Raw genomic sequence first — 107850 nt, 5'->3', positions numbered from 1 at the left:
GGTCCCGGGACGGCGGATGGTACGAGAACAGCCCGCTCGCCCGTGCCGTCGCCCTCCGCATCGGCGAGCCGCCCGAGCCCGTCGGCCACGCCGTCCCCGTCGCCGTCCCCGTCCGCCCCCGCCCAGACGTCCCGCCCGGCCGCGCCCGCCGCACCCACGACGGTCCCCGCCGCCCCGCGGACCACGCCTGCCGTCGCCCCGGTCCTGCAACGCGGCGACAGCGGCCCGCAGGTGACGGAACTCCAGCTTCGGCTAAGGCAGTTGAACCTCTACGACGACCGGATCAGCGGGGTCTTCGGCGCCCCGGTCCAGGACGCCGTGCGCACCTACCAACTGGCCCGCGGCATCCAGGGCGACACCCCCGGCGTGTACGGGCCGGCGACCCGGAAGAGCCTGGAGGCGGAGACCACCCGGCCGTAGCGGGGCCCGCCCGGGCCGCCCGCCCCGTCAAGTGATGTGCAGCCGGACCGACCCGTCCGCGACGGCCTCGACCCGTACCCGCGTGAGGTCGGGCACGGCCACGTCGGGAGCATGCAGGCCGGCCCGGGGACCGACGCCCACCACCGTCATCCCCGCGCGGCGCCCCGCCTCGATACCCGCCCCCGAGTCCTCGAAGACCACACAGTCGGCCGGGTCCACGCCCAGCTCGGCGGCGCCCTTCAGAAAGCCCTCCGGGTCGGGCTTGCTCGCGCCGACCGACTCGGCGGTGATGCGGACCTTCGGCAGCGGCAGCCCGGCGGCGTGCATGCGGGCGGTGGACAGCGGGACGTCCGCGGAGGTCACCAGGGCGTGCGGAAGCCCCCGCAGGGAGGCGAGGAAGGCGCCGGCGCCGGGGATCTGGACCACACCGTCGGTGTCGGCGGTCTCCTCGGCGAGCATGCGGGCGTTGTCCGCGTGGTTCTGCTCCATGGGCCGGCCGGGCAGCAGGAGGGCCATCGAGGCGTGCCCCTGCCGGCCGTGGACGACCTCCATCACCTCGTCGCCGTCCAGCCCGTGCCGCCCGGCCCAGCGCCGCCAGACGCGCTCGACGACGGCGTCCGAGTTGACGAGGGTGCCGTCCATGTCCAGCAGGAAGGCGCGGACGGTGAGGACGGTGGGCGTGGCGGTGGCCGTCATCGGCAGCTCCAGGAACGGACGAGACCCCAGGCGGGAGAGGGCATGGGGGGACAAGGCGGCCCCGCCCGCCGGTCAGGGTGAACGGGCGGGAGCCACTTTGTTTCTCCACGGTACAAAATCGCGCGGGAACCCGCCACCACCCCCGCGAGGGTTCACCGGTCCGGCGCGATGGTTCACCGGCCGTTCAGCCCGCCGGCCGGCCTCAGCCGGCCACCGCCTCGTACAGGCTCCACACCCCGAGCGCGAGCATCAGCAGCGCGGCGATCCGCGTGATCAGCCGCAGCGGCACCCTCTTCATCAGCGCCTTTCCACCGACGATGCCGAGCCCGGCGACGGCCCACAGGCCGAGCACCGCACCGAGACCGACGGAGAGGGGGTCGTCGTAGCGGGCGGCGAGGTTGGCGGTCATGATCTGGGTGAGGTCACCGAACTCGGCGACCAGGATGAGCGTGAAACCCGTGCCCGCGACCTTCCAGAAGGACTGGTCGGCGGGCTTCTTGATCTCCTCCTCACCCTCGCCCTTCTGGAGCAGCAGCATCGCGGCACCGCCGAGGAAGAGGACACCGGTGAGGGCGTGCACGATCCGCTGGGGCAGCAGGGTCAGCACGCTGCCGGCCGCCACGGCCAGCACGACATGGAGCAGGAAGGCGGCGGCGACACCCGCGAAGACATGGCTCGCGCGGTAGCGGGTGCCGAGGACGAGGCCGGCGAGCGCGGTCTTGTCCGGCAGTTCGGCGAGGAAGATGACGCCGAAGACGAGCGCCGTCACGGTGATGCTGATCAAGGTTCCTCAATCGGTCGGGCTGCCCCACCGAGAGTGCGGTACGTCACGCGATGACACCTCGGCACGGCAGCGCACTCGGCGTCCGCGTCGGGGGACACGGACGTGCACTGCTTGCCGAAGGTCTCGCTGGCGGCCTGGTCGAGGTCCGCCTCCGGGCGCCGGCTCAGGCTGGCTGAGCAGTGTGTCGACGGTCCGGCGAAGAGCTACTCCCCTTCTGCGCCCCCCATGGTACGGGATGTGAAGGTTCGGCCGGGAAGCGCCGCAAGCCTTGTCGTGTCATGGACATGTCATTAGCTTCTTACCGAGCGCTCACCTCACGGCAACACGGTCTCGCGAGCATTCCCTCGCTCGCGCCCGACATCCCCACCCCACAACGGAGTTCACGCATGCCCAGGTTCTACGCGCGTCGACGGCTGAGCATACTCGCCACCCTCACCGGGCTCATAGCCTCCGCCGCCCTGTTCAACTCGCCGAGCGCCTCCGCCGCCCTGCCCACGCCGGTCAGCGGCGCCACCGCCCGCGGCTACCTCTCCCAGCTGACGGTCGCCACCGAGAACCGCACCGGCTACAGCCGCGACAAGTTCCCGACCTGGATCACCATCTCCGGCACCTGCAACACCCGCGAGTGGATCCTCAAGCGGGACGGCTCCAACGTCGTCACCAACTCCGCCTGCACCGCGACCAGCGGCAGCTGGTACTCCCCGTACGACGGCGCCACCTGGACCTCGCCCTCCGACGTCGACATCGACCACCTCGTCCCGCTCGCCGAGGCCTGGGACTCCGGCGCGAGCAAGTGGACCACCGCCCAGCGGCAGGCCTTCGCCAACGACGTCACCCGCCCGCAGCTCCTCGCCGTCACGGACAACGTGAACCAGGCCAAGGGCGACCAGGACCCGTCGACCTGGGTCCCGTCCCGGTCCGCCTACCTCTGCACCTACGTGCGCGCCTGGGTCCAGGTGAAGTACTACTACGACCTCTCCGTCGACTCCGCCGAGAAGAGCGCGCTGCAGAACGACCTGGCGAACTGCTGAGCCGGCTGCCCGGCCGCTGGACCACGCGGCCCGGCAGCCGGCGTTCCGGGCCGCGACGCGCGGGGCCGGCCAGGCGGCCGGGCGGCGCCGCCCTCGGGAAGCCGGGCGGCACCCCGCTTCTCCGGCGGGCCGCGTCGCGCGGCGGGCCGGGACCCGCGCGCGGCCGGCGCTGCGGGGCCGGGGTTCAGGAGGCCGGGCTGCGGCGCATCCAGTAGCCGGCCGCCGCGCCCGCCGCGAAGAGCGCGGTCACGGAGACGCCCGTGGCGAGCCATGTCGTGCCGAGCCACTGGGCGCCGTAGTAACCGAGGGCGGCGCTGTAGGCGGCCCAGGAGAGGCCGGCCAGGGCGGACCAGGGGACGAAGTCGCGGGCGCGGCGGTGTGCGGCGCCGGCGCAGAAGGAGACGACCGAGCGGCCGGCGGGGGCGAAACGGGCCAGCACGACCAGCGCGCCACCACCCCGGGCCAGGGCGTCGCCGAGACGTTCCTGCGCGGTGGTCAGCCGCCGGGAGCGGGCGATCGCCCGGTCCAGCCGCTCGCCGCCCCGCCAGGCCAGGCGGTAGGCCACCAGATCGCCGATCACCGAGGCGGTCGCCGCCGAGAGGATCAGGGCCAGCAGGTCCGGCACGTCGTGCGGGACGACCCGGCCGGCCGCCGCACCCGTGCCCGCCGCCGCGGCCGTACCGGCCGTGATGACGAGCACGCCGCTCGGCAGCACCGGCACGAACACGTCGAGCAGAACGGAGACGGCCACCGCGGCATAGATCCATGGTCCGGCGGCCAGTGACCCCACACTCTCGAACACGACGACTCCCATTGCTCCCCCGTTGACAGCCATACAGCGTACGCCGGGGGTGTGACAGGAGGGTTTCGGGGGTCGACCGGGGCTCATGGGGCCTTCGGCGGCTTTCCCGGGGCTTTCCAGCGCCACGCGAAGCGGCGCCCTTCCCCTCGTGGCGGGGAAGGGCGCCGGCGCGCGTGCCTCGTGGCGGCGAGGGCGCCCGCGCGGGTCAGGCCGCTATCGGGGCCTGCTCGGCGGCGGCCCGGCCGCCCTCGGCCGTGCGGCGGACGACGATCTGGTCCAGGCCGAAGGCGCCGGAGCCGGTGAAGACCAGCATCAGGAACGCCCAGCAGAACAGGACCGACAGCTCGCCGCCGTTCTGGATGGGCCACAGCGCGACCTGCTGGTGGACGTTGAAGTAGGCGTACGCCATCGAGCCCGAGGCGATCAGCGCGGCCCCGCGGGTGCCGAGGCCGAGGAGCACCAGGGCGCCGGCGACCAGCTGGATGACGGCCGCGTACCAGCCGGGCCAGGTGCCGGACGGGATCGTGCCGCCCTGGGTGCCCATCGCGCCGCCGAGGACGCCGAAGAGCGAGGCGGCGCCGTGCGCCGCGAAGAGCAGGCCTATGACGATGCGGAAGAGCCCGAGGACGTAGGGCTGAGCGGAGTTGAGTCGTGCGGTCATGAGGGGGATCTCCTCTTCGGTGTCGGTCGGGCCGGCCGGGGACGTGTGGATGGCCGGTCATGGGGGCGGCGGTACCGAATGGAGCCCCAGGTTAGGGCTACCTAATCAGTGCTTGCAAGTTCAACATTTGGCCATGGGTTCGGCCGCACCGACGGCCCTCCCCCGGGAAAGGCCGCATTCAGGCAGCCCGCGCCACCACGCCGGCGTCCTCGTACGTGACCGAATCCACACCCAGCCGCGCCTGCCAGGTCACCCGTCGCACCCCCTGCGTGGGCAACGCGAAGAGTGACGCACTTGAGTGGAAAACTACTTGACAGCCAGTCAGGCCACCGGCTCAGCTCACGCCGGCCCCGTGGGCCCCGCCGGCCTTGCGGACCGCCCCCGCACCTCCAGCTCCCCGAGCAGCTCGGCCGTGGCCTCGGCCACCGCGGCCACCGCGCGGTCGAAGACCTCGCGGTTGTGCGCGGCGGGAGCCCGGAAGCCCGAGACCTTCCGCACGTACTGCAGCGCGGCGGCGTGGATGTCGTCGTCCGTGGCCTCGTCGGGCAGGACGGGCGGACGCAGCGTCTTGATACTCCGGCACATGTCCCCAGTCTCCCGCCGCCCGCGCCCCGGTGCGATGATCACGGCGAGGCGGCCACCGACCCCGGGGCCGACCGACGAGAGGAACCTCCTCATGACCATCAAGAGCACCGTGGCCGTCCTCGGCCCCGGCGGCACCGGCGGCCTGCTCGCCGCCTTGCTCTCCCGCTCCGGCCACCGCGTCGTCTGCCTGGCCCAGGAGCGCACGGCCGGCGCCCTGCGCGCCACCGGAATCACGGTCCGCAGCCCGCAGTTCGGCGAGTTCACCGCCGCCGTCGAGGCGGACACCGCGCTGCGCGAACCGGTGGACGCCTGCCTGGTCGCCGTCAAGCACACCGCGCTCGACGCCGCCCTCACCCGGGTGCCGCCCGCCGCCCTGGGCGACGCCCTCGTGGTACCGCTGCTGAACGGCGTCGAGCACCCCGCCCGGCTGCGCGCCCGCTACCGCCCCGACCGGGTCGCCCCGGCGGTGATCCGGGTGGAGTCCACCCGACTCGCCCCGGGCGTGATCGAACACGGCAGCCCGTTCACGGAGATCGACCTCGCCGGGGACGGCGTGCCCCGCGCCCGCCTGGACGCCCTCGCCGCCGATCTCACCGCCGCCGGGACGACCGCGCGCGTGGCCGAGGACGAGACGGCGGCCCTGTGGGCCAAGATGGCCTTCCTCGCCCCCTTCGCGCTGCTCACCACCCGGTACGGCCTCCCGCTCGGCGAGGCCCGCACCCGGCACCGCGAGGAGCTGGAGTCCCTGGTCGCGGAGACCACCGCGGTCAGCCGGGCCTGCGGCGCCCCCGCCGAGGCGGCCCAGGCCCTGGCCCGCTACGACGCCTTCCCGCCCGGCGCCAGGTCGTCCATGCAGCGCGACGCCGAGGCCGGCCGGCCGCTCGAACTCGACGCGATCGGCGGGGCGCTGCTGCGTGCGGCCGGCCGGCACGGGGTGCCGGTGCCGGTGACGGCCCGGCTCCTGGACGAGCTGCGGGCGGCCGGTCACCCGTTCGGCTGATCCTCCCCTGAATCCCAGGAACGAACTCGCCACCCAAAATCGAACAGGCGTAGCATTGCCGTGTGGCTGCGACCTATGAATTCCCCAGTGACCTCCTCGCCGGTCAGGAGGAGCTGCATCAGGTCCGGGCCGAGCTGTCTGCCCTGCTCAAGCGCCTGCCGTGGTCGGTCGAGCCGATGGACGGCTTCAGCGACGACAACGGCTGGCGCAAGGTGGAGCGGCCCGCCTCCCCGGGCTGGACGGCGGACGACCAGGCCGAGGTGGAGAAGCTGCGCCGCCGCGAGCACGAACTCGCGGTGTTCGTCAGCACGCACCGTTTCTGGGCCGAGGTCGCGGCGGCGGACCGGGTGGACGCCCGCACCCAGCTGAAGCACGCCCTGGAACAACCGGGCGGAGAGGAATGACAAAGCCCCCGGCCATACGGCCGGGGGCTTTCCCGCTGGTGGGCGCGGACGGTTTCGAACCGCCGACATCCTGCTTGTAAGGCAGGCGCTCTACCCCTGAGCTACGCACCCGGTGTCCGGGCTGTGCGCCAGGACGAGTCGACAGCCTACCTTGCCCGGACCGGTGCACGGCAAACCCGTAACGCCGGGCCAGGCGGGGGTCGTACGGGGGTTAACCCCACCCCGGCTCCGGGAGGCTGCCGGATCGGGGCGCCGATGATGATCATCTAGTGTCGGCGGAGACCGAGTCGTTCCGGCCGTCGCGCTCCGACGGCCGGTGCAGGGGGAGATGTCGTATGGCCCGTTCCGTTCCTTTCCGCGCCGCCGCCATGGCGGTGGTCACCGGCGTGCTCGTCGCGGGGATCAGCGCCTGCGGCGCCTCCGCCGCCGACGACGAGCATCCCGAGCACCGGTCCTTCGCCCTGCACGGCCGCACCCTCACCATCGACTCCGACAACTCCGCGCTGGAGGTCGTCGCCACGGACTCCGCCAAGGCCGGCACCGTCGACGTGACCCGGTGGTTCCAGGGGTCCGTCGTCGTCGGCCACGATCCGACGGTGCGCTGGTCCTTCCGCGACGACCGGCTGGTGCTGCGCGTGCACTGCTCGGGGTTCATCGCCGACTGCTCGGCCCGGCACCGCATCGAGGTGCCGCGCGGGATCAGCGTGAAGGTCGACAACGGCGACGGCAGCGTGCGCGCGCACGGGTTCAGGGATCCGCTCAGCGTCGACACCGCCGACGGCGCCGTCCGGGTCACCGACTCCAGCGGGCCGCTCGACCTGACGTCGGACGACGGCTCGGTGCACGCCGACGTCTCCTCGCGCCGGGTGAAGGCGGACTCCAGCGACGGCTCCGTGGACGTGCGGCTGTCCGGCGTGCCCGACCGGGTGGACGCCTCCAGCAGCGACGGCGCCGTCACGGTCGGCCTCCCCCAGGGCGCCTACCGTGTGTCGGCCGGTTCCGACGACGGCGCGGTGTCGGTGTCCGTGCCCCGCGACGACCGCAGCCCGCACCGGGTGTCGGCCCACTCGTCGGACGGAAAGGTCACGGTACGCACCGAGAAATGACGGTGCGCAGCGCGAACTGACCGGCCCGTGTCTTCGTCTCCTACGGGTGGGAGAATGACACCACCCACGGCGGACCAGGGCACGGGAGAGGGATGTGACGGCGACACCGGGCACGCCAGCGACGCGGTCGTACCCGCCGTCGGCCCTTCGGATCCGGTCCGGGTCCACGGCTCTGCGCGACACCCTCACTCTGCTGAGCCTGCCGGTGCTGGCCGCGCTCGCCCTGCCCGCCGCGTTCGCCGGCGGCGGCACCCGGCGCTGGTTCGGCGGCCGGGCGGAGAGCCAGCGGGCCGAGGCACAGGCCGCGAAGGACGCCGCGGCGGCCGCGTTCTACGAACTGGACACCGCCCAGCGGGACCTGAGGATCTCCATAGAGACGATCACGGCCGTGGACGACTCCCCCGCCGCCCAGCGTGCCGTCACCGACTTCGGGGCGCTCGGGCAGCGGATCGACGACGTCAGCCAGCGGTACATCCAGGCCGTCGACGCCCACGATCTCGACCGGGACGACCTGGAGGCCTCGGCCGCGTCCCGGGCCCGCTCGGAGCTGGCCTCCGCCAAGGACGAGCTGGTCCGGGTCAAGCAGGAGCTGGACCGGTTCGGCGCATCGCTCGGACCGCTCCTCGGCAAGGCCGAGACCCAGCTGGCCCGGCTGGCGCCCGCCGTGGAGCGGGCCCGGCAGGCGCTGCTGGGCGCGAGCAACGCCCTGGACGCCGTACGGGAGCAGGGGCTGCGGGCCGATGACCTCGCCGCGCGGCTGGCCGCCCTCTCCCCCGAGCTGACCAGGCTGAACCAGGGCGCCGGGCAGCACGGCGTGGAGCAGACGCTGGAGCGGGCCGAGCGGGTGCAGCGGGAGGCCGGGGCGATCCGGGCCGAGGCCGAGCGGCTGCCGGAGAAGGCCGCCGAGATCGATCACCGGCTGGTCAGCCTGCGCACCCGGGCCCAGGCGCTGACCACCCGGGCCGGGCAGGTGGACCCGGTGCTGAGCGAGCTGCGGCGCCGGTTCTCGGCCGCCTGCTGGCAGGACCTGCAGCAGGTGCCCGAGCAGGCCGCGGAGAACGTACGGCGGGCCGAGCTGAGGCTCGGCGAGGCGCAGGCGGCGCGGGACGCCCAGCACTGGCCGGACGCCACCTCGCTGCTGTCGACGGTACGGGCCCTGCTGAACGCCACCGACGAGGCCGTGTCGGCCGCAGGGGACCGGCTTGCGCGGCTGAACGCGGTGCAGAAGGATCCGCAGGCCGAGATCGAGCGCACACGGTTCGCGATCCGGGACGCACAGCGGCTGGCGATGACCGGCCGTACGACCCCGGATCCGCGGCATGCGGCGCCGCTGGACGAGGCGGTGGGGCGGCTGGAGCGGGCGATCGGCACGCTGCAGGGACGACACCCCGACTACTGGCACTTCCTGACCGAGACGGACGCCGTCCGGCAGGCGGCGGCCCGGGTGGTGGCCCGGATCCGCGATGAACGCGGGGGGCACTGAGCCGGCCGTAGAGGTGCGGGGCGGGATCGCCGCGGCCTGTCGCGCGGTCCCCCGCGCCCCTTTCGGAGCACGCCGCCCTCCCGTCGGTTGCAGGGCGCCGCGGGCCGGGCGGATATTGGATGGACGGATGGCCTCCGCTAGCGCCCGAGGGAGGCGGACATGGCCACACACGCTGTGCACACGAAGCCGCGGCGGCGGACGGAGTTCGACAAGCACCTGCCCGTCGATCACCGGTTGAACACCGTCTACCGGATCGGCGCGGGGGTGATCGGCGCGTTCCTCGTCGCCTTCGGCATCCTGGGTCTGATCAACCACATCGGCTTCTTCGACACCGGCGGCAACTCGGTCGCCGGGCTGAACACCAACGGGACGCTGAGTGTCCTGTCCGTCGTCGTCGGGGCGATCCTGCTCGCCGGCATGGTGATCGGCGGGAACGTGGCGTCCACGCTGAACATGGTGTTCGGGGTGCTGTTCCTGCTGGCCGGGTTCCTGACGCTCGGCCTGCTGGACAGCAACTACAACTTCCTGGCGTTCAAGATCCAGAACGTGTTCTTCAGCTTCATCGTGGGCCTGCTGCTGATGACCTTCGGCATGTACGGCAGAGTCGGCTCGACCCTGCCGCACGACAACCCGTACTGGCGGGCCCGGCATCCCGAGCCGGCCGCCGAGCCGCCGGGGACCATGCTGCCCGGGGCGAAGGACGAGCGCGGGACGGACTGAGCCGTCCCGCGCCGGCACCACCGGACCGGATCAGGTGCGGTAGGCGTAGTAGTACGCGTTCGGGTACGACGCGACCAGGCTGGCCACCGACCTGTTGTAGGTGTTGGTGGAGTGGTACGTCACATACGGCACGCCATAGCGGTCGCGGTAGGTGACGATCATCGAGTGGTCCTTGGACCCGTCCCGGTTGAAGTCCATCTGGATCACGTCACCGAGGTCCGCCTGGTAGACGTTGGCCAGCGGGGTGACGCGCTTGGAGGACAGGGCGAACCAGGAGAACTCGTTGACGCCGATGAACGAGTCCGACTGGATGTCGGCCGTGCCGAACCACTTGTGGAAGTCGTTCGTGTAGCCGGGAACGTGCTTCCAGCCGCCCGCCTTCAGGGACTGGCTGACGAAGTTGGTGCAGTCACCGCCGTCGGCCTCGCCGTTGAAGTCCGGGTAGGCCGGGTTGTAGTGGGACCAGTACTTCGCCGCGTACGCCACCATGGCCTTGTAGTCGTACGTGCCGGTGGTGAGGTTCTTCCGGTTGGCCGGGGCGGGCCAGCTGGTGGCCGCGCGGGGCGCGTCCGGCGGGCCGTCGTCGGCGGTCGTGCTCACCTTGGCGACGGACGGCGTGGCGACCTGGTTCACGGCGAGGTAGCCGTCGTCCGTGTCGCGGATGCCGGTCAGCTGCCAGTCCCCGTTGCGGTCGGCCCTGAAGGTCAGCTCGTGGTGGGCCTGGAATCCCGTGGTCTTCGGGCTGCCCGCCGCGGGCTTCTTGTAGCTCAGCGTGGTGGTCTCGGTGACGGCGACCTTGGCGCGCCGGCCGTTGACCTGGGTGGCGTCGAGCGTGACCTTCGTGCTGCCCGCGCTGTACTTCTCGCCCAGCTTGGCGAGGCGGGTCCTGCGGGCGCGCAGCTCGCCCAGGGCGGAACTCTGCTCGCGGTTCTGCCCGCCGGACAGGCGGACGGACCCGGAGAAGCCGGACGCGTGCCGCGTCCGGGCGCTGCCGGCCCCGTCCACCAGGGCCTCGGTGCGGTCGGTGAAGACCGCGTCGGCCAGCCGCTGGAAGGTCGCCTTGGTCGCGGCGTCCACCGTCGGGTCGTTGGTGACAGCCGCCCCCGCGCTCCAGTTGGGCACCAGGGCCACGCCGGCGACCACCGAGGCGGCCGCAGCCGTGACTATGGTGGCGCGGCGCCGCTTACGGCTCAGTCTTCTTGATTTCAATGATGTTCCCCTTTTACGCCGGTAGACCTACCGGGATGGAGCATCTTTGCATGCATCATGTGGTGGATGTGAAGGGAGTAACACAAGTGGAACCGGCGCTGACCGCGCGTCACTTGACGACCCGGGACCAGTCCGGCGTCTGGGCGGGATCCAGGCCGCGCAACGCGGCGAGGGTCTGCGGCTTTTGTACGTCGAGCCAGTCGGACAGCTCCTTGAAGGAAACGCACTTGACGCCTGTTTTGGTGCAGATCTTCGGGATGACCTGGTCGATGGCCTTCATGTAGGTGCCACCGTTCCAGTCCTCGAAGTGGTTGCCGATGAACAGCGGGGCCCGGCTGCCGTAGTAGACGCGGTTGAAACCGGCCATGTAGGAGTCGACGGTCATCTGCTGCCACTGGGGGTACTTGGACGGATCGCCGTTCGTCTCGCCGCCGGACTGGTTGTAGAGGAAGTTGAAGTCCATCGACAGGCCCTGGAACTTGCCGTTCTCGTACGGGAGCATCTCCAGCGGGAAGTCCCAGATGCCGTTCTTCTTCCTGGGCCATATCTGGAAGTCGCCCGGGGAGCTGGCGTCGTAGCGCCAGCCGTAGCCCTTGATGGCCTTCAGCAGGTTGGGCTGGCCCTCCAGGCAGGGCGCGCGGCCGCCGGTGACCTCCTTCCTGAAGTCGAACGGCAGCGCGGGAACGTCCTTGTAGCCGGTGTTGGTCTTCCAGTTCTCCACGAACCGGAAGAACTGGTCGATCTCGCTCTTCCACTGGCTGACGGACCAGTCGCCGCCGCCCTTCTTGCCGCAGAAGTGGCCGTTGAAGTGGGTGCCGATCTCGTCGCCCTGCTGGTAGGCCAGGCGGAGCTGCTCCAGGGTGGTGCGGATGTGCGCGTCGGTGGCGTAGTCGATGGCGGCGTCGCCGGGCGCGTGCATCGGGCCGTGGTAGAGGGACTTCTTGCTCTTGGGCAGCAGGTAGATGCCGGTGAGGAAGAAGGTCATGTGGGCGTCGTACTGCTTGGCCATCTCCCGGTAGTGGGAGAAGAGGTGGTCGTCGCCCTCCAGGGCGCCGTCCCAGGAGAAGACGACGAACTGGGGCGGTTTCTCACCTGGCTTGAGCGGCACCGGCTTCAACTGTCCCTGCTGCGGTCCGGTGTAGGAGGTCGAGCCGTCACCGAGGATGTGGGTCTTGCCGTCCCATGTGGGCGTCGGGCTGGGCTTCGGTGTGGCCACCTTGGCCTTCTTGCCCTCCGAGGCGGTCGGCTCGGTGTGGTCCGGCCGGGTCAGCGCCAGAAAGCCGGCCACCAGGGAGGCCACGACGAGGAGGGCGGCGAGCGTCAGGACCTGCGGGCGGGTGGCGGCGGGGGCCAGGCGACGGCCGGGGGCTCGACGCCGGCCTGTCGGCGACTTCTTGCGAGACATGCGCGGCTCAATCTCCGAAAGGGACGGGTAGGGGTCTGCGGGTCCGGAGTCAGCCGAGACCCATGGCGGCCGACCAGAGGGCGTACGGGACGTCGTCCGCCGGCGTGCCCGCCAGGCCCTTCAGGGGCAGCGGCTGCAAGGACTTCGCCAGGTCCATGCGGTAGACGACGACCGCCGTCGACACGGAGCCGGCCGTGCCGGCGTACCAGGCGGCGGTGTCCTTGTCGGCGGTACCGGCTTTCCCGGCCGTCCCCGGCCCGCCTGCGGCCGTGGCCGGGTGGGCGGCCCGGAAGGAGTCGGCGAGCGCCTCGTCGACATCCCGGGCCACCTCGGCGCCGACCGCACGCCGGGGGCGCGGGGTGTTGAGGGCGACCGGCGCGCCGTTGCGGGTGATCCGGCGCACCGAGTACGGCTCGGTGTGCGTGCCGTCGGCGGCGAACGTGGCGTAGCCGCTCGCCATGCGGATGGCGCTGGGCGTGGAGTTGCCGAGCGACAGGGCGGGCACCTGGGGCCGATGCTGTCGGACAGCAGTCCGGACGCCTCGGCGGTCTGGCGCACGTTCTCCAGGCCGGTGTCCATGCCGAGCTGCATGAAGGGCGTGTTGACCGACTGGGCGAGCGCCTGGCGCAGGGTGATCTGCCCGTAGGACTTCCCGCCGTCGTTGCGGGAGGTGACCTTCTTGCCGCTGCGGTCCCAGTACGGGCCCTCGGGAGTCGTGACGGGGATGTCGTCGTCGCCGTTGTAGACGGTGTCCGGGGTGACGGGGGTGGCCGCCCCCCCGCGTGTCCTGTGGGCGCCGTGTTCGAGCCCGGCGGCGTAGACGAACGGCAGGAACGCGGTGCCCGCCTGGACGGTGGCCGCGTTGGACTCGTTGTAACCCTGCGTACGGTGGTCGGGGCCGCCGTAGACCGCGAGGATCCGGCCGTCGGTGGCCACCGACGCGGCGCCGTAGTGTCCGTCCTTCGCCGCGTCCGGGTTGGTCCGCTTCGCCTGCTTGCGGGCCTTGGTGACGGCGTCGGTCAGGGCCTGCTCCCGCTTGCGGTCGAAGGTCGTGTAGATCTGGTAGCCGCCGAGGTCGAACTGCTTGTCGGTCAGATGCCCGGCCTTCTTCGCGTACTGCGACGCCAGCTCCACCAGGTAGTCGCTCTGCGCACCGGTGTTGTACAGCGGGTTGCTCTTCAGCGGTTCGGGGAAGGCCCGGTACCGGGCGCGCTCCTGCGGTGACAGGCGGTGGATCTTGACCATCCGGTCCAGGATCCACTTCCAGCGTTCCACGGCCCGCTTGTGGTTGGCCTTGCCGAGCGTCGGGTCGTACAGGCCGGCGCCCTTGAGGAGTCCGGCGAGCATGGCCGCCTCGGAGGCGTTGAGCTTGCTGACGTCCTTGCCGTAGTAGGCCTGGGCGGCGCGCTGGATGCCGTAGCTGCCGCGGCCGAACCAGCTGGTGTTGAGGTAGCCCTCCAGGATCTGGTCCTTGCTCATCTTGTTGTCGAGCTTGAGGGCGATCATCGCCTCGGTGAACTTGCGGCTGACCGTCTGGTTCTGGTTGAGATAGACGTTTTTGACGTACTGCTGGGTGATGGTGGAGCCACCCTCGGTGTCCCCCTTGCCCACGGTGCGGTACAGCGCCCGCGAGAGGCCTTTGACGGATATGCCCGGGTCCGAGTAGAAGCTCTCGTTCTCCGCCGCCAGCACCGCCCAGCGGACGTCCTCGGGTATGTCCTTCAGCGGCATCGCCTGCCGCTGCACCCAGCCCGTGCGGGCCATCGGCGTGCCGTCCGACCAGAAGTAGACGTTGTCCTGCTGGGTGGCGTACGTGTTCAGGTTGCTCGGTATGTCGGTGAGCGCGTAGGCGGTGACGAGGAAGAGGCTCAGCAGGCCGACCGACCCCACCGTGGCGCCGGTCCACTGGCGCCAGGAGGGTATCCAGCGGCGCCAGCCCACCCGGCCGGGGCGCGGATAGCAGGGCTTCAGCCGGCGCGCGCGGCGGGCGAACCGGCGGGCGTACGGGGCCAGCGGCCCGAGCAGCCGGCCGGTCACGGCCGCGGCGCGCTCCCGCGCGGAGGGGCGCGCACTGCGCCGGCGCTCGGCCCGGCCCTCGGCGGCGGGCCGCTCCGGCGGCGCGGGCACCCGCAGCTGCATGGTCTCGTCCGCCCTGAGCTCGCCCACCCTCAGATGCAGGGTCAGGTCCGCGTCGAGCGGCTCGTCACCACGGTCTCCCGCCTCGGGAGCGCCGTCCCCCTGCGACGCATCGGTCACCTGCGTCTCCCTCCGCACTCGTTCTTGCTCGCGCGGTGAGCTGGGCACCCTCGCAGCGGCATTCACAAGTTATCAACGAAGTTTTCGAATCCCCTGCTCAAGGGGCGGAGTTTCTCGCAACACTCATGCAACATTGAGAAACCGGCCCCCGGGCCCCTCCAGCTACCCTGGCCCCATGCCACGCTACGAGTACCGTTGCCGTATTTGCGGCGACACGTTCGAAATGAGCCGCCCCATGGCGGAATCCAGTGCCCCCGCGTCGTGCCCCGCCGGGCACGACGACACGGTGAAGCTGCTGTCCGCCGTCGCCGTGGGCGGCACCTCCGCGCAGGCCCCCGCGGGGGGCGGGGGCGGGGGCGGCTGCTGCGGTGGGGGCTGCTGCGGCTAGGCGGACGGGTGCGTCGCCCGCCGCGGGCGCTTCGCGGCTCCCCGCGCGGTTCCCGCCCCCCTAGCGGGGTCCCGCCGCGCGGGTCGCTCTCAGGAACTCCCTCAGGATCCGCTCCCCCGCCAGCACCCCCCGCTCCGGCAGCGCGCTGATCTCCGGGGCCGTCCAGCCCGTGTCGGCCAGTTCGCCGTGGCCCGGGCGCCAGCCCCGGTCAGCGGCCAGGAGGAGGTCGGCGTCCAGCAGGGAGTCCCCGGCCGCCAGCGTCAGGTCCGCGCCGGTGCGCCGGGCGACCTCCCGTACCGCCGCGCTCTTGGTGAGCGGCTTGGGGACGGCGTAGATCTTGCGGCCCTGGAGCGAGACCGTCCAGCCGCGGTCCTCGGCCCAGACCGCCAGCTCCTTCACCCACTCCTCGGGCAGCAGCTCGCGCTCGACCACGAGATAGGCGAACAGCTCCTCGGCGACCCGGTGCTTGCGCACCCAGACGGGGTCGGCCGCCCGCAGCAGGTGCTCGGTGATCTCCGCCAGCGGCGCGCACTCGTCGGCGAGACGCGCCTGCACGCCCGCGTGCCAGCCGGCGTCCGTCACCCCGTCGACCAGCAGATGGCCGCCGTTGGCGCAGATGGCGAACTTCGGGGGCGGGCCGGGCAGGTTGATCCGCTGGTACTGCTTGCGGGTCCGGGTCGTGGTCGGCACGAAGACGGCCGTGTCCCCGAGGTCGGTCAGCAGCTGGGCCGCCGTCTCCGTCAGGTACGACAGCGGCTTGCTCTCGTGGACCTCCACGCAGAGCAGCCGGGGCGCCCGCGCGTCCGGCATGGTCAGCGCGAGGGCCGCCGAGGAGTAGATCAGCGTACGGTCGAGGTCGCTCGCCACCAGCACCGGCATCAGACGTTCACCGCCCTGCCGTCGGCACCCGTGGCGCCCCGCGTGTACTGGGGGTGGATCAGCCCGACACAGGTGTACGGCAGCTCGCCGACCTCCTCGACGGGTACGCCTCTCTGCTCGGCGAGCAGGCGGACGTGGTCGAGGTCGGCCCCGGCCCCGGCGCGGGCGAGGATCTTCCACGGCACCCGGCGCAGCAGCACCCGGGTGGTCTCGCCGACGCCGGGCTTGACGAGGTTCACGTCGTGGATGCCGTACGCCTCGCTGATCCGCTCCACGGCCCGCCAGCCGGCCCAGGTCGGGGTGCGGTCCTCGGCGAGCAGCTCCTTGACGGCGGTGCCGACGGTGTCGGCCACCTCCGGGAAGCGGGCGGAGACGGCGTCGAGGAAGGCCACCGAAACGTCGGCGCCGGCGAGGTCGCGGTAGAACTTCGCGCCGTGGAAGTCGTCCGGGCCGACCAGGTCGGCGCGCAGGACCGTACGCGAGATCAGGCCGGAGACGGTGGAGTTGAGGCAGGCGGAGGGGATGAGGAAGTCCTCGCGGGTGCCGTAGGTGCGCACGCAGGAGCCCGGGTCGGCGAGTACGGCGATCTCCGGGTCGAAGCCGGTGACGCCCTCCTCGGCCTCGAACTCCTCGACCGCGCGGGCGAGTTCGCGGGTGATGGCGCCCTTGCCGGTCCAGCCGTCGACGAACACGACGTCCCGGGGGTCGTGGCGGGCGGCCAGCCAGCGCAGCGCGTTGGCGTCGATGCCCCGGCCGCGCACGATGGAGACGGCGTAGTGCGGGAGATCCAGGCCGTGCCGGAACCGGGCCCAGCGGCGCATGAGGATGCCGACCGGGGTGCCCGCGCGGGCCAGGGACACCAGCACCGGGCGGGGGGAACGCTCGGTGATCACCGTCTCCGTCACCACTCCGACGGCCTGCGCGAGGCGGGCCGCGGAGGCGTCGAGGGCACTGTGGAAGAGCTCCTGGTAGTGCTCGCTGGGCTGGTACTCCACGGGCAGTGACTCGGCGTAGTGCGCGCCGCCGCTCTGGATGGCCTCCTCGCGCTCCTCGGTCGGCGCCTCCAGGGTGACGTCGGAGAGGTCCTGCAGCAGCCAGCCGACCTCCTCGGGCGCGTACGAGGAGAATGCGGGGCCGCGGAGGGGCTCGGGCAGCATGGCCGGCCTTTCGGGAGCGTGCGGGACGTACGAGGGCACGACCGCGAGCAGGACGTGCGGGACGTGCGCGGCGAGCTGCGCGAGCAGGCCGTTGGACGCATGCAGGGCGGGGGTGTCGGCGGCCGAGTCGACCACGGTGACGACGGCGTCGAAGCCGCCGCCGGCGACGTTGTAGGCGTAGCGCTCGCCGGGGCCGTCGGCCGGGTCGTCGTGGGCGGGGAAGACCAGCCGGGTGCGGATCGCGTAGCCGGGGTCGTCCAGCGCGAGGACGGGCGAGCGGGTGGTGGTGGAGAAGCGCACCTCGGCGTCGGTGACCCGCTCCAGCTCACGGGCGAGGCGCAGCGGGGCGTACATCAGCTCTTCGAAGCCGAGGACGAGGACGCGGCGGGCGCCGGGCGGCAGGCCGTCGTGTATTCGGGCGGCCATGGCGGGCAGCGCGGCTTCGAGGCGGGTGCGGTGGGCAGGGGTGAAGCCGTGGCGACCACCGTCGAGCAGGCCGGCCGGCCAGTGCAGGTCGAGGCGACGTGCGTAAGGGGCGCGGGGCTCTGTTCGATGTGCGGCCACCGCCGCGCCGGCGCGGGCCACCGCATCGGACCCGCACCCGGCGGACTCATGGCGGGCCACCAGCTCCTGCCCCTTGTCCAGCACACCCGACGGCAGCAGCACGGTCCCCGACGCGGCGGCGATCAGCTCGACCCGCGCCCCGATCTCCCCGGCGAACCGTTCCATCCGCTCGACGTCCTCGGCCGACCGCATGTCGACCAGCGCGACCACCACATACCGCCCGCGCGGATACCGTTCGTGCAGGTCACGGATGGTGTTCAGCACGGTGTTACCGGTCGAGAACTCGTCGTCGACCAGGACCAGCGGACCGTCCCCGGCCAGCAGCGAAGGATCCTCCGGCAGCAGCAGATGCGACGTGGCGTGGGAATGCGACTCCTCGAAGCCGCCCGCGCGGGCGACCCCGGGAACCGGCCGACGCGTCGAGTGCAGATACGGCGCCGTACCCAGACCGTCCGCCACCGCATGGCCCAGCCCGGTGGCGGTCTCCGCGTATCCGAGGACGACGGCGGCACCGGCCTCCGCCTCGCCGAGCAGCGCCGAGACCCGCCGGCCCAGGCGGTGGCCGTACTCGTACACCACCGCCGGCGACTGCGGGACGTGCTTGCCGAGCACGTTCGACACCAGCAGGTGGGCCCGCTTGGGATTGCGCCGCAGGGCGAGGCCGAGCAGGGCCGGCAGCCCGTCGTCCCCCACGAGTTCGACCCCGAGCCGCTCGGCGACCCAGCTGCCGGACCACACCCCGTCGTTCACTGCGTTCTTCATGCGTTCCTTGGACGATATGGAAGAGATCAACCTGGATCAGCCGGGTATCCCGGCGGCGAGCAGCTCGACGAAGCCGACGTCCTCGTGGGCCACGCCGAAGGCCTCGGCGCGCAGCAGGGTCCGCTCGGCCCAGGCGCGGTGCGGCTTCACCTCGTTCATCTTGTTCGTGTAGGCCGAGCGGAGTACACCCCCACCGCCGCGTTCCGGCCGCAGGATGTCCTGGGCGTCGCTGTACTCCTCGTGGCTGACCACGGACAGCGCGTGGACGGGCAGCACATGGGAGGGGTGGATGCAGGTCTTGCCGAGCAGGCCGTTGGCCTGGTCGAGGGAGATCTCCCGCAGCAGGCCGTCCATGGCGTGTTCGATCAGCCTCTCGCGCAGCTCGACGGCCTGCACCTCAAGGAAGGGGCTCTGCCTCAGCTGCGGCTTGAACATGCGCTCGGAGACCCGGAAGTACTCCCACACGGGCCCGGTCACGGTGAATCCGGTGCCGTCGGCCCGGCCGAGCATGTTCACGACGTCGGAGATCACGGAGGCGACGACCTGGACGTCGTAGGCGGTCATGTCCGGGGCGCGGCGCAGACCGTAGGAGGAGCAGAAGTCGGTCACGCCGAGGCGCAGGGCCAGCACCCGGTCGCGGTACTTGTCGACCGCGCGGAAGATGCCCTCCAGGGTGTCCACGCGGGACTCCCGGTAGAGCAGCTCGGGGGACTCCAGCACGGGCATCGCGAACAGCCGGCGCCCGGTCCCGGCCTCGGCGGCCGTCAGGGCCTCCAGGAAGGGGATGCCGCGTTCCTCGGTGAACTTGGGCAGCACGAATCCGGACAGCAGCCGCACGGACGCGCCGAGGCGCCGGGCGAGATCGGGGATCTGCTCCGGGGTGCGGACCCGGATGAAGAGCAGTGGCGGCTCGGTCGCGGGCCGGGCGGCCAGGTCGGCGAACTGCCGGACGAGGTTCTCCTCGCCGGCCACGACGTCCGCGTCGTCGATCGAGTCCTCCAGGCACAGCACCATCGAGACCACGCCGTTCCCGGCCTGCTTGACGATGTCGTCGGCGAGCCGCGGCCGGGTGGCCGGGCTGTACAGGGTGGCACCGAGGGCGGCGGCGAGCAGCCGGGCCGGCGAGTCGGCGCTGAACGCGCACGGCTCCCGGTGGAAGAGGCGTTGCCGCACCTCGGGGGCGAGGTGCCCGAAATGACGCATATGACTCCCTCGGGGGCGCGAGCCAATTCTAAGTAGTCGGTAAAGGGTGGCCGGTAATAGTACGTAGGGATCCATGTCGGGGGTTCCCTGCGGGCATGAATTTCCGGTAACTCGCCCGTGTCGGCGGCGCTCTGCACACCACCCCCGCATTGTCGTGACCAGGACCGAGAAGGCAGGATGACCGCATGACGCACGCGATGCTGAAGGGGTCGAACGTCCCGCTGGAAGCCGGCACGGTCCGCGCCGTGCTGCGCTGGACACCCGGGCAGGGGGTCCCGGACGTGGACGCCTCGGCTCTGCTGCTGGGCCCCGACGGCCGGGTGCGCTCCGACGAGGACTTCGTCTTCTACAACCAGCCCCGGCACCCTTCCGGGAAGGTCTGGCGGCTGGGCAAGAAGCGCATCACCGAGGGACTGACCGACACGATCCAGACGGATCTGCCCGGCGTCGAGCCGGAGGTCGGCCGGATCGTGCTGGTCGCGTCCGCGGACGGGGTCACCTTCGACCGGGTGCCGGCCCTGTGCATCCTGCTGTACGACGCCGCCGTCGCCGACGCCGAGCCGCTGGCCGTGTTCGAGATCAAGCCGGAGACGGGTGCGGAGACGGCGCTGATCTGCGGTGAGCTGTACCGGCGCGGGGAGGGCTGGAAGTTCCGCGCCCTCGGCGAGGGCTACTCGAACGGGCTGAAGGGGCTCGCGACGGACTTCGGCATCTCGGTGGACGAGTCGGAGATGGAGGAGCCGGGTGCCTCCCAGCCGCTGCCTCCGGAGCAGCCGACGTCCGCGGTTCCGCAGCAGCCGCCCGCGTACGGCTATCCGCAGCCGGCTTCCGCCCCGCCGTCGTACGGGTACCCGCAGCCCCAGCCCGCGCCGGCGTCCGTGGCTGTACCCGTGCCGGTGCCGGTGGGACCGGCGGACCCGAACTTCCGGCTGCCACCGCAGGGGCCCCAGTTCATCGGGCGGTGAGTGCGCCCGCCGGCGCGGGGGCGTTCACCGCTCGGCCTTGGCCTTGTAGCCCCTGCCCCACTGCAGTCCCCACCCGTACAGCCGGTCCAGCTCCCCCTGGAACCCGTACACGAACTTCACCTCGCGGCGGACGACCAGTTCCCCCTTGACGTTCTCGATCAGGACGACCGCGCAGGAACGGGCCTGGGGGTGGCGTTCGTCGAGGCCTATCTCGATACGGGGGCCGTTGCTGGGGTACAGCGTGACGATGGCGTGGGTGCGGTCGAAGGCCGGGGTCTGGTCGTAGATGTAGACGAAGACCAGCAGGCGTTTGATGGCCTCGCGGTGGTCGAGGTTGACGTACATCGTCTCGCCTGACGCCGAGCCGAACCGGTCGTCTCCGCTGAGCTTGATGTACGGCGGGGCGTTGACGTCGCCGAGGTAGCCGCCCAGCGGCTGGACGACGCCCTTCGTGCCGTCGGCCAGTTCGTACAGACAGCCCAGGTCGAGGTCGACGTTGACCATGCTCTGGCCGTGCCCGAGGACCTCCGGCGGCTTGAGGGCCTTGAAGGGGTGCCTGAAGAGGCTGGTGCGCTGGACCGGGTCGAAGTCGGAGGTGCGCATCCGCCAGGTGAGGTTGACGCGCAGATGGCCGGTGGCCGCGCCCTGCTTGGTCAGGGACACCGCCTGGTGCCGCCTGGTGAGCTCGATGGCGTTGGTCGAGGCGCTGCCCGAGTCGAAGTCGGCAGCGCTGACGCCCCGCAGCCCGTCGAAGAAACCCATTCCCGCCCCCAGGTCATTCTTGTGAACGCCGAACGCCGTCGGGGCGGCCGACCGTGTCGGCCGCCCCGCTCAGAGCGTTCCTCACCGGCCGGGGTGTCACACCCCGGAGGAGACCTCGGCCTTCTCGCCGGTGCCCTCCCCGGCGTCGGCCAGGGCGCGGTTGCGGCGGACGGAGGACCAGAAGGACCAGGCGATCAGGACGACGCCGACGAGACCGGTGATGACCTCGTTGATCTCGTGCTGGATGGTGACCATGAGGATCACGGCCAGGGCGCCGATGGCGTAGTGGGCGCCGTGCTCCAGGTAGACGTAGTCGTCGAGGGTGCCCTGGCGGACCAGGTAGACCGTGAGGGACCGGACGTACATCGCGCCGATGCCGAGGCCGAGGGCCATCGTCACGATGTCGTTGGTGATGGCGAAGGCGCCGATCACACCGTCGAAGGAGAAGGACGCGTCCAGGACCTCCAGGTAGAGGAACATGAAGAACGCGGCCTGGCCGGCCAGCATCACGGGCGACTTCTGCTTGCCCGTGCGGGCGGCCTCTTCCTCCTCCTCGTGCTCGCGCTCCTCCTCTTCCTCCAGCCGGTCCTCGAAGTAGCCGGACAAACCGCCGACGATCATGTAGGTGATCAGGCCGGCGATGCCGGCGATCAGGACCGTCTGGGCCTTGTCGACGTGCGCGCCGCCGTGCTGGTGGGCGTGGGTGGCGAAGGTGAAGGAGGTGATCAGCAGGACGATCAGGGCGATGCAGACCGCCAGCATGTCGACCTTGCCGAGCTTGGCCAGCGGGCGCTCGATCCAGCGCAGCCACTGGATGTCCCGGTCCTCGAAGATGAAGTCGAGGAAGATCATCAGCAGGAACATGCCACCGAAGGCGGCGATCGCCGGGTGGGCGTCGGTGACCAGCTGCTGGTAGCGGTCCTTGTCGGTCAGGGCGAGGTGGACCGCGTCATAGGGGTTGAGCTTGGCGGTGATGGCGACGATGACGACCGGGAAGACCAGCCGCATGCCGAAGACCGCGATGAGGACGCCGACCGTGAGGAAGATCTTCTGCCAGAAGGCGTTCATCTTCTTCAGGATGCCGGCGTTGACCACCGCGTTGTCGAACGACAGCGAGATCTCGAGGACGGCCAGGATCGCGACGACGCCGAAGGCCTCCCACCCCCCGTAGAAGACCGCGGCGACCAGGCCGAGCGCGGTCACCGCGAACGACCAGCCGAAGGTTTTCAGAAGCACTGGCTACCCAATCGTGTGTTGGGGGCACCTCCCAGACGAAGTCTGGGGAGAGGGTCTCCCCCGCGCCGTACCCGGCTTTGCTAAATGTTGACCCCGAGTGTAGAGGTGCACCCTACCGGCGGTACCGTCCGGGGCAACCCGCGCTACGAAACGTTCACCCCGAAGTCGAGGGCGATGCCGCGCAGCCCCGACGCGTACCCCTGACCGACGGCGCGGAACTTCCACTCTCCCTGATAGCGGTAGAGCTCGCCGAAGATCATGGCGGTCTCGGTGGAGGCGTCCTCGCTCAGGTCGTAACGCGCCAGCTCCTGGCCGTCGGCCTGGTTCACGACCCGGATGAAGGCGTTGGAGACCTGGCCGAAGGTCTGGCCGCGCTCCTCCGCCATATGGATGGAGACCGGGAAGGCGATCTTCTCGCAGTGCGCCGGCACCTTGGCGAGATCGACCAGGATCGACTCGTCGTCACCCTCGCCCTCACCGGTGAGGTTGTCGCCGGTGTGCTCGACGGAGCCGTCGGGGCTCTTGAGCTGGTTGTAGAAGACGAACCACTCGTCACCCAGCACGCGGTTCCCGGCGCCGCACAGCAGCGCGCTGGCGTCGAGGTCGAAGGGGGCGCCGGTGGTGGACCGCGCGTCCCAGCCGAGCCCGATCATGACGTTGGTGAGGTTCGGTGCGGCCTTGGAGAGGGAGACGTTGCCTCCCTTGGCGAGCGTGACGCCCATGATGCTGTCCTCCCCTAGTGGTGCTTCCCTGGTTGTCCTGCGCGTCCGGCGCCGCACGTAAACGGTGCGGCGCCGGATGGTGCGGGTGTCGTGACTCTGCCGGGATCAGACGTTGACGCCGAAGTCCTGGGCGATGCCGCGCAGACCGGAGGCGTAGCCCTGGCCGATGGCGCGGAACTTCCACTCCGTCCCGTGCCGGTACAGCTCGCCGAAGACCATGGCGGTCTCGGTGGAGGCGTCCTCGCTCAGGTCGTAGCGGGCGATCTCCTGGCCGCCGGCCTGGTTCAGCACGCGGATGTAGGCGTTGCGGACCTGGCCGAAGGACTGCTGGCGGTTCTCGGCGTCGTAGATCGACACCGGGAAGACGATCTTCTCGATGTCGGCCGGCACGCCTGCGAGGTTGACCTTGATCACCTCGTCGTCGCCCTCGCCCTCACCGGTGAGGTTGTCACCGGTGTGCTCGACGGAGCCCTCGGGGCTCTTGAGGTTGTTGAAGAAGACGAAGTGCTGGTCGCTCGCGACCTTGCCGGAGTTGTTCAGCAGCAGCGCGCTGGCGTCGAGGTCGAAGTCACTGCCGGTCGTGGTGCGGGCGTCCCAGCCCAGACCGACGAGGACCGCGGTCAGGCCGGGGGCCTCCTTCGTCAGCGATACGTTGCCGCCCTTGCTGAGGCTGACTCCCACGAGTCCTCCATGTGGTGTCCAGGGGCGGAGAGCCCCGACGTGCTTCGGATATGGGATCAACGTGCCGATCCTAGTGAGGGGTTCCCGCACCCCGCAGACCCTGGACCCGAAGGATCGCAGGTGTCGGCCACGACCGGCCTACAGGGTGTCGAGCGCCTTCACGTAGTCGCTCAGGTCGCGCGCGTCCGGCAGGCCGTTGACCACGGTCCACCGCACGACGCCTTCCTTGTCGATGATGAAGGTGCCCCGGACGGCGCATCCCTTGTCCTCGTCGAAGACGCCGTACGCGCGCGAGACGTTGCCGTGCGGCCAGAAGTCGCTGAGCAGCGGGTACTCCAGGCCTTCCTGCTCGGCGAAGACCCTCAGGGTGTGGATGGAGTCGTTGGAGACGGCGAGCACCTGCGTCTCGCGGTCCGCGAACTTCGGCAGGTTGTCGCGCACCTCGCACAGCTCACCGGTGCACACGCCGGTGAAGGCGAACGGGTAGAAGAGCAGGACCACGTTCTTCTCGCCGCGCAGCTCCGAGAGCTTCACGGTGCGGCCGTGGTTGTCCTTGAGCTCGAAGTCGGGCGCCTTGTCGCCGACCTGGATCGCCATCGTCGTGCATCCCTTCGGTGGGCTGTTCGGGTGAGCGCACAGCAGACGCTCGGCTCCACCCTACGCAGCGATCACCGGGGTCTTCCGGACGGGCTGGGGCGAAAACCAGCCCGTCCGGTGGACGGAGAAGATCACCTCTTGGACTTGGCCGCCTTCGGCGTCGCCAGCCGCGAGCCGCTCCAGTCCTTGCCCACACTGACGCTCTTCGACGCTGTCAGGCCGGCCGTCGTGGCGGCGTCCTGGATGTCACTCGGCTCCACGTACCCCGAACGGCCGGTCTTCGGCGTCAGGAGAAGGATCGCGCCGCCCTCTTCGATGTACGTGGTGGCGTCCACCAGCGCATCCGTCAGGTCGCCGTCGTCGTCACGGAACCACAGCACAACGGCGTCGGCCACGTCGTCGAAGTCCTCGTCCATCAGGTCGCCCTCGATGGCTTCCTCGATGGCCTCGCGGAGCTCCTGATCGACGTCGTCGTCGTAGCCGATCTCCTGGACCACCTGCCCGGGCTGGAAACCCAGCCTGGCGGCAGGGTTCGTCCGCTCCTCCGCGTGGTCCGCGGTCGCGCTCACGGGTTGCCTCCTGATCATGTCTTGGTGAATATCTCAGCCACGCGCGTGCGCGAAGCATTGGCCGTAGTCCACACGGGCGGGACGGATCGCGCAAGTACCCGGCCGTCCGGACCGCCGAAACGGTGACGATCCCGGCCGTGTCATTGCAACCCCTGGCACCGTATCCCGATTCTTCGTGACCCACATCACGCCGATGTGCCCGGTTTGCTCCATTCGGAATCATTCGGTGATACGACCCTCGAACAGCTTTGCCAAGCGTGTCACACCCCGGGCGTATCGTTGCGTTTTGACCGAGGAGACACCAAGGAGATGACGTACGCCGTCCTGAGGTACACGATGGGGATCGGTGTAGGCAGGTGCAGAAAACTGGCCCTCTGACAGGTAAGGAACAGCGTGGCTTCCGGATCCGATCGCAATCCGATCATCATTGGCGGCCTTCCGAGTCAGGTTCCTGACTTCGATCCCGAAGAGACCCAGGAGTGGCTCGACTCCCTCGACGCCGCCGTGGACGAGCGCGGCCGGGAGAGGGCCCGCTACCTCATGCTCCGGCTGATCGAGCGGGCCCGCGAGCGACGCGTGGCCGTGCCCGAGATGCGCAGCACGGACTACGTCAACACGATCCCCACCAAGGCGGAGCCGTTCTTCCCGGGCAACGAGGAGATCGAGCGCAGGATCCTGAACGCGACCCGCTGGAACGCGGCCGTGATGGTCTCCCGCGCCCAGCGTCCCGGCATCGGCGTCGGCGGCCACATCGCCACGTTCGCCTCCTCCGCCTCGCTGTACGACGTCGGCTTCAACCACTTCTTCCGGGGCAAGGACGAGGGCGACGGCGGCGACCAGGTCTTCTTCCAGGGCCACGCCTCCCCGGGCATCTACGCACGCGCCTACCTCCTCGACCGGCTCACCGAGGGCCAGCTCGACGGCTTCCGCCAGGAGAAGTCGAAGTACCCGAACGGCCTGTCCAGCTACCCGCACCCGCGCTCGATGCCGGACTTCTGGGAGTTCCCGACGGTCTCCATGGGCCTCGGCCCGCTCGGCGCGATCTACCAGGCGCGGATGAACCGCTACATGCAGGCGCGCGGTATCGCCGACACCTCCAGGTCGCACGTGTGGGCGTTCCTCGGTGACGGCGAGATGGACGAGCCGGAGTCGCTCGGCCAGCTGTCCATCGCGGCCCGCGAGGGCCTGGACAACCTGACCTTCGTCGTCAACTGCAACCTGCAGCGGCTGGACGGCCCGGTGCGCGGCAACGGCAAGATCATCCAGGAGCTGGAGTCGATCTTCCGGGGCGCCGGCTGGAACGTGATCAAGCTGATCTGGGACCGCTCCTGGGACCCGCTGCTCGCGCAGGACCGCGACGGTGTGCTGGTCAACAAGATGAACACCACGCCGGACGGCCAGTTCCAGACGTACGCCACCGAGTCCGGCGCCTACATCCGCGAGCACTTCTTCGGCGACGACGTCCGGCTGCGCGCGATGGTCGAGAACCTGACCGACCACCAGATCCTGATGCTGGGCCGCGGCGGTCACGACCACCGGAAGATCTACGCGGCCTACAAGGCGGCCCTGGAGCACAGGGGCCAGCCGACGGTCATCCTGGCCAAGACGGTCAAGGGCTGGACGCTGGGCCCGAACTTCGAGGGCCGCAACGCCACGCACCAGATGAAGAAGCTGACGGTCGACGACCTCAAGCGCTTCCGGGACCGGCTGCACCTGCCGATCTCCGACAAGGAGCTGGACTCCGGCCTGCCGCCGTACTACCACCCCGGCCGCGACACCGAAGAGATCCAGTACATGCACGACATGCGCAGCGCGTGCGGCGGGTACGTCCCGACGCGCGTCGTGCGCTCCCAGCCGCTCGCGCTGCCGGACGACAAGGCGTACGCGACGGTGAAGAAGGGCACGGGCCAGCAGTCCATCGCCACGACGATGGCGTTCGTCCGGCTCCTGAAGGACCTCATGCGGGACAAGGAGATCGGCAAGCGGTTCGTGCTGATCGCGCCGGACGAGTACCGCACGTTCGGCATGGACTCCTTCTTCCCGAGCGCGAAGATCTACAACCCGCTCGGCCAGCAGTACGAGGCCGTCGACCGGGACCTGCTGCTCGCCTACAAGGAGTCGCCGACCGGCCAGATGCTGCACGACGGCATCTCCGAGGCGGGCTGTACGGCCTCCCTGATCGCGGCGGGCTCGGCCTACGCCACGCACGGCGAACCGCTGATCCCGGTCTACGTCTTCTACTCGATGTTCGGTTTCCAGCGCACGGGTGACCAGTTCTGGCAGATGGCCGACCAGCTGGCGCGCGGATTCGTACTGGGTGCGACCGCGGGCCGTACGACCCTGACCGGTGAGGGTCTGCAGCACGCGGACGGCCACTCGCAGCTGCTCGCCTCGACCAACCCGGGATGCGTGGCCTACGACCCGGCGTACGCCTACGAGATCGCGCACATCGTCCAGGACGGACTGCGCCGTATGTACGGCGGCGACGCGGAGCACCCGCACGGCGAGGACGTCTTCTACTACCTGACCGTCTACAACGAGCCCATCCAGCACCCCGCCGAGCCGGCGAACGTGGACGTCGAGGGCATCCTCAAGGGCGTCCACAGGCTGAGCGAGGGTACGGCGGGCTCGATCCCGGCGCAGATCATGGCGTCCGGCGTGGCGGTCCCGTGGGCGCTGGAGGCGCAGCGGATCCTCGCCGAGGACTGGAACGTCCGGGCGGACGTGTGGTCCGCGACCTCCTGGAACGAGCTGCGCCGCGAGGCGGTGGAGTGCGAGGAGCACAACCTGCTGCATCCGGAGGAGGAGCAGCGGGTGCCGTACGTGACGCGGAAGCTCAGCGGCGCCGAGGGGCCGTTCGTGGCCGTGTCCGACTGGATGCGGTCGGTTCCGGACCAGATCGCGCGGTGGGTGCCGGGCACGTACCAGTCGCTCGGCGCGGACGGCTTCGGCTTCGCCGACACCCGGGGTGCGGCCCGCCGCTTCTTCCACATCGACGCCCAGTCGATCGTCGTCGCGGTGCTGACCGAGCTGGCCCGCGAGGGCAAGCTCGACCGCTCGGTGCTGAAGCAGGCCATCGACCGGTACCAGCTGCTGGATGTGTCCGCGGCGGATCCGGGGGCCGCGGGCGGCGACGCGTAGCCGCGGCGCTCGGCTTCGACCGACGGCAGCCGGGCAGGGCCTGCGGGTCCGTCGCCGAGCGCGGGGGCGTGGGGGCTGGTCGCGCAGTTCCTCGCGCCCCTGGCGAGGCGCCTACGATGCCGACATGAGCGATCGGTCGGCACAGGCGCAGTGGGAGCGGTACACCCAACGACCGTTGCTCGCCCTGGCGGTGGCGTTCGCCGTCGCCTATGCCGTGCCGATCGTGGACAACCCCGCGAGCCCGGTCCTGGCGGTGGTCTGCACCGCCACGGAGTGGGCGGTGTGGGCGGCCTTCGCGGTGGACTACCTGATCCGGCTCGCGCTCAGCCCGCGGCGCAGGCAGTTCGTCCGCACGCACTGGATGGACCTGGGCGCCGTGGTGCTGCCGCTGCTGCAGCCGCTGCGGCTGCTGCGGCTGCTGCGGCTGCTGCGGCTGCTGCGGATGGTGTCGACGCTGCTGCTGGTCGGGCGGCGGGCGCGGATGGCCTCGCAGATCCGGCTGACGACGTATGTCGCCGGGGCGGTGGTCGGGCTGCTGATGTTCGGGTCGCTGGCGGTGCTGTCCGTCGAGCGGGACTCGCCGAACGGGAACATCCGCACGCTGGGTGACGCGGTGTGGTGGTCGTTCACGACGATGACCACGGTGGGGTACGGGGATCACGCGCCGACGACCGGGCTGGGGCGGATGATCGCCGTCGGGCTGATGCTGTCCGGGATCGCGCTGCTCGGTGTGGTGACCGCGAACATCGCGGCGTGGTTCATCGCGCGGTTCGAGAAGGACGACGTGGAGGAGCGGCGGCAGACGGAGGCGATCGCCTCGCTGGCCGAGGAGGTCCGCCTGCTGCGCACGGAAGTGGCCCGGTTGGCCGACGAGCGGGAGCAGCAGCGGAGTTGACGGGGGCCCGGTGTCGCGGCCGGACGGGGGGCGCTCGCCCGCGCCCGCGTGGTGCCGGGAGCGCCCCGTGCGGGGCGCGGGGATCCGCGCGACCAGCCCCCGCGCGCCCGCGGACCACGGACGGCCCGTGGCCCTGTGGCGGATACGGCCGCCGGCTAGAGGAGCCCGTGGCTCCAGGCGGCCGCGCCCGCCAGGGCGACGATGGCCAGCAGCGTGTCGATCGCGCCCAGGATCAGGGCCACCAGGGCCGGGATGTCGTGGTCGTCGGACCACCTGCGGCCCATCGCCTGCCAGCCGCAGAACATCGCGACCGGGCCGAGGACGATGCCCAGGGCGAAGAATCCGGCCACGGCACAGATCGTGCCGATGATCCCGAGCGTCGCACGGTCCGGCCCGGTCCGTTGCCACGTCCGGCCACGTGACCGGGGGTGCCCGCGCGTTCCGTGCCCGAAGCCAGCCATCATCAACTCCCTGAGGCTCTTGGACAGTTCGGCTCCGCTGTGCGGGTACCCCGGTTCGTCGTCGGCAGACCTGCGCGCGCTGCCCCCCTCCGGCAGCGCGCGCTACGGCCCGACGTCCTCCCATGCGCTGCGGAGGACTTGACCCACTGTGACCTGCGGCGCGCGCCCGGTGCGAGGAATCTTTAGCGGAGTCACCCTGATAGGGGAAACTCCGCCCCGGCCTCAGATGTGGCCCACGCCCGCCCCCGCCTCCGCGTTCGCGCCCCGCTTGGTGAGCAGCGCGACGAGGACGGCGACCGCCGCCACGCCGGCCGCGACCAGGGAGGCCAGGCTCATCCCGGAGATGAAGGTGTGGTGTGCGACCTCGGTGATCTTCGCGGCGATCTGCTCCGGGACGCCCTTGGGCACCGGGGCGACGCCGACCTGCACCGCCTGTGAGGCCTTGTCCAGCTGACCCGGGGTCAGCTGCGGCAGCCCGGCCCCGGCCCAGTTGCCCGGCAGGTCGCTGTCCACCCTGGAGGCCATCACGGCGCCGAGCACGGCCGTACCGAGACTGCCGCCGATCTGCATGGCCGCCTGTTGCAGACCGCCCGCGACACCGGACAGCTCCATGGGGGCGTTGCCGACGATGACCTCGGTGGCGCCGACCATGACCGGCGCCAGGCCGAGGCCGAGCAGCGCGAACCAGACGGACATCACGCCGCTGCCCGTGTCGGCCTTGAGCGTCGACATGCCGTACATGGCGACGGCGGTCGCGGCCATGCCGCCGGCCAGCGGGACACGCGGGCCGAGCCTGGTGATCGCGGCGCCGGCCAGCGGCGAGCCGACGATCATCATGCCGGTGAGCGGCAGCAGGTGCAGGCCCGCGTCGATCGGGCTCATGCCGTGGACGTTCTGCAGGTAGAAGGTCACGAAGAACAGGCCGCCCATGAACGCGACGGCCATGAGGACCATCAGGACGACACCGGCCGACAGCGGTATCGAGCGGAACAGGCCCAGCGGGATGAGGGGTTGCGCGACCTTCGTCTCCCAGAAGGAGAACACGGCGAAGAGCGCCACGGACACGACGACGAACACCCACGTCCTGCCGTCGCCCCAGCCCCACGCCGGGGCCTTGATGAGCGCCCAGACCAGGCAGAACATCGCGCCGGAGAGCAGCGCGATGCCGAGGATGTCGAAGGACCGCCCCTCGCCGTGTCCCTCCAGCGGGTTCCCCCCGCGGGCAGCCCGGTGGTCGAGGAGGATCAGCATGCCCAGGGCCAGGGCGAGCCCGCCGACCGGCACGTTGACGAAGAACACCGACTGCCAGTCGACGTGCTCGACGAGGACACCGCCGAGGATCGGACCGCCCGCGGTGGACGCGCCGATCACCATGCCCCAGATACCGATGGCCATGTTGAGCTGCTCGGCCGGGAAGGTCGCCCGCAGCAGGCCGAGCGCGGCCGGCATCAGCAGCGCGCCGAACAGGCCCTGGAAGACGCGGAAGGTGACGACCGCGGCGATGCTGTGGGACAGGCCGATGGCGCCGGAGGCGGAGGCGAAGCCGGTCACACCGATGAGGAAGGTCTGCCGGTGGCCGAAGCGGTCACCGAGCTTGCCCGCGGTGATCAGGGAGACCGCGAGGGCGAGGAAGTAGCCGTTGGTGATCCACTGCACCTGGGCGAAGGTGGCCCCCAGGTCCTTCTGGATCGCCGGGTTGGCGATGGCCACGATGGTCCCGTCGAGGGCCACCATCATGACGCCCACAGCGACGGTGATGAGGGTGAGCCAGGGGTGGCCGCGCAGCCCCGGGGCCGGACGCGACTCGAGCGGGGCGTCCGGGCCGGCGTCCCCCGGCCCCGTCGCGCCGATGGTGGTCTGACTAGTCATGCGTTCGAGGCTAGTGACAGCCTCTGACAGTTGACAATGGCTTTCATCAGTCAGTAACTGACACCTATGGGAACACTCCGCGAACGTAAGAAACAACGCACCCGGGAGGCACTTCTGCGGGCCGCTCTCGAACTGTTCACCACCCGCGGGTACGAGCACACGACCGTCGACGAGATCGCCGAGGCCGCCGACGTCTCCCCGCGCACCTTCTTCCGCTATTTCGCCGGCAAGGAGGACGCGGCCTTCGCGGTGCAGGGGATGACCGAGGAGCACTTCGTGGCGGCCGTACGGGGGCGGCCCGCGGGCGAGGCGCCGATGGAGGCCCTGCGGCAGGCGGTCCTGGAGGGCTGGGACGCGATCCGCGAGACCGTCGAGTCGGCCGTGCCGGTCGAGCTGTATCTGCGCATGTACCGGACGATCGAGTCGACGCCCGCGCTGCTCGCCGCCCATCTGCGCCGCTCGGCGGCGACCGAGGAGACGATCGCGCGTCTGCTGGCCGAGCGCGAGGGCGTCGACGTGGACGCCGACCCGCGGCCTCGGCTGGCCGTGGCCGTGTTCGGCGGGGTGATAAGGGTCACGGAGCGGCAGTGGTGCACGGGCGACGACTTCAGCCTGGCGGCCATTCGCCAACTCACCGCGTCCCACCTCGATCAGGTGGGTCCGGCACTCACCGGAAACTGGCGTGCCACAGAAGATCGTTGACGAGGCGTTCGACGTTCCGCGAAACGTGATCCCTGCCACTCGGTTACCCCGAGACCCTCTCGTTCTCCTAGTGTGTCCTCCCAGTGACTTCCTTCGAAACCTCCCCGCCACTGAACGTCTGGCGCGCCCTGCTGGCGCTGGCCGTGGTGTTCGTGATGCTCGCGACCACCGGCTGGACCGCCCTGCGCAGCCACCGGGAGTCGACCGCACTGCAGGCCTCGCTCGCCAAGTGGGAGCACGGCAGCATCCACGGCCTGCACCTGCCGGACCCGCATGCCGCCCCGGCCCGGCTCAGCCGTTTCTTCGCCTCCCTCTCCGCCGAGGACGGCGACCGGCTCGCCCGCCGCTACCCGCTCGCGGTCGGCAACATGAACGGCGCCCCCGTCGCCCTGCGCTACCGCGCGAACCACATCGCGCTGGAGCAGCAACGCAAGGTCGAGAAGAAGCGCATGCACGACAGCCGGCTCAGCACGGCCGGACAGCAGGACGCGGGCCGCCGTATGCACCGCTACGAGTCCCTGCTGGCCCCCGGCCGGCAGATCCTGGCCTTCGACCCCGAGGGCTCGGGCCGCGTCGCCGAGGTGTTCGGGAACCTGGACCGGGCGCAGCGCATCTCGGTCGTCGTCCCCGGCGTCGACACCGATCTGCTCACCTTCCAGAAGACCTACAACCCGTACACCGCCCCGGTCGGCATGGCCAAGGCGCTGTACGCGGCGGAGCGCGCCCAGAGCCCCACGACCCGTACGGCCGTGATCGCCTGGGCCGACTACACCGCCCCCGACGGACTCGGCATGGAAGCGGCGACCGGGCTGCGCGCCGCGGAGGGCGCCCTACGGCTGAACGCCCTGGTGGGCGGCCTGCCCGGCGCTGCCCCTGTGGCGATGATCTGCCACAGCTACGGCTCCGTGGTGTGCGGGGTCGCCGCGCACGCCCTGCCCGGCCGGGTGACCGACATAGCGGTGGCCGCGAGCCCCGGCATGCGGGTCTCCAGCGCCTCCCGCCTGGACACCGGGGCCCGGGTGTGGGCCATGCGGGACGCCACCGACTGGATCCAGGACGTGCCGTATCTGGAGCTCGGCGGGCTCGGGCACGGCGCCGATCCGGTGTCCTCGGCGTTCGGCGCGCGTGTGCTGTCCGCCCGGGACGCGCAGGGGCACGCCGGTTATTTCCAGCCAGGCACGGACAGCCTGCGCAACCTCGCCGGGGTGGGGGTCGGCGCGTACGGCGCGGTGACGTGCGCCCGCGAGAACGACGCGTGCCGGGCCGGTGTGCCCGGCAGGACGATGGCCGGACGCGCGTAGAAACAGCAGGAAGTGCGGTCTGCGCGGGTGGCGACGGAGGAGCACGTGCCGCATACGATGAGCCGCATGGGTGACGTACTGGCGGGTTTTCATGCCGTCTGGGAGTTCGAGTCCGACTCCGTGCTCATCCGCTACGAACGGGGGATTCGAACACCGAAGCTGTTCCAGGCGCTCGGGGAACGGCGGATCCCGCTGTCCGCGGTCGAGGGCGTGACGCTCACCCCGGGCAGGCGCGGCACCGTCGTGCTGCGGCTGTTGCCGCGGGCCGGCGCGGATCCGCTGATGGAGGCGGCGGCCGGCCAGCTGAAGGAGGGCTCCGACCCGTACCGGCTGGTCCTCGCGGCCGAGCGGGAGACGCTCGCCGAGTACTACGCGGACGAGCTGAAGTCGCTGCTGACCGAGTCCGGGCCGGCCGACCGGTTCCTGGTGCCGGTGCCCGAGGCGCCGCTGCAGTTCAAGGCGTACGACGGGAAGGCGTCCTTCGACGGGACGTCGGTGCAGTTCCGCTGGTCGTGGACGGGGGCGTCGTCGGCGAAGTGGAAGGCGGGCGACCAGAGTTTCGCGGTCGCCGACCTGAGCGGGGTCCAGTGGCGGTCGCCGGAGGTGTTCGAAGGGCATCTGCGGTTGGTCGGGCGCGCGGCCGAGTCGGCCGCGCCCGTGCAGCCGGACCAGGATCCGGCGGCCGTGGTGTTCGGGCTGGGGTACGGGCCGGTGCACGAGTCGCTGCCGTTCGCCGCGGCGGTTCTGGCGGCCGTACGCACGCGAGGCCCGGTATCCGTGGCACCGGCCCCCTCCCGGCGTGACCCCGCCGACATCGCCGAACGGATCCGGCATCTCGGGGAGTTGCACCAGGCCGGGCTGGTCACCGACGAGGAGTTCTCCTCCAAGAAGGCCGAGCTGCTGGCGGAGCTGTAGTCACTCCCTGGCCGGGGCGATCCGGCCGGGGGTGGCGTCGCAGGCCTCGGCGACCGCGCGCGGGGGCTCCGGGAGGGCGGCGTCGGCGCCGCTCACCGCATGGCCCCCTCCCCCGCGTAGAAACTGATCTTGCGGTCGAGTACGGCGAGCGTGTCCCGCAGTTCGGCGATCCTGTCCAGCACGTCCCGGCGGGTCGACTCCAGGAGTTCCTGCCGCTCCCCGTAGGTGCTCTCGCCCTCCCGGACCAGCTCCGCGTACCGGACCATGTCCGCCACCGGCATGCCGGTCAGCCGCAGCTTGGCCACGAAGTCCAGCCAGTCCAGGTCGCGGTTGCGGTAGCGCCGCTGGCCGGTGTGCGAGCGGTCGACGTGCGGCATCAGGCCGATCCGCTCGTACCAGCGCAGGGTGTGCGCGGTCAGGCCGGTGAACGCGACGACCTCGCTGATCGTGTAGTGGTCCTGCCCGTCGGGCCGTGGATGGTGCCGGGGCGGGGCTGAGCAGATGTCGGCGGGGGCCGTGCGTGCGGTGTCCGCTGGCGTGGTCTGCATCACCGTCATGGGCCCCACGCTATGGCCTTGGAGTGCACTCCAAGCAAGCGGATCCGGTAAGAAATCCGCAGGACGCGGGCCGGGGCGCCTGACTAGCGTGCGGCACATGAGTCTTGTACGCCGGGCCCTGCCCGAGGATGCCACGGAAGTGCTGCGGCTGCGCCAGGTCATGATCGACGCCCTGTGGAGCGCGGGGGGCGGCGGACCGGCCGGCTGGCATGCCGAGTCGCTGCCGACGCTGCGGGACCGGCTGGCCGAGCCGGACGGTGACTTCGTCGCCTTCGTCGTGGACCATCCGGACCGGCCGGGGGCGCTGGCCGCGCTGACCGCCGGGACGCTGGAGTACCGGATCGGGAAGGCCGGCAATCCGCAGGGGCGGGTGGGGTACGTGTTCAGCGTGGCGACCGACCCGGGCGCCCGGCGCCGCGGGTACGCACGCGCCTGCATGCAGGAGCTGCTGGCCTGGTTCCGGGAGCGCGGCGCGGGGCACGTGCTGCTGAACGCCTCCGCGGAGGCCGAGCCGCTGTACGCCTCGCTCGGCTTCACCCGTGACCCGGACCCGTCGATGCGGCTGCTGCTGTGAGCCGCATAGGCTCGGCGGCATGTCGTTGAAGAGCTTGGTGTCGATCGAGAACTGGCCCGTCCCCACCGCCGCGGCGGGTGTCGTACGAGCCGACGGGACCGTCCTCGGGACGCACGGCGCCGTCGGACACCGCTTCCCGCTCGCCTCGGTCACCAAGCCGCTGGCGGCCTACGCGGCGCTCGTCGCCTACGAGGAGGGCGCGATCGAACTGGACGAGCCCGCCGGGCCGCCCGGGGCGACCGTCCGGCACCTGCTCGCGCACACCTCGGGGCTGGCCTTCGACGAGCACCGGACGACGGCCGCGGCCGGGGAGCGGCGGCTGTACTCCAACGCCGGGTTCGAGCAGCTCGGCGACCACATCGCCAAGGCGACGGACATCCCGTTCGCCGAGTATCTGCGGCAGGCGGTGCTGGAGCCGCTGGGGATGGCGTCGACCTCGCTGGAGGGCTCGCCGGCGAGGGACGGGGTGTCGACGGTCGGGGACCTGCTGCGGTTCGCGGCCGAGGTGCAGGCGCCGCGCCTGCTGGACCCGCGCACGGTCGCGGAGGCGATGAGCGTGCAGTACCCGGGCACGAAGGGGGTGCTGCCGGGATACGGGCACCAGAACCCGAACGACTGGGGGCTGGGCTTCGAGATCCGTGACGGCAAGTCGCCGCACTGGACGGGGAGTTCGTCCTCCCCGCGCACTTTCGGGCACTTCGGGCAGGCGGGTACGTTCCTGTGGATCGACCCCGACGCCGGTGTGGCGTGCGCCGCGCTCACCGACCGGGCCTTCGGGTCCTGGGCGATCGAGGCGTGGCCGGTCTTCACGGATGCGGTGCTGGGGGAGCTGCGGGGCTGAGGTCTACGCGCTCATCTCCCACAGCAGCACCTCGGCCGGTGTGACCGCGACCGCCTCAAGAGCCCGTGCCCCGGTGATCCGTGCCGAGTCCCCCGCGCCCAGTTCCTCCTCCCCCAGCCGGACGGTGCCGCGCACCACGTGGACGTAGACGCACGCCCCGTCCGGCACCGCCGTCCGCTCGCCCGGGGTCAGGCGCCGTACGTGCAGCATCGCGCCGGCCTCCGGGACGGCGTACGGGGTGGAGTCGGCGATGCCGGGGACGATCTCGTACGACGGCTCGCCGCCCGGCGCCAGCGGGGCCAGCCACATCTGCACGAAGGTCAGGGGCGCCGTGCCGTCGTTGCGCTCGACGTGCCGGACGCCCGCGGCCGAGCTGAGCCGCTGCACGTCACCGGGGCGCACCCGGGTCTCGCGGCCGGTGGAGTCGCGGTGGGTCAGCTCGCCCTCGACGACCCAGGTGACGATCTCGGTGTGGCTGTGCGGGTGCTCGTCGAAGCCGGCGCCGGGGGCCAGCCGCTCCTCGTTGCAGGCGATCAGCGCTCCGAAGCGCAGGTTGCCGGGGTCGTAGTGCGGCCCGAAGGAGAAGGCGTGCCACGACTCGATCCCGGCCGCCGCCTCCCCGCCGCGGTAGCGCGCACCGGCGCGGTGTACGTCCATCACGGGACAACCGTAGACCCCGGCGGGGCGCTCCCCGCGGCCGTAGCCCGGACCCGGCGGAGCACCTCCACGTCCGGATAAGGCAGTCTTGTCCCCGTGCCCGAACCCGAATCCCACCGCAGCGATCCCCACGCACACGACGTCCACCCGCACTCCGCGACCCTGAAGCGGCTGGAGAAGTCCTCCGGGAGTCTCGCCGCGCAGGCCATCGCGCGCATGGACGAGACCCTGCCGTGGTACCGGGCCATGCCCCCGGAGAACCGCTCCTGGATCGGGCTGGTCGCCCAGGCGGGCATCGCGGCCTTCACCGAGTGGTTCCGGCACCCGGACGCCCCGCAGGCGATCTCCACCGACGTCTTCGGGACCGCGCCGCGCGAGCTGACCCGGGCCATCACACTGCGCCAGACCGTGGAGATGGTGCGGACCACCATCGAGGTCATGGAGAGCGCCATCGACGAGGTGGCCGCCCCCGGTGACGAGAGCGTGCTGCGCGAGGCGCTGCTGGTGTACGCCCGGGAGATCGCCTTCGCCACCGCGCAGGTCTACGCCCAGGCCGCCGAGGCACGCGGTGCCTGGGACGCGCGGCTGGAGTCGCTGGTGGTCAACGCCGTGCTCAGCGGCGAGGCGGACGAGGGGGCCGTCAGCCGGGCCGCCGCGCTCGGCTGGAACTCCCCCGAGCATGTCTGTGTCGTCCTCGGGACCGCGCCGGACGGCGACAGCGAACTGACCGTCGAGGCCATCCGGCGGGCCGCGCGGCACGCCAAGCTGCAGGTGCTGACCGGTGTGCTCGGGGACCGGCTCGTCGTGATCGCCGGCGGGAGCGACAATCCGCTCGCCGTCGCCAAGTCGCTGATCGGGCCGTTCGCCGCGGGGCCGGTGGTCGCGGGGCCCGTCGTCCCCGACCTGCTGGCCGGCACCCGGTCCGCGCAGGCCGCCGCCGCGGGGCTGAAGGCGTGTTCCGCCTGGCAGGACGCGCCGCGGCCGGTGCTGGCGGACGATCTGCTGCCGGAGCGTGCGATCGCGGGTGATCCGAGCGCCCGCGAGCAGCTGGTGGAGGAGATCTACAGACCGCTGGAGGAAGCGGGCTCGGCGCTGCTGGAAACACTGAGTGTCTACCTGGAGCAGGCGAGCAGCCTGGAAGGCGCGGCCCGGATGCTTTTCGTTCACCCGAACACCGTGCGCTACCGGCTCCGACGTGTGACGGACGTCACCGGTTGGTCACCTTCGGATGTACGATCCGCCTTCACACTGCGGATCGCGCTGATCCTCGGGCGTCTGGCCGACGGCGAGACCCAGGCATAGGGTTTTGTCGGGGCCCCACAAAAGCCCTTCGTGTTCTTCGTCCCTGTCCCCACGGGCGGCCGTGGCCGTCCCCAAGAGAGAGTGTGAGAGTGCTCGTACTCGTCGCTCCCGGCCAGGGCGCCCAGACGCCCGGCTTCCTGACTCCCTGGCTCGAACTGCCCGGCGCCGCCGACCGCGTGGCCGCCTGGTCGGACGCCATCGGACTGGACCTGGTCCACTACGGCACCCAGGCCGACGCCGACGCGATCCGCGACACCGCGGTGGCCCAGCCGCTGCTGGTCGCCGCCGGCATCCTGTCCGCGGCGGCACTCGGTGACATCTCGGAGATCGCTCCGGGCGCCGTCGCCGGTCACAGCGTCGGCGAGATCACCGCCGCCGCCTTCGCGGGCGTGCTCGACGACACCGCCGCGCTCGGCCTGGTCCGCAAGCGGGGTCTGGCGATGGCCGACGCCGCCGCGATCACCGAGACCGGTATGTCGGCGCTGCTCGGCGGCGACCCCGAGACGTCGGTCGCGCACCTGGAGAGGCTGGGCCTGACCCCGGCGAACATCAACGGCGCGGGCCAGATCGTCGCCGCGGGCACGCTGGAGCAGCTGGCCGCGCTGAACGAGGACAAGCCCGAGGGGGTCCGCAAGGTCGTCGCGCTGAAGGTCGCCGGCGCCTTCCACACCCGCCACATGGCTCCCGCCGTCGAGACGCTGGCCAAGGCCGCCGCGCAGCTGACGCCCGGCGACCCCAAGGTCCCCTACGTCTCCAACAAGGACGGACAGACCGTCGCCACCGGCGCCGAGCTGCTGGACCGGCTGGTCGGCCAGGTCGCCAACCCCGTGCGCTGGGACCTGTGCATGGAGACCTTCAAGGAGCTGGGCGTCACCGCGCTCATCGAGGTGTGCCCGGGTGGCACCCTGACCGGCCTGGCCAAGCGGGCGCTGCCCGGCGTGACCACGCTGGCCCTGAAGACCCCCGACGACCTCGACGCGGCCCGCGCGCTCATCTCCGAGCACGCAGGTGCCTAAGGAGCGGCAGATGGCGAAGATCAAGCCCAGCAAGGGCGCCCCGTATGCGCGCATCCTCGGCGTCGGCGGCTACCGGCCGACGCGGGTGGTCCCCAACGAGGTGATCCTGGAGAAGATCGACTCGTCCGACGAGTGGATCCGCTCGCGCTCCGGCATCGAGACCCGGCACTGGGCGGGTCCCGAGGAGACCGTGGCCGCGATGTCGATCGAGGCCTCCGGCAAGGCGATCGCGGACGCCGGTATCGACGCCGAGCAGATCGGCGCCGTGGTCGTCTCCACCGTCTCGCACTTCAGCCAGACCCCGGCCGTCGCCACCGAGATCGCCGACAGGCTGGGCACCGACAAGGCCGCCGCCTTCGACATCTCGGCCGGCTGCGCGGGCTTCGGCTACGGCCTGACCCTCGCCAAGGGCATGGTGGTGGAAGGTTCCGCCGAGTACGTCCTCGTCATCGGCGTGGAGCGGCTGAGCGACCTGACCGACCTGGAGGACCGGGCCACGGCCTTCCTGTTCGGCGACGGCGCCGGCGCCGTCATCGTCGGCCCCTCGCAGGAGCCGGCGATCGGCCCCACCGTGTGGGGCTCCGAGGGCGACAAGTCCGAGACGATCAAGCAGACCGTCCCCTGGGACCGGTTCCGCATCGGCGACCTCGGCGCGCTGCCCCTGGACAGCGAGGGCAATGTCAAGTTCCCCGCCATCACGCAGGAGGGCCAGGCGGTGTTCCGCTGGGCCGTGTACGAGATGGCGAAGGTCGCCCAGCAGGCGCTGGACGCGGCCGGGATCAGCCCGGAAGAGCTGGACGTCTTCATCCCGCACCAGGCCAACGTGCGGATCATCGACTCGATGGTGAAGACCCTCAAACTGCCGGAGCATGTCACGGTCGCCCGTGACATCCGCACCACCGGCAACACCTCGGCCGCCTCGATTCCGCTCGCTATGGAGCGGCTTCTGGCGACCGGGGAGGCGAAGAGCGGCGACACCGCACTCGTCATCGGCTTCGGGGCGGGTCTCGTCTACGCCGCCACGGTCGTTACCCTCCCCTAGGCACTCCGTGCCGGATCTCGTGTCCGGCAGGGGGACAACTGCCACAAACCGTCTGGAACATTGAAGAAGGAGCGCCTGACATGGCCGCCACTCAGGAAGAGATCGTCGCCGGTCTCGCCGAGATCGTGAACGAGATCGCCGGGATCCCCACCGAGGACGTCCAGCTGGACAAGTCCTTCACCGACGACCTGGACGTCGACTCGCTGTCCATGGTCGAGGTCGTCGTCGCCGCCGAAGAGCGCTTCGACGTGAAGATCCCGGACGAGGACGTCAAGAACCTCAAGACCGTCGGTGACGCCACCGACTACATCCTCAAGCACCAGGCCTGACCCACCCGTTAGGCCAGGCTGCAAGGCCCCGCCACCCGGCGGTGGCGCCGTAGAATCCCGTATCCGTTGGAGAAAGAATTCCCGTGAGCCCGACCAATCGCACCGTGGTCGTCACCGGTATCGGCGCAACCACACCGCTGGGTGGCGACGCAGCCTCGACCTGGGAAGGTCTGATCGCCGGCAAGTCCGGTGTCAAGCACCTGGAGCAGGAGTGGGCGGCCGAGCAGGCCGTCAAGATCGCGGCTCCGGTCGCCGTGGAGCCCATCGAGGTCATCCCGCGGCCGCAGGCCCGCAAGCTGGACCGTTCTGCACAGTTCGCCCTGATCGCCGCGCAGGAGGCCTGGAAGGACGCGGGCTTCACCGGCAAGGCCGGTGAGGACGGAAGTGTCGACCCGGACCGGCTGGGCGCCGTCATCGCCTCCGGCATCGGCGGCGTGACCACGCTGCTCGACCAGTACGACGTGCTCAAGGAGAAGGGCGTCCGCCGCGTCTCCCCGCACACCGTCCCCATGCTGATGCCGAACAGCCCCTCGGCCAACGTGGGCCTGCTCGTGGGCGCCCGCGCGGGCGTGCACACGCCGGTCTCCGCGTGCGCCTCGGGCGCCGAGGCCATCGGCTACGCCATCGAGATGATCCGCACCGGCCGCGCCGACGTCGTCGTCGCCGGCGGTACGGAGGCGGCCATCCACCCGCTGCCGATCGCCGCGTTCGGCAACATGATGGCGATGTCCAAGAACAACGAGAACCCGCAGGCCGCCTCGCGTCCCTACGACGTCGAACGCGACGGCTTCGTCCTCGGCGAGGGTTCCGGCGTGCTCGTCCTGGAGTCCGCCGAGCACGCCGCGAAGCGCGGGGCCCGCGTCTACGCGGAGGCCGTCGGGCAGGGCGTCTCCGCCGACAGCCACGACATCGTGCAGCCGGAGCCCGAGGGTCGCGGCATCTCGCACGCGCTGCAGAACCTGCTGGACAACACCGACCTGAACCCGGCCGAGATCGTGCACGTCAACGCGCACGCCACGTCGACGCCGGCCGGTGACATCGCCGAGCTGAAGGCGCTGCGGAAGGTCTTCGGCGACGACGCGGACCACATGGCGGTGTCCGCGACCAAGTCGATGACCGGTCATCTGCTCGGCGGCGCGGGCGGCGTGGAGTCGGTCGCGACCGTGCTGGCGCTGTACAACCGGGTGGCGCCGCCGACGATCAACGTCGAGAACATCGACCCCGAGGCGGAGGCCAACGCGGACGTCGTCCGCGGGGAAGCCCGCAAGCTGCCGGTCGAGGGCCGGATCGCCGCCCTGAACGACTCGTTCGGGTTCGGCGGGCACAACGTGGTCCTGGCGTTCCGGACCGTCTGAGCGCGGTCCTGGCGTTCAGGACCGTCCGAGCGTGTGAGTGAGGGCCCCTGCCGAGCGGCGGGGGCCCTTTCTCGTGCCCGGCTCATGCCCGGAGCCGGGAAGCGGGTACGCGGGGTCAGACCACCTGGTGCAGCCAGCGGACCGGTGCGCCCTCGCCGGCGTAGCGGAACGGCTCCAGTTCGTCGTCCCAGGGCTTGCCGAGGAGCCTCGCGATCTCTTCCTCCAGGTCCGTCTCCTCGCGCTGGGACCTCGTCAGAGCGGCCCGCAGGCGGTCCTCGGGGATGAGGATGTCGCCGTGGATGCCGGTGACGGCGTGGAAGATGCCGAGGTCGGGGGTGCAGCTGTAGCGCTCGCCCTCGGCGCTCGGGCAGGGCTCCGCGGTGACCTCGAAGCGGAGCAGGTGCCAGCCGCGCAGGGCGGAGGCCAGCTTGGAGGCCGTGCCCGCCTGCCCCTGCCAGGAGAATTCCGAGCGCCAGGTGCCGGGGGCCGCGGGCTGCCGGATCCAGTCGAGGCTGACGCGCGTGCCGAGCACCCCGGCGACGGCCCACTCGACATGCGGGCACAGCGCGCGCGGCGCGGAGTGCACGTACAGAACTCCACGTGTCGTCACCGGAACCTCCGGGCAGAGCGGGACATCTTGCGGACTGGCTGGCGGCAGTGGCACGACGGCCGCGTTGATGGCGAGGCTACCCTGCGGCGGTGCAAGGAGTGTGACGTACCGTCGGTCCCGGTGCCAGGAAACCCCCGCCATTCACCCAGGGGGACGCTTGTACGGGGGTGCTCCGTTCCAAGGTGCCCGGTCGGGAACCCTCGCACGTTGTTATGGGAGGAAGCACCGAGGACAACGGATTCGACGACGAGGGGATCACCAGGGGATGCGGAAGCGAAGCAGCCGTGGGAGGGCCGCTCTCGCCGTCGTGGCGGCCGCCGTGCTGGGCGCCGCCGGATGCGACGCCGGGGGCGGCAGTCCCGCGCCTGAGGGCACCACGGCGCGCGCCGCCAGGCCCGCGCCGGTGTGGGACCGCAGCCCGGACTCGATCGCCGCGGTCGGCGACTCCATCACGCGCGGCTTCGACGCGTGCACGGTGCTGTCGGACTGCCCCGAGGTCTCGTGGGCGACGGGCAGCGACGCGCGGGTCGACAGCCTGGCGGTGCGCCTGCTCGGGGTCACGGGCGCGGCGGAGCGCAGCTGGAACTACGCCGAGACCGGTGCCCGCATGGCGGATCTGCCGGAGCAGATGGCGCAGGCGGCGGCCCGTGGCCCGGAGTTGGTGACGGTGATGGTGGGCGCGAACGACGCCTGCCGTGCGTCGGCGTCGGCGATGACCCCGGTGGCCGGTTTCCGTGCGGACTTCGAGGAGGCGCTGCGCACCCTGCGGTCGGCGCGGCCGAAGGCGCAGGTGTACGTGGCGAGCGTGCCGAACCTGAAGCGGCTGTGGTCCCAGGGCCGTGCCAATCCGCTGGGCAAGCAGGTGTGGAAGCTCGGCATCTGCCCGTCGATGCTGTCCGACGCCGACGACCTGACCGGTGCGGCCTCGCTGCGCCGGGACCAGGTGCAGCGGCGTGTGGTGGAGTACAACAAGGTGCTGAAGGAGGTCTGCGCGAAGGACCGCCGCTGCCGTTTCGACAACGACGCGGTCTACGACTACCGCTTCGGCACCGACCAGCTCAGCCACTGGGACTGGTTCCATCCCAGCAGGGACGGCCAGGCGCGGCTCGCGTCGATCGCGTACCGGGCGATCACCGCACCCCATCCGGTCGCCTAGGACACTGATCACCTAGGGTTTCCGACATGGGCGAACTTTTCGGCACACTTTCCGACGGCACGGCGGTCCACCGCTGGACGCTGGAGCGCGCCGGGACACGGGTGGAGGTCCTGACGTACGGCGGGATCGTGCGGTCGGTCCAGGTGCCGGACCGGGAGGGCCGGCCGGCGGACGTGGTGCTGGGCTTCGCCGGCCTGGACGGCTATCTCGCGCACCCCGGGCCGTACTTCGGCGCCCTGGTCGGCCGGTACGCCAACCGGATCGCGGGCGCCCGCTTCCCGCTGGACGGCGCGGTCCACACCCTGGAGCCGAACGACGGCCCGAACTCCCTGCACGGCGGCGCGCGCGGCTTCGCCCGGCGGGTGTGGGCGGCGGAGCCCGCCGGGCGGCACGGGGTGCGGCTGCACCGGGTGAGCCCGCACGGGGAGGAGGGTTTCCCGGGCCGCGTCGAGGTGTCGGCGACGTACTCGCTGGACGCCTCGGGCGCGCTGCGGATCGCCTACGAGGCGGTCACGGACGCCCCTACCGTGCTCAACCTCACCAACCACAGCTACTTCAACCTGGCCGGCTCGGGCCGGGTGGGCGGGCACGAACTGCGGCTGGCCGCCTCCCGTTTCACCCCCGTCGACGCGGACCTGATCCCCACCGGCGTCCTGGAGGACGTGACGGGCTCCCGGTTCGACTTCCGTGCCGCCCGCCAGGTCGGCTCGGGCTACGACCACAACTTCGTCCTGGACAAGGGGGTGACCGGCGCCCCGGAGGAGGTCGCCGAGCTGCACGACCCGGTCTCCGGGCGGACCCTGACCATGGCGACGACCGAACCGGGCCTCCAGCTCTACACCGCCGACCACCTGACGGCGCCCTTCGCCCCGGGTGGCGGCATCGCCCTGGAGACCCAGCACTTCCCGGACTCCCCCAACCGCCCCCGGTTCCCGAGCACGGTGCTGCGGCCGGGGGAGGTCTTCCGGTCGGAGACGGTGTACGGCTTCTCGGTCGGCTAGCCGGCCTCGCCGCGCATGCGCCGGGCCGCCTTGCCCAGCAGGGACATCGCGCCGCCGCAGATGAGCAGCGTCGTCCCCCCGGCCACGATCGGGCCGGCCGAACCGCCCTTGATGCCCTCGCCGGTCACCGTCGTCGCCAGCACGAAGATGATCGAGTACAGGCTCCGGCCGACTTTCGCGCCGGCCGGGATCACCTGGAGCAGCTGCGGAATGGTGGTCGCGGCGGCCAGCGCCATGCCGAAGGGCAGGGCGGCGGCGAGCATCAGGCCCCCGAAGCCGAGGGAGTTGCCGTAGGCACCCCAGCCGGCGCCCTTGTACAGCAGATAGCCGGTCGCGGTGAGGGACAGCAGGACCAGCAGGCCGTTGAGGTAGGCGGCCTGTGTGGCGGCCTTGCGGGCGCCGGGCAGGTGCGCGGCCGGGGAGCGCCAGGCGTCGGCCGTGACGAGCCGCAGCTGCCGCTTGAGTCCCTGCATCTGCAGCAGTGAGAAGACACCGAAGGCCAGCAGGGCGAATCCGGCCAGTGCCGCGACGAAGCCGAGGGGCTTCTGCGTGATGCCGTAGTGGGCGCCGCCGAAGGTGAGCGGGATGCCGAGGACCATGCCGTAGGCCATCGGCTTGGACTTGGCCTGGATCTTCACCGCCAGTTCCCGCTGGGCCGGGGTGAGGTTCGGATCCAGCCGCATCCGGCCCTCGCCGAGGTGCTGGGCGGGCGGTGGTGCGGCCTGCTGCTGGTGCGGGTGAGGGCCGGCCTGGTGGGGCGGGTACGGCTGCTGGGGCGGATAGGGCTGCTGGGGTGGGTACGGGGTCTGGTACGGCTGCTGGGGCGGGTACGGCTGCGCGCTGTACGGCCCCGGGGGCGGCGGCTGGTGCCCGTACGGGCCTGCGGGCGGCTGCGGTGCCCCGTAGGGACCCGGCTGCTGCGGCCCGTAGGGACCCTGTTGCTGCTGGCCTGGATACACGATGTCTCTCCCCCGTGCCCGGTGTGTGTCCGGTGTTCGCGGGCCGGGAGTCTATACGGACCCGGAGGTGGCGAGCCCCGGTCCAGGGGTCAGGTCCCGGACCGGGGCTGTTCGTGGGGGACTTGTCCCGGATCAGACGTTAATCGGCTCGACGAGCCTGAGGTCCGCGATCGAGCGTCCGGCGGCGATCTCGTACGAACCCTTCACACATGCCCACGCCTTCACCTTCTCGTCCCAGACCTCGAAGGCCCGGCGCGGCAGGGTGACGCTCACCTCGACGCTCTCGCCGGGACCGGCCTCGGTGGAGGCGAAGCCGGCCAGCTGCCGGGCGGGGCGCTCGGGGCCGCCGGGAGCCGGGCAGACGTAGAGCTGGACGACCTCGCGGCCGGGGCGCTCACCCGTGTTGCGCAGGCGGACGCGCGCGGTGGTGCCGTCGGTGTCCAGGGACTCGTAGGTCCAGTCGGTGTAGCCGAGGCCGTGGCCGAAGGGGTAGGCGGGGGTGCGGCCGGACTTCTGCCAGGCGCGGTAGCCGATGAACACGCCTTCGGTGTAGGGGAGTTCACCGTTGGTGGGGGTGACCTGGGTGACCGGGGCGTCGGTGAGGGAGCCCCAGGTGGTGGGGAGCCGGCCGCCGGGCTCGTGGGTGCCGGTGAGGACGTCGGCGAGGGCGGCGCCGCCCTCCTGGCCGGGGAACCAGCCGAGTAGGACGGCGGCGACCTCGTCGCGCCAGGGCAGTTCGACCGGGGAGCCGGAGTTGACGACGACGACCGTGTTCGGGTTGGCGGCGGCGACGGCGCGGACCAGGTCGTCCTGGCGGCCGGGGAGCCTCAGGTCGGTGCGGTCGAAGCCCTCGGACTCGACCCGGTCGGTGGTGGCGACCATGATGACGGCCGTGCCGGCGTTCCGGGCCGCCTCGACGGCCTCGGCGATCAGTTCGTCGGGGTCGCGCTGCGGCTCGCGGTGGGCGAGCGCGAAGGCGACGACCTTCATGGGGAGGTCGTCGGGGAGCTGGACGACATGGGTGAGGGAGACGTCGACCGGCCGGCCGGCGGTGAGTCCGGCCTGGGCGCGGGGCACGGGGGCGCCGAAGAAGGCCTCGAAGGGGCCGTCCTTGTCGGGGCGCTGGGTGTCGTCGTAGTACGTCGTGCCGTCGACGGTGAGCGTGAAGGGGCCCGTGCCCTTGATGCCGAAGGTGTGCGGGCCGCTCACGCGGGGGGTGAAGGTGCCGGTGAGTTCGACGGTGTGCAGGCGGTCGTGGGTGACGCCCTCGGGGAGGTCGGACCCCATCCACTGGATCTGGCCGTTCGGGGCGGAGCGGGTGCCGATGACCCGGCCGTCGCTGTCGCGGCAGACGGCGCCGAGGCGGAATCCCTGGCCGGCGACGGCGAGTTCGGTGGCCGGGTCGGCGCCTGTGGCGTAGCTGAGGGTGCCCTCGGCGAGTGCGGCGGTGAGGCCGTCGAGCGGGGAGACGATCCGGGCCGGGAAGACGGTGGCCGAGCCGCCGCCGAGGACGCGGGCGTCGCGGGCGGCGGCGCCGATCAGGGCCACCGTGCCGTCGGGCCTCAGGGGCAGGGCGTCGTTCTCGTTGCGGACGAGGACGAAGGAGCGGCGGGCGATCTCCCGGGCGAGCTCCTCGCCGTCGACCGGCGCGGGCGGTTCGCTCACGACGGGTTCGGCACCGTCGAGGATCCCGACGCGGGCGGCGAGGCGCAGGACGCGCCGTACGGCCGCGTCGACGGTGGCCTCGGCGACCTCGCCGTCCCGGACGGCCTGGGCGAGGGCTTCGCCGTAGACGGTCCGCGGGCCGGGCATGGCGACGTCCAGGCCGCCGTTGGCGGCGCCGACCGTGTCCCGGGCGGCCATCCAGTCGGAGACGTTGAAGCCGTCGAAGCCCCATTCGCCGCGCAGGACTTCGTTGACCAGGTGGTGGTGCTCGGTCATCGTGGTGCCGTTGACCGTGTTGTAGGCGGTCATGATGCCCCAGGGGCGGGCGTTCGCGACGATGGCCTCGAACGGGGCCAGGTACAGCTCGCGCAGGGCGCGTTCGCCGACCAGGTTGTTCACGGTGAAGCGGTCGGTCTCGGCGTCGTTGGCGACGAAGTGCTTGACGGTGGCGCCGACTCCGCCGGACTGGACGCCGGCCACATAGCCGCTGCCGATCACGCCCGTGAGATACGGGTCCTCGCTGTAGCACTCGAAGTGACGGCCGCCGAGCGGGGAGCGGTGCAGGTTGACGGTGGGCGCGAGCAGTACGTGGACACCCTTGCGCCGGGCCTCCTGGGCCAGCAGCGCGCCGGCCCGGTGGGCGAGGTGGGGGTCCCAGGTGGCGGCGAGGGCGGTGGGCGAGGGCAGGGCGACGGAGGGGTCGTCGGCACTCCAGCGCACGCCCCGGACGCCGATGGGGCCGTCCGACATGACGAGGGACCTGAGGCCGATCTCCGGCAGCGCGGGCAGGGTCCACATGTCCTGGCCGGCCAGCAGCCGCGCCTTCGCGTCCAGGCCGAGCTTGCCGAGAGCGGCCTCGACGACCGCCTCGCGGGCCGTGTCGGCCGGGGTGCGCTGGTATCCCGCCATCGCGGTGCCTCCTCGTCGACGTCCGTGCAGGTGCCCCCCATCGTGCATCCGATACCTGTAGAGTGGTAGGTTTCGTTATCCTGCTGTTATTTTCACGGGTCGAGGGTGCCGTACGGTGATCCCATGAACGCGAGGGTCAGGAGCGAGGAACGGCGCGCGGAGATCGTCGGGGCGGCGCTGGAGGTGATCGCCGAGCGCGGTTACCGGGGGGCGAGCCTGGCCGCGGTCGCCGAGCGCGTCGGGCTCACCCAGCAGGGGCTGCTGCACTACTTCCCGACCAAGGACGCCCTGCTGGTGGCCGTGCTGCAGGACCGGGACCGGTGGGACGCCCTGCCGGACCCGCGCTGGCGGATGGATCTGCTGGCCTCGCTGGTCGAGTACAACGCGATGCGCCCGGCGATCATCCAGACCTTCTCGGCACTGCTCGGCGAGAGCGTGACGGAGGATCATCCGGCGCGGGGCTACTTCACCGAGCGGTACGCGCGGGTGCGGGAGTCGATGGCGGCGGTGCTGCGGGCCGAGTACGGCGACAGCCTGCCGAACGGACTCACCCCGGAGCGGACGGCGCCCCTGCTCGTGGCCGTGATGGACGGCCTGCAGTACCAGTGGCTGCTGGACCCCGAGTCGGTGGACATGCCGGGGGCGTTCCGCGATTTCCTGCGGCTGCTGGGCGAGCCGGTGGACTGAGGGCGGCGCGTGCCCCCGTACCGGTCCGCCACCGCCCCGCGGCTCCTCGTACGCGGCCTCCTGCCCGGCGCCGCCGTGCAGGAAGTCGGCGTACGCGGCCGTCAGTCACCGCCCGGCACCGCCGCCACGACCTCGATCTCCACCTGCGCCTCTGGACGGAAGAGACGTGGGACCTCGAAGGTCATGCTCGTCGGCGGGGTACCGGTGAGGAACTGCCGTCGTACGGAACCGTATTCCTCCAGCTTGCCGATGTCGGTCAGGCAGGTGCGGATGCTGATGACGTTCGCGAGGCTCGCGCCGTGCGCCTTCAGCAGGGCGTCGATGCTCTCGAAGACGCCCCGGGTCTGCTCGGCCAGGGTCGCTCCCTCGGCGATCTGGCCCGAGAGGAACAACAGGGCGCTTCCGTCGGCGTGTTCGACGCGGGCCACCTGGGAGTAGTAGGGACTGAGGGGCCGCGCCGCGCCGGCGGGGCTGTCCAGGGTGATCTGCACGGCGGCTCCTTCAGCGGGTACGGATGAGGTGGGCGGCCGTCCGCGCGAGGTCGGCGCGGGCCAGGGCCGGATCGTCCTCGGCGGCCCGCACGAGGTGCTCAGAGACTGCGGCGGTGACCGGCAGTTCGGCGATGGCCGTGGCGATCCGGAGGTCCTTCACGGCCAGTTCGGCGGCGAACAGCGCCCCGTCGGCGAAGGCACGCTCCACCGCCCCGCCGAGCGGGCCCGCGCGCAGGGCGTCGCGGGCGGTGTCCCCGTCGAGGCCCAGCGCGGCGGCGAGCCGCAGCGCCTCGGCGACGACGCCGACGCCGCCGATCACGGCGGTGTTGACGACGAGTTTGAGGGCCGCGCCCGAACCGAGCGCGCCGGTCCGGGTGACCGTGCCGAGGGGAGCGAGGACCTGTCCCACGGCGGCCGTGTCCCCGCCGGCGAGGATGCCGAGCGTGCCCTGCGCGGCCCGGTCCGTGCTGCCCATGACCGGTGCGTCGACCAGGACGACCCCGTCCTTCAGCCGTGCGGCCAGTTCCCGTACGGCGTCCGGTCCGACGGTCGACATCTCGATCCAGGCCGTGCCCGGCCGCAGCGCTGACGCGACCTCGTCGGCCACGGCGGTGAGCGCGTCCGGTCCGGCGAGCATCGTGATCACGACGTCGGCGTCCCGTACGGCCTCGGCGGGCGAGCCGGCGAGCGCGGCGCCCTCGGCCACGAGCGGCTCGGCCCGGGCCGGGGTGCGGTTCCAGACGGTCAGCGGGTGACCGGCCCGAAGCAGCCGACGGGCCATCGGGACACCCATGCTGCCGAGCCCCAGGAAAGCGATCTTCTCCGTCTTCTCCATGCGTCGACGCTAGGATCCGGCGCGCGATGCGACAAGCGAATGTCTAGCATCGCTGGCATGCTGACTTCGCATGACGAGCCCGGGCTGCCCGAGCTGTCCACCGTCTGGCTGCGGGTGTTCCTGGAGGTCGCCCGGCACGGCTCGTTCACGGTGGCCGCGCGGACGCTGGGCTGGACCCAGTCCGCGGTCTCCCGGCAGATCTCCTCGCTGGAGGCGGCCCTCGGCGGCGCTCCGCTCTTCGACCGGCTGCCGCGGGGGGTGCGGCTCACCGAGGCCGGCCGGACCCTCGTCCCGTACGCCGAGGCCGTGTCCGGGTCGCTGCGGGGCGCCGCGCGCGAGCTGGCGGAGCTGCGCGCGGCAGCGGGCGGACGGCTGCGGTTCGGGGCGTTCCCCACCGCCGACGCGGCGCTCGTCCCGCAGGCGCTGGCCGCCTTCCACGCCCGTCACCCCCGTGTGCGCGTCTCGCGCGAGGAGGGCCTGTCCGCAGCGCTGCTGGACCGCCTGACGGCCGGCCGGCTGGACCTCGTGGTGGTGTCGAGGACGGGCCGCGCCCCACTGGACGCGTACGCGCTGCACCATCTCCTCGACGAGACCCTGTACGTCGCCGTCCCGGCCGGCCATCCGCTCGCCGCGAGCGACGGGCCGGTGCGGCTGGCCCGGCTCGCCGACGCGGACTGGATCGCCGGCAGCGCCCGGCCCGAGGGCACCCTGCTGGACGCGGCCGTGCGGCAGGGGTTCCAGCCGCGCGTCGCCCATGTCGTCGCGGAGTGGACCGCCAAGCAGGGCTACGTCGCCGCGGGCCTGGGCGTGACCCTGGTCCCGGCGCTGGCCGCCGCGTCCGTGCGCCCGGACGTCGCGCTGCTGCCGGTGCACGCCGAGGACGCCCCGCCGCGCGCGGTGTACGCGGCGACGGTCCGGGGGCGGTCGCGGACGGCCGCGGTCCGGGCCTTCGTCACCGCGCTGCGGCAGGCGGCGGAACGCGTTCCGCGCTGAGCCGGCCGGGTGCGCTCAGTGCGACGGCGCGAGCGCGAGGCTGACCCCGAGACCGGCCAGGACCGAGCCGATGACCTTGTTGAGGATCTTCTGGCCGCGCAGCATCAGGGTCCGCATCCGGGCCTGCGAGAAGAACGCGGCGACCACGCCGAACCACAGCAGGTGGGCCAGCGACATGAACAGGCCGTAGCCGGCCTGCCGGTACAGCGGGGTGTCGGGGCCGACGACCTGGGCGAAGGTGGAGACGACGAAGAGGGTGGTCTTCGGGTTGAGCACGTTGGTGAGGAAGCCGGTGCGCAGCGCGGCGAAGGGGGTCAGCTCGCGCCGGTCGTCCAGGTCGATCCTCAGCTCGCCGCGGGTGCGGTACGTGCGGACGCCGACATAGACGAGGTAGGCCGCGCCGATCAGCTTGATCACCGTGAACAGGGCGGTGGAGGAGGCGATCAGCAGGCCGACGCCGAGCAGGGTGTAGGTGACGTGGACCAGGACGCCGGCGGCGACGCCCGTGGCGGCGAGCAGGCCGGTGCGGCGGCCGTAGAGATAGCTGTTGCGGACGATCATCGCGAAGTCGGCGCCGGGAGCGACCACGGCGAGGACCGTGATCAGGGCGACGGCGAGTATCTGGGTCACGGGGTGACGTCCTCCATGTCGGGCTCCCCGTCGGGAGCGGAGCCGTCGTCGGCGTCCTCCTCGCCCAGCAGGTCGCGGGCGAGGAGCGTGGCGCCCGCGACCGCGCCCGGCATCAGGAACACCGCGACGAACGGAACCAGGAAGGCCAGGCCGAGGGGCGTGCCGAAGCCCCAGACCAGGGTCTTGCGGGAGCGGAGCAGGGCGAGCCGGGCGCGCAGTTCGACGCCCCGGCGCTGCAGGGCCACGGCGGCCAGTTCCTCGGTGAGGAAGAAACCGGTGACGAAGAAGCCGAGCACGGGGACGGCGGTCTGGCCGACGAACGGCAGGAAGCCGAGGGCGAAGAGCAACACGCCCCACAGCGCGGCCCGCACCAGGACACGCAGGCTGTCGCGGGCCGAGATCCACAGCTCGCGCCAGAGCGGCAGGTCCGACCGCGGGGCGGTGCCGTCGGGCGAGACGTCGGCGTCGACCAGCTCCGACAGGTTCTCGTAGAAGGGCTGGCCGACCAGCAGGGTGACGGCCGTGAACGTCAGCACGGCCAGCAGCAGGCCGAGGGCGAACAGGACGGCCGTCAGAAAGCCGCGGAACAGGCCCTGCCAGGGGCTGGACCAGTCGTCCGCGAACGGGGTCGCCCAGGTGACCGCGTCCTCTCCCCACACGGCGAGCGCGACCAGTGCCGCGGCGTAGAGGACCAGGGTGAGCAGCCCGGGCAGCAGCCCGAAGCCGTACTGGCGGCCGTGCCGGGCCATCCAGCGCTGCCCCTTCAGCAGATAACCGAATCCCGCCCCAAGATCGCGCATGGCGGGAACTCTACCGACTCTCAGCCGGCCAGCATCCGGCGCAGCAGGTCGCGCAGGGAGCGGCGTTCGTCCGCGGACAGGCCGGCGAGGGGTTCGCGGGCGAAGTGCAGGCCCTCGCGCAGATCCCGGGCGACGCGCAGGCCGTCCTCGGTGGCGGCGGCCACCTTCACCCGGCGGTCCGCCGGGTCGGGACGGCGCTCCACCAGCCCCCGGGACTCCAGGCGGTCCACTATGCCCGTGACGTTCGACGGCTCGCACTTCAGCTTGTGCGCCAGCTTCCGCATGGGCAGCGGCTCCACCGACAGCAGACTGAGAAGCCGGGCCTGCGGACCGGTCAGCGCGTGCTCGCCCGCCGCTTCCTCGTAGTCCGTGTAGAAGCGGGCCACGACGTCCCCGATGAGTTCGACGACCTCCATCGTCAGGGCGTCGGGGCGGTGGGTCTTCGGTGGTGTGGCCATGGACACCAGGATACCCGCTTACTTGACATCCTGAAATATTGAAGCGCATGGTTGTTTCAGGTTCTGAAGTAATCGGGAAAGGCACTGTCATGATCAACCGCGAGTGGCACCTGCTCAGCCGGCCCGTCGGCTGGCCGAAGCCGGAGGACTTCGCCCTCGTCGAGACCCCGGTCCCGACCCCGGGTGACGGTCAGGTACTGGTGCGGAACAAATTCCTGTCCGTAGACCCGTACATGCGCGGCCGGATGTCGGCGGCCAAGTCGTACGCCGCCCCCTTCGAGCTGGGCAAGGTCATGCAGGGCGGCGCGGTCGGCGAGGTGATCGCCTCGCACGCCGAGGGCATCGAGGTCGGCGACCACGTCCTGCACTTCTTCGGCTGGCGCGAGTACGCGGTCGTGGACGCGAAGAACGCGGTCAAGGTCGGCCCGACGGCCGTTCCGGCCGTCCAGGTCGACGCCGGCGCCCACGACGTGCCGCTGTCGGCGTACCTCGGCGTGCTCGGCATGACGGGCCTGACCGCCTACGCCGGCCTGGTGCGCACCGCCTCCTTCAAGGAGGGCGACATCGTCTTCGTCTCCGGCGCCGCCGGTGCCGTCGGCAGCCAGGTCGGGCAGCTCGCCAAGCTCCTGGGCGCCTCGCGGGTCATCGGCTCGGCCGGCTCCGACGAGAAGGTCAAGCTGCTGGTCGAGGAGTACGGCTTCGACGCCGCGTTCAACTACAAGAACGGCCCGGTCGCCGAGCAGCTGCAGGAGGCCGCGCCCGACGGCATCGACGTGTACTTCGACAACGTCGGCGGGGACCACCTGGAGGCGGCCGTCGGGTCACTGCGCGAAGGCGGCCGCATCGCCGTCTGCGGCATGATCTCCGTCTACAACAACACCGAGCCCGCACCGGGCCCGAGGAACCTCACCCGCCTCATCCAGACCCGGGGCCGCATCGAGGGCTTCCTGGTCGGGGACCACTACGACCTGCAGCCGGAGTTCGTCCGGAAGGTCGGGCCGTGGGTCGCCTCGGGCAAGCTCAAGTACCGCGAGACGGTCGTCGAGGGCATCGAGAACAACCTGGAGGCGTTCCTCGGGGTCCTGCGCGGCGACAACATCGGGAAGATGGTCGTCAAGCTCTAGGCTTCACTGGATTTCCGGCATGCGGTAACTTCATTCCGAAATCCGCCGTCGATCGTGGGCGCGAGTCGCGGCGGACCGAGGAGGAGACAACCGCATGCCCATCACGCAGTCCGACGTCCTGTACACCGCCGTCGCCACCGCCGAGAACGGCCGCGACGGCCGGGTCGCCACGGATGACGGCCGGCTCGACGTCGTCGTCAACCCGCCCAAGGAGATGGGCGGCAACGGGTCCGGGACCAACCCGGAGCAGCTGTTCGCCGCCGGCTACAGCGCGTGCTTCCAGGGAGCCCTGGGAGTCGTCGCCCGGCAGGAGGGGGCCGACGTCTCCGGGTCGACCGTCACCGCGAAGGTCGGGATCGGCCGGAACGACGACGGGTTCGGGATCATCGTGGAGATCTCGGCGAGCATTCCGAACGTGTCCGCCGAGGCGGCGCGGGATCTGGTCGAGAAGGCCCACCAGGTGTGCCCGTACTCGAAGGCGACGCGGGGGAACATCACCGTGACGCTGGTCTGACAGCCGTCGTTTCAGACAGCGGAGGCCGCACCCTTGGACGTGGGGTGCGGTCTCTTCTCCGGGCGGTGGGCTCAGCCCGCCAGCGCCGCCCTGTGGACCGCCCTCACCAGCCTGTCGTTCTCCGGTGCCGCACCCCCCGGAAAGGCCATCCGGCGGCGCGTGTAGCCGTAGGCCAGACCGCTGCGCGGGTCCGCGAAGGCCTGGCTGCCGCCGGCTCCGCTGTGGCCGAAGCTGCCCGCGCCCAGGGCCGGGTGCCACATGTCGGCAGTGGCCTGGAAGCCCAGGCCGTACGACTTGTGGGCACGGGCCACCAGGTCGTAACCCACGGAGTGGATCTGGCCCACCTCGGCGACCGTGTCGGGCTTGAGCAGCGGTGGCCGGTCGCCCAGTTCGCTGATCGCCGCCGCGTACATCTTCGCGAGCCCCCGTGCGGAGGCCACGCCGCCCGCCGACGCCGGTCCCTTGGCCCGCACGAGGCGGGAGTTGGCGTAGTCCGCCAGCGTGCCCGGCTCCGGCACATGGGTGTTGAAGGCGATCGAGGTCAGCGTGTGCGGCCCGGCCGGCTGCGCGGCCAGCAGCGCCTGCTGCTCGGCGGTCGGCAGCATCGGCTGGACCGGGCGGAAGCGGGGCTCCTCGGACTCGGGCAGGCCCAGGAAGAAGTCCATGCCGTACGGCGCCCGCACCCGCTCCTCGTACACCTCCTGCAGCGAGCGGCCCGTGGCCCGGCGGACCACCTCTCCGGTGAGCGCGCCGATCACCAGCGCGTGGTAGCCGAAGGCCGTCCCGGGGCGCCAGAAGGGCTTCTGGTCGGCCAGCCGTTCGGCCATCGTCCGGTCGTCGGCGATCTCCTCGGCGGAGAACCCGGCGTCGATCCCGACCAGGCCCGCCCGGTGCGCCAGCAGGTCCCGCAGGGTCACCGCACCCTTGCCCTCGGCACCGAACTCCGGCCAGTAGTAGGTCACTTTGCGGTCCAGCTCCAGCGTGCCGTCCTGCACGAGAAGCGCGACCACCAGGTGTGCTGCGCCCTTCGTGGACGAGAACACGCCGTACAGCGAGTCCGCCTCCGCTCCCGCCCACAGGTCGACGACCCGCCGGCCGTGCACATACGCGCACAACTGGCCCTCGTAGTCGTCCCGTTCACCGGCGACGAAGGCGGCGAACTCCTCGCGCACCGACGCGAAGCCCTCGGCGACCGTGCCCTGGACGGTGATCTGCTGCGTCATCCGCTCTCCTCAACCGAGCCGCTGCTCGCTGCTCCTTCTCAGCACAACGCCCTTTCCCGCTCGGGGCGTTCCCGAGACCGGTACGGCGCGACGTACCTGTTCGACTCAACCGTCGTGAGCGGCCGGCGGTGTCGTCGATGCCCCGGATGGCGGATGGCGCGGGGTGGTGCGCGCGTGCGCACTCGGGCTCAGGTGCACCACCACAGGAAACGGTTGCAGGTCTTGGTGGGCGAGGGCGTCGGGGACGGGCCGGACGTCGTCGGGGCGCTGGACGGGGTGGGGGCCGGCCGGGTCGTGCCGGGGGTCACCGGCGCCTGCGGGGTCGCGCCGGAGTCCGTCGCGGAGGTCGGCCGCGTCGTGTGGGTGTCCTTGGCGTCGGGTGACGTGGAGGCCTTGTCCTTGGGGGGCTTGGAGGCGGACGCGGAGGCCGAGGCGTCCGGGGAGGCGGAGCCGGCCGCGCCCGGGCTCGCGCCGGAGGTGTCGGCGGCCGGGTCGGCGCTGGCGCCGGGCGCCGTGGAGGACGCGCCGCCGTCGGCCGCGGTGTCCGCCGGCGTGCCCGGCCGGCCGCTGGAGAAGGGCGAGAAGGGGGCGTCCGTACCGAGTTCGGCGAGGCTGAGACCGCCCGCGGCCAGTACGAAGCCCGCACCGACCAGCAGGACACGGCGACGTCGGCGCCGGTGCGCGGCGGCCTTGCGGTCACGGCGGCTGGCGTCGGCGTCGGCGGGGCCCACGGCGGCGGTGCCACGCCCCCGGCGCCGAGCGGCCCGGCCACCGGGCTCGGGCTCGGGGTCGGACTCCTCGGGTTCGGGGTCCGGGCCGGGTTCGGGGTCCGGGCCGGGTCCGGGGTCCGGGCCGGGTCCGGGGTCCGGGTCGCCGTGGGCCGCCGGCTCGGCCTGCGCGCCGGACGCCCAGACCTCCTGCGGTTCGGGCCCCTTCGGCCACGCCACCTGTTCCGGCCCGGCCGGCCCGTACTGCTGGGGGATGCGGTACTCGTGGGACTCGGGCTGCGCGTACGGCTGGGGAACGCCGTACCCCGGCATCTCACCCGTGCCCGCGTGCGCGTACGCGACCGTCGTCTCCGCCGCGGGGCGTGCCGGGGCTCCGCACCCGGGGCAGGCCAGGGCGCCGTTGAGGTGCCGTTGGCACGGGTGGCAGTAGTCCATGACGCCGGAAGACTAGATTCCCCATGGGGCCTGTTCCTAGGCACCGCTGTGAAGGTTTCGTAGAAAGCGAAATAATTCTCGAAAGGCTTGTCGAAACCGTTACCTGTTCGACCCATTGACACTCCGACCGCCCCGTCCTTACTGTCACGCCAGCATTTCGAACGTGTGACGAAATCTCGAACAGCTGAGGGGCAACTGCCGTGCGCATCACCGGAATCAGCACGCACGTGGTCGGCACGCCGTGGCGCAACCTGACCTACGTCCAGGTGCACACCGACGAGGGGCTCACGGGAGTCGGCGAGACCCGGATGCTCGGTCACACCGACGCGCTGATCGGCTATTTGCGGGAGGCCGAGGCCAATCACATCCTCGGCTCGGATCCGTTCGCCGTCGAGGACCTCGTACGCCGGATGAAGTACGGCGACTACGGCCGTGCGGGCGAGATCGTGATGTCGGGCATCGCGGTCGTCGAGATGGCCTGCTGGGACATCAAGGGCAAGGCGCTGGGCGTGCCGGTGTGGCAGTTGCTCGGCGGCAGGGTGACGGACAGGGTCAAGGCGTACGCCAACGGGTGGTACACGACCGAGCGAACGCCGGAGGCGTACCACAAGGCCGCCCAGGGGGTGAGGGAGCGCGGATACCAGGCGCTGAAGATCGACCCGTTCGGCACCGGGCACTTCGAACTGGACCACCAGGAGACCCTGTACGCCGTCTCGCTCATCGAGGCCGTACGGGACGCGATCGGCCCGGACGCCGAGCTGATGCTGGAGATGCACGGCCGCTTCTCCCCCGCGACGGCCGTCCGGCTGGCCAGGGAGATGGCGCCCTTCAAGCCGGCCTGGCTGGAGGAGCCGGTCCCGCCGGAGAACCTGAAGGCGCTGGAGAAGGTCGCGGCCAAGGTGGACATCCCGGTCGCCACCGGTGAGCGGATCCACGACCGGATCGAGTTCCGCGAGCTGTTCGACAGCCAGGCCGTGGACATCATCCAGCCGGACGTCGGCCACATCGGCGGCATCTGGGAGACCCGGAAGCTCGCGGCGACCGCGGAGACCCACTACATGCTGGTCGCGCCGCACAACGTGGGCGGCCCCGTGCTCACCGCGGCCTCGCTCCAGGTCGGCTTCACCTCGCCGAACTTCAAGGTCCTTGAGCACTTCAACGACTTCGCGGACGCGGAGATCAAGAAGGTGGTCAAGGGGGCGCCGCAGGTCGTGGACGGGTACTTCCACCTGTCCGACGCGCCCGGCCTCGGCGTCGAGCTGGACGTCGACGCCGCCGCCGAGTTCCCGCAGCAGCAGGCCCGGTTCGACCTGTGGGCCGAGGGCTGGGAGCAGCGCAAGCCGAAGGGTACGAAGTGAGCTCGCAGGTCGTCGTCGAGGGGCCGGGCGCCCACCGGCTCACGGAGCACACGCCCCGCGACCCCGGCCCGGGCGAGGCGCTGGTGGCCGTGCACGCGGTCGGCATCTGCGGCAGCGACCGCGAGGTGTACCAGGGCAACCGGCCCGAGGGGTACGTGCGGTATCCGCTCACTCCCGGGCACGAGTGGTCGGGGACGGTCGCGAAGGTGGGCCCCGCGGTCCCCGCCGACCTCGTCGGCCGCAAGGTCGTCGGCGAGGGCTTCCGCAACTGCCAGGTCTGCGACCGCTGCCACGCGGGCGAGACCACGCTGTGCACGGCCGGGTACGAGGAGACCGGCTTCACCCAGCCGGGCGCCATGGCCGGCACGCTCACCCTGCCGGCGAGGCTGCTGCACGTCCTGCCGGACGACGCCGACCTCACCGCCGCCGCCCTGCTGGAGCCGGCCGCCTGTGTCGCGGCCGCCGCACTCAAGGGCCGGGCCCGGCCGGGCGAGCGGGTCGCGGTGGTCGGCACGGGCACGCTCGGGATGTTCGCCGTGCAGTTCCTGAAGGCGGCCTCACCGGGCGAGCTGCTGGTGGTCGGCACCGGACGGGACCGGGAGGCACTGTCGCGGCAGTACGGCGCGAGCGACTTCCGCACCAAGGACCAGGAGCTCCCCGACGACTTCGACGTGGTGATCGAGACCGCCGGGTCCGCGTCCGCCGCACGGACCGCCGCCGCGCTGCTCCGGCGCGGCGGACGGCTGGTGCTGACCGGGATCCCGGCGCCGGGCGCGGACGGGCTCGACCCGACCGGTCTCGTCGTACGGCAGCTGGAGGTGCACACCGTCTTCGGGGCGCCGCCGGACGCCTGGGCGCACACCGTGCGGGTGTTCGGCGCCGGACTGCTGGACCCGCTGCCGCTGGTCACGCACGAGCTGCCGCTGACCGGGTTCCCGCAGGCGATCGAGCTGGTCGGGGCCGGCGATCCGAAGGTGGGCAAGGTGCTGCTCCGCCCCTGATGCCGTACGCCGGCCGGGGCGTGACCTGACGGCGCCCCGGCCGGCGTACCACCGGCCTTTTTTCACGGGGCCGCCCAGGCCGCTCTCCGCCCAGAGCCGCGAACCTCGTCCGATATTTCGAACACTCAGGACCCTGGACCCTAAGGACAGCTTGTGACCGACGCTTCCGCTCCGGCAGCCCGCAGGCCCGGCGAGCAGCCGCTCGCCACGCTCGGCCTGGCCGCACCCGCCCTCGACCCCGCCGACGCCTCCGCCCACTCCTTCCCGGGCGGCGGCCGCTGGCGCACCGAGATCCCCTCGTGCGAGGGTCCCGAAGCACTGGCGGTCGTCCTGAAGGAGGCCTCCCGCCTCGATGTGCCGATCCACCGGATCAGCCAGGGCAGCGGCGTGTGGATGCTCACCGACGCCGAGATCACCGAGATGGTCGAGGCCACCGCCGCACGCGACATCGAACTCTGCCTGTTCACCGGCCCGCGCGGCACCTGGGACATCGGCGGCTCGGTGCGGTCCGACTCACGGGGGGCCGGACCGCGCGCACGGGGCCACGACGCCGTCGCCGGATGCGTCGAAGACGCCGTACGCGCGACGGAGCTGGGCGTCAGGTGCCTGCTGGTCGCCGACGAGGGCGTGCTGTGGACCCTGCACCGGGCCCGTACGGCCGGGATCATCCCGGCCGACACGACGCTGAAGGTCTCGGCGCTGATCGGCCCCGTGAACCCGGCCGCGTACGCCGTCTTCGAGCGGCTCGGCGCCGACTCCGTCAACGTGCCCAGCGATCTGACGCTGGATCACCTCACCGAGATCCGCCGGGTGTCCGGCGCCCCGATGGACATGTACATCGAGGCCCCCGACGACCTGGGCGGCTATGTGCGCATGTACGAGGTCGCCGAGCTGATCCGGCGCGGCGCCCCGCTCTATCTGAAGTTCGGCCTGTCCAAGGCGCCCGGCATCTACCCGTGGGGCACCCATCTGCGGGACGTGACCCTGGACACCGCCCGGGAGCGGGTGCGGCGCGGCCGGCTCGCCCTGGACCTGCTCGCCCGGCACGGCGCGGACGGCGACATGGCGCCGCTCGGCTCGCGGCTGCCCGGCCCGCTGCACCGCTTCCCGACCACCGCGTGACCCCTCTCAACGACGAGAAGAACAAGGACGGACCATCATGCGCAACCGCAGAGCCGCACTCGCCGCCATAGCCGCAGCCGCCTCGCTCGCCCTCACCCTGACCGCCTGCGGCCAGAGCGGCTCGGGCGGCAGCAAGGAGAAGACGACGGACGCCAAGGGCGCCACCATCGGCATCGCCATGCCGACCAAGTCCTCCGAGCGCTGGATCTCCGACGGCAAGAACGTCGTCAAGGACCTCCAGGCCAAGGGCTACAAGACGAAGCTCGTGTACGGCGAGGACGACCCGGCCACCCAGGTCTCGCAGATCGAGAACCTCATCACGCAGGGCGTGAAGGGCCTGATCATCGCGGCGATCGACAACAAGTCGCTGGACAGCGTGCTCCAGGAGGCCGCCGACGCGAACATCCCGGTCATCTCCTACGACCGGCTGATCCTCGGCACCAAGAACGTCGACTACTACGCCTCGTTCGACAACGAGAAGGTCGGCAGGCTGCAGGGCCAGTACATCGTGGACCGGCTCGGGCTGGGCAAGGGCAAGAAGGGCCCGTTCAACATCGAGCTGTTCGCCGGCTCCAACGACGACAACAACACCAAGTACTTCTTCGGCGGCGCGATGAGCGTGCTGCAGCCGTACATCGACAAGAAGCAGCTGGTGGTCAGGTCCGGGCAGACCAAGCTCAACCAGGTCGTCACCCTGCGCTGGGACGGCGCCACCGCGCAGAAGCGCATGGAGGACATCCTCACCGGCTCCTACAAGAGCGGCCGGGTCGACGCGGTGCTCTCGCCCTACGACGGCATCTCCATCGGCGTCCTGTCCGCGCTGAAGTCGGACGGCTACGGCTCGGGCAGCCAGCCGCTGCCGGTCATCACCGGCCAGGACGCCGAGATCGCCTCGGTGAAGTCGATCATCGCCGGTGAGCAGACGCAGACCGTCTACAAGGACCTGCGCAAGCTCGCCGAGGTCGCCGCGACGATGGTCGACGACTCCCTGAAGGGCAAGAAGCCGCAGGTCAACGACACCAAGACCTACGACAACGGGACCAAGGTCGTCCCGGCCTATCTGCTCCAGCCGGTGAGCGTCGACAAGTCCAACTACCAGCAGGTCCTGGTCGACGGCGGCTACTACACCGAGTCCGAGCTGAAGTAGCCCGCCCCGACCCCCTCCTGATTCCTACGGACTGGAAGGCACGACCATGGCGGGACCCGTCCTGGAAATGCGCTCGATCGTCAAGACCTTTCCCGGTGTCAAGGCGCTGTCGGACGTCACCCTGACCGTCCGGCAGGGCGAGGTCCACGCCATCTGCGGGGAGAACGGCGCCGGCAAGTCCACCCTGATGAAGGTGCTCTCCGGCGTCCACCCGTTCGGCGGCTACGAAGGCGACATCCTCTTCGAGGGGGAGGTCTGCCAGTTCCGGGACATCCGGGCGAGCGAGCAGCGCGGCATCGTCATCATCCACCAGGAGCTGGCGCTGGTACCGCACCTGTCCATCGCGGAGAACCTCTTCCTCGGCAACGAACACGCCCGGGGCGGCCTCGTCGACTGGCGCGAGACCCTGCGCCACGCCACCGAGCTGCTGCGCCGGGTCGGTCTGCACGAGCACCCGGAGACCCGCGTCGCCGACATCGGCGTGGGCAAGCAGCAGCTGGTGGAGATCGCCAAGGCGCTGTCGAAGGAGGTGAGGCTGCTGATCCTCGACGAGCCGACCGCGGCCCTGAACGACGAGGACAGCGGCAAACTCCTCGACCTCATCCTGGAGTTGAAGAACCAGGGCATCACCTCGATCATCATCTCCCACAAACTCAACGAGATCCGCAAGGTCGCCGACTCGGTGACGATCATCCGGGACGGCCGGTCCATCGAGACCCTCGACGTGAGGGCCCCGGAGACCACCGAGGAGCGGATCATCTCCGGCATGGTCGGCCGCGACCTCGACCACCGCTTCCCCGAGCGCACCCCGCACCAGCCGGAGGAGGGCGCGGCACCGGCGCTGGAGATCCGCGGCTGGACCGTGTTCCACCCCATCGACCAGCAGCGCAAGGTCGTCGACGACGTGTCGATCGAGGTGCGCCGCGGGGAGATCGTCGGCATCGCGGGCCTGATGGGCGCCGGCCGCACGGAACTGGCGATGAGCGTCTTCGGGCGCACGTACGGCCGGTACGCCGGCGGCACGGTGCTGAAGGACGGCACGCGGATCCGTACGAAGACCGTCCCGGAGGCGGTCGCGCACGGCATCGCGTACGTCACCGAGGACCGCAAGCACTACGGCCTGAACCTCATCGACACCATCAACCGCAACATCTCGCTGACCGCGCTGGGCAAGGTGGCCAGGCGGGGTGTCGTGGACGAGCACGAGGAGCGGCAGGTCGCCGAGGGCTTCCGGAAGTCCATGAACATCAAGGCGCCGACCGTGTTCGAGCCGGTGGGCAAGCTGTCCGGCGGCAACCAGCAGAAGGTCGTCCTCAGCAAGTGGATCTTCGCCGGACCGGACGTGCTGATCCTGGACGAGCCGACCCGCGGGATCGACGTCGGCGCCAAGTACGAGATCTACACGGTCATCGACCAGCTCGCCGCCCAGGGCAAGGCGGTCGTCTTCATCTCCTCCGAGCTGCCCGAACTGCTCGGCATGTGCGACCGCATCTACACGATGGCCGCCGGGCGGCTGACCGGTGAGGTGCCGCGGGCCGAGGCCACGCAGGAAGTGCTGATGCGCCATATGACGAAGGACAAAGAGGTAACGCGATGAGCACGGATGTGACCGCCAAGAGCCCGGCCCCCGCGCCGCCGGGCGGGAGGGGCCCGGCCGCCGCGGGAGGGATCCTCCAGCTGGTGCTGGACGGCCTGCGCCGCAACATGCGCCAGTACGGCATGCTGATCGCGCTCGGCCTGATCGTGGCCCTCTTCGCGGTCTGGACCGACGGCGACCTGCTGCTCCCGCGCAACGTCTCCAACCTGGTGCTGCAGAACAGCTACATCCTGGTCCTCGCGATCGGCATGATGCTGGTGATCATCGCCGGGCACATCGATCTGTCGGTCGGCTCGATCACGGCGTTCGTCGGCGCCTTCGCGGCCGTCCTGACCGTCCAGCACGGGATCTCCTGGCCGGTCGCGCTGGTGCTGTGCCTGCTGGTCGGAGCGGCGGCGGGCGCGGCGCAGGGCTTCCTGATCGCCTATCTCGGCATACCGTCGTTCATCGTCACCCTCGCCGGGATGCTGGTCTTCCGCGGCCTGACGGAGCTCTTCCTCAAGGGCCAGACCCTCGGCCCCTTCCCGGACGGCCTGCAGAAGATCGGCAACGGCTTCCTGCCCGAGGTCGGCCCGAACACCAACTACCACAACCTCACCCTGCTGCTCGGGCTCGTCCTGATCGCGGCCGTGGTCCGGCAGGAGTTCCGCGACCGCCGCCGCCAGCAGGAGTTCTCCCTGGACGTCGTGCCCGCCCGGCTCTTCCTGCTCAAGCTGACGGCCCTGGTGGCGGCGATCGTCGCGCTCACCCTGCTGCTCGCCAGCTACAAGGGCGCCCCGATCGTGCTGATCATCCTCGGTGTGCTGGTCGTCGGCTACGGCTACGTCATGCGCAACGCGGTCTTCGGCCGGCACATCTACGCGATCGGCGGCAACCTGCCGGCGGCCAAGCTGTCCGGGGTGAAGGACAAGAAGGTCACCTTCTACGTCTTCCTGAACATGGGCGTGCTCGCGGCCCTGGCCGGTCTGGTGGTAGCCGCCCGGCTGAACGCGGCCTCGCCGAAGGCGGGCGTCAACTTCGAACTGGAGGCGATCGCCTCGTCGTTCATCGGTGGCGCGTCCATGAGCGGCGGTGTCGGCACCGTCCTCGGCGCCATCATCGGCGGTCTCGTCCTCGGCGTGCTGAACAACGGCATGAACCTCCTCAGCGTCGGTACCGACTGGCAGCAGGTCATCAAGGGCCTGGCCCTCCTGGTGGCCGTCGGGTTCGACGTGTGGAACAAGCGCAAGTCCGGTTCGTAAGCCAGATCGGGCCCCGCCGGCCGAGGCGGGGCCCCTCCTCTTCCGGGAGCCGTATCCATGGAACTGAACAGACGCACGGTCATCGCAGGAGCAGCCGCGGCGGGCGTCGCCGCCACCACCCTCGGCTCGGGCAGTGCCCAGGCCGCGTCCGCCTCGTCAGGAGGCCGCAAGCCGGTGAAGGAACCGTTCGGCACGCTCGCCGACGGCACGAAGGTCCACCGCTGGTCGCTGGAGAACGGCGGCACCCGCCTGAAGGTCCTCTCCTACGGCGGTATCGTCCAGTCCCTGGAGATCCCCGACCGGCACGGCCGGTACGCCAACGTCTCCCTCGGCTACGACGACCTCGACGCGTACGTCAGGGGAACCACCTACTTCGGCGCCACCATCGGCCGCTACGGCAACCGCATCGCCAAGGGGCGGTTCACCCTGGACGGCAGGACGTACCAGCTGTCGGTCAACGACGGCGTGAACAGCCTGCACGGCGGCAAGCAGGGCTTCAACACCAAGGTGTGGGACGTCGAGCCCTTCACCGCCGGCTCCGACGTCGGTCTGCGCCTGTACTACACGAGCGTCGACGGCGAGATGGGCTACCCGGGCACGCTGAGGACGAAGGTCACCTTCACCCTGGACCGGCACGGCGCCTGGCGGATCGACTACGAGGCGACCACCGACAGGCCCACGGTCGTCAACCTCACCAACCACACGTACTACAACCTCGCGGGCGAGGGCAGCGGCAGCATCTACGACCACGAGCTGTGGCTGGCCGCGAGCCGCTTCACCCCCACCGACACGGGCCTGATCCCCACCGGTGAGCTGGCGAAGGTCAAGGGCACCCCCTTCGACTTCACCCACCGCAAGCCGATCGGCCGGGACATCCGCACCGGCCATCCGCAGCTGGTCACCGCCAAGGGGTACGACCACAACTTCGTCCTGGACAAGGGGGTGACCGCGCGCCCGGAGCACGTCGTCACCCTGCGCGACCCGGGATCCGGCCGCACCCTGAAGATCTTCACCGACCAGCCCGGGGTGCAGTTCTACTCGGGCAACTTCCTCGACGGCACACTCGTCGGCCAGTCCGGCCGCACCTACCGGCAGGGCGACGGACTGGCCCTGGAGACCCAGCACTTCCCGGACTCGCCGAACGAGCCGTCGTTCCCGTCGACCGTGCTGCGGCCGGGCCGGACGTACCGCACGACGACGATCCACACTTTCGGGGCGTGAACCGGCTCACCTCGCCGGTGAGTTGAACGCCACTGCCGTCCCCTCCGTATCCATGGGCGGCCCGTGCTCCCCCGCACGGGCCACCCTGAACGGAGGACCCCTTGGCCGGCAACGTCACGTCGTTGTTCCGCGGCGGCGCCGCGCACAGCCCCTCGATGGCGGCGCTGGCACGAGAGGGTGGCGACGGGACCGGCCCGGTGGACTTCTGCATCCCGTGCAACCCGTACTTCCCCACGCCGGCCATGTACGACGAACTGTCGGCCCGGTTGCGCGAGATCATCACGTACTACCCGAGCGGCGCCGACACCATCACCGGCGAGCTGTGCTCCCTGCTCCAGCTGCCGCCCCAGTGCGTGGCGATGGGCAACGGCTCCACGGAGCTGATCACCTGGATCGACCACCTGCTGGTCCGCGAGTCCCTCGCCGTTCCGGTGCCCACCTTCGGCCGCTGGACCGACCAGCCGATGGAGACCGGCAAGCGGGTCGACATGTTCCCGCTGCAGGAGGCCAGCGGGTTCGCGCTGGACCTGGCGCAGTACGCCGAGTTCATCCGGGCCCGCAGGACGCGGGTGGCGGTGATCTGCAATCCCAACAACCCGGACGGCGGGTATCTGCGCAAGCAGTCGGTGGTGCAGTTCATGGACGCCATGGCCGACCTGGACCTGATCGTGATCGACGAGTCCTTCCTGGAGTTCGCCGACGCGGAGACCGAGCCCAGCGTCGTCCAGGAGGCCATGCTCCGCCCCAACGTGATCGTCCTGCGCAGCCTCGGCAAGAACTTCGGTCTGCACGGCATCCGCTTCGGCTACCTGGTCGCCAACCCGGCCCTCGCGGGCAAGGTCCGCTCCATGCTCCCCAAGTGGAACCTCAACTCCTTCGCCGAGCACGTGGTGTTCATGCTGAAGGAGCACGGCGCCGAGTACGCACAGAGCGTCACCCAGGTCCGCCGCGACCGGCTGGAGATGGCCAGCCACCTCTCCGCGCTCCCCGGCCTCACCGTCTACCCCTCGCAGGGCAACTTCCTCTTCGTGCGCCTTCCCGTCGGTGCCGAGGGCACGCTGGTCCGGGACCGAATGCTCACCGAGCACCGGATCCTGGTCCGTGAGTGCGGCAACAAGATCGGTTCTTCCAGCCGCTTCCTGAGACTCGTGGTGCGCCCCCAGGTCGACGTGCGTCGCCTGGTGTCCGGCCTGGAGCAGGTGCTCTACGGGTCCAGGAGGGGAGCCGCCGTACCCGAGCTGGGCACCGGGACCAGCTACAGCTCGGGTACGGCGGCGGTGGACCGGCTGGTGAGCGAGACCAACGGGGCCGGCCTGCGGATGCCCGCGGCGCCCGAGCCGGCACCGGTGCCGCAGCCGGCGGTGTCGCCGCCGTTGCCCGCTGCGGCCCAGCCCCTGCCCGCGGCCCAGCCGATGGCACCGCAACCCGCCCCGCCGCAGCAGCCGATGGTGCCGCAGCCCGCTCCGGTACAGCAGCCGATGGTGCCGGCACCGGTCCCGCAGCCGGCCCCGATGCCGGCACCCGCTCCCCTGCCGGCGCCGCTGCCCACGCCGACGCCCTTGCCCGCTCCCCCTCCGGTGCCTGTCCCGGCACCGGTCCCGGCGCCCGCCGCCGCGCTCGCCCCCACTCCCCCGGGCGTCCCCGCGCGCGGCGGGCTCACGGCGGCCCAGGTGCGCGGCATGACGGCACCGGAGACCCCCACTCCGGCCCCGGCGGCCGGCCTCACCCCGGCCCCGGCCACCGGCTGGCCGAACGCCCAGAGCTGGCCGAACGCGCAGAGCTGGCCGAACGCGGCGGGAATGGGACAGGCGGCGGGCTAGCAGCTCGGCCCATGCCCGTCGGTGCGCGACCCGCCGGACGCTGCTCCGGTCCCGCAGGTCGATGCCCGGCTTCGGGGTGCCGCTGTCGTCGCCGTCGCAGGAGACGTCACGCGCGCTGGCGGAAAGTGACCGTCAGGACCTTCAGCGCCACGAGGGGGTGGAACAGCAGGGCCGGTGAGGCCACCATGTTCACCACGCGGACGAACCTCGTCCATACGGCCGCGTCCTTCACCGCCACACGGAAGAGACGTGTGTTGTACCAGTGGGCGAAGCGTGCGGCGAGGGGCTGACCGCCCGCGGTCCACATCAGGTCCGAGTTGGTGGACAGCGTCCACGGGCCCAGCAGCAGACGGCCGAGCCTCTTCTGGAAGCCGCCGGCGAGGCCGTCCAGGCGTCCGGCGGCACGGCACCGCTTCAGCATCTCCTGCAGCAGTTCCGCTTCCATCGCCGCCACGGTCAGCCCCTGGCCGTAGACGGGGTTGAAGACACAGACGGCGTCACCGAGGGCGATGAGGCCGTCCGGCCAGTCCTTGACGGCGTGGTAGAGCCGCCACTGGTTGTCGGTGTTGGTGTAACGGCGGGTGGGCTCCTGGACGGTGCGCCGGCTGATGTGCTCGGCCAGACGCGGGTTCGTCAGGCTCTCGGCGAACTCCAGATATCCCTTGTCGTCGGTCGGCGGCTGGTCCTGGAACCCGAAGAGCGAGCACGTCCAGCGGTTGCGCTCCACGGCGAGCATGACCCCGGCCCGGGGCACGCTGGGCGCGAACAGCATCTGGTAGGCGACGTAGAAGTCCGGGTGGCCGGGCTGACCCACGTGCGGTCGGTCGAAGTTCATCGACGTGTACGTGACCTTGGCCTTCACGGTCCGTCTGGGCGGCACGGCGATCCCGAGCGCGCCCAGCCAGTCCGTGAGGGAGCTGGACCGTCCGGAGGCGTCGACGACCAGGTCGGCCGCCAGCTCGAAGGGTTCGGCGGGCTCTGCGGGCCCCGCGGTGTGCGGCCGGCAGGTCACGCCGCTCACCTGGCCGGAGGGGCCGCGGGTGAGGCCCGTGCACCGGGTGGACGGCAGCTGCGTGACCTGGGGCAGGGCGAGCACCTTGCGGCGCAGTCGGCGTTCGAGTTCGTCGCGGGTGAAGGTCTGGATGCGGACACCCGTACGGTGCCGTGGCGCGAGTCCGACGGGCAGCAGGAAGTCGATGCCCTCCCCGTAGTCGAAGACCGGCGCTCCCGCCTCTCTCAGCTCCTCGCGCAGTCCGGGGAACAGCCGCTCCAGGATCTGCCCGCCCCGGGCCAGCATGGCGTGCGCGTGGTAGCCCTGCGGAGCGCCCGGATGGACGCCGGTGTCCTCGTCGACGGCGTCCCGTTCCACGAGGACGACCTCGCTGAAGAAGTCGGACAGCACCCGTGCGGTGACCAGGCCCGCGTAGCTGCCGCCGATGACAACGGCCTTGCCCCAGGGGCGTTCTGTGCTCATGTCGTCTCCCATCCACTCGGGTCAACGGCTTTGCCGGGAGCCCCGGCACGGGGCTCGGGAGGCACCCGGGGAGCGCGTGCAGGCTCACGAGCATGCGTCCATGGGCCTGCACGCCGTGACACCGGATCCGGTCGGCCGCGCGGGGGCGGGGGAGGGCGCCGTGGCCCGGGGATCGGTGAGGCCGTCGTCGGTTCCCGTTCGTCCGGGGCCGGCGGCCCCGAGCAGGGGGAGATCCGCTGAGCGTTTTTTACGTTGAGTGACCGGAGCAGGCGGCGCGCGAGGCACGCGACATACCGAACATGCGCCCCTCGCACGCCCCCTGACTCACCATGCTCCAGGTCGAACGATTCCGCAGGTCAACCAATGGATGACCGCTCACCGCCGAGAGCCGCCCGGAGCCAGTGCGCACTCAGAGTGACCAGCGTGGCGGACGCCCGCCTACGCGCTCGGGCACTGCTTCCACGCCAGGTGGTACACCGTGCTGATGTCCCCGTCCGTCGAGTCCATCGTCATGAAGCTGACCTTGCCGGGGGACGTGGTGCCGGCGTTGACCCGCAGCTCGGTGTTGATGTTGAAGTTGCGCAGCACCCCGCAGGGCGCCCAGACCAGTTGCGCCCAGTCCGTGCTGTCGGTGGCCTGCCAGTCGTCGTTGTAGGCACCGCTGAAGGGGTGGCTCTTGGGCACGGTCTGCGAGGAGCCCTGGAAGTAGTACGAGGCCCTCTGGGTGGCGCTGGCGCCGGGCTGCAGCGACAGGAAGCCGCGGTAGTCGGCGCTGGCCACGGCGTAGGTGAAGCCCTGGGGCACGTGGACCACCAGGTTGAGCTGGCAGTTCTTGCGGAAGGCCGTGGGGTCGGAGTTGCCGCCGGCCTGGGCGAGATAGCTGCTGTACGTCACCGTGAAGGCCGTGTTGTCCGGCGAGACGGCGACCGCGGCCGTGCCCTCGGGACAGCCGGAGCCGTTCACCGTCGCCACATCTATGACGATCTTGTCCGGGGGCGGGTTGTCGAACACGCCGGAGGCGGGCGTGTGCGCGGGCAGTGCACTGCTGAGCAGCGCCGCGACGGCACCGCTCAGGAGGAGGCCACCAGCCATGGATTCTCCCGTGTCGTGGAGTGGGGGGTCTGTGTGGAACCTGTGGAGAGCCTGAGGCGCTCCGCATCGTAGGAAGCCCCGTTCACCCCCGGGAGGGCCGACTTCGGCCATTCACAACCGGCTGTTCACACCGTCCGTCACGGGTTCTCCCACGCCGCCGGTTCCGCCGCCAGCGCCCGCACGGGCTCCGGCAGCGCGTCCGCCGCGAGGTCGGCGAGGGTGACGCCCTCCAGGATCCGGCGGACGTTCGCGCGCAGCGCGATCCACAGCGGCAGCAGGGGCTGGGCGGTGCCGGTGTAGGCGAGGCCCGTCGGGCGTTCGCCGCGGACCGAGACGATCGGTCCGTCCACCGCGCGGATCACGTCCGCGACCGTGACGGCGGCGGCGTCCCGCGCCAGCCGGTAGCCGCCGCCCCCGCCGCGCCGGCTGTCGACGATCCCGCCGCGCCTGAGGTCGCCCAGGATCCCTTCCAGGAACTTGTGCGGGATGCCCTGCGCGGCGGCGATTTCCTCCGCCTTCACCGGGCCGTTACCCTGCCGTACGGCCAGCTCCAGTACCGCCCGTACCGCGTAATCCGCCCGTGCCGAGATCCTCATGGATCCATTGTGGGCCGTCGCCGCGTGGAGAATGGCCGCACCCGCGCCCCGTAAGATCGCCCGGGAGGATCCACCTTGGCGCTCAGCAGACGTACCTTCAGTGCCCTGACCGGCTCGACCGCGCTCGGGCTCGCCCTCGGCAGCAGCGGCGGCCCCGGGGCGCCTTCGGCGTACGCGGCGCACAGTGTGCCGACCGGCCCGGCACCCGCCCCGCCGACCGCCGACGGCAGCCGGCACACGATCGGGTACGACCGGTACTCGCTGCTCGTCGACGGCAGACGGCTGGTCGTGTGGTCCGGCGAGATGCATCCCTTCCGGCTGCCCAGCCCCTCCCTGTGGCGCGACGTGCTGCAGAAGATGCGGGCCCACGGGTACAACGCCGTGAGCATCTACGTGGCCTGGAACTACCACTCCCCCGCGCCCGGCCGGTACGACTTCACCGGCGTCCGGGACCTGGACCTGTTCCTGCGCACGGCCGCCGAGACGGGCCTCTACGTCATCCTGCGGCCCGGCCCGTACATCAACGCCGAGGTCGACGGCGGCGGCTTCCCCGGCTGGCTGACGGCGACGAAGGGCAGGGCCCGCACCGACGACCCGACGTACCTGGGGCACGTCGACGCATGGCTGACCCAGGTGAACAGGATCGTCCGCAGGCATCTGTTCACCCAGGGCACCGGCACGGTCCTGCTGTACCAGATCGAGAACGAGTTCGACGCCCACGTCGACGCCATCGGCCAGGCGTACCTGTCGCACCTGTACAAGAAGGTGCGGGCGGACGGCATCGACGTGCCGCTGTTCCACAACGACAAGTTGCGCAACGGCTACTGGGTGCCCGGATCGTTCGACACCGGCGGCGAGAAGGGCGGCTGGCTGTACGGCTTCGACGGCTATCCGTCGCCGTCGGAGACCCCGCCGGACTGGGGGACGTTCGGGCCCGGCGGACCGAAGGGCGGGGCCAGCGCCTCGCCGTCCACGCCCGGGTTCGTGCCCGAGTTCGGCGGCGGCTGGTTCGACCCGTGGGGCGGCGCCTGGTTCGACGGCAAGGGGTACGCCGAGTCGCGGCGCACCCGGGACGCGGCCTACGAGCGGCGCTTCTACCTCACCAACCTCGCCAACGGACTCACCCTGCACAACGTGTACATGACGTTCGGCGGGACCTCCTGGGGCTGGCTGCCCGCGCCGGTCGTCTACACGTCGTACGACTACGGCGCCGCCATCGACGAGGGCCGGAACGTCACCGACAAGATCGCACCGATGCACCAGCTCGGGCATCTGCTCCAGCGTGTGCCCGACTTCGCCAAGCTGGACCGGGCGGCGGACGTGACGGCGAAGGGCCTGAAGGTCTACCACCTGACCAACCCGGACACCGGCTCCCACGTCTACGTCGCCCGCAACGACGGCGGGGACGCGGTGACCACCGACCTGCCGACCGACGCGGGCCGGCTGCGGATCACGGTGCCCGGCAAGGACGCCCGGCTGTTCACGACCGGGCTGAAGCTGGGCAAGCGGACCCTGAAGTACGCGACCGCCGAGCCCGTGCTGTGCCTGACGGCGGGCCGGCAGGACATCGCGCTGTTCGCGGGGCGCCGTGACGACATGGCCGAGCTGGTGCTGAAGTGCCCGGTCGAGCCGGACGTCATGCGGCTCGACCCCGAGGCCGCCTGGGCCTTCGCCGACGACGAACTGCATGTGAACGTCCCGCTCGGCCAGGGCGGGCTGACCCGTGTGCTGGTGCAGAAGGGCGAGACCGAGACCCCGCTGCTGCTGCTCTTCGCCGACGACGCCACCGCCGTACGCCTGTTCCCGTACGACACCCCGTCCGGGACCCTGCTGGTGTACGGCCCGGCGGTGCTGCGGCACGTCGAACTGCACGGCTCCGAGGTCCGTCTGACCGGTGACGTCACCGAGACGACGAGCGTGGAGGTGTGGGGGCCGCGCGGGATCGACACCCTGGTGTGGAACGGCCGCACCCTGCCCACCCGGGTGACCCTGTCCGGCAGCCTGATGACCACCGGCCTGCTGCCCGCCGCACCCGAGGTGAAGCTGCCCGAACTGGGCGGCTGGCGGATGCGGACCGAGAACCCGGAGGCCGGGCCCGGCTTCGACGACTCCGGCTGGAAGGCCGCGGACAAGAAGACGTCGTTCAGCACCACGCCCGTCCCCGCCGGCCAGCCCGTCCTCTTCGCCGACGACTACGGCTTCCACTACGGCGACGTCTGGTACCGCGGCACCTTCACCGGCTCCGCCGGCCTGGAGGAGATCACGCTCGCCTACACCACCGGCACCCAGGGCCTGCTGATGGCCTGGCTGGACGGCGAGCCGCTGGGCACCCACCGGATGCCGGTGCCGGGCAAGGACGCGACCGTGCGCCAGGGCAGCTGGTCGGCGACGGCCGCCTTCCCCGTGCGGGAGGAACTGCGCTCGCCCGGCCGGCATGTGCTGTCCGTCCTCGTCAGGCGCATGCAGCACGACCAGGACGGCAAGGGGCTCGACACCCACAAGGTGGCCCGCGGGCTGACGGCGGCCACCTTCAAGGGCGCCTCCCCGACGGTGCGCTGGCGGATCCAGGGCGAGAAGGCCCCCGACCCCGTGCGCGGCCCGATGAACAACGGCGGCCTGTACGGCGAGCGGGAGGGCTGGCACCTGCCCGGCTTCCAGGACCACGACTGGGAGCCGGCGGACTTCCCGCGTGCCGCCCGGTACCAGGGGGTGACCTGGTACCGGACCACCTTCCGCCTCTCGGTCCCGGCCGACATCGACGCCTCGGTCGGCCTGACCCTGGAGGACGACCCGTACCGGGCCTACCGGGCGCAGATCTTCCTCAACGGCTGGAACATGGGCCAGTACATCAACAACGTGGGCCCGCAGCACACCTTCGTCCTGCCGAACGGCGTCCTGCGCACCCGGGGCACCAACACCCTCGCGCTGGCGGTCCTGTCGGAGTTCACCACGCTGTCGGGGCCGGGGAAGGTGGGCCTGACGCTGCTCGGCAGGGCGAGCGGCGGAGTGCCGGTCACGCCGGTCTGATCACGCGAGCCTGATCACGTTCCAGGACAGCGGCTCCAGTACGGCGGTGAGGGTGCCGTTCTCCAAGGCGGTGCCCTCGACCGGGTGCGGGGCGACCCGGTCGGGGTCGCCGGCGGTGTTGCGGGCGTCGGGGTCGGCGTCCGCGAGGGCGCTGTGCTCGGTGACGGACGTCAGGTCGAGCCCGTTGAGCGCGACCTGGAGCGGGAGGGCCTCCGTACGGCCGCGGTTGACGGCGAAGACCGTGACCGTGCCGTCGGCCGCGCGGACGGCCGTGGCGTGCAGCAGGTCCGTCTCGCCGTACTTCCTCGTCTCGTACGCCGGCGAGTCCACCCGTACGTCGAGCACCTCGCCCCGGCCGTACTCGGAGGCCTGCGCGAACGGGAAGAACGTGGTCTGCCGCCAGGCCGGGCCGCCCGGCTCGGTCATGATCGGGGCGATCACGTTGACCAGCTGGGCGAGACAGGCGACGGTGACGCGGTCGGCGTGCCGGAGCAGGGCGATGAGGAGCGAGCCGAAGACGACGGCGTCGGTGACGCTGTAGTTGTCCTCCAGCAGGCGGGGTGCCTCGGGCCAGTCGGACGGGGCGATCGTCCTGGCGTGCTCCTCCCAGCGGGAGAGGTACCAGACGTTCCACTCGTCGAAGGAGAGGTTGATCTTCTTCTTGGACTTGAGCCGGGCACCGATGTGGTCGGCCGTGGCGACCACGTTCTCGATGAAGGACTCCATGTCGACGGCCGAGGCGAGGAAGGAGTCCAGGTCGCCGTCGACGGGCTCGTAGTAGGCGTGCAGGGAGATGTGGTCGACGAGGTCGTACGTCTCCTCCAGGACGGTCGCCTCCCACGCGGCGAAGGTCGGCATGGCCTGGCTGGAGGAGCCGCAGGCGACCAGTTCCACGGCGGGGTCGGCCTGACGCATGGCCCGTGCCGTCTCGGCGGCGAGCCGGCCGTACTCCCGGGCCGTCTTGTGCCCGGTCTGCCAGGGCCCGTCCATCTCGTTGCCGAGGCACCACAGCCTGATCCCGAAGGGTTCCTTGTCGCCGTGGGCCGCGCGGAGGTCGGAGAGGGCGGTGCCGGAGGGGTGGTTGGCGTACTCCTGCAGTTCCAGCGCCTCGGCGACGCCTCGCGTGCCGAGGTTGAGGGCCATCATGGGTTCGGCCTGGGGGCCGAGCTTCTTCACGAAGGCGATGTACTCGGAGAGGCCGAACCGGTTCGTCTCGGTGGAGTGCCAGGCGAGGTCGAGTCGGCGGGGGCGCTCTTCGACGGGGCCGACCGAGTCCTCCCACTTGTAGCCGGAGACGAAGTTGCCGCCGGGATAGCGGATGGCGGTGACACCGAGTTCGCGGACGAGGTCCAGGACGTCGGTCCGCAGGCCCTCGGCATCGGCCGCGGGGTGCCCCGGCTCGTAGATGCCCGTGTAGACGCAGCGGCCCAGGTGTTCCACGAAGGATCCGAAGAGCCGGGGGTCGACCTTCCCGACGGTGAAGGCGGGGTCCAGGGTGAAACGGGCGGTGCTCTGGCTCATGGGGTCCTTTCGGGGTGTGCCGCGCGTTCCGAAAGTGCGTCACGGATGTTCGATATATCGAATAATGCTCGCAACTTCGCACGGGACCGTAGATTCGAACCGCTTCCGCCGTCAACGGGCGGGACACAGGCTCATAGGTGGTTTCCTCTTTGACGAAGCTCGCCTGGACCTCATGACGAGGACACGCCCAGACGCGTACGCTCGGACCGGCAGAAGGGGGACCGATGAGCATCGCGGGCGCGCGTGAACGGGCGACACGCCTTTCCGCACGGCTGCGGCGCTCCCGTCCCGGCTCGGCGATGCGCTCACTGGCCGGCGACCTCGCCACCGCCGTCCGCGCCCGGCCCACCACGCCGGACGGTGTACGGGAGGTGTGCCGGGCCGTGTGCGAGGAGATGAGCGCACTGCGCGGCGGACGGCCGGTGGAACTCCGCTTCGAGCGGTTCCCGGACGAGATCGAGGTCACCGGGCTGTGGCTGGAGTTCGCCGACTTCGACCTGGTGATCGTGGAGGAGCGGGCCGAGGCCGTGCAGCAACTGGTGATCCTCGGCCACGAGTTGTGGCACCTGCACGCCGGGCACCGGCACCCCCACCTGGCCGGTGACGCGGCGGCCCGCGCGCTCGCCGACGGGCCCGGCTGGCAGGACGTGCCGCTGACGGTGGCCGCCCGCAACGGCTCCCGCGAGGCCGACGAGGCCGAGGCCGACGACTTCGGGCACCGCCTGGCCGCCCTGTTCCGGCCGCACGTCGCCGGCTCCGGCTCCGCCGCGCACCCAGCCCCGGCGCCGCAGGCCCTCAACCCGGTGCAACGGACCCTCGGGTATCGCGGGCGCACGCAACCGGGTGAGCCGAAGGGGCGCGCCGGTGCGGCGAACCGGGCGCCTGGAAAGGGAGGAACCACGCGGTGAGGCTGGCGCTCGATTCCTCGGGCTTCCTCGGGGAGGTCTCCATCTCCTTCTGGATCCCCACGGCCGTGCTGACCGCCGCCCTGATGATCAAGCTGCCCAGCATCATCAAGATGTGGCGGGATCCGATGCTGCGCGCCGTCGGCGGTCTGCTGCTGTTCGCCTGCGCGGTGTTCGTCTTCGCGGCCCCGCGGACCATCGCCTGGACGAACCGGGTCACCGGGGTGCCGAACATCTCCGCGCCCCTGGTGTACTCCCTGCTCACCGCGCTCTGCGCGTCCTGGCTGCTGCTGATCATCGCCTGGCGCAACGGACGATCCGACCGCTCCGCGCAGACCCGCCGGGTGACCCGCTGGGTCGTCAGCATCTACGCGGGCGTGGTGGCGGCCCTGTGGGTGCTGTTCGCGCTCGCGGACGTACCCGAGGAACGGCTGCGGGACCTCGACACGTACTACGCCACCACCCCCTTCATGCGCGAGGAGATCCTGCTCTACCTCGTCGCGCACACCGTGGCGTGCTCGATCACGGCCCGGCTGATCTGGAACTGGATCCGCACCGACGGACTCGACGCGTGGCTGCGCTGGGGGCTCGGGCTGCTGGGCGTCGGCTATGCCACGAACCTGTTCTTCGACGCGGCCAAGCTCACGGCCGTCGTGGCCCGGTGGACCGGACACGACCTGGACTGGCTGAGCACCAATGTGGCCCCGGCGGGCGCGTGCGTGTCCGCCACCCTGGTCGCGGTGGGCTTCATCGTCCCGCACGTCGGCCAGTACCTGCACGAGCGCTGGCACGTCCGCCTGCGCCACCGCGGCCTCGGCCCCCTCTACCAGCTGACGCGGACCGTCACCGGCGAGCGCGCGCCCTTCGCCCCGCACGCACCCGCCGAACTGCGCCTGATCCGCCGCGAGACCTTCATCCGCGACGCGCTGCTGCAACTGTCCCGGCACCTCGACGAGGACCTGCGCGGGCGCTCGTACGAGGCCGCCCTCGCCCTCGGCTTCGAACCCGGCCGGGCCAGGGCCCTCGCCGCCGCCGTGACCCTGCTGGACGCGGCCGGCGGCGGCCGGCCGCCGCGGACCGACGGCGCCGGCTCCCCGTCCGGCCCCGACACGACGTACCTGCTGCAGGAGATCCAGGCCGTGTCCCAAGCCCTCCGCCACCCCGACGACATCACGGCGGTACGCGCCCGCGCGGCCGCCCCGGCAGAGAGCGTGCCCGCGCATGAGTGAACGCCCCTCCCCCGAAAGAACCGCCGTCGTGCTGGGGGGATCCCATACCGGCATGCTCGCGGCACGCGCCCTGGCCGAGTTCGCCGACCGGGTCGTGGTGGTGGAACGCGACGCCCTGCCCGAGGGCCCCGCGCCCCGCAAGGGCCTGCCGCAGGCCCGGCACGCCCACATGCTGTGGTCGGGCGGGGTGCGGGCCGTGGAGGAGCTGCTGCCGGGGCTCACCGAGGCGCTCAAGGCCGCCGGAGGCCGCCGGCACCCGTTCACGACCGGTGTGGTCGCGCTGTCCGCGCAGGGCTGGTTCCGGCGCTGGCCCGAGTCCCATCATGTGCTCCTGGCCGGCCGGGACCTGCTGGACGCCACGATCCGCGCGCGGGTGCTCGCCGACGAGCGGATCGAACTCCTCGACACGGCCGAGGCCCTCGGCCTCACCGGCACAGGCGCCGCGGTCACCGGCGTACGGATCCGGGGGCGGGACGGCGCCGAACGCACCCTGGCGGCCGGCCTCGTGATCGACGCGACCGGGCGCGGGTCCCGGGCCCCGCACTGGCTGGCCGGCCTCGGGCTGCCCGCACCGGAGTGCCGGGAGATCGACCCGGGCGTGGTGTACGCCAGCCGGCTCTTCCTCGCCCCCGAGGCCGCCCGGGAGGACTTCCCGGTGGTCAACCTGCAGTCCGATCCGCGGGGCGACGGCCCGGGCCGCTCGGGCTTCCTCCTCCCCGTCGAGAACGGCCGCTGGATCGTCACCCTGACCGGCACCCGGGGCGGCGAACCCTCCGCCGCGAACGAGGACTTCATCCCCTTCGCCCGCGAGAAGCTGCGGCATCCGCTGCTGGGCGAACTGCTGGAGCGCGCCGAGCCGCTGTCCGACGTCTCGGTGACCCGCTCCACGGTCAACCGCCGGCACTTCTACGAGCGGATGCCGGCGTGGCCCGAGAACTTCGCCGTCCTCGGCGACGCGCTCGCCGTGTTCAACCCGGTGTACGGCCATGGTCTGGCCGCCGCCGCGCAGAGTGCGGTGCGGCTGCGCGCGGTGCTGCGGCGGCACGGCTGGGGCACGCCGGGGCTGGCGCGCCGTGTGCAGCGGGCGGCCGCCCGGCCGGTACGCGCGGCGTGGGACCTGGCCCTCGGCCAGGACGTGTTCTACCCGGGCGCGACGGCCTCCGGCCCGACCGTGCGGGACCGGCTCCTGTCCGCCTACGTCGACCGCCTGATGCGCACGGCGACGGGCAACGGGCGCATCGCCCGCCGGGTCACCGACGTGACGTCACTGGAGCGGGGGGCGCAGGTCCTCCTGACGCCGAGCGTGCTGGTCGCCGCGGCGCTGGGCCCGCTGCGACCCCCCTTGGCGGGGCCTCCGCTGACCGCGGAGGAGCAGAAGGCGGCGGGGGTCCTGTAGGCCGTCGTCCGGCCGCGGTCCGGTGAGAGCGCATCGCCCGGTTCCGCGCCCCTCGGGGAACCGCGGGCCGCCGGCCTTCGGGGCAGCCCGCCCGCGCGAGTGAGCCCCTTCCGGGTCAGCCCCGGAACGCCGGTTGGGGCAGGCCCTGGCCCGCCCCCGGGATCACCAGCAGGGACCCCGCCAGGGGATGCGGGGCCGTCAGGCCGACGCGCGCCGTCGTGATGTACAGGTCGGTCAGGTCCGCGCCGCCGAAGGCACACGCGGTCGTCCGCGCCGCGGGCACACTGATCACCCGGTCCAGCTCGCCGCGCGGCGTGTACCGCCGCACCGCTCCCCCGTCCCACAGCGCCACCCACACACACCCGTCCGCGTCGACCGTCAGGCCGTCGGGGAATCCCGCGCCCTCCTCGATCTCCACCAGCGGCCGGCGCCCGTGGACCCGTCCGCCGTCGTGGTCGAAGACGTCCACCCGGCGGGTCGGGGTGTCCACGTAGTACAGGAGGCGCCCGTCGGGGCTCCAGCCCGTGCCGTTGCTGATCGTGACGTCGGGCAGGACCGTCTCCAGCGTCCCGTCGCCGGTCAGCCTGCTCAGCGTGCCCCCGCCCGCCGCCTCGTCGTAGCGCATCGTGCCCGCCCACAGCGAGCCGTCCGGCGCGACCGCGGCGTCGTTCGCGCGGCGGCCGGCGACCGGCTCGTGGTGCAGCCAGCGGAACGCGCCGTCGGGGTCCAGCAGGCCCACGCCGTCCCGCAGGTTGAGCACCAGGCCGCCGCCCGTACGGGGCTTGACCGCGCCCACGTGCTGCTCCGTCGTCCGCGAGGTACGACGGCCCGTCGCGGGGTCGTAGGTGTGGACGCGCATGCCCAGGATGTCGAGCCAGATCAGCCGGCCCGTCGCCGGGTCCCAGGTCGGGCCCTCACCCAGCTCCGCCCGGGCCGGTACGGCGACCTCGTATCCGGCGCTCACGCCGCGCCCCGGTGGCCCAGCCGCTCGGACAGCTCCGCCGCGCCCTTGGCCGCCAGCTGCTCCAGCTCGGCCCGGCGCTCGTCGCTCCAGCGGATCATCGGCACGGAGATGGAGAGGGCGGCCACGACCTGGCCGGTGCGGTCGCGCACCGGTGCGGCCACACAGCTCACGTCCGGGTTGGACTCGCGGCTCTCCACCGCGATGCCCCGCTGCCGGATCTCCGCCAGCGCCTCGCGCAGCACACCGGGTGCGGTGATGCTGTTCGGGGTCATCGCGGTCAGCTCGGCGTCGTCCGGGATCCGTGCGGCCAGCTCCTGCTCAGGCAGCGAGGCCAGCAGCATCTTGCCCACCGAGGTGCAGTGGGCCGGCAGGCGGCGGCCGGCCGCGGAGACCATGCGGACGGCGTGCGTGGAGTCGACCTTGGCGATGTAGATGACGTCGGTGCCTTCGAGGATCGCCACGTGCACCGTCTCGTCGCAGGTCTCGGCGACCGAGCGGGCCACCTGCTGGCCCTCGGCGGCGAGGTCGAGCTGCTCGGCGTAGCGGCTGCCGAGCTGGTACGGACGTACGCCGAGCCGGTAGCGTCCGGGCTGACCGGGCACCTGCACGATGTAGGCCCGTGCGGCGAGCGTGGTGACCAGCTCGTGCACGGTGGTGCGCGGCAGCTGCAGCCTGCGCACGATGTCGGGGGCGGAGAGCGTCCCGTCCCCGTCGAGGAACAGCTCAAGAATGTCGAGAGCCCGGGTCACGGCAGGCACGAGGCGTCCCACGTCCGGCCCCCTCCCTTGGGTCTAGGCGCCCGTTGGCCACCTCGGTGTTCGAGATATCAACAGGCGATCGGCATGACGAACACAGGCTAGTCATGGACAGGTACGCGGGCAATGGGCGGGAACGCGCCGGGCACCATGGGTGCCATGTATGTCGACTTCCAGCTGGTGCTGCTGCGCCGCATGGCCGACCACAATCCGGATCTGGTCGAGGACGCCCGGCGGGAGCTGGGCGCCTCGGTCAAGGACATGCGGGAGGCGAACAAGCGCTGGCAGGCGATGGTCCGCTCGCCCAGGGCCCGGTCCGCCGCCGCCCGCTACCGCTCGGTGCTGGGAGAGCCCGAGTCGGTCCTCCCGCGCCGCCTCGGCGACGTCGACTGCGAGGCCCGGCGCTGGGCCCTGCCCCTCTGGCCCGGCCTGCGCTTCGAGGTGCTGGTCGGGCCGGACGGGGCGGTCTGGAACGAGTGGCTGGTGCGCGCGCCGGGTGCCGTGGCCCCGAAGCCGGCGACCCTGGACGACCTCGTCCCCTGGTCCTGCACGGTGGACGAGGTGGCCCGCGCCTTCGCCCCGGCCCGCCCGCTGGAGGGCACCGCCCCGACGCGCTGGGGGCTGGCCTTCACCGCCCCCGACCGGGACGGCGTACGGCACGAGGTGGTCGCCGAGTTCACCTGGGGCCTGCTCCAGAGGACGGCCGTGATCAGCTAGGCCCTGTCGTCGAACTCCCGCCGTCCGCCCGAAGGGCAGGAGGGAGTTCGACGACAGGGCCTAGGACGGGCGTGAAAGCCAGGTCAGGCGTCGAAGGCCGTCGCACGGGTGCGCTTCTCCCACGCCGTGACGTCGTCGCGGACTTGGTCGAGATGGGCCAGGACGGCGCTCACCCCGTCCTCCCCGAGCGGCAGCCGCAGCGGGGTGTGCTCGGCCTCCAGCGCGGCCAGGACGAGCGCCGCGGCCTTGGCCGGGTCGCCGGGCTGGGTGCCGTCGCCGCCCTCGACGAAGCCGCGGGTCTCGGCCACCTTGGCGTACACCCCGCTGTCGGAGCTGACCCCGGCGCGGCCGGTGCCGAACAGCGAGGTCCGGAACGCGCCCGGTTCGACGACGAGCACCTTGACGCCGTACTCCCGCACCTCGTCGGCGAGCGCTTCGGACAGGCCCTCCAGGGCGAACTTCGTCGCGCTGTACGCCCCGAAGCCCGCGAAGGACATCTGGCCGCCCATGCTGCTCATCTGCACGACGGCGCCGGAGCGGCGCTCCCGCATGTGCGGCAGGACCGCCCGGACCAGCGCCGCCGGTCCGAAGAAGTGCAGGTCGAACAGGGCGCGCAGCTCGTCGTCGGTGGTCTCCTCGACGGCTCCGACATGGGTGCGCCCCGCATTGTTGACCAGCACGTCGATCCGCCCGTGCCGGGCCACGACATCCCGGACCGCCTCCTCGACCGCGGCCAGGTCGGTGACGTCCAGCCGCAGCGCCTCCACCTGGTCGGGATGAGCGGCCACCAGGTCGTGCAGTGCCTCCGGGCGCCGGGCCGCGCCGACCACCACATCCCCGGCGGCCACGGCGGCCTCGGTGATCGCCCGCCCGAAACCGCTGCTCGCCCCGGTCACCAGCCACACCTTGTTCATCAGGACTCCCGCCGCTCTCTTCGTGTCCGTGTGTCTCGGTTGCCTCCGTCGCGGACACCAGACTGCCGCCGCGAGCCGTTGCCCGTCCAAGACCCACGGTGATAACCAACGGCTATGACCATCGACGTGCACGCCCGGGATCTGCGCTACTTCGTCGCGGTCGCCGAGGAACTCCACTTCACGCGCGCCGCCGAGAGGCTGTACGTCTCCCAGCCCGCGCTGAGCAAGCAGATCCGGGCGCTGGAGCGGCAGTTGGGGGCGGAACTGTTCCGGCGCGACCGGCACGGCGTCGCGCTGACGGACGCCGGTGAGGCGCTGCTGCCGCACGCCCGGCAGGTGCTGGCCGCGTGGGAGGCGGGCGCGGCGGCCGTCGAGGCGGCCGGGGCGGCCCAGCGCAGCACGCTGGTGGTGGGCATGAGCACCAGTCCGGGCCGGGGCGGGCTGCTGCCTGCCGTCCGTTCCCGGTTCACGGCCGCGCATCCCGCGGTCACGGTCCGGCTGCGCCAGATGAGCTGGGACGACCCGACGGCGGGCCTGGCGGACGGCACGGCGGACGTCGCCTTCGTCTGGCTGCCGCTGCCCGACGAGGAACGCTACGACTGGACGGTGGTCGCCGAGGAACCCCGGCTGCTCGCCCTGCCCGAGTCCCACCCGCTCGCCGCCCGCACCGGGATCGACTTCGCCGACCTGCTGGACGAGCCGTTCCTGGCCCTGCCCCGGAGCGCGGGCCGGCTGCGGGACCACTGGCTCGCGCTGGACGCCCGGGGCGGCCGGCCGCCCCGGATCGGCGCGGAGATCTCCGGGGCGGAGGAGACGTACGAGGCGCTGCTCGCCGGCCTCGGGATCTGCCTGGTCGCCGAGGGCAACGCCCCGCTGATCACCCTGGGCGGCGTCACCACGCGCCCGGTCCGGGGCATCGGCCCGAGCCGCTACGCGCTGGCGTGGCGGCGGGAGGACGGCCACCGGCCGCTGGTGCGGGCGTATGCGCGGGCGTGCCGGGAGACGACTCGGGCGCGTCAGCGCCCCGCCGGGGCACGGTGAACCGCGCGACCGGCCACGCCGGCGCCGCGGCCGAGAACAACACCCCCTAGTCCGCGGCCTCCAGCACCGCCTCCACCACCCGCTCCAGCGACCCGGGGTGCAGCCACAGAAACAGGTTCGGCTCCACCAGCTCCAGTTCCATCAGCCGAGGCTCCCCGTCCGGTCCGTCCACCAGGTCGACCCGCGCGTACAGCAGCCCGGCCCCGCCGGGAACCGCGCCCAACGCCTTCTCGGCGAGCACCAGTTCCTCCGGCGTCGGCCGCCACGGCTCCAGGTCCGGGTGCGCCACCTTGTCCGCGTCGTACGCGGTACCCGGCGCGAGGACGGCGCCCTTGCGGCTGGCGTGCAGCAGCCGGCCGCCGAAGAACTGCAGCGCCCGCTCCCCGCTGACGTCGATGCCCCGCACGTACGGCTGCACCATCGCGGTGAAACCCTCGGCGTGCATCCGGGCGAGGTGGCGTACGGCCTGCTCGTGCTCGGCGGGCGTGTAGCGGGCGGCGAACCGGGCGCCCGCGCCCGAGGTCGGCTTGATCACGTACTCGTGGCCGTCGGGCAGGCCGGCCGGCTCACCCGGCGCTATGTAGCGCGTGGGGACGGTGGGCACGCCGGCCGCCGCCAGCTCGCCGAGGTAGCGCTTGTCGGTGTTCCAGCGCACCACGGGCGCCGGATTGGCGAGCCGGGTGAGCGCGCCGACCCGCTCGACCCAGGCCCCGAACTCCGCGGCCCGCCAGCTGTAGTCCCAGGTGGAGCGGATGACGACGAGGTCGTAGCGGCCCCAGTCCGCGTCCGGGTCGTCCCAGTACCGGGCCTCGGCCTCGGCACCGGCCGCCCGCAGCGCCCGCACCAGCTCCGGCAGGTCGGTGTCCTTGCCGGGCTCGGCGCCGGGGTCGTAGGTGGCGAGGGCGATGCGGGGCACGGCGGACTCCCTGTCGTACGACGGTGTGATCACGGCGAGGCTAACAACCGTCGCGGTCCGGCACGAGGGAGCACGGCGCTCCACCGCGGTTCCCCGCGGACCTGAGCCGGCGGGCGGCTCCTGGTGTAGGAAGGTGCCGACGGTCGAGCGACAGTCCCACGGTTAGGAGTGCCCCGCGTGTCCTCCCTCTTCCCCGCCCTGGCGGACGGTCCGGGCAAGCACAGCGAGACGGGGGTCCCCCCGGACGAGGTCCGGGGGAGGACCGCCCTGCGGTTCGGCGAACGGTCGTTGACGTACGACGAGCTGGCCGGGGCCGCCGGTGCGCTCGCCGCCCGGCTGCGGGGCGCCGGCCGGGTCGCCGTGTGGGCCACGCCGGAGCTGGAGACCGCCGTCGCCGTGACGGGCGTGCTGCTCGCCGGGGCCGCCGCCGTGCCGCTGAACCCGAAGTCGGGCGAGAAGGAACTCGCGCACATCGTCTCCGACAGCGCACCGGAGCTGGTGCTGGCCGCACCGGGCAGCCGACTGCCCGAAACCCTCGCCGGGTTGGAGCGGATCGACGTCGACGCGTCCGCCGGACCCGGCGCCGCACCGCAGGAGACGGCCACCGCCGAGGACCCCGCGCTGATCGTCTACACCTCCGGCACCACCGGCCCGCCCAAGGGCGCCGTCCTGCCCCGCAGGGCCCTCGCCACCACCCTGGACGCGCTCGCGGACGCCTGGCGGTGGACGGCGGACGACGTGCTGGTGCACGGGCTGCCGTTGTTCCATGTGCACGGGCTCGTGCTGGGCACCCTCGGTCCGCTGCGGCGCGGCGGCTGCGTCCGGCACCTGGGGCGGTTCTCCACCGACGGCGTGGCCCGGGAGCTGAACGCCGGCGCGACCATGCTGTTCGGGGTGCCGACGATGTACCACCGCATCGCCGAGGCCCTGCCGACGGACCCGAAGCTGGCCGAGGCGCTGGGCCGGGCCCGGCTGCTGGTCTCCGGCTCGGCCGCGCTGCCCGTGCACGACCACGAGCGGATCGCGGCGGCGACCGGGCGGCGGGTCATCGAGCGGTACGGCATGACGGAGACGCTCATGAACACCAGCGTGCGGGCCGACGGGGAGCCGCGCGCGGGGACCGTGGGCGTCCCGCTGCCGGGCGTCGAGCTGCGGCTCGTGGAGGAGGACGGGACGCCGCTGACCGCGTACGACGGGGAGAGCGTCGGCGAGATCCAGGTGCGCGGGCCGAACCTCTTCACCGAGTATCTGAACCGGCCCGACGCCACGGCCGCCGCGTTCACCGCCGACGGCTGGTTCCGCACCGGTGACATGGCGGTGCGGGAGAGCGACGGGTACGTCCGGATCGTCGGCCGCAAGGCCACGGACCTGATCAAGAGCGGCGGCTACAAGATCGGCGCCGGTGAGATCGAGAACGCGCTGCTGGAGCACCCCGGCGTGCGGGAGGCGGCGGTCACCGGGGAGCCGGACGCGGACCTCGGCGAGCGCATCGTCGCCTGGATCGTCCCCGCCGCCCCCGAAGCGCGGCCCACGGCCGAGGAGCTGGCGGACCACGTGGCCCGTCGCCTCGCCCCGCACAAGCGCCCCCGCGTCGTCCGCTACCTGGACGCGCTCCCCCGCAACGACATGGGGAAGATCATGAAGCGGGCGCTGGCCGATGGCTGAGCGACGCGCGGCCCGGGAGATACTGACCCTGCTCGCGGACCCCGGCACCTTCACCGAACTCCCGCACCCGACGAGGAAGTCGGCCCCCGACGGACCCCTCGGCTGGCAGGGGTACGACGCCTCGCGCGCCCGTGCCGCCGCGCGCACCGGCGAGGAGGAGTCGGTCGTCTGCGGCACGGCGCGTGTCGAGGGAACCCCGGCGGTGCTGATCGCCTTCGAGTTCGGCTTCCTCGGCGGCTCCCTGGGCGAACGCACCGGCGACCGTCTGGAGGCGGCGTACACCCATGCCCGCGCGCACCGGCTGCCGGTCGTGCCGTTGATCGCGACCGGGGGCAGCCGGATGCAGGAGGGCATGCTCGCCCTGAGCCAGCTCCAGCGGGTGGCCCGGCAGTCGGCGCTCACCCGGGAGGCGGGGCTGCCGCAGATCGCGGTGGCGCGGGACCCGACGACCGGCGGCGGCTGGGCCACGCTCGGGGCGGGCGCGGACGTCGTCCTGGCGCTGCCCGGCGCCCAGGTCGGTTTCGCCGGCTCCCGCGTCCGCCCGTCCGACGCCGACCCGTCCGCGTACACGGCGGAGTCCCAGCTGGCGGCGGGCTCGGTGGACGCGGTGGTGGCCCCGGCGGAGCTGAAGGAGACCCTGGGGGCGTGGCTGCGCCTGCTCACGTCCCCGGCCACGGACGCGCCCGCCCCGCCGGCGGCCCTGGGCGGCGTCGGCCTTCCGGCCACCGGCTGGGACGCCGTCCGGCGGGCCCGCGACTCCCGGCGTCCACGCGCGCACGCCTACCTGGACGCCTGCTTCACCCGCCGCCGTGACCTCAGCGGTGACCGGTGCGGCGGTACGGATCCCGACGGGATGCTGTGCGGTTTCGGCGAGCGGGACGGTCGTACCGTGGCCTATGCCGCGCAGACCGGAGCGGCGACCCGCCCCGCCGGCTTCCGGACCGCGGCCCGCCTGATCCGGCTGGCGGACCGCCTCGGCATCCCGGTGCTGACGCTGGTGGACACCCCGGGCGCGGCGAACGACGCGGAGGCGGAGCGGCAGGGCGCCGGCGCGGCGATCGCGGAGGTGTTCGGGGCGGTGGCCGCGGCCCGGGTCCCGATCACCACGCTCCTCATCGGCGAGGGCGGCTCCGGCGGAGCCCTGGCACTGGCCGCACCGGGCAACACCTGGGCCACCCCGGACAGTTACTTCTCGGTGATCGCCCCGGAACTGGCGGCCGCGATCCTGAAGCGCCCCCCGCAGGAGGTGGAGGCGACCGCCGGCCAGCTGCGGATCCGACCGCAGGACCTGGTGGAGCTGGGGGTGGTCAGGGGGATCGTGTGAGGCGCCCCGGGAGCGCTACCGGACCCCCACCGCCCGGACGATCTCCTGCGTCACCGAACCCCCCTCGTCGTCGTGGGCCGTGGCCCGCAGCGAGACGGACGACACGCCGCGCGGCACGGTCAGCGTGCCGCGCCAGGAGGCGCCCCCGCCCTTCAGGGGAACCGCCCGCCAGGTCGCACCCCCGTCGTACGACACGGCCAGCCGGCCCGCCCCCAGGGTCCCCGTCCCGGCGGCCCCCGCCACGTACGACGCACCGAACCCCACCGGGACCCGCCGCCCGCCCCGCACGGTCCCCGCGAGGTCGGTGCCGATGTCGAAGGCGAGGTTGATCAGCGGCAGATACGTCCAGTGGTCCTCCGCCGTGGCCGCCGAGCGGAACGTCCACTCGCTGTGCCCCGTGGAGGCCGGCGTCCAGCGTCCCGCGTCCAGCACGGTGTCCGTGACGACCTTGTAGGCGTGCTCGTCGGCGGGTGCGTCCCGGACGTACGCGGCGGAACCCGTGCGCTTGTCGACCAGGGTGCCGTCGAGGTAGACGGCGGTGGTCTGGCTCATGCCGCTGTCCTCGCTCCACACGTCCCCGAACCCGGTGTGGTCGGGCCCGGAGTCGCCCCAGCCGGGGGTGTTCAACTGGATCTGGGTCCCGGCGCGTTGCTGGCCCCAGCCGAGCCCGGTGCCGAGCCACGGGTGCCAGACGGGACGGAACCAGTGCAGCGCCGGGCGCGTACCGCCCTCGTACCGGGCCAGGCCGCCGCGCTCCTCCAGGGTGCCGTCGCCGACCGACACGGACTCGTGCCAGCGCTGGCCGGGGCCGGTGGAGACGTAGTCGGTGCGCTCGGCGGGCAGGCGGACCCGTTCCAGGAAGCCGAGGCCGACGGAGAAGGTGTCGGTGAAGGAGTAGCGGAACTCACCGCCGTCGGCGGGCCGGGCCGCGTGGAACGTCACGCGTACGGCGGCCAGTTCACACCTGCCGGGCCGGTAGACCAGACTCCGGTCGGGGATCGCGCCCCGGTGGCCTTCGGACAGGTCGTACACGTACGGGGAGTCGGCGGTGCCGGTCATGTCGACCCGGCCGGCCGCGCGGAGCCGGGCGGCGTCCGCCGCGTCTACGGTGGCGATCTGCAGCGGCCGGCCGGCGTTGTCGTCGGTCCCCCACCAGGCCATCAGCCGGCCGGGCGTGTCGTCCGTGACGAACAGGGCCCGGGCGCCCGCGTCCTGCGCGGCCTGGGCGAGCGCGGCCGGGTCGGCGCCGTCGGCGAGGCGGGCCAGTACCGCCTTGCCGGCGACCCCGGTGAGGGGGCCGTCGCCGGCGTCCACGAGCGGCAGCCTGGTCCGGCCCGCGATGAGGGTGCCGCCCGGCTGGACGGTCGCCTCGCCGATCCCGGCGACCTCCAGCTGCGGCTCGGCGAGCCGCCACACGGTCCGGTACTCGAAGCCGCCCTCGGTGACCTTCGCCGTGGGCGCGGCGAAGACGCTGTCGTAGGTGAGGGGCACCTGGACCGCGCCGAAGAGGTCGGCGCCGTTCGCCTGGCGGTCGTACTCCATCAGGAGCTGGCGGGTCTCGGTGCGCCGGTCCACGCCGGCTTCGATCTCGCGCAGTCTCCGGCCGTCCAGGGTGACGTCCTGGTCGTGGTCGAGGGCGATCTGGGGCGCCGTGAGGAAGCCGAGGCCGAGGGAGTCGGCGCCATGGCTGCCGTGCACGTCCAGGAAGGTGGCGAGCGCGTAGGTGCCGGGCTTGAGGCGCAGCCGGAGGATGCCGGAGCCGCCGACGCGGACCGCCTGGGTCTCCTCCCCCGCGGCGAGCCGCTGCACGGTGAGGTCGGCGGGGGCGGGAGCGCCCGACCGGTCCTTGACGTGGACGGTGAGCGTGTACCGCTCCTCCTCCTTGACCAGCCCGAACACCGTGTGCGCGACGGTGCGGCCGGTCCGGTCCACGGCCACGATCTGCCCGCTGGTCTCGCCGGCCGGCGCCCTGGACCCGTCGCCGGTGACGGTCGTGGAGGCGGTGCCGTGGGCCGGGACGGTGAGGGCCCGGTCGGCCAGGGTGGCGACGCCGTCCGGGGCGCCGTGCACGGACAGCGTCAACTCGGCCGCGCTGCCGGTGGAGTTGCTGTAGGTGACGGTCCGGGTCACCGGCTTGTTCGCGTCGTACGGCCAGCGGTGGAAGCCGAGGTCGGCGCTGCCGGTGGCGGTGACGCCGGTCCCGACGGCGTCCGGCACGCTCACGCGTCCCGCGCCCAGCGCGTAGGCGGAGGCGTCGAGTTGCTTCGAGCTGGACATCAGCGCGTCCTTCAGGCGGGCGCCGGTCCAGTCGGGGTGCTGCTGGGCGAGCAGGGCGGCGACTCCGGCGACGTGCGGTGCCGCCATGGACGTACCGCTCATGGAGGTGTAGTAGCCGCTGCCGGAGACGAGCTGGGAGCGGGCGGCGAGGATGGAGACGCCGGGGGCGGACACGTCGGGCTTCAGGGCGTTGTCGCCGTAGCGGGGGCCGGCGCTGGTGAAGTAGGCGGCCCGGTCGGCGGAGTCCACCGCGCCGACGGTGAGGGCCGCGTCGGCGGCGCCGGGCGAGCCGATGGAGGACGGGGCGCCGGTGTTGCCCGCGGCGACCACGAAGAGTGCGCCGGTCTGCCGGGAGAGGGTGTCGACGGCCTGGTCCATGGGATCGGTGCCGTCGCTCGGCTCGGTCGAGCCCAGGCTCATGGAGACGATCCTCGCGTGCACGTCCCGCGCCGCCCACTCCATCCCGGCGATGATCTGGGACTCGCTGCCCGAGCCCTGGTCGCTGAGCACCTTGCCGACGGCGAGCGCGGCCTCGGGTGCGACACCCTTCTCCCGGCCGCCGGAGGCGGCCCCGCTGCCGCCGACGGTGGAGGTCACATGCGTGCCGTGCCCGCCGCGGTCGGCGACCTCCTGACCGTCGACGAAGCTCCTGGTCGCGGTCACCCGGTCCGTGAGGTCCGGATGGCCGAGGTCCACCCCGGTGTCGAGGACGGCGACGGTGACGCCCTTGCCGGTGAGCCCGGCGTCCCAGCCGGCCGGCGTGCCGATCTGGGCGTTGCTCTCGGCCATGCCGGCCTTCACCCTGCCGTCCAGCCACACCCTGGCGAGGCCGTCGTGGCGGGTGAACGACCGCCAGAAGGCGCGCCCCTTGCCGGCCTCGACCGCGGCCCCGTGCAGGCTGGTCAGGGTCCGGGTCCGCTCGGTGCCGGCCGGGGTGGCGGTCCGCGCGCCCCTGCGGTAGGTGACGATCAGCGGCAGCCTGTCCGTCCCGGCATCCGTCAGCCCCTGGCGGATCAGCCCGCTCACGTCGAACAGCCGCCGGTCCAGCGTCCCCGCCCGCAGATACGGCAGTGCCTCGTCGGGTACGACGGTGATGGCGCCGTTGCTCACCTGCGTCCGTACGGCGCCGGTGGCGCCCTCGGCCCGCCGCACGGTGACCGTCCTCTTCCCGCGCCCGAGGTCGGTCACGGTCACCCTGTCACCGGTGACGAGGGTGACGGTGGTGGCCGCGGCGGCGTCGGCGGGGGCGCGCGCGGCCACGTGTGCCGACGCCGCCGCCGGACCGGCCGGAAGCAGGGCGGCCACCAGCCCCGCCGCCAGCAGAGCCGCCCCGCGTCTGACTCGTCCTGCTCCTCTGGTCATCCACGCCTCTTCTCGTCGGGTGTCTGTCCGAGTGGATCGCGTGCTGGGACGAGTGTCATGTGTGCTGTGCCGCCGGAGTGTTGCCGGACACGGGCGGGAAGGTGCCTCGGCGGTGAACCGCCGACGCGGTCGTCCGGCCCGTCCGGCAGCGGGTGCGTCCGCAAGCACGCACGGCTTGGCCTCCGCTCGGCGACAATGGAGGCGTCGTTGATCACGAGGACGGGGGCATGACGGTGCACAAACTGGTGGAGTTCACCACGGAGGACGGGGCCGTGGTCGTCGTGGAGACCGCGGAGGCCGCCGGCGGCACCCGCCTCGTCTCGCGCGGCGAGGGCCCGGCCGCGCAGGCCACGCGCACCTTCGAAGGCGCCCTGGACAACGTGCGCGCGGCGGCCCACTCCGCCCTGCGGGTCTTCCGTGACGGCGCTCTGTGCCCCGACTCCGTCGAGCTGGAGTTCGGCGTGAAGCTGACCGCGGAGGCGGGTGCGGTCATCGCCAAGGGGGCGGCGGAGGGCCAGTTGGTGGTGCGGCTGGGGTGGTCGTCGGAGCGTACGGCCGCGCGGCCGTCGGCGGGCGCGGCCCCGTCGGACGCATCGGACACCTCGGACGCATCGGTGGTGAGCGTCCCCGGGCCGGCGTCCCGGTCATGACGGGTGCGTCCTGGCAGGCCCGGATCGAGTGCGGGGGCGTGGTGGCCGGCGCGGGCTTCCTGGTCTCGCCCACCACCGTGCTGACCTGCGCACACGTCGTACAGGGCAGTGCGGCGGGCACGTTGACCGTGTCGTTCCCGAACCGCCCGGACCTCGGCCGGCTGCCCGCGGACGTGGCCGCGCACGGCAACTGGGCGGGCGGCGCCACCGATCCCGGTGACCTGGCCGTCCTGGAACTGGCCCGGAAGGTGCCGCAGAGCCCGGCGCGGTTCGCCCCGCAGGACACCGGACCCGCCCTCGCCCATGTGGTGTTGGAGGCGTACGGCTTCCCGGAGGGCTACGACGAGGGCCAGCTCGCCTGGTACCGCGCCAGGTCCGCCACCCGCATCGCCGGCGAGTGGGTGCAGCTGGAGGCGATGGCCGGGCACGGGCAGCCCCTGACGCACGGCTTCAGCGGTGCCGCGGCGGCCCTCCCGGACGGACGGGTGGTCGGCATGGTCGCGCAGGTCGCGAGCGAGCCCGGCGTCCTGGTCGCCCGGATGCTGCCCACCGAGGTGCTGGCCCGCCACTGGCCCGCGCTGACCGGGCTGCTCCCGCGCCACGCGGCCGCCGAGGATCCGGCGCGGCGCCTTGACGCCCTGGTGCGCAGGGCCGAGGACGCCGGTCTCGTCTGCTCACCGGACCAGCTGTTCGTGGACGCCGTCGGTGACTTCGGCCCGCCCCTGCCGCCGGGCGGCTTCGCCTCCCTGCGGGCGGCGGCGGGGTATGTGCGGTGGGAGGTCGAGGATGCCGCCGAGGCACTCACCCGGTTCGCCGGCCGGCTGGCGGAGCTGCTGGAGCGGCCCGCGCCGGCCGCGCCCGCGTCCGCCGCCTGGGCGCCGATCCTGGTCGAGATCGACCACAGCGGCGCCGATCCCGACCAGGTCACGGTCGCGGTGTCGGCCTACCGGGACGGACGGCGGCGGCCCGTGGGCACGGTCCGGCTGCCGCGTGCCGGGATGCGGGCGTACATACAGCGGGGCATCGACCGGGCCTTCGCGGAACTCGCCTTCGGCGCGGACGAGTTGCTGGCCTTCGCCCTGCCGCGCGATCTGCTGAACCTGCCGGTGGCGGACTGGGCGTGCAGCGCCGACGACTCCACCCCGCTCGGCTGCGCCCATCCCGTGGTCGTCACCGACCGCTCCCGGCACCACAGCGCCCGGCTGCGCCACCAGCTCGGCAAGAGGTGGCAGAGGCTGGCGACGGACGCCAAGCCGGTGCTGCACCGCGTGGAGTGCGGCACCCCGCACCTGGGCCTGCGCAGACGCCTGCGCGAGCAGGACGCGGGCCTGGCGGGTTTCACCGCCCCGCCCGCCGCCGTACCCGAGCACTTCGAGGTGGGTCTGAACATGCCCGTGCCCGTGCTGCTGTGGCCGCGTGCGGGCTGTCCCGATGCCGCCGGGCACCCCACGCCGTGCACCGGTACGGCGTTCCTGGACGCCCTCGCCCCGCACGTGGAGGGCGTCGCCCCGGCCGAACTTCCCAGACGTGTCCAGCTGCTGCGGGAGGAGGCCGAGGCACAGGAGGAACCCGAACGGCACTGGGCGAAAGGTGTCCAGCTGCTGTGGGACGACCCGCGCTGCTTCCCCGAGCCCGCTGCCAGCCTGCACACCCCCGTGGCCTGAACCGCCGAGAGAAGGACCGCATCCCATGCCCCTGTGGCCCGTGTACACCGGCACGAAGGAGCCGCACGACGGCATCACCGAGCTGCCGCCCGCCCCGCCCTGGCGGGCGTTCGACGGCGGTCCCGCGCTGGACACGCCCGCCGACACCGCCGACACCGCGGCCACCTCACCCGACCGCACGCACCGCGCGCAGACCTACCGGGCCACCCCGCAGACGGTCGAGCTGGTCAACGCGGCGCTCTACCTGCGCCGCCCGCTGCTCGTCACCGGCCCGCCCGGCACCGGAAAGTCCTCGCTGGCCTACGCGGTGGCCCGGGAGCTGAGGCTGGGCCCGGTGCTGCGCTGGAACATCACCAGCCGCAGCACCCTGCACGACGGCCTCTACCAGTACGACCCCCTGTCCCGCCTGTACGCGGCCCGCCAGACCACGCCCGGCCCCGCCCCGGAGTCCGGCCTGGAGGACCATCTGCGTCTCGGCCCGCTCGGCACGGCCCTGCTGCCCTACGCCCGGCCCCGCGCGCTGCTCATCGACGAGATCGACAAGAGCGACCTGGACCTGCCCAACGACCTGCTGAACGTGCTGGAGGAGGGGCAGTACGAGATTCCCGAACTGGTCCGCGCCGCCCGGCACGTGCCGAAGGCGAAGGTGATGGTCGACGGCACCCATGACCGGGTCCCGGTCGAACGCGGCCGGGTCCGCTGCCGGGCCTTCCCGTTCGTCGTCCTGACCAGCAACGGCGAGCGCGAGTTCCCGCCCGCGTTCCTGCGCCGCTGTGTGACGCTGCGGCTGCGGCAGCCGGACGACCAGCAGCTGGCGGACATCGTCCGCGCCCACTTCGACGGCGAGCCCGACGCCTACGCGCACACGCTGATCAGCCGCTTCCTGTCCCGGGTGGGCGGCGGCGACCTGGCCACGGACCAGCTCCTCAACGCGATCTACCTGGCCCGTTCCGCCGATCTGCCCGTCGATTCCCTGGACGAACTGGCCCGGCAGCTGATGCCTTACCTGAGCGAGGACCGGCAGCCCGATGCCCTCTGACGGTCCCCGCCGCCGGGACCCGCTCACCCGCCTGACCGACGCCCTGGCCGGGGCGGCGGGCGGCGTGCGCCCGACCCCGCTGCAGATGGCCGAACTGCTCTGGCTGGCACGGCAGATGGAGCCGGTGGTGGACGGCGGTCCGGTGACGACCGCGCCGCCGCCCGCAGGGCCCGGGGCGGCACCGCCGCTGCCGGAGCCGCCCGGACCACCGGCGCGGGAACCTCACCATCCCCCGCCGCCGGACCCCGCACCCGCCCGGACCGGGGCCGGCGAGACGCCCCGCGCCCCGCTGCACCTGCCCGCACCGGTCCCCGGCACGCCGGGCGCCTACGCCGGGCTGCTGGCGCCCGCGCCACCGATGCTGCGCCATCCCCTGGGCCTGCAGCGGGCGCTGCGCCCGCTGAAACGGCACACCGACGCCCCGTCCGGTCACCGCCTCGACGAGCACGCCACCGCCGACCGTATCGCCCGCCTCGGCGCGTCCCCCGAGTGGTGGCTGCCCGTGCTGCGCCCCGCCCGGGAGCGCTGGCTGCGTCTGAACCTGGCGTACGACACGGGTCCCACGATGCCCGTCTGGCGGCCCCTGATCCGCGAACTGCACACGGCGGTGGCCCAGTCGGGCGTCTTCCGCACGGTGAGCCCGCTCCGTGTCACCGCCGAGGGCACGGTGCACGGCGACGGCACGCACGCCCCGGCCGACGGACGCACCGTCACCCTCGTGATCAGCGACTGCATGGGCCCGCAGTGGCGGCCGGGCCCGGCGGGCAGCCGGTGGGAGGCGACGCTGCGCCGCTGGTGCCGCCGGATGCCCGTGGCCGTCGTACAACCGCTGCCCGAGCATCTGTGGCGGGACACCGCGCTGCCGGTCGAACCGGGCCTGCTGACCGCCCCGTTCCCGGCCGCTCCGGCGGCGGCGCTGGCGTTCGCCCCCTACGACGGCGATCCCGCGCGGTTCACGGCCCGGGGCCTGATCCCGCTGCCCGTCCTGGAGGCGGGTCCGCGCTGGCTGGCGAACTGGGCGGCCCTGCTGGCGTCGGCCGGCGGCAGCGGCTTCCCGGGCTCGGCGGCGGCGCTGGGCGGCCGCCCGGACCCCGGGACCCGCACCGATCTCGGCCGGCTCTCCGCCGAGGAGCTGGTGCTGCGGTTCAGGGGGACGTCGTCCCCGGAGGCGGTCCGGCTGGCCGCCCATCTGGCCGTCGGCCGGCCCGACCTGCCGGTCATGCGGCTGGTGCAGCGGGCGGTCGAGCCCGATCCGCGTCCCCAGCACCTGGCCGAGGTCATCCTCAGCGGCCTGCTGACGACGGCCCCCGGGCCCGCGGGCAGCTACGCCTTCCGGCCCGGCGTCCGGGAACTCCTGCTGCGCGGCCTGCCCCGCTCGTCCCGCAGCCGCACGACCGACCTGCTGGCCCGGGCGGGCGCCCTGATCGAGGACCGGGCCGGGGCGGCACCCGGTGAGTTCCACGCCGTGGCGCCCGTGGCAGACGGCTCGGGCGGGGCCGCACCGGACGGGGAGCCGTTCGCGACGGTACGGCGGGAGAGCGTGCGCCGGCTCGCCGGGGGCGGGGCGCCGTCGGTGCCGCCGGGGCTGGCCGGCCGTTACCGGCTGCTGCGGCGGATGAGCCCGAGCGGGTCGCTGTGGCTGGCCGGGGAACCGGCGGCGGACCGGACGGTGGTGCTGCGGCTGCACGAGCCGGTCACCGACCGGACGTGGCGCGCGGACTTCCTGCGGCAGACGAGGGCGCTGAAGGCGCTGGACCATCCCAACGTGGTGACCGTCCACGACTTCGGCATCGAGGACGACATCCCGTACGTGGTCATGGAACACCTGGACGGCATCCCGCTGAACACCCTGGCGGCGCCGAACGGCTACCACCTGCCGGCGCCGCTGACGGTGTCCCTGGGGGCGCAGCTCGCGCGCGCTCTGCTGGCCGCGCACGCCCAGTGGATCCGGCACGGCGCCGTCGGCATGTCCCGGGTGGTGCTGCTGCCCGACGGAACGGTCCGGCTCACCCTGTTCGAGCCGGTCCTGCCGTCGGACCTGCCGAGGGACGAGGACCTGCGGGCGCTGGGCGAGATGATGCTGCACCTGGCCGCGGGGAGCGCACGGGCCGGTGCGGCACCCACGCTGCGCCATCTGCCCGAGCCGGTGCGCCGGCCGTACGCGGAGGCCCTCTCCCTCCTGCGGTCCACGCCGCACCGGAGCGCGGGCGTGCCGGCGCTCCTGGACGATCAGCTGCTGGACCGGGCCCGGGAGGCGTACCGCCCGCGCTCCTACGTCCTCCTGGGGCCGGTGAGCGTCGACGTAGCCGGTCGCTCCCCGCAGTTCCCGCCGGCGGCACGCGCGCTGCTCGCCATGCTGCTGCTCCGGCACGGCCGGAAGGTCACCCACGACGAGCTGCGGGCCGGCCTGTGGAGCCCGGCGGAGGAACCGGAGGACGCGACGGCGGCGCTGGGCCGGCTGGCCTCGGCCCTGCGCGCGGCCCTGGGCCCGGGTGCGCTGGCGACGCTCCCCGACGGCTACGCCCTGCACACCAGCGCCGACCATGTGGACCTGCTCCGCTGCGAGGAACTGCGGCGCCTGGCCACCGAGTTGTCGGACCGGGGAGATCCGCGGGCCGCACGCGAGCGGCTGGACGAGGCGCTGGCTCTGTGGGGCGGTGCCGGACCGCTCGCCGGCGTGCCCGGGCCCGCCGCCCGTACCGCGCGCACCCGGCTCCTCCAGCTCCAGCTCGCGCTGCAGCGCGAACGGGCCGAACTCGACCTGGAGTCAGGGGAGTTCGAGCGTGCGGCGGCGGACCTCACCACGCTCCTGCGCGCGCACCCGGCCCGCGAGGACTACCGCCGTCTGCTGTTGCTCGCGCTGCAGCGCCTGGGCCGCACCGAGGCGGCCCTGGAGGTGTTCGAGGAGTACGCGGAGTCCGGGGGCGACGATCCCGTCCTGCTGGCTCTGGGGCACGAACTACGCGGCGACCTCGCCGACGACGCCGCGCCCGGGGACGCGGAGCAGCCGCCCGAGTACGACCCGGATCCCGGCCGCGGCTCCACGGAGGGCCCCGACGGGCTGCCGCTGGGTTCCTTCCCCACCGAGGACGATCTGCCCTCACTGCTGTACGGTCCCGAGGACACGGCGGCGGAGGCGCCCCTGCCGCAGGACGACGTGCCGGACAGCCTGTTCGCCGCGGAGGACGCGTCGGAGGCGTCGGAGGCGTCGGACGCCTTGCCGTCCGACCCGTCGCTGCGGCCGGTGGCCCGCTTCGAGCTGGCGGACGGTCCCGGGGACGCGGACGACCGGCCGGCCCTGGGCCGCGCGGTGGTGCGTCTGCTGCTGGCCGCCGAACTCGGGCCGGACGACTACGAGCTGCGAACCGAGTGGAACGGATACGCCCTGCGGCCGCGCACCGCGGCGGCGGAGCTCGCCCTGCTCTGCGTCACCCTGCGGGAACTGCGGGACCGGCTGGCCGAGACGGGCGGGCTGCGCTGGCGGGTCACGTTCGAGCGGCCCCGGGACGGCCACCGCCGCGCAGGCACCGGTCCCGGAGCCGAGCTGCTGGACCGGGTGCGGGACGCGGCCGGTGCCCTGGGCGTCGTCGCCGTCCCCGACGCCCTGCGCACCGAACTGGTCCGCGGCGGTGTCGTCGCCGCATTCGACCCGCCCCGCACCGTGATCCGCGGCGACCAGGCGCTCCCCCGGCTGCTGCCCCTGACCCCGCACACGCCGGCCGACGGCTGGTACGCGCTCGCGCACGCGCCGGCCCCGGACGCCGTCGAGCCCGTCCAGGGCCCGTTCCGGCTGCCCGGCGAGGTGCCGCTGCCCCGCCCCGCCGGCCGGACGAGAGCCGTCGTCTTCACCGCGTACGGCCCCGGGTTCACCCTCAACCGCCCCAGCGGTGACACCTACTACTACGAGGTGGATCTCACCGAGCGCCGGCTGGAGGTGACCGAACTGGGTCCGGTGGTCAACGGTGTCCCGGTCTTCACCCTCACCGGAGAGGCGAGCTGGCGGATCACGGACCCGCTGCGTGCCGTGTCGGCGGCGTCCGGCCGCGTTCCCTCCGTCCTGGTCACCGAGCGGCTGCGGGACTGCCTGGGCATGGTCTCGCCGCTCTACCCGCCGCGCCGCACGGCCGAGGCCCACGCCCGGCTGGAGGCGGAGCTGCGCGCTCACCCCCCGTCCGGGTACGCCGTCGACTGGCGGGGCTCCCTCACTCCGACCCGCGGCTCCCTGGCGGCCCCGCCCCCGGGCGAGGTCGACGGAGAACTCGCCGGTGCTCTGCGGGCGGCCGACGCGGTACTCCTCGGCTTCGACGGGGTGCTGACCCGCCTGCGCGGGGACGACGGCTCCTCCCTCCCGCTCGACCTGCTGAGGGAACGGGCCGGGGAGGTCTCCGCGGGCGAGCTCGCCGGGTATCTCCGGACGCGGGAGACGGCCGCCGCCCGTGCCGCGCAGCCGGTGGCCAACGCCGACCTGCTGGTGCGCACCCTGGACGCCCGGGGCCTGCGGCTGGCCGTGGTCACCGACCATGCGACGGAGGCGGTGACCGGGTACCTGGAGCAGCGCGGGCTGATGGGCTGTCTGCCCGGCGGAGTGCACGGACGTGACGACCTGGGCCACCCGCTGATGCCGCACCCGCACCGCGTCCTGCAGGCCGTCGCCCGGCTCGGTGTCCGACCGGAGCAGTGCCTGATGGTCGGCACCGGCGACGCCGAACAGGAGGCGGCCCGGGCGGCCCGGGTCCCCTTCGTCCACGTGGACCCCGGCTTCCGCCGGGCTGCCGACGTGCTGACGTCCCACGGCCTCCTACCTCTCCTGCGGGCCGCACAGAGCGTGTGACGCGCCACGGGCCGCGAAGAACCCCCATTCAGCGGCGCCCCGCCCGGCCCCCTCCAGAAGGCGCCCGCCGCCGGGCTCCGCACAGGATGCAGGAAGAGGCCCGCCGACCGGCCGGGTGCAAGGCCCCGCGCACCAGGGAGGATCTGCCGTGACCGTCCGTCTGGAGCAGTTGCGCCGCTGCCACTTCGCCGTCGATCTGGGTGCGGCGCGTACCCGGGTGTATGTGAAGGGCTCCGGACTCGTCGTCGACCAGCCCTCGGTCGCCGCCGTGAACACACGGAGCGGATCGCTCATCGGGGTCGGTGACTTCGCGGAGCAGATGACGGGACGGACGCCGGGCTACATCCGGGTCGTACGGCCCATCTCCGGTGGCACGGTGGTCGACGTCGAGATGGCCCAGCGCATGCTGCGGCAGCTGCTCGGCGACAAGATACGCCGTGCCCTGCGGCGCAATCTGCGGTTGCGGGCCGCCGCGTGCACCCCGCACGGCGCCGATCCGCTGGCCCAGCGGGCGACCATCGAGACGCTGGTCGGGCTGGGCGCGCGCCGGGTCGAGCTGGTGGACACGCTGATCGCCGCCGCCGTGGGGTGCGGGCTGCCCGTGGAACGCCCCGAGGCCACCATGATCATGGTGTGCGGGGCGGCGGCCACCCAGGTCGCGGTGCTCTCGCTCGGGTCCATCGTGACCGCCGAGCGGGTCCCGGTGGGCGGCGAGGCCGTGGACCAGGCGATCGTGCAGCATCTGCGGCTCGAACACCAGCTGATCCTGCCCAGCCAGTCCGTACGTCCGCTGCAGCTGGCGCTGTCCGGCAACGGGCTGAACTCGCAGGGCCCCGCCTCCGCCGAGATCAACGGCCGGGACGTGGCCACCGGGCTCGCGCGCAGCGTGCGCATCGACACCGCCGCCGTGCGGGGCGCCATCCAGACCCCGCTGACCGCCGTCCTCGACGGCATCGGCAAGGTGTTGCGCGCCTGCCCGCCCGACCTGGTCGCCGACCTCGCCGACCGCGGGATCATGATGGTGGGCGGCTCGGCGCTGCTGCCCGGCTTCGACCAGATGCTGCGGCAGGCCACCGGGATACCGGTGCACATCGCCGAACGCCCCGACATCTGCGCGGCCCAGGGCGTCGGCGCCATGCTGGAGGGCCGGATCGAGCCCCTGGTCCTGAACCCGCTGGTCGCCTGAACACCGCACGGCACGCGGCCCCGGGCCACCGGCCGGGATCAGGACGGGCTCGCCGAGACACGTGGGGCCCCGCGTCCGCCGGTGAAGACCGCCGGCCGGGACGTGCCCCTCCCGGGCATGCGGATCCCGGTCGGCGGGAGGCCGTTCGAACGGCTGCGCCCGGCCGGCAGGCGCGGCGGCGGCCCGCCGACGGCCGAGGACGCACAACCGCTGGGTGCCCTCGGCCTCCCGCGGTCCGTCCCCTTCCTCACACCTTCCTCGCACCGGTGGAGAACCGGCTCCCGGACCCCGTCGCGGGCCACCGGCCGCGGTACGGCCGGCGGTGTACGGCGGGGGCGGCGGGCGCGGGGCCCTGTCCGACGTCCGGCTCCGCCGCGCGGGCGCGGTCGGCCCCACGGCCCGCGGCCGGACGGCCCGGGCGTGCGGCATCGCGGCGCCCCGGCGGGGCGCTCAGGCACCGGTCGCGCCCACCAGCAGCACCGCGCAGGCGCCGACCACGACGAGGACGTACCCGGACGCGGCCAGGGAGCCCAGCGTGCCCAGGACCGCGACCCCCAGCGCCGACCCTGCCTGGCGTATCCCGTTGAGTGCCCCCTGGCTGGTCGCGGCGTACTCCGGCGGTGCCGCGACGGCCACCGCGGCCGCGGCCCCCGGGATGGACAACGTGCCGGTCGCGGCGAGCGCCAGCTCGGCGGCCACGATCAGCGGCAGCGGCGGGTGCGGGCCCCCCGCCCAGGCCAGCAGCACCCCGGCGGCCACGGCGGCGGACATGCCGGTGAGCAGCACCGGGCGGGGGCCGTGACGGGCCACGAGCCGGCCGGTGAAGAACGGCATCACACACACCGGGAGGGCCATCGGCAGGGCGGCGAGACCCGCGTGGAACGGCGTCAGCCGGTAGGTGTGCTGCAGCCACACGGCGAGCTGGTACATCCCGCCGAAGTAGGCGAAGCAGGACACCGCGGCGGCGGCCATCGCGGCCCGCACCTTCGGCAGGGCGAGCAGCGCGGGCGGCAGGACCGGGGCGGCGGCCCGGCGTTCGACGGCGGCCACCGCGGCGAAGCAGCCGAGTGCGGCGGCGAGCGGGACGAGTGCGAGCGGCGCGCCCCAGCCCTCGATACCGGCCTCGACCAGGCCGAAGGTGAGCAGGCACAGGCCCGCGGTGGACAGTGCCAGGCCGGGACGGTCCAGGGCACGGCCGGACCGGACGGGCGGTGCGGGCAGCCGGCGGGCGAGGAGCAGCGCGGCCAGGGCCAGCGGCGGGTTGACGAGGAACACCAGCCGCCAGCCGCCGAGTTCGACGAGCGCGCCGCCGAGCACGGGGCCGACGGCGGCGCCGAGCCCGCTGAGCGCGGTCCAGGCGCCGATGGCGCGGGTACGGCGGGCGGGGTCGGGGTGCAGGTGGATCAGGAGGGCCACGGAGGCGGGCACGAGACCGGCGCCCGCGGCGCCGAGCAGCGCGCGCCCGGCGATCAGGGCGCCGGCGCCGGGCGCGAGGGCGCAGGCCGCGGACAGGACGGCGAACAGGCCGAGCGCCCTGGTGTAGACGCTGGCGGGCGCCCCAGCGGTCGGCGATGACACCGCCGGTGAGGAGCAGCCCGGCGAAGACGACCGTGTAGGCGTCGACGGTCCAGGGAAGCGCGGCGGCGGCCGGGTGCAGCGAGGTCTGGATGTCGGGGACGGCGACGTTGAGGATCGACGTGTCCAGCAGGACGAGCAGGTTGCCGATGGCGATACCGGCGAAGGTGAGACGGGAGATCCGCCCGGCCGGCCGCCCGGAGACGTGCGCGGCGGTGTGCGCGCGGGTGCTCCCGGCGGCCTCGCCGGAAGGGGGACCGGCGGGCGGTGCGGCCGGTCGTGCGGTGGAGTCGGCTGTGGTCATGGGCGCAGCGTGTCCCGGCGGGCGCGGGCGCCGCGACACCGTGATCGCAATGGCCCCATCGGAAAGTCCGATGGACTGGTTACCCTTGCCACCGTGGACTCCCGATACCTGCGCGCCTTCGTCGCGGTCGCCGAGCACGGCGGCATCTCCGCCGCCGCCCAGGCGCTGGGCTACGCACAGTCCAGTGTGAGCGCCCAGCTCAAGCGGCTGGAAGCCGACCTGGGCGTGAGCGTACTGGTGCGGGCCGGCACGGGTGCGGTGCTCACCGAGGCCGGCACCCGGCTGCTGCCGTACGCCCGCGAGTCGCTGGAGCTGGAGGAGCGGCTGCGCCGGGCGGCCCGCGGCGACCGGCCCCGGCTGCGGATCGGCGCGCCGGAGTCACTGGCCCATGCGTGGCTGCCCGAGGTGCTGGCGGCTCTGGAGTACGGCGCGGGCGGCGCGCGCACCGGTGCGGACGTGGCGCTGACGGTGGCGCCGCGCCGGGGGCTGGAACAGGCCTTCGAGGCAGGCGAGCTGGACCTGATGTTCGAGTACGACAACGGCGTCGGTCCGGTCCGCCCGCACGCGGTCGTGGGGCACTGCCGTTCGGTGCTGGTGGCGGCGGCGGGTCATCCGCTGGCGCGGCAGGAGACGGTGACGGCGGAGCAGCTGCTCGGCTACGACTTCCTGGTGGCCGAACGCGGCTGCACCTCGGAGATGCTGGTGGACCGCTTCGGCCGGGATCTGCTGGCCGGTGCCCAGCAGACCCTGCTCCAGGGCTCGATGGCGGCTCTGCTGCGGCTCATCGGACACGGCCACGGCATCACCCTGCTGCCGGAACTGACGGTCACGCGGGAGCTGCGGGAGGGCGAGCTGGTCGAGCTGCGCCTGTCCGAGCGGATCCGGCCGGTGAGCATCGTCGCCCAATGGCATCCACGCCTGGGCCCGGCCGAGAGCGCCGTACGGGAGCTGCTGGCGGTGGCCCATCGCGCGGACCCGTTGCGCGACCCGGCCTGAGCGCCCGCAACTCCGCCCACTGGACGCCCGGTTCAGCGCCCCACGTAGCACCGGACGGTCGTCCCGGCGGCCCCCGTGTGCATCCGCACCAGATCCGCCACCAGGTTGACGAGCAGCAGCCCGCGACCGCCCCGCTGGTCCCGGGAGGCCGGCTGCCGGCCGGCGAGCGGGTCAACCAGCCGCCCCTTGTCGCGGACCTCGCACACCACGTACCCGCCCTCGCCCCACACCGTGAGCCCACCGGTGCCGCCGCCGTGGACGACGCTGTTGGTGGTCAGCTCGGCGGTGATCAGCGCCAGGTTCTCCAGGCCCAGGCCGGCCAGGCCCAGCCGGGCGCCGTGCGCGGTGGCCAGGTGCCGTACGGCCGAGAGGGAGTCCGCCTCGAAGGCGGTGGTGAACACGCCCGTGCCGTCGTCGGGGGCGGGCGGCAGCGGCTCGTTGTAGCGGGCGACCACGTCGTCGGGGTCGTAGGACTCGCTGCCGCGCTGCGCGCCGCCGCCGGCCGGGATGACGAGCGGGTGGGTGGCGTGGGCGTCGGCGAGCACGCGCGCGTCCAGCCGGGCGGTGTCGTACGGGCACAGGATGGTGACCTCGCGGCCCTGGAACGCGGCGTTGATCAGCGCCTCGTGCTGGGCGCAGGCCGGGTACTCGGCCGGGCTGCGGCCCGCCCAGACCGGCTCCCCGATGATGTGGACGCGCCGGCCCGGCGGCTGGGCGTCGGTGAAGGCGCGCAGGACGCCCGGGATGATCCGGCCGGGGTTGCGGCCGGCCTCCCGCATGTCCGTGAACCGTACGGCGTCGCCGTCGGCCCCCAGCACGTCCTGGATGAGCCGCAGGTTCTCGCCGGGTACGGCGACCGCGACCGGGGCGCCGGCCGCCAGCGCGGCACGGACGAAGGGGACGGTGCCGGCCAGGTACTCCTCCGCGTCGCCGTAGAACAGCGCGGGGTGCACGAAGGGCTCGGGCGGCCCGGCGGATTCCGTCGCCGCGATCATGACGCCGCCACCTCGATCGCCGGGAGTCCGGGCCACAGCAGCTCCAGGACCCGGGGCAGGACGGCCGGCGGGCGGTCCAGCACCAGCCGACGCTCGCCGAAGCGCCGGGCGGCGCCCGCGAGCGCCTCCGCCCCGGCGACATCGACGAAGGACAGCGCGGAGAGCTCCACGAAGTACACGTCCCCCCCGTCGCGCACGGCGTCCTCCAGCGCGCGCTCCCAGATGCGGTGGGTCGGCAGGGTCACTTCGCCGACCGCGCGGAATCCGGTCCGCCCGGTGAGCGGGTACACGCTGAGCCACGGGACCGCCGGCGCCGGTACGGCACCGGCAGGCCGCCGGGACCGTACGACCTCGGGTTCGCTCATGCCTTCACCCACTCGCACAGGTAGAGAAGTGCCCAGTATGCCGCTCGGCTCACCTGCCGGGAGGGGATCCGGCGGGATCCGCCACGGCGGCATGCGTTCAGCGGCATTCGCACCGCACCTGGGGCGGCCGGACACCCTGGTCGTCGACGTACGGGGGCAGGGTGACCGGGTGGCCCTGCGGGCCCGTGGCGCGCTGGTCCACGGTTACGCGGACACCCTCGCCGGGATCCTGGCCCAGCTGCCGGGTCACCTCGCCCGGGTCGAGCTGGACCTGACGGAGCTGTCCTTCATGGACTCGGCCGGCCCGGCGTTCCTGGACGTGCTGGGGGAGCACGGCCACCGGCACGGGGTCGCGGTCTCCGCCACCGGCCGGCGGGACCAGCCGCGCCGGGTGCCGGAGCTGATGGGGCTGGACACCACCGACCCCCTGCGTACCGCGCCGCCCGGCGCTCCGTCCCCCCGCCGCCTCGGCGGTGGCGCGGAAGCGCGCCGAGCAGCTGGACGCGCTGCGCCTGGAGGTCGAGCAGTCGCGGCAGGCACTCGACTCACACCCGGTGACAGACCAGGCCCGCGGCATCCTGATGGCCGCGCACGGCTGCACCCCGGACCGCGCCTGGGAGATCCTGCGCGAGACCTCCCAGCGCACCGACACCCAGCTCCGCCAGGTGGCGGCGGAGATCACGGCGAGCGCGGGGCCGCCCGGCGCCCCGCCGCTGCCGGAGCGGCTGCGCACCGCCCTGCGGGCGGCGATCGACGGCCGGCGCGGCGGCCCGGGGCCCCGTGCCGCCGGCTGACGCCGCGGTCAGTACGGCAGGATGCGCCCCGACGGCGTCCTGCGGTCGATCTCCCGCTCGCGCGGGGCGGCGGGCCGTCGGCTGACGCGCACCCGGATCTGACGGTCCATGACGACCCCCTCCTGCCGGCACCACCCGGCGGTGGTCGCCGGTAGGAGGTCCGTGCCCAGCGCGCGGCACGTTCAAGCACGCCGGGGCCGAAGTCGTCGCCCGGTGCGGACGGCGCCGGGGCCTACGGCCGCAGGCGTACGGGGAGTTGCTGGTGGCCGTTGCTGATCAGCGAGGCCACGGGCCGCAGTTCGCCGGCGGGGACGGCGAGGGTCATGTCGGGGAAGCGGTCGAAGAGCTGGCCGAGTGCCTCGGTGACCTCCAGCCGGGCCAGCGGGGCACCGAGGCAGAAGTGCACCCCGTGACCGAAGGCCAGGTGCTCCTTGACGGTACGGGTGAGGTCGAAGGTGTCGGCGGTGTCGCCGTGCCAGTCCGGGTGGCGGTTGGCGGCGGCGTAGGACGCGAGGATCGGCTCGCCCTGTGCGATGGTCCGGCCGTCGGGCAGCTCGATGTCGGTGACGGCGTAGCGCAGGGGCAGATGCTTCACGGCGGGCTCGTGCCGCAGGGTCTCCTCGACGACGTCGCCCCAGCCGGCCTTGCCGGTGCGGACGAGGTCGCGCTGGTCGGGGAGGGTGAGCATGGCGACGATCGCCTGGTCGATGACGTTCACGGTGGTCTCGTAGCCGGCGCTGATCATCAGCAGCAGCGTGTCGCGGAGTTCCTCGCCGGTGAAGCCGGTGCCGTCCGACTCCTCGTCACGGGCCGCGATGAGCAGGGACGTCATGTCGTCGCCGGGGTCGCCGCTCTTGGTGGCGATCAGGTCGTCGAGGACGGCGTACAGCCGCACGGCGTTGGCCTGGGACTGCTCCGGCGTGAGCGTGGTGTCGAAGACGCGGTCCACGAGCTGCCGGAAGTCGGCCCGCTGGTCCTCCGGTACGCCCATCAGGTGGCCGATCACGGAGATGGGCAGCGGGTAGGCCAGGCGCTCGCGCAGGTCCACGACCTCTCCCGCGGGCAGCGCGGCCAGGTCGTCGACCAGCTCGGTGACCATGGCCTCGACGGCCGGGCGCAGTTCGGCGATGCGCCGTGCGCTGAAGGCGGGGGCGACCATCCGCCGCAGCCTGCGGTGGTCGGCGCCGTAGGCGGTGAACATGTTCCTCACGGCGACCCACAGGGCGAGCGGCCACGTCGCGACCGACTGCTCGAAGCCGGGCCAGTGCGCGCGTGCGTCCTTGGAGACGGAGGGGCTGGTCAGCAGCTGCTTGAGGAGGGCGGGGTCGGTGACCGCCCAGGCCTGTACGCCGAGGATGTCCACCCGGGTGGCCGGGCCCTGGGCGCGCAGGTCCCGGTGCTCCTGGTGCCGGGCGGCGCCGGAGGGGTCGAGCACGAGCGGAGTGTGCTGGGACATGCTGGTCTCCTTCAGACGACAGCGGGGAAACGGACGGGCAGGGCTTCCAGGGCACGGTGGAACGGCCCCGGCCGCCAGGCCAGTTCGGACACGGGGCAGGCGAGGTCCAGCTCGGGGAGCGCGTCCAGAAGCCAGGTGATGGCCGTCTCGGCGATGAGGTAGGCGTGGGTGCGGGCGGGGCAGGTGTGCGCGCCGATGCTCCAGGACAGGTGTGCGCGGTTGCCGGCGAGCTGGCCCTCGGTGACTCCGCCGGTGACGGCCGGGTCGTTGTTGCAGGCGGCCATGGAGATGAGGACGGGCTGATGGGCGGGCAGCAGCACCCCCTCGACGTCGATGGGGTACGGCGGGTAGCTGATGCAGTAGTTGGCCATCGGCGGGTCGGTGTACAGGACCGTGTCGAGGGCGTCGCGCACGGGCTGGCCGGCGTGCAGGCCGGCGGAGAAGTGCTCGTCGGTGAGGATCTTGAGCACGGTGTTGCTGATCAGGTGGGTCAGCGGCTCGATGCCCGCGCCGTAGAGCGTGACGAGCTGATGGAGCATCTCCATGTCGTCCAGGCGGGCGGAGTGGGCCAGCAGCCGGGAGGTGACGTCGTCGCCGGGGTACCGCCGCCGCAGGGCGACGAGTTCCGCGAGCGCCTGGCCGAGCATCTCGTTGCCCTGCGCGGCGGTCTCGGCCTCCGCCTCGAAGATCTTGGCCATGCCCTCGGCGATGCGCCGGCCGATCTCGTCGGGGCAGCCCAGCAGCGCGCTCAGCACCTGGAAGGCGATGGGCCACGAGTACTGGGTGAGCAGGTCGGCGTGGCCGTGGGCGCGGAAGCCGTCGATGGCGCCGGCGGCGACCTTCTCCACCAGCGCCCGCAGCTCGTGCTGGTCGACGGCCTGCAGGCTCGCGGTGTTCGCGGCCCGGTAGCGGGCGTGCTCGGGTCCGGACGAGCGCAGCGCGTTGGGGCGCCACTCCATCATCGGCAGGACCGGGCAGGTCTCGGGGACGCCCTGCTGCCAGATCCGCGGGTCGGCGGGGAAGTGCAGCGGGTCGTTGAGGATGCGCCGGGCCTGGTGGAAGCCGATGACCAGGGTGGCGGGGATGCCGGG

95 protein-coding genes, 1 tRNA gene and 1 pseudogene (1 of these 97 only partly in view) are annotated in these 107850 nt (G+C 72.5%); 50 read left to right on the top strand and 47 right to left on the bottom strand.

The features are described from left to right. The first annotated feature begins 42 nt into the window (after nt 1-42). Nucleotides 43-420, top strand: coding sequence for a peptidoglycan-binding protein (locus IO33_RS53725; RefSeq protein WP_078963240.1), 378 nt, complete (start codon nt 43-45; stop codon nt 418-420). Nucleotides 421-447: 27 nt separating this feature from the next. Here IO33_RS53725 and IO33_RS0101755 read toward each other — a convergent pair whose 3' ends face one another. Further along, on the bottom strand, nt 448-1116 hold the full coding sequence (locus tag IO33_RS0101755) for an HAD family hydrolase (RefSeq protein WP_031159275.1): 669 nt from the start codon (nt 1114-1116) through the stop codon (nt 448-450). A 202-nt stretch (nt 1117-1318) separates the two neighbouring features. Next, a complete protein-coding gene (locus tag IO33_RS0101750; RefSeq protein ID WP_031159272.1) occupies nt 1319-1900 on the bottom strand; it encodes a TMEM165/GDT1 family protein in 582 nt (193 codons plus the stop codon). A gap of 386 nt (nt 1901-2286) precedes the next feature. On the opposite strand from IO33_RS0101750, the gene IO33_RS0101745 reads away from it, so the two are divergent. Next, nucleotides 2287-2931 (top strand): HNH endonuclease family protein, encoded by a 645-nt coding sequence (locus IO33_RS0101745; RefSeq protein ID WP_031159270.1) that lies wholly within the window; start codon nt 2287-2289, stop codon nt 2929-2931. Between the two features lie 184 nt (nt 2932-3115). Here IO33_RS0101745 and IO33_RS0101740 read toward each other — a convergent pair whose 3' ends face one another. The 3 genes from IO33_RS0101740 to IO33_RS0101730 form a co-directional block, all read right to left on the bottom strand. After that, nucleotides 3116-3745 (bottom strand): DedA family protein, encoded by a 630-nt coding sequence (locus IO33_RS0101740; protein WP_031159268.1) that lies wholly within the window; start codon nt 3743-3745, stop codon nt 3116-3118. A 193-nt stretch (nt 3746-3938) separates the two neighbouring features. Next, nucleotides 3939-4394, bottom strand: a complete 456-nt coding sequence (locus tag IO33_RS0101735) for a DoxX family protein (RefSeq protein ID WP_031159265.1) — start codon at nt 4392-4394, stop codon at nt 3939-3941. 339 nt (nt 4395-4733) lie between these two features. Beyond that, nucleotides 4734-4979 (bottom strand): DUF2277 domain-containing protein, encoded by a 246-nt coding sequence (locus IO33_RS0101730; protein ID WP_031159263.1) that lies wholly within the window; start codon nt 4977-4979, stop codon nt 4734-4736. Between the two features lie 91 nt (nt 4980-5070). On the opposite strand from IO33_RS0101730, the gene IO33_RS0101725 reads away from it, so the two are divergent. Continuing rightward, nucleotides 5071-5979: a ketopantoate reductase family protein gene (locus IO33_RS0101725; protein ID WP_031159260.1), complete on the top strand. Its 909-nt coding sequence runs from the start codon at nt 5071-5073 to the stop codon at nt 5977-5979. Between the two features lie 62 nt (nt 5980-6041). Continuing rightward, nucleotides 6042-6383: a hypothetical protein gene (locus tag IO33_RS0101720; RefSeq protein WP_031159258.1), complete on the top strand. Its 342-nt coding sequence runs from the start codon at nt 6042-6044 to the stop codon at nt 6381-6383. 36 nt (nt 6384-6419) lie between these two features. On the opposite strand, the gene IO33_RS0101715 is transcribed toward IO33_RS0101720, so the two are convergent. Beyond that, nucleotides 6420-6494: transfer RNA gene (locus IO33_RS0101715), tRNA-Val, on the bottom strand. 224 nt (nt 6495-6718) lie between these two features. Here IO33_RS0101715 and IO33_RS0101710 point away from each other — a divergent pair. The 3 genes from IO33_RS0101710 (at nt 6719) to IO33_RS0101700 (ending at nt 9692) form a co-directional block, all read left to right on the top strand. Beyond that, on the top strand, nt 6719-7489 hold the full coding sequence (locus tag IO33_RS0101710; RefSeq protein WP_031159256.1) for a DUF4097 family beta strand repeat-containing protein: 771 nt from the start codon (nt 6719-6721) through the stop codon (nt 7487-7489). Nucleotides 7490-7583: 94 nt separating this feature from the next. Then, entirely contained in the window at nt 7584-8972 is a 1389-nt protein-coding gene (locus tag IO33_RS0101705) for a coiled-coil domain-containing protein (RefSeq protein WP_031159254.1), read from the top strand. Between the two features lie 159 nt (nt 8973-9131). Continuing rightward, nucleotides 9132-9692, top strand: a complete 561-nt coding sequence (locus IO33_RS0101700) for a DUF4383 domain-containing protein (protein WP_051926352.1) — start codon at nt 9132-9134, stop codon at nt 9690-9692. A gap of 30 nt (nt 9693-9722) precedes the next feature. Here the strand turns inward: IO33_RS0101700 and IO33_RS0101695 are convergent, their stop codons facing one another. From IO33_RS0101695 to IO33_RS43640, 3 genes and pseudogenes are all read right to left on the bottom strand, one after another. After that, the gene (locus IO33_RS0101695) at nt 9723-10835 is read right to left on the bottom strand and encodes an amidase domain-containing protein (protein ID WP_245235655.1); all 1113 of its coding nucleotides are present in this window, start codon (nt 10833-10835) and stop codon (nt 9723-9725) included. Between the two features lie 175 nt (nt 10836-11010). Then, nucleotides 11011-12306 (bottom strand): polysaccharide deacetylase family protein, encoded by a 1296-nt coding sequence (locus IO33_RS0101690; RefSeq protein WP_031159247.1) that lies wholly within the window; start codon nt 12304-12306, stop codon nt 11011-11013. A 49-nt stretch (nt 12307-12355) separates the two neighbouring features. Continuing rightward, a pseudogene (locus tag IO33_RS43640) lies at nt 12356-14445 on the bottom strand (transglycosylase domain-containing protein). 292 nt (nt 14446-14737) lie between these two features. Between IO33_RS43640 and IO33_RS0101680 the strand changes: the two are divergent. Further along, nucleotides 14738-14950 (top strand): FmdB family zinc ribbon protein, encoded by a 213-nt coding sequence (locus tag IO33_RS0101680; RefSeq protein WP_031159245.1) that lies wholly within the window; start codon nt 14738-14740, stop codon nt 14948-14950. Nucleotides 14951-15010: 60 nt separating this feature from the next. Here IO33_RS0101680 and IO33_RS0101675 read toward each other — a convergent pair whose 3' ends face one another. Genes IO33_RS0101675 through IO33_RS0101665 form a run of 3 tightly spaced genes read right to left on the bottom strand, consistent with a single transcriptional unit; the run spans nt 15011 to nt 19515 of the window. Continuing rightward, nucleotides 15011-15829: an HAD family hydrolase gene (locus IO33_RS0101675; protein WP_031159242.1), complete on the bottom strand. Its 819-nt coding sequence runs from the start codon at nt 15827-15829 to the stop codon at nt 15011-15013. After that, a complete protein-coding gene (locus IO33_RS0101670) occupies nt 15829-18312 on the bottom strand; it encodes a phosphoribosyltransferase (RefSeq protein WP_031159240.1) in 2484 nt (827 codons plus the stop codon). Before IO33_RS0101670 ends, IO33_RS0101675 begins: the two co-directional genes overlap by 1 nt. Nucleotides 18313-18348: 36 nt before the next feature. Next, a complete protein-coding gene (locus IO33_RS0101665) occupies nt 18349-19515 on the bottom strand; it encodes an HpcH/HpaI aldolase/citrate lyase family protein (protein ID WP_031159238.1) in 1167 nt (388 codons plus the stop codon). 185 nt (nt 19516-19700) lie between these two features. Here IO33_RS0101665 and IO33_RS0101660 point away from each other — a divergent pair, with 185 nt between their 5' ends. Next, nucleotides 19701-20480: a TerD family protein gene (locus IO33_RS0101660; protein WP_031159236.1), complete on the top strand. Its 780-nt coding sequence runs from the start codon at nt 19701-19703 to the stop codon at nt 20478-20480. Between the two features lie 24 nt (nt 20481-20504). Here IO33_RS0101660 and IO33_RS0101655 read toward each other — a convergent pair whose 3' ends face one another. From IO33_RS0101655 to IO33_RS0101630, 6 genes are all read right to left on the bottom strand, one after another. Further along, nucleotides 20505-21242: a TerD family protein gene (locus IO33_RS0101655; RefSeq protein ID WP_031159233.1), complete on the bottom strand. Its 738-nt coding sequence runs from the start codon at nt 21240-21242 to the stop codon at nt 20505-20507. A gap of 96 nt (nt 21243-21338) precedes the next feature. Continuing rightward, nucleotides 21339-22478, bottom strand: coding sequence for a DUF475 domain-containing protein (locus IO33_RS0101650; protein ID WP_031159231.1), 1140 nt, complete (start codon nt 22476-22478; stop codon nt 21339-21341). A gap of 143 nt (nt 22479-22621) precedes the next feature. Then, nucleotides 22622-23200, bottom strand: coding sequence for a TerD family protein (locus tag IO33_RS0101645; protein WP_031159229.1), 579 nt, complete (start codon nt 23198-23200; stop codon nt 22622-22624). 105 nt (nt 23201-23305) lie between these two features. Beyond that, nucleotides 23306-23881, bottom strand: coding sequence for a TerD family protein (locus IO33_RS0101640; RefSeq protein ID WP_031159227.1), 576 nt, complete (start codon nt 23879-23881; stop codon nt 23306-23308). A gap of 138 nt (nt 23882-24019) precedes the next feature. Then, on the bottom strand, nt 24020-24478 hold the full coding sequence (locus IO33_RS0101635) for a peroxiredoxin (protein ID WP_031159224.1): 459 nt from the start codon (nt 24476-24478) through the stop codon (nt 24020-24022). Between the two features lie 131 nt (nt 24479-24609). After that, nucleotides 24610-25047 carry a DUF3052 domain-containing protein gene (locus tag IO33_RS0101630; RefSeq protein WP_031159221.1) on the bottom strand — a complete coding sequence of 146 codons (438 nt, stop codon included), beginning with the start codon at nt 25045-25047 and terminating at the stop codon, nt 24610-24612. A gap of 393 nt (nt 25048-25440) precedes the next feature. Between IO33_RS0101630 and aceE the strand changes: the two genes are divergently transcribed. Then, on the top strand, nt 25441-28188 hold the full coding sequence (gene aceE / locus IO33_RS0101625) for a pyruvate dehydrogenase (acetyl-transferring), homodimeric type (protein WP_031159218.1): 2748 nt from the start codon (nt 25441-25443) through the stop codon (nt 28186-28188). Between the two features lie 124 nt (nt 28189-28312). After that, nucleotides 28313-29083 (top strand): potassium channel family protein, encoded by a 771-nt coding sequence (locus IO33_RS0101620; RefSeq protein WP_031159215.1) that lies wholly within the window; start codon nt 28313-28315, stop codon nt 29081-29083. Nucleotides 29084-29238: 155 nt separating this feature from the next. Here IO33_RS0101620 and IO33_RS0101615 read toward each other — a convergent pair whose 3' ends face one another. Next, complete coding sequence (locus IO33_RS0101615; protein WP_031159212.1) at nt 29239-29547, bottom strand: hypothetical protein; 309 nt, start codon at nt 29545-29547, stop codon at nt 29239-29241. 219 nt (nt 29548-29766) lie between these two features. Beyond that, entirely contained in the window at nt 29767-31413 is a 1647-nt protein-coding gene (locus IO33_RS0101610; RefSeq protein ID WP_031159209.1) for an MFS transporter, read from the bottom strand. A gap of 66 nt (nt 31414-31479) precedes the next feature. On the opposite strand from IO33_RS0101610, the gene IO33_RS0101605 reads away from it, so the two are divergent. The 3 genes from IO33_RS0101605 to IO33_RS0101595 all read left to right on the top strand — a co-directional run bounded on the left by IO33_RS0101605 (nt 31480) and on the right by IO33_RS0101595 (nt 34331). After that, nucleotides 31480-32115, top strand: a complete 636-nt coding sequence (locus IO33_RS0101605; protein ID WP_031159206.1) for a TetR family transcriptional regulator — start codon at nt 31480-31482, stop codon at nt 32113-32115. Nucleotides 32116-32198: 83 nt separating this feature from the next. Continuing rightward, on the top strand, nt 32199-33416 hold the full coding sequence (locus IO33_RS0101600) for an alpha/beta hydrolase (RefSeq protein ID WP_031159204.1): 1218 nt from the start codon (nt 32199-32201) through the stop codon (nt 33414-33416). Between the two features lie 66 nt (nt 33417-33482). Then, nucleotides 33483-34331, top strand: coding sequence for a DUF4429 domain-containing protein (locus IO33_RS0101595; protein WP_031159202.1), 849 nt, complete (start codon nt 33483-33485; stop codon nt 34329-34331). Between the two features lie 92 nt (nt 34332-34423). Here the strand turns inward: IO33_RS0101595 and IO33_RS0101585 are convergent, their stop codons facing one another. Beyond that, on the bottom strand, nt 34424-34888 hold the full coding sequence (locus IO33_RS0101585) for a MerR family transcriptional regulator (RefSeq protein ID WP_031159199.1): 465 nt from the start codon (nt 34886-34888) through the stop codon (nt 34424-34426). 97 nt (nt 34889-34985) lie between these two features. On the opposite strand from IO33_RS0101585, the gene IO33_RS0101580 reads away from it, so the two are divergent. After that, nucleotides 34986-35462, top strand: a complete 477-nt coding sequence (locus IO33_RS0101580) for a GNAT family N-acetyltransferase (protein ID WP_031159197.1) — start codon at nt 34986-34988, stop codon at nt 35460-35462. Nucleotides 35463-35481: 19 nt separating this feature from the next. Then, nucleotides 35482-36303 (top strand): serine hydrolase domain-containing protein, encoded by an 822-nt coding sequence (locus IO33_RS0101575; protein WP_031159194.1) that lies wholly within the window; start codon nt 35482-35484, stop codon nt 36301-36303. 3 nt (nt 36304-36306) lie between these two features. Here the strand turns inward: IO33_RS0101575 and IO33_RS0101570 are convergent, their stop codons facing one another. Continuing rightward, the gene (locus tag IO33_RS0101570) at nt 36307-36960 is read right to left on the bottom strand and encodes a pirin family protein (RefSeq protein ID WP_031159192.1); all 654 of its coding nucleotides are present in this window, start codon (nt 36958-36960) and stop codon (nt 36307-36309) included. A 96-nt stretch (nt 36961-37056) separates the two neighbouring features. Between IO33_RS0101570 and fasR the strand changes: the two genes are divergently transcribed. The 5 genes from fasR to IO33_RS0101545 all read left to right on the top strand — a co-directional run bounded on the left by fasR (nt 37057) and on the right by IO33_RS0101545 (nt 42004). Further along, nucleotides 37057-38262, top strand: coding sequence for a fatty acid biosynthesis transcriptional regulator FasR (gene fasR, locus IO33_RS0101565; protein WP_031159189.1), 1206 nt, complete (start codon nt 37057-37059; stop codon nt 38260-38262). Between the two features lie 89 nt (nt 38263-38351). Further along, the gene (locus tag IO33_RS0101560; protein ID WP_031159187.1) at nt 38352-39278 is read left to right on the top strand and encodes an ACP S-malonyltransferase; all 927 of its coding nucleotides are present in this window, start codon (nt 38352-38354) and stop codon (nt 39276-39278) included. A 10-nt stretch (nt 39279-39288) separates the two neighbouring features. Next, nucleotides 39289-40320: a ketoacyl-ACP synthase III gene (locus IO33_RS0101555; RefSeq protein ID WP_031159184.1), complete on the top strand. Its 1032-nt coding sequence runs from the start codon at nt 39289-39291 to the stop codon at nt 40318-40320. 80 nt (nt 40321-40400) lie between these two features. Continuing rightward, nucleotides 40401-40649 carry an acyl carrier protein gene (locus IO33_RS0101550; RefSeq protein WP_018545314.1) on the top strand — a complete coding sequence of 83 codons (249 nt, stop codon included), beginning with the start codon at nt 40401-40403 and terminating at the stop codon, nt 40647-40649. Nucleotides 40650-40732: 83 nt separating this feature from the next. Then, on the top strand, nt 40733-42004 hold the full coding sequence (locus IO33_RS0101545) for a beta-ketoacyl-[acyl-carrier-protein] synthase family protein (RefSeq protein WP_031159179.1): 1272 nt from the start codon (nt 40733-40735) through the stop codon (nt 42002-42004). 115 nt (nt 42005-42119) lie between these two features. Here IO33_RS0101545 and IO33_RS0101540 read toward each other — a convergent pair whose 3' ends face one another. Beyond that, nucleotides 42120-42614 carry a DUF3145 domain-containing protein gene (locus tag IO33_RS0101540; protein ID WP_031159176.1) on the bottom strand — a complete coding sequence of 165 codons (495 nt, stop codon included), beginning with the start codon at nt 42612-42614 and terminating at the stop codon, nt 42120-42122. A gap of 265 nt (nt 42615-42879) precedes the next feature. Here IO33_RS0101540 and IO33_RS0101535 point away from each other — a divergent pair, with 265 nt between their 5' ends. Then, nucleotides 42880-43770 carry an SGNH/GDSL hydrolase family protein gene (locus IO33_RS0101535; RefSeq protein WP_031159174.1) on the top strand — a complete coding sequence of 297 codons (891 nt, stop codon included), beginning with the start codon at nt 42880-42882 and terminating at the stop codon, nt 43768-43770. Nucleotides 43771-43796: 26 nt separating this feature from the next. After that, entirely contained in the window at nt 43797-44771 is a 975-nt protein-coding gene (locus IO33_RS0101530; RefSeq protein ID WP_031159171.1) for an aldose epimerase family protein, read from the top strand. On the opposite strand, the gene IO33_RS49110 is transcribed toward IO33_RS0101530, so the two are convergent. Together IO33_RS49110 and IO33_RS0101520 are read right to left on the bottom strand one after the other, a co-directional pair. After that, complete coding sequence (locus tag IO33_RS49110) at nt 44768-45730, bottom strand: hypothetical protein (protein ID WP_107069198.1); 963 nt, start codon at nt 45728-45730, stop codon at nt 44768-44770. The two genes, IO33_RS0101530 and IO33_RS49110, sit on opposite strands and share 4 nt — an antisense overlap. A 132-nt stretch (nt 45731-45862) precedes the next feature. Then, on the bottom strand, nt 45863-48304 hold the full coding sequence (locus IO33_RS0101520) for a glycoside hydrolase family 3 protein (RefSeq protein WP_031159166.1): 2442 nt from the start codon (nt 48302-48304) through the stop codon (nt 45863-45865). Between the two features lie 105 nt (nt 48305-48409). Here IO33_RS0101520 and IO33_RS0101515 point away from each other — a divergent pair, with 105 nt between their 5' ends. Continuing rightward, on the top strand, nt 48410-48991 hold the full coding sequence (locus tag IO33_RS0101515) for a TetR/AcrR family transcriptional regulator (protein WP_031159163.1): 582 nt from the start codon (nt 48410-48412) through the stop codon (nt 48989-48991). A 101-nt stretch (nt 48992-49092) separates the two neighbouring features. On the opposite strand, the gene IO33_RS0101510 is transcribed toward IO33_RS0101515, so the two are convergent. Together IO33_RS0101510 and IO33_RS0101505 are read right to left on the bottom strand one after the other, a co-directional pair. Beyond that, entirely contained in the window at nt 49093-49482 is a 390-nt protein-coding gene (locus tag IO33_RS0101510; protein WP_031159161.1) for a RidA family protein, read from the bottom strand. Nucleotides 49483-49492: 10 nt separating this feature from the next. After that, nucleotides 49493-50317: an NAD(P)-dependent oxidoreductase gene (locus IO33_RS0101505; protein WP_031159158.1), complete on the bottom strand. Its 825-nt coding sequence runs from the start codon at nt 50315-50317 to the stop codon at nt 49493-49495. Nucleotides 50318-50374: 57 nt separating this feature from the next. Between IO33_RS0101505 and IO33_RS0101500 the strand changes: the two genes are divergently transcribed. After that, nucleotides 50375-51310, top strand: coding sequence for a LysR family transcriptional regulator (locus IO33_RS0101500; RefSeq protein WP_245235650.1), 936 nt, complete (start codon nt 50375-50377; stop codon nt 51308-51310). A 15-nt stretch (nt 51311-51325) separates the two neighbouring features. Here IO33_RS0101500 and IO33_RS0101495 read toward each other — a convergent pair whose 3' ends face one another. Genes IO33_RS0101495 through IO33_RS0101485 form a run of 3 tightly spaced genes read right to left on the bottom strand, consistent with a single transcriptional unit; the run spans nt 51326 to nt 53198 of the window. Further along, nucleotides 51326-51940, bottom strand: coding sequence for a LysE family translocator (locus IO33_RS0101495; protein ID WP_031159153.1), 615 nt, complete (start codon nt 51938-51940; stop codon nt 51326-51328). Beyond that, entirely contained in the window at nt 51937-52740 is an 804-nt protein-coding gene (locus tag IO33_RS0101490) for an EI24 domain-containing protein (protein ID WP_031159151.1), read from the bottom strand. Before IO33_RS0101490 ends, IO33_RS0101495 begins: the two co-directional genes overlap by 4 nt. Before the next feature lie 20 nt (nt 52741-52760). Then, nucleotides 52761-53198, bottom strand: a complete 438-nt coding sequence (locus tag IO33_RS0101485) for a MarR family winged helix-turn-helix transcriptional regulator (protein WP_031159148.1) — start codon at nt 53196-53198, stop codon at nt 52761-52763. An 89-nt stretch (nt 53199-53287) separates the two neighbouring features. Here IO33_RS0101485 and IO33_RS0101480 point away from each other — a divergent pair, with 89 nt between their 5' ends. After that, on the top strand, nt 53288-54322 hold the full coding sequence (locus IO33_RS0101480; RefSeq protein ID WP_031159145.1) for an NADP-dependent oxidoreductase: 1035 nt from the start codon (nt 53288-53290) through the stop codon (nt 54320-54322). 94 nt (nt 54323-54416) lie between these two features. Beyond that, nucleotides 54417-54836, top strand: a complete 420-nt coding sequence (locus IO33_RS0101475) for an organic hydroperoxide resistance protein (protein ID WP_031159142.1) — start codon at nt 54417-54419, stop codon at nt 54834-54836. Nucleotides 54837-54907: 71 nt separating this feature from the next. Here IO33_RS0101475 and IO33_RS0101470 read toward each other — a convergent pair whose 3' ends face one another. Together IO33_RS0101470 and IO33_RS43635 are read right to left on the bottom strand one after the other, a co-directional pair. After that, complete coding sequence (locus tag IO33_RS0101470; protein WP_031159140.1) at nt 54908-56059, bottom strand: EstA family serine hydrolase; 1152 nt, start codon at nt 56057-56059, stop codon at nt 54908-54910. Nucleotides 56060-56247: 188 nt separating this feature from the next. Then, entirely contained in the window at nt 56248-57222 is a 975-nt protein-coding gene (locus tag IO33_RS43635) for an SCO2400 family protein (protein ID WP_037684708.1), read from the bottom strand. Nucleotides 57223-57422: 200 nt separating this feature from the next. On the opposite strand from IO33_RS43635, the gene IO33_RS0101460 reads away from it, so the two are divergent. The 8 genes from IO33_RS0101460 (at nt 57423) to IO33_RS0101425 (ending at nt 67729) form a co-directional block, all read left to right on the top strand. Continuing rightward, entirely contained in the window at nt 57423-58580 is a 1158-nt protein-coding gene (locus tag IO33_RS0101460) for a mandelate racemase/muconate lactonizing enzyme family protein (RefSeq protein WP_031159135.1), read from the top strand. Next, nucleotides 58577-59581 carry a zinc-dependent alcohol dehydrogenase gene (locus IO33_RS0101455; RefSeq protein ID WP_031159132.1) on the top strand — a complete coding sequence of 335 codons (1005 nt, stop codon included), beginning with the start codon at nt 58577-58579 and terminating at the stop codon, nt 59579-59581. The genes IO33_RS0101460 and IO33_RS0101455 overlap by 4 nt, the downstream gene beginning before the upstream one ends. Nucleotides 59582-59734: 153 nt before the next feature. Beyond that, a complete protein-coding gene (locus IO33_RS0101450) occupies nt 59735-60703 on the top strand; it encodes a hypothetical protein (RefSeq protein WP_031159129.1) in 969 nt (322 codons plus the stop codon). A gap of 37 nt (nt 60704-60740) precedes the next feature. Next, the gene (chvE, locus tag IO33_RS0101445; protein WP_031159127.1) at nt 60741-61850 is read left to right on the top strand and encodes a multiple monosaccharide ABC transporter substrate-binding protein; all 1110 of its coding nucleotides are present in this window, start codon (nt 60741-60743) and stop codon (nt 61848-61850) included. 46 nt (nt 61851-61896) lie between these two features. Then, complete coding sequence (gene mmsA, locus IO33_RS0101440; protein ID WP_031159125.1) at nt 61897-63447, top strand: multiple monosaccharide ABC transporter ATP-binding protein; 1551 nt, start codon at nt 61897-61899, stop codon at nt 63445-63447. Next, nucleotides 63444-64688, top strand: coding sequence for a multiple monosaccharide ABC transporter permease (gene mmsB / locus IO33_RS0101435; RefSeq protein WP_031159123.1), 1245 nt, complete (start codon nt 63444-63446; stop codon nt 64686-64688). Before mmsA ends, mmsB begins: the two co-directional genes overlap by 4 nt. 57 nt (nt 64689-64745) lie before the next feature. After that, complete coding sequence (locus IO33_RS0101430; protein WP_031159121.1) at nt 64746-65909, top strand: aldose epimerase family protein; 1164 nt, start codon at nt 64746-64748, stop codon at nt 65907-65909. Between the two features lie 101 nt (nt 65910-66010). Continuing rightward, nucleotides 66011-67729 (top strand): pyridoxal phosphate-dependent aminotransferase, encoded by a 1719-nt coding sequence (locus tag IO33_RS0101425; RefSeq protein WP_031159119.1) that lies wholly within the window; start codon nt 66011-66013, stop codon nt 67727-67729. A gap of 106 nt (nt 67730-67835) precedes the next feature. Here the strand turns inward: IO33_RS0101425 and IO33_RS0101420 are convergent, their stop codons facing one another. The 3 genes from IO33_RS0101420 to IO33_RS0101410 form a co-directional block, all read right to left on the bottom strand. Continuing rightward, complete coding sequence (locus tag IO33_RS0101420) at nt 67836-69203, bottom strand: FAD-dependent oxidoreductase (protein WP_051926351.1); 1368 nt, start codon at nt 69201-69203, stop codon at nt 67836-67838. A 438-nt stretch (nt 69204-69641) separates the two neighbouring features. Further along, nucleotides 69642-70295, bottom strand: a complete 654-nt coding sequence (locus IO33_RS0101415; RefSeq protein ID WP_031159116.1) for a DUF4360 domain-containing protein — start codon at nt 70293-70295, stop codon at nt 69642-69644. A gap of 137 nt (nt 70296-70432) precedes the next feature. Continuing rightward, nucleotides 70433-70891: an RrF2 family transcriptional regulator gene (locus IO33_RS0101410; protein ID WP_031159114.1), complete on the bottom strand. Its 459-nt coding sequence runs from the start codon at nt 70889-70891 to the stop codon at nt 70433-70435. Between the two features lie 75 nt (nt 70892-70966). Between IO33_RS0101410 and IO33_RS0101405 the strand changes: the two genes are divergently transcribed. Beyond that, nucleotides 70967-73918, top strand: a complete 2952-nt coding sequence (locus IO33_RS0101405; protein ID WP_031159112.1) for a glycoside hydrolase family 35 protein — start codon at nt 70967-70969, stop codon at nt 73916-73918. Here IO33_RS0101405 and arfA read toward each other — a convergent pair whose 3' ends face one another. Beyond that, on the bottom strand, nt 73919-75439 hold the full coding sequence (arfA, locus tag IO33_RS0101400) for an arabinosylfuranosidase ArfA (protein WP_031159109.1): 1521 nt from the start codon (nt 75437-75439) through the stop codon (nt 73919-73921). A gap of 224 nt (nt 75440-75663) precedes the next feature. Here arfA and IO33_RS43630 point away from each other — a divergent pair, with 224 nt between their 5' ends. Genes IO33_RS43630 through IO33_RS0101385 form a run of 3 tightly spaced genes read left to right on the top strand, consistent with a single transcriptional unit; the run spans nt 75664 to nt 78969 of the window. Further along, entirely contained in the window at nt 75664-76347 is a 684-nt protein-coding gene (locus tag IO33_RS43630) for a hypothetical protein (RefSeq protein ID WP_051926350.1), read from the top strand. A gap of 2 nt (nt 76348-76349) precedes the next feature. Continuing rightward, nucleotides 76350-77573: an MAB_1171c family putative transporter gene (locus IO33_RS0101390; protein ID WP_031159103.1), complete on the top strand. Its 1224-nt coding sequence runs from the start codon at nt 76350-76352 to the stop codon at nt 77571-77573. Next, nucleotides 77566-78969, top strand: coding sequence for an FAD-dependent oxidoreductase (locus tag IO33_RS0101385; protein WP_031159100.1), 1404 nt, complete (start codon nt 77566-77568; stop codon nt 78967-78969). The genes IO33_RS0101390 and IO33_RS0101385 overlap by 8 nt, the downstream gene beginning before the upstream one ends. A gap of 115 nt (nt 78970-79084) precedes the next feature. On the opposite strand, the gene IO33_RS0101380 is transcribed toward IO33_RS0101385, so the two are convergent. Together IO33_RS0101380 and IO33_RS0101375 are read right to left on the bottom strand one after the other, a co-directional pair. Continuing rightward, a complete protein-coding gene (locus tag IO33_RS0101380) occupies nt 79085-79933 on the bottom strand; it encodes an SMP-30/gluconolactonase/LRE family protein (protein ID WP_031159098.1) in 849 nt (282 codons plus the stop codon). Then, nucleotides 79930-80703 carry an IclR family transcriptional regulator gene (locus tag IO33_RS0101375; RefSeq protein WP_031159096.1) on the bottom strand — a complete coding sequence of 258 codons (774 nt, stop codon included), beginning with the start codon at nt 80701-80703 and terminating at the stop codon, nt 79930-79932. The genes IO33_RS0101380 and IO33_RS0101375 overlap by 4 nt, the downstream gene beginning before the upstream one ends. Before the next feature lie 111 nt (nt 80704-80814). On the opposite strand from IO33_RS0101375, the gene IO33_RS0101370 reads away from it, so the two are divergent. Next, nucleotides 80815-81405: a hypothetical protein gene (locus IO33_RS0101370; protein WP_031159094.1), complete on the top strand. Its 591-nt coding sequence runs from the start codon at nt 80815-80817 to the stop codon at nt 81403-81405. A gap of 83 nt (nt 81406-81488) precedes the next feature. Here IO33_RS0101370 and IO33_RS0101365 read toward each other — a convergent pair whose 3' ends face one another. Then, nucleotides 81489-82319, bottom strand: a complete 831-nt coding sequence (locus tag IO33_RS0101365; RefSeq protein WP_031159091.1) for an oxidoreductase — start codon at nt 82317-82319, stop codon at nt 81489-81491. Between the two features lie 114 nt (nt 82320-82433). Between IO33_RS0101365 and IO33_RS0101360 the strand changes: the two genes are divergently transcribed. Further along, nucleotides 82434-83360: a LysR family transcriptional regulator gene (locus IO33_RS0101360; RefSeq protein ID WP_031159088.1), complete on the top strand. Its 927-nt coding sequence runs from the start codon at nt 82434-82436 to the stop codon at nt 83358-83360. Nucleotides 83361-83406: 46 nt separating this feature from the next. Here IO33_RS0101360 and IO33_RS0101355 read toward each other — a convergent pair whose 3' ends face one another. Further along, entirely contained in the window at nt 83407-84276 is an 870-nt protein-coding gene (locus tag IO33_RS0101355; RefSeq protein ID WP_031159085.1) for an ATP-grasp domain-containing protein, read from the bottom strand. 177 nt (nt 84277-84453) lie between these two features. Here IO33_RS0101355 and IO33_RS0101350 point away from each other — a divergent pair, with 177 nt between their 5' ends. Together IO33_RS0101350 and IO33_RS0101345 are read left to right on the top strand one after the other, a co-directional pair. After that, on the top strand, nt 84454-85941 hold the full coding sequence (locus tag IO33_RS0101350) for an acyl-CoA synthetase (protein WP_031159083.1): 1488 nt from the start codon (nt 84454-84456) through the stop codon (nt 85939-85941). Continuing rightward, the gene (locus IO33_RS0101345; protein ID WP_031159080.1) at nt 85934-87265 is read left to right on the top strand and encodes a carboxyl transferase domain-containing protein; all 1332 of its coding nucleotides are present in this window, start codon (nt 85934-85936) and stop codon (nt 87263-87265) included. Before IO33_RS0101350 ends, IO33_RS0101345 begins: the two co-directional genes overlap by 8 nt. Before the next feature lie 15 nt (nt 87266-87280). On the opposite strand, the gene IO33_RS0101340 is transcribed toward IO33_RS0101345, so the two are convergent. Next, nucleotides 87281-90904, bottom strand: a complete 3624-nt coding sequence (locus IO33_RS0101340; RefSeq protein ID WP_031159078.1) for a S8 family serine peptidase — start codon at nt 90902-90904, stop codon at nt 87281-87283. Between the two features lie 227 nt (nt 90905-91131). On the opposite strand from IO33_RS0101340, the gene IO33_RS0101335 reads away from it, so the two are divergent. The 5 genes from IO33_RS0101335 to IO33_RS0101315 all read left to right on the top strand — a co-directional run bounded on the left by IO33_RS0101335 (nt 91132) and on the right by IO33_RS0101315 (nt 100274). Then, entirely contained in the window at nt 91132-91554 is a 423-nt protein-coding gene (locus IO33_RS0101335; RefSeq protein ID WP_245235649.1) for a CU044_2847 family protein, read from the top strand. Further along, nucleotides 91551-93218 carry a VMAP-C domain-containing protein gene (locus IO33_RS0101330; RefSeq protein ID WP_031159074.1) on the top strand — a complete coding sequence of 556 codons (1668 nt, stop codon included), beginning with the start codon at nt 91551-91553 and terminating at the stop codon, nt 93216-93218. The genes IO33_RS0101335 and IO33_RS0101330 overlap by 4 nt, the downstream gene beginning before the upstream one ends. 25 nt (nt 93219-93243) lie before the next feature. Then, nucleotides 93244-94257, top strand: a complete 1014-nt coding sequence (locus IO33_RS0101325) for an AAA family ATPase (RefSeq protein WP_031159072.1) — start codon at nt 93244-93246, stop codon at nt 94255-94257. Further along, nucleotides 94247-99088 carry an SAV_2336 N-terminal domain-related protein gene (locus IO33_RS45705; protein WP_051926349.1) on the top strand — a complete coding sequence of 1614 codons (4842 nt, stop codon included), beginning with the start codon at nt 94247-94249 and terminating at the stop codon, nt 99086-99088. The genes IO33_RS0101325 and IO33_RS45705 overlap by 11 nt, the downstream gene beginning before the upstream one ends. A gap of 148 nt (nt 99089-99236) precedes the next feature. Next, a complete protein-coding gene (locus IO33_RS0101315) occupies nt 99237-100274 on the top strand; it encodes a rod shape-determining protein (protein WP_031159068.1) in 1038 nt (345 codons plus the stop codon). Nucleotides 100275-100724: 450 nt separating this feature from the next. Here IO33_RS0101315 and IO33_RS43620 read toward each other — a convergent pair whose 3' ends face one another. Further along, complete coding sequence (locus tag IO33_RS43620; RefSeq protein ID WP_245235648.1) at nt 100725-101852, bottom strand: MFS transporter; 1128 nt, start codon at nt 101850-101852, stop codon at nt 100725-100727. A 394-nt stretch (nt 101853-102246) separates the two neighbouring features. Here IO33_RS43620 and IO33_RS0101305 point away from each other — a divergent pair, with 394 nt between their 5' ends. Then, the gene (locus IO33_RS0101305) at nt 102247-103149 is read left to right on the top strand and encodes a LysR family transcriptional regulator (RefSeq protein WP_031159064.1); all 903 of its coding nucleotides are present in this window, start codon (nt 102247-102249) and stop codon (nt 103147-103149) included. 32 nt (nt 103150-103181) lie between these two features. Here the strand turns inward: IO33_RS0101305 and IO33_RS0101300 are convergent, their stop codons facing one another. The 3 genes from IO33_RS0101300 to IO33_RS52045 all read right to left on the bottom strand — a co-directional run bounded on the left by IO33_RS0101300 (nt 103182) and on the right by IO33_RS52045 (nt 104849). After that, complete coding sequence (locus tag IO33_RS0101300) at nt 103182-104144, bottom strand: anti-sigma factor RsbA family regulatory protein (RefSeq protein ID WP_031159061.1); 963 nt, start codon at nt 104142-104144, stop codon at nt 103182-103184. Next, nucleotides 104141-104509: an STAS domain-containing protein gene (locus IO33_RS43615; protein ID WP_031159059.1), complete on the bottom strand. Its 369-nt coding sequence runs from the start codon at nt 104507-104509 to the stop codon at nt 104141-104143. Before IO33_RS43615 ends, IO33_RS0101300 begins: the two co-directional genes overlap by 4 nt. A gap of 97 nt (nt 104510-104606) precedes the next feature. After that, nucleotides 104607-104849, bottom strand: coding sequence for a hypothetical protein (locus IO33_RS52045; protein WP_245235647.1), 243 nt, complete (start codon nt 104847-104849; stop codon nt 104607-104609). A gap of 133 nt (nt 104850-104982) precedes the next feature. Between IO33_RS52045 and IO33_RS52040 the strand changes: the two genes are divergently transcribed. After that, on the top strand, nt 104983-105303 hold the full coding sequence (locus tag IO33_RS52040) for an ANTAR domain-containing protein (protein ID WP_245235646.1): 321 nt from the start codon (nt 104983-104985) through the stop codon (nt 105301-105303). A gap of 232 nt (nt 105304-105535) precedes the next feature. Here the strand turns inward: IO33_RS52040 and IO33_RS0101280 are convergent, their stop codons facing one another. Together IO33_RS0101280 and IO33_RS0101275 are read right to left on the bottom strand one after the other, a co-directional pair. Further along, nucleotides 105536-106759 carry a cytochrome P450 family protein gene (locus IO33_RS0101280; RefSeq protein WP_031159056.1) on the bottom strand — a complete coding sequence of 408 codons (1224 nt, stop codon included), beginning with the start codon at nt 106757-106759 and terminating at the stop codon, nt 105536-105538. An 11-nt stretch (nt 106760-106770) separates the two neighbouring features. Further along, on the bottom strand, nt 106771-107850 hold the 3' portion of the coding sequence (locus IO33_RS0101275) for a cytochrome P450 (RefSeq protein WP_031159053.1). Its footprint extends 135 nt past the window's final position; 1080 of the gene's 1215 nt are visible here — the last part of the coding sequence; its start codon lies off the right edge, out of view — the gene reads right to left on this strand; it ends in the stop codon at nt 106771-106773.

The sequence above is a fragment of the Streptomyces durhamensis genome, assembly GCF_000725475.1.
In the GTDB taxonomy this organism is placed as follows: Bacteria; Actinomycetota; Actinomycetes; order Streptomycetales; family Streptomycetaceae; genus Streptomyces; species Streptomyces filipinensis.
The sequence above is the reverse complement of the archived record's forward strand: the minus strand, read 5'-3'. Positions and strand labels throughout refer to the sequence as shown.

Coding starts and splice junctions, on each gene's coding strand:
- IO33_RS43615 (WP_031159059.1), bottom strand. CDS start 104,509: ATGAGCGAACCCGAGGTCGTACGGTCCCGGCGGCCTGCCGGTGCCGTA.
- IO33_RS0101745 (WP_031159270.1), top strand. CDS start 2,287: ATGCCCAGGTTCTACGCGCGTCGACGGCTGAGCATACTCGCCACCCTC.
- IO33_RS0101615 (WP_031159212.1), bottom strand. CDS start 29,547: ATGATGGCTGGCTTCGGGCACGGAACGCGCGGGCACCCCCGGTCACGT.
- IO33_RS0101300 (WP_031159061.1), bottom strand. CDS start 104,144: ATGATCGCGGCGACGGAATCCGCCGGGCCGCCCGAGCCCTTCGTGCAC.
- IO33_RS0101470 (WP_031159140.1), bottom strand. CDS start 56,059: ATGACGCAGCAGATCACCGTCCAGGGCACGGTCGCCGAGGGCTTCGCG.
- IO33_RS0101410 (WP_031159114.1), bottom strand. CDS start 70,891: ATGAGGATCTCGGCACGGGCGGATTACGCGGTACGGGCGGTACTGGAG.
- mmsB (WP_031159123.1), top strand. CDS start 63,444: ATGAGCACGGATGTGACCGCCAAGAGCCCGGCCCCCGCGCCGCCGGGC.
- IO33_RS0101740 (WP_031159268.1), bottom strand. CDS start 3,745: ATGGGAGTCGTCGTGTTCGAGAGTGTGGGGTCACTGGCCGCCGGACCA.
- arfA (WP_031159109.1), bottom strand. CDS start 75,439: ATGAGCCAGAGCACCGCCCGTTTCACCCTGGACCCCGCCTTCACCGTC.
- IO33_RS0101550 (WP_018545314.1), top strand. CDS start 40,401: ATGGCCGCCACTCAGGAAGAGATCGTCGCCGGTCTCGCCGAGATCGTG.
- IO33_RS0101730 (WP_031159263.1), bottom strand. CDS start 4,979: ATGTGCCGGAGTATCAAGACGCTGCGTCCGCCCGTCCTGCCCGACGAG.
- IO33_RS0101535 (WP_031159174.1), top strand. CDS start 42,880: ATGCGGAAGCGAAGCAGCCGTGGGAGGGCCGCTCTCGCCGTCGTGGCG.
- IO33_RS0101660 (WP_031159236.1), top strand. CDS start 19,701: ATGACGCACGCGATGCTGAAGGGGTCGAACGTCCCGCTGGAAGCCGGC.
- IO33_RS0101280 (WP_031159056.1), bottom strand. CDS start 106,759: ATGTCCCAGCACACTCCGCTCGTGCTCGACCCCTCCGGCGCCGCCCGG.
- IO33_RS0101430 (WP_031159121.1), top strand. CDS start 64,746: ATGGAACTGAACAGACGCACGGTCATCGCAGGAGCAGCCGCGGCGGGC.
- IO33_RS0101655 (WP_031159233.1), bottom strand. CDS start 21,242: ATGGGTTTCTTCGACGGGCTGCGGGGCGTCAGCGCTGCCGACTTCGAC.
- IO33_RS43630 (WP_051926350.1), top strand. CDS start 75,664: ATGAGCATCGCGGGCGCGCGTGAACGGGCGACACGCCTTTCCGCACGG.
- IO33_RS0101340 (WP_031159078.1), bottom strand. CDS start 90,904: ATGACCAGAGGAGCAGGACGAGTCAGACGCGGGGCGGCTCTGCTGGCG.
- IO33_RS0101420 (WP_051926351.1), bottom strand. CDS start 69,203: ATGAGCACAGAACGCCCCTGGGGCAAGGCCGTTGTCATCGGCGGCAGC.
- IO33_RS0101485 (WP_031159148.1), bottom strand. CDS start 53,198: ATGGCCACACCACCGAAGACCCACCGCCCCGACGCCCTGACGATGGAG.
- IO33_RS0101725 (WP_031159260.1), top strand. CDS start 5,071: ATGACCATCAAGAGCACCGTGGCCGTCCTCGGCCCCGGCGGCACCGGC.
- IO33_RS45705 (WP_051926349.1), top strand. CDS start 94,247: ATGCCCTCTGACGGTCCCCGCCGCCGGGACCCGCTCACCCGCCTGACC.
- mmsA (WP_031159125.1), top strand. CDS start 61,897: ATGGCGGGACCCGTCCTGGAAATGCGCTCGATCGTCAAGACCTTTCCC.
- IO33_RS0101675 (WP_031159242.1), bottom strand. CDS start 15,829: ATGCCGGTGCTGGTGGCGAGCGACCTCGACCGTACGCTGATCTACTCC.
- IO33_RS0101500 (WP_245235650.1), top strand. CDS start 50,375: ATGCTGACTTCGCATGACGAGCCCGGGCTGCCCGAGCTGTCCACCGTC.
- IO33_RS0101595 (WP_031159202.1), top strand. CDS start 33,483: ATGGGTGACGTACTGGCGGGTTTTCATGCCGTCTGGGAGTTCGAGTCC.
- IO33_RS0101415 (WP_031159116.1), bottom strand. CDS start 70,295: ATGGCTGGTGGCCTCCTCCTGAGCGGTGCCGTCGCGGCGCTGCTCAGC.
- IO33_RS0101370 (WP_031159094.1), top strand. CDS start 80,815: ATGGGCGGGAACGCGCCGGGCACCATGGGTGCCATGTATGTCGACTTC.
- IO33_RS0101530 (WP_031159171.1), top strand. CDS start 43,797: ATGGGCGAACTTTTCGGCACACTTTCCGACGGCACGGCGGTCCACCGC.
- IO33_RS0101610 (WP_031159209.1), bottom strand. CDS start 31,413: ATGACTAGTCAGACCACCATCGGCGCGACGGGGCCGGGGGACGCCGGC.
- IO33_RS0101670 (WP_031159240.1), bottom strand. CDS start 18,312: ATGAAGAACGCAGTGAACGACGGGGTGTGGTCCGGCAGCTGGGTCGCC.
- IO33_RS0101325 (WP_031159072.1), top strand. CDS start 93,244: ATGCCCCTGTGGCCCGTGTACACCGGCACGAAGGAGCCGCACGACGGC.
- IO33_RS0101665 (WP_031159238.1), bottom strand. CDS start 19,515: ATGCGTCATTTCGGGCACCTCGCCCCCGAGGTGCGGCAACGCCTCTTC.
- chvE (WP_031159127.1), top strand. CDS start 60,741: ATGCGCAACCGCAGAGCCGCACTCGCCGCCATAGCCGCAGCCGCCTCG.
- IO33_RS0101635 (WP_031159224.1), bottom strand. CDS start 24,478: ATGGCGATCCAGGTCGGCGACAAGGCGCCCGACTTCGAGCTCAAGGAC.
- IO33_RS0101690 (WP_031159247.1), bottom strand. CDS start 12,306: ATGTCTCGCAAGAAGTCGCCGACAGGCCGGCGTCGAGCCCCCGGCCGT.
- IO33_RS0101505 (WP_031159158.1), bottom strand. CDS start 50,317: ATGGAGAAGACGGAGAAGATCGCTTTCCTGGGGCTCGGCAGCATGGGT.
- IO33_RS0101680 (WP_031159245.1), top strand. CDS start 14,738: ATGCCACGCTACGAGTACCGTTGCCGTATTTGCGGCGACACGTTCGAA.
- IO33_RS0101620 (WP_031159215.1), top strand. CDS start 28,313: ATGAGCGATCGGTCGGCACAGGCGCAGTGGGAGCGGTACACCCAACGA.
- IO33_RS0101490 (WP_031159151.1), bottom strand. CDS start 52,740: ATGCGCGATCTTGGGGCGGGATTCGGTTATCTGCTGAAGGGGCAGCGC.
- IO33_RS0101330 (WP_031159074.1), top strand. CDS start 91,551: ATGACGGGTGCGTCCTGGCAGGCCCGGATCGAGTGCGGGGGCGTGGTG.
- IO33_RS0101360 (WP_031159088.1), top strand. CDS start 82,434: ATGACCATCGACGTGCACGCCCGGGATCTGCGCTACTTCGTCGCGGTC.
- IO33_RS0101735 (WP_031159265.1), bottom strand. CDS start 4,394: ATGACCGCACGACTCAACTCCGCTCAGCCCTACGTCCTCGGGCTCTTC.
- IO33_RS0101605 (WP_031159206.1), top strand. CDS start 31,480: ATGGGAACACTCCGCGAACGTAAGAAACAACGCACCCGGGAGGCACTT.
- IO33_RS0101475 (WP_031159142.1), top strand. CDS start 54,417: ATGCCCATCACGCAGTCCGACGTCCTGTACACCGCCGTCGCCACCGCC.
- IO33_RS0101755 (WP_031159275.1), bottom strand. CDS start 1,116: ATGACGGCCACCGCCACGCCCACCGTCCTCACCGTCCGCGCCTTCCTG.
- IO33_RS0101555 (WP_031159184.1), top strand. CDS start 39,289: ATGGCGAAGATCAAGCCCAGCAAGGGCGCCCCGTATGCGCGCATCCTC.
- IO33_RS0101520 (WP_031159166.1), bottom strand. CDS start 48,304: ATGGCGGGATACCAGCGCACCCCGGCCGACACGGCCCGCGAGGCGGTC.
- IO33_RS0101710 (WP_031159256.1), top strand. CDS start 6,719: ATGGCCCGTTCCGTTCCTTTCCGCGCCGCCGCCATGGCGGTGGTCACC.
- IO33_RS0101585 (WP_031159199.1), bottom strand. CDS start 34,888: ATGACGGTGATGCAGACCACGCCAGCGGACACCGCACGCACGGCCCCC.
- IO33_RS0101335 (WP_245235649.1), top strand. CDS start 91,132: ATGACGGTGCACAAACTGGTGGAGTTCACCACGGAGGACGGGGCCGTG.
- IO33_RS0101365 (WP_031159091.1), bottom strand. CDS start 82,319: ATGAACAAGGTGTGGCTGGTGACCGGGGCGAGCAGCGGTTTCGGGCGG.
- IO33_RS0101575 (WP_031159194.1), top strand. CDS start 35,482: ATGTCGTTGAAGAGCTTGGTGTCGATCGAGAACTGGCCCGTCCCCACC.
- IO33_RS43635 (WP_037684708.1), bottom strand. CDS start 57,222: ATGGACTACTGCCACCCGTGCCAACGGCACCTCAACGGCGCCCTGGCC.
- IO33_RS0101645 (WP_031159229.1), bottom strand. CDS start 23,200: ATGGGCGTCACGCTCGCCAAGGGAGGCAACGTCTCCCTCTCCAAGGCC.
- IO33_RS0101385 (WP_031159100.1), top strand. CDS start 77,566: ATGAGTGAACGCCCCTCCCCCGAAAGAACCGCCGTCGTGCTGGGGGGA.
- IO33_RS0101480 (WP_031159145.1), top strand. CDS start 53,288: ATGATCAACCGCGAGTGGCACCTGCTCAGCCGGCCCGTCGGCTGGCCG.
- IO33_RS0101700 (WP_051926352.1), top strand. CDS start 9,132: ATGGCCACACACGCTGTGCACACGAAGCCGCGGCGGCGGACGGAGTTC.
- IO33_RS0101345 (WP_031159080.1), top strand. CDS start 85,934: ATGGCTGAGCGACGCGCGGCCCGGGAGATACTGACCCTGCTCGCGGAC.
- IO33_RS0101580 (WP_031159197.1), top strand. CDS start 34,986: ATGAGTCTTGTACGCCGGGCCCTGCCCGAGGATGCCACGGAAGTGCTG.
- IO33_RS0101570 (WP_031159192.1), bottom strand. CDS start 36,960: ATGGACGTACACCGCGCCGGTGCGCGCTACCGCGGCGGGGAGGCGGCG.